Below are 115,343 nucleotides of genomic sequence, written 5' to 3'. Positions count from 1 at the left end.
GATTATATTAAGCCTGGAAGACATGACCTCTATGTATCTTTTCATTTGAAAGAAGATGTTTTATTGGAAGCATTGCAGACCATCAAGAAAGAAGGTAAGGTCGTGAAAACCTTTCAAACGCAGGTTTTTGATAAACATGGAACCTTATGTGCTGTGGCACATAACGAGATCTATATTCGAGACTTGGAGTTTGACTTTGAAACATATCGAAAAATTAACTCCTCAGAAGAGGAACATTCAATTAAATCTTAAACAAAAAATCATGAAAAAACTGATTATTCTTAGTATCGGATTGACAGCCATCCTTAGCGCATGCAACAACAATAAGGCAGCCAAGGAAACCGAAGATCAAAAGATCTCTGAGCAAGCGATTCAGATCCATGATGAAATCATGCCGCAAATTTCTGTTTTTGACCATACAACGGTTAAAATCGATTCCATATTAACTAACCTTGCCGGTATCAAAGCTGCTCATCCAGCTATTGACACCACCAATACCCGTACTGAGCTTACCGAGCTCAAAACGAAATTGGAAGACGCAACAGATAATATGATGACCTGGATGAAAGATTACGATGCTGTTAATGAAGATAAAGCTTATCAGCAAAAAATGTACGACCGCGTCGTAGAGATGAAGAAACAATTTGAAGATGCGCAAGCAGGGATCGGTAAATCCTTAGCTGTTTTTAACTAAATAATAATCATGAGAAAACACCTAGGCTTTGCTGGCCTAGCCTTAATAGGCAGCATTTACCTAAGCAGTTGTAGCCAAGCGGAACGCAAGCTACCTATTTTTAAAATTGCCGCTGAAGATGCCAATGGACAAGAAACCCAGGATTCTATTGAACGTAAAATCCCAGATTTCAATTTCCTGAATCAGGACAGCACGTACATCAGCCAAGATTTTTTTAAAAACAAAATCTATGTGGCGAACTTTTTCTTTACACATTGTCCTAGCATCTGCCCTACCATGCAGCGGAACTTGCTAAAGGCATATGAGAAATATAAAGGAAACCCTAAAGTAGCCTTTCTATCCCATAGCATTGACTTTAAATACGACCAACCTTACGTCCTAAAAGACTATGCGAATAAATTAGGCGTTGATAATGATCAATGGCAATTTGTTACGGGATCTAAAGCCGATATCTATGGCATGTCTGACAATTACTTGGTATACACCAAGGTCGATGCAAATGTCCCTGGTGGATATGATCACTCGGGATACTTAGTAGTAATTGACCCGGACAAACGCATTCGCGGAGCTTATGACGGAACAGATCCTGATCAAGTACAAAAGCTTTTAGCCGATTTAGATGTCTTATTAAATGAATACAAATAATGATCTATAGATTTAGTACGATCATTTTATCCATGGTTTTAGCGCTTAATTTATTGTTCTCCTGTAACAATAAATTGAGCGTGGAAGCCATGCAATATGCTACAATGGGGCAGAAAGTCTATACCCAGCATTGTCAAAACTGTCATGGGGCAAATGGTGAAGGCTTGGGTAAATTATACCCACCGCTTACCGATGCCAAATACCTCAACGAAAACAGGAAGAGTTTACCCTGCATCGTAAAATTTGGAATGAAAGGTGAAATTCAAGTGGACGGCAAAACCTATAATCAAGAAATGCCAGGAGTTCCAACACTTTCAACGCTTGATGTGGCCTATGTGCTCAGCTATGTGTCGACCTACTTCGCAAAAGAACACAAGCACTTCTCCAAAGAAGAGGTAGAAAATCTACTAAAAAACTGTCCATAACAATTCTTCTTAATAAGAATCAATCATTTGTTTACTAGTAAGTTACAAAGAGTTTGTCAGGTGTAATTTTCAGGTTTTCTATAAAAAGATAAAGGTTTTCAAGCGGGGAGAATGAAAACCTTTAATAACCAATTATAAACCTAAATTATGATACCACAAAGATAAGTGTAAAATGTACACTCGTCAAGTCTTTTTTGAATATTTAACAATTTGTTAACATTGGGAGATTAAAATGATAATTCTCTCTTTATCATTTTAACCTAAAGGGATGCTCCTCTCTATTATATATAGGGATTTGCTTTTATTTTCGAGATTCGAAAACCAGCATGCTTTAAGCAATTCAAAACTTCTGTATTAGGCACTTCCTTAAAGGCGATCATGCAAAGTGTTTGTCCTGGGATGATTCCTAATTTCATCAACAAATCTAAAAGCATTTTTTTCAACCGTATTCGAAGAAACTTTGGAGCCGAGAGTTTGGCTTCAATTTGATCACTACCCTCAAACCAAAAATTCGGATTAAAGGACTTCGTAGCAATCATGGGTAAATTTAAACCTGCAGCAAATTTCTCTAATTCACGTTCAGAAACTTTGTACACAAAATTTCCTACAGACTCATAGGATATTCGGTTTTTCCAGACCTTATCAATTAATCCGGGTTGCACGCGATTTAGCACATTGTACAATGCGAGTAATATCGGCATCCGAATCAAAGGATCCTGAGGCTCCATTAAGACAATCGCTTTTCGAGCTACTCGAACCATTTCATACAAGGCCGCATAAGGCCTTGGGAAATGATGATAGCTCTCCTTGCAGAGCACATAATCTAAACTGGACGATTCCAAGTTCATGCGTTCAGCATTTAATCGCTGAAATTGATGTATCAAACCCTCCTGCTTAGCTAATTGCAATAAATTATCATTGAGATCTGATGCCGTAACTGATTTAATATTCTGACTTAATAAATATTGCGCATCATGTCCATAGGCATCCCCTAATGTTAACCAGGATGCCTCCTTATCATGCAATAAGGGACCTAACTGCTGAAAAAATTGATCTTGCAACCAATGATGTATACTTCCTTGATAAGTCTTGAACGTACGGATAACACGCATCTTCTTTTCCATATCTGGAAATTGACGGTGGTACCAGCCAGCATGTCTTTCATAACTACCTTCTTCAAAAGAATTTCCGTACATCTTTACTAGATAATTGATTAGTTGGTTGTAAAAATATTTAAATCAAATGTTATTTATAGTGTTTTACAGGTTAAATATAGGTTAAATATTAGAAACAATCACATGCAATTGCTTTGCTGTACAAGTAGATTTACAAATGCACATAATATGAAGTGGAATTGATAAGAATCAAAGGTGCTAAAGACAATTTTGCTTCGTAATAAGCTTGAGTATAGTGGTGGATTCCCTCCATATTGGTTCGAGACTCTTAGGGAATTTCTTAGGATCTGATAGGGATCTTGTTCGGATCTCGTTCGCTTCTAACCGAACGAGATCCGAAGGAGTTCCGAACGAGTTCCGAAGGAGATCCGAAAGAGTCTCGAATCCAACCCCTAGCAAACCCTAAGCAAACCCTAATGAAACCCTAATGAAAGACGATGAGACTACAGACTAAAGACGAAAGACAACAGACGAAAGACGCCAGATTTTAGACCTATTGTCGGGATAGAATTTATTGAATTTTGGATAACGGTCGAAGCATGCTTCGACCCTACTTTTATGGTGTTCTGGAACAATAAAATCACGATTGTTTGTAGGGGCGATGCATGCATCGCCCGCCAATTAAATTTATAACCAGCATTTACAAACAGAACGAAGTGAAGAGTCTCTGCTTCCCCTACAAGATTCCGTCGCGAAGCTAGCTGAGTAAACTTCAAACTATGCAAATCAGATAGAGAAAATAAGGTGAAATAGAATTGTTGAAATAGGCGGTAAATAGGCAGTAAATAAGCGGTCGAAGCATGCTTCTACCCTACAATTATGGTGGTTTGGAACAATAAAATCACGATTGTTTGTAGGGTCGATGCATGCATCGCCCGCCAAAAAACAACACCCAAAAACCACAATCCAAATCTATGTTCTGTTGTCTGAATTCTGTTGTCTTTCAAAACAAAAAAACGGTCGATGCATTCTCTGCATCGACCGTTTCATTATCTGTTATCTGTTGTCTGACGTCTGTTGTCTTAAACTACCCACATCAATGCGCACTCAAGTTTTTCTTTTTCTCTTCATCGAAAGAGGCTTCTAGTTCAGCAAGTTTTTTCTTACCATAAGCCAATCTTGTGATGACAACAAAGAGTACTGGAACGATAAAGATCGCTAGGAAGGTTGCAGCGGTCATACCTCCGAATACAGTCCAGCCAATGGTTTGTCTGGAGACAGCTCCTGCGCCTGTTGATAGCATCAATGGAATAATACCCAAGATGAAGGCTAAGGATGTCATGATAATCGGACGTAGACGTAGTTTTACTGCATCCAATGTCGCATCGATCAAGTTCATTCCGATGTCTACCCTTTCTTTGGCAAACTCGACGATCAAAATCGCGTTCTTAGCTGCCAAACCAATGATGGTTACCAAACCAATTTGGGCAAAGATATTATTGTCCAGGTTCGGCAATAAGGTCAATGCCAAAATAGCACCAAATACGCCCAGTGGAACGGACAAAAGAATGGAGAATGGTACTGACCAACTTTCATACAACGAAGCTAATAGAAGGAATACAAAGAGTATACAGAGCGCAAAGATCTGTATGGTCTTACTTCCCGATTGCTTCTCTTGTAGGGTCACCCCCGAGAATTCATAGGAATAACCATCTGAAAGTGTTTTTGCAGCAACTTCCTCCAATGCGCGGATAGCATCACCTGAGGAATATCCTGGTGCAGCTTCTCCGGACAGTTGTATAGAACGGAAGATGTTAAAGTGGTTCACGATGGATGGATTGGTCGTTAATTCATAGCGAACTAAATTACTAACCGGTACTGGTTGTCCTTGAACATTCTTCACATACAGTTTATTGATATCTTCAATATGCATACGGTAACTGGTATCTGCTTGTGATACGACACGGAAGTTACGTCCGTATTTCGTGAAGTCATTGACATAGCTAGATCCTAAATAGGCGGATATGGTACTGTAGATATTTGAAATAGGCACACCCATTCGTTTAGCCATTTCTCGGTCTACATTCAATTTGTAGTTCGGAGATTTACTGTTGAATAAAGTATAGGCCATTCCAATTTCAGGGCGTTGATTAGCTTCGGCAAGGAATCCACCAACAACACGTTCAAACTCCTTGATATCGACAGTTTGTCTATCTTGGATCTCTAAAGTAAAACCACCTGAAGAACCCAATCCAGGGATTGGAGGAGGTGTGGCAGCAATAACCGTTGCTTTGGAATATCCACGATATTTCGCCATAATCGCACCTGTAATTTCCATCACTGTACGCTGACGATCTTCCCAAGGTTTCAATGAAACAAATAAGGATGCACCATTAGGTTTCGCGGAACGGTTCAATAAGTTCATACCGTTGATGGAAGTAATGTAAGCAATCTCTGGAAAATCTTCTTGTAAGCCTTTGGACAATTCGGTTAACACTTCTTCTGTACGAGCACTTGACGCTCCTTCAGGTAAGTTCACACCCATAAAGAAAATACCACCATCCTCATTTGGGATAAAGCCCGATTTCTTGTTCATGAACATAAAGCCTGTTCCAATGAAAATACAGATCAAAATAATCAATACCAATGGAGCTGCTTTTATCGCTTTCTTCACACCTTTGGAGTAACGATAAGTTACCTTATCAAACCAAACGTTGAATTTGTAGAAGAATTTATTTAATCCCTTAGCGTCTTTGGTTGTTGCTGATGGTTTCAATAAAAGCGAACATAAGGCTGGTGTTAAGGACAAGGCGATAAATGCGGAAAGCATAACTGATACGGCAATGGTGATGGCGAACTGTTGATACAACTGCCCAACCATTCCAGGGATAAATCCTACCGGTACAAACACCGCAGCCAAGATTAAGGCAATGGCAATAACCGGTGCCGTAATATCCTTCATAGCCCTTCGGGTGGCCTCCTTGGCATCCATCTGATAATGGTCAATATAATGCTGTACCGCCTCGACGACGACAATGGCATCATCCACCACAATACCAATCGCCAGGACAAAGGCTAACATCGTTAGGTTGTTAATCGAGAATCCGAACATCGTAAAGAATACAAATGTTCCTACGATGGATACTGGGATAGCTAATAATGGAATCAAGGTTGCTCTCCAACTCTGTAGGAAGAAGAACACGACTATAGTTACTAAGATTAATGCTTCAATCAAAGTGTGAATTACGGAACTAATGGATGCATTTACAACTGATACAGTTTCATAACCTACTACGTAATCAACTCCAGTAGGGAATGATTTTTTCAAGTCTTCTAAAGCCTTGTAAATACCATCTGCTGTTTCCACTGCATTACCTCCAGGAGTTTGGGAAATCATCATACCCGATGCAATATTTCCATTCACCTTCGTGGTAATACCGTAGTTAAACTGACCCAATTCCACACGTGCTACATCTTTCAAGAGCACAATGGAACCGTCTGTATTGGTCTTTACGACAATATTTTCAAACTCATCCACTTCTTCCAAATCGGAGTCCATGACAATAGGGTATTCAAATACTTGGGAGTTTTCTTGCGGACGCGCACCTACAGAACCACCCGGCATTCTGGAGTTCTGTTCAGCAATTGCCTGACTCACATCAGCTGGTGACATCCCTAAATTGGCTAGTTTATTGGCATCTAACCATACACGCATAGCGAATGGCTGACCAAATGCTTGTACATCCCCTACCCCTTTAACACGCAATAATGCGTCTTTAAGGTAAAGGTTGACATAGTTTGCCAAGAAATTATTGCTTCTAGAACCATCTGGAGATACCAATGAAATCATCATCAAGATATCGGTATTCATCTTTCTAGTGGTTACCCCTAAACGACGTACGGCTTCTGGTAATACCGGTTCGGCAATACTTACACGGTTTTGTACATCCAGAGTCGCGATATCGATATCAGTACCTACTTCAAATGTTACGGTAATACGGGAACTACCATCGGAGGTCGAGTTGGAACTCATGTAGATCATTCCTGGCGTACCGTTAATTTGACTCTCTATGGGCGTGGTTACTGTCTTTTCTACAGTTTGTGCATCGGCTCCTGTGTAAACCGCTGAAACGGATACGGTAGGAGGTGCAATATTTGGATATTGACTGACCGGCAGAGTAGTCACCGAGATGATACCAATAATGGTAATCAAAATCGAGATGACCATGGCTGTGACCGGTCGTTTTATAAATACTTCTGAAATCATGCTTTAAAAAATTATTGGATCTGCATTTACTATTGTTTCGGCTGAGGTGCTGCTTGTTGCGCTTTATCTACTACTTTAGCACCAGGTCTTAAGGATGAAACTCCATCGACAACAACCTTATCACCTGATTGAAGTCCTTGGGAAATAACAACTTTATCACCCAATTTATGACCTAAAGTAACTTGTTTTAAATCCACAGTGCTGCTGTCAGAAACAGTGTACACACTGAATGTTCCCAACTGCTCAAAAATAGCGCGATAAGGAATGACCAATTCTTCTTTTTTAGAACTGCTAATCACGTTTAAGTTCAAGTTCATTCCGGCACGTAAAGCATTGTTAGGATTAGGGAATGTAGCACGAACCTTTAAAGTTCCTGTTTGGGGATCAACGGCACGATCAATGGTTGATATGCGACCTGTAGCAGCATAAGTACTGGCATCAGGCATGGTTAAGTTAATCTCTGTGCTTGCCTTACCTGATTGCAGGTTACTGAATTCCATGATTTCTTTTTCATTAATCTGAAATTCTACCGCGATAGGATTTGTTGAGCTCACCGTATTTAACAAAGTAGTACCTGCTGATACCAATGCTCCTGTACGAACTTGCGAGATTCCTACAGAACCGGAGAACGGTGCTGTAATAACAGAACGGTTCAAGTTGGTACGAGCAGTTGTCAATGCTGCTTCAGCAGCTTGTACTTGAGCTTTTTGGTTGTTTACATCGGTATAAGCATAGTCCAAAGTTTGTTTTGCAATCGCATCTTTATCGGCTAATGTTTGATAACGTTGTAGATCTTTTTCAACGCGTGAAAGATTGGCACGAGCAATTTCTAAAGTTGCTTTGGCTTGATCAACCGCAGCAGCATAACGTACGCGATCAATCTCATATAATTTTTGGCCTTTGCTGACATAAGCCCCATCTGCCACATATATGTTGGTGATATAACCTGAAACTTCCGCACGGATTTCAGTTTCTTGTAAAGGCACTACATTCGCTGGATAAGTTTGTGTTCCAGCAACAATTTGATGGGAAACAGTTTCCATCGTTACTGGAATGGCTTGTGCTTGTCCTTGACCTGGACCTGCTTGCTTACCTTGGTCCTTTTGCCCACAGGATGCGAAGATCAATCCAGAGCTCAAGAGTATAACGGTTAAAATGCGATTCGTATTCATGCTTTTGTGTTTCTAGTATGTAATTGTTAAAGGTTGTTGCTATTGTTGTATATCTACCGTTCCTAAGGCCTTCTGAATATCCAGTTTACTAGCCAATAGGGCATATAAAGAATTCAAGTAATTCAATTGACTGGTTTTTAGATCCGTTTCTGCGGTCATTAATTCTAAATAAGTCTTTAAGCCGGCATCATATTGTAATTTGATGGTATTATAGACTTCTTCCGAAAGTTCCATATTGGCTTTAGCATTTTGCCATTCTACCGTATTAGCGCGATATGAAGCCATGGCAGCAGAATATTGTGCCCCTATTTGGTTTTCCAAATTTGCTAAGTCCATCTCAATACGGGATTCCTGCAATTCTGATTTCTTCACTTCCTGTACTCTTTTCATTCCGGTAAAAATTGGAATGGATAGGGAAAGACCAAAAGAAGATTGTGGATAGTTATTGCCATAAAGATCAGCAAAGGCATTATTGCGGTAATTCAAACCATAGTTTGCAAATGCGCTTAAGCGTGGCAGATAACTCCATTTCTGATATTGGGTATTCAGTTTCTGAATCTCCTGCAAGTTTTTCAATTGGCGGTATTCTACCCGGTTAGCGATCTGAACTAACTCGCTAGTATCCAATAAAACATTGGTTTCCATGTTCTGACCTGCAAAAGAAAGGCTTAGTCCGTCCGTAGGATTTAACCCCATTAAGGTCTTCAGAAAATCGTATTTATATTTACGGAACTCCAATGCAGACTTCAATTGCGCATTGGCATTGTTTAAAGAAATCAATGCACGTTTATAATCGGTATTATCTACTAATCCGGTTTCATATCGTGCACTCGCATCGGTATGTTGTCGCTTTAGTCGGGCGATATTTTCATTTATGATATTGATTTGTTCCTCACTTGTAAGGATGTCATAGTAAGCTTTGGAAACATCAACCACCGTATTGATTCGGGTGTTTTCCAATGCGAGATTATTTTTCTGACGGATAAACTGTGCAGCTTTAGAGGCTTGAAAAAGTCCTGGATTGATAATCGCTTGGTCCGCTTGGAATGTCAAGGCAGAGGTATTTCTTTGTCCCATAGCGATATTCTGACCATTGATATTGGCTGTCGGCAATTGAATGAAATGGGTTAGATTTCCATTCGCATTGATTTGAGGATACCAGCCAGATAAAGCTGATGCAATTTCCCGTTCACCGATTTCCTGATCAATTTGTGCTTGCTTAACCTCGATTTTGTTGTTTAGGGCAAAGTTGATGAGCTCGTCTAAGGTAGCATTGCTGGACAGTGGTCTATTGTCCTGAGCAGTTGCAGTACCCAATGATACCGCCGCTACAGATGTGTAAATAAGTAAGTGCTTAAAATTGAATTTCATATATATTATTTTTTAACCCCGTTCCATATAATTTCCACTAAGGTGTCCAACTGATCTTCCTCTAAGCGGATTTTCTCGTATAATGCACTTCTTACCAATGATATAGCAGGTCCCAAATAGGCAGCTAATATCAATCGAACATGCAAGTCTTTCAATTGTTTTTGTTCAATACCCGTCTCCAGAAAATGGAAAATCTTGTTTCGCTCAGACTTCTCTTTAAAGACACTAGAACGCACCTCTTCGTAGAAGGGTGAACCGTAAAATTGTTCCATAAAACTGAAAATGTAGACATGGTCCTGATAGAACCGCACAATGTTTTTCCAAATGATGCGAAATCGTTGATCGTAAGCCAAATTATTCTCTTCCGCTTTAAACACATAATTATTGATAATCTCTTTACAATACCAATACAATTCAATGATTAAATCATCTTTAGAAGGGAAATAATGGTAGATCGATCCTACCGCCACATCAGCATCCTTGGCAATCTTGCTCATGGGCGAACCGTGAAACCCGAAATGGTGAATCAAATCTAAGGTACTACGGAATATTTGTTCCTTTTTTTCTGTCAATTGAATGTTCATTCGGTCGCAAAGGTAAGGAAACTTTTCACGTTGTTGTGTCAAATAATCGTTATAAAGAGAGGTGAGACCGCTGCGCTGTTAGATTGGAGACCGCTGCGCTGTTAGATAGAAATTGTGATAGATTTATTTTAGGAGTTTTAACAGTAGAAGCTTGGCAATAACTGAATTAAAAAACAATACATTTCCAACACAGAGCGAAGCGAAGAGTCTTTCTTCAACAAAAAAGATCCCGTCATCCTTTATCGGAGATAAAGGAACTACAAGCTATACAGGTAGTACGCTAGGTAGGGGCGGTACTGAGTGAGTTTGAGGAAGGAGATTAATCTCCGATGAAAACGAACGGAATGTCCGCCCGTTTCTTCAATCATTTAATCCATAAGGTTCATTATAATTCCAATCTAGCGGGCGATGCATGCATCGCCCCTACAGACAACCATAAATTAATTTATGTTAATAACCGCAACTGTAGGGTCGAAGCATGCTTCGACCGTTAAAAATCTCCAATTTAAAGGAACTACAAACTATGCAAGTAGTACGATCGGAATGTCTGCTAGTTTTTAATATATACACCTTCTCCGAGAGTCGATGATAAACGATCTTCCCTATTTCAACATCAACCCCACGGTTAGGTGGAAACTTTGGTGTTGGAAATCTTTGCGGAATGCGTTCTTTGTTAGTTGCTGGTATCCATAAGCTAAGGATGCCGTGAATTTGGTTTTACTCATGCCGTCATGTAGATAAAAGAAACCGGCCTTGAATAAAGCTCCTTTATCATATGCAGGTCCTATGCCTGGAGCATAACCAGCATTTGCTAATAGACCGATTCTAGAAGCTTCATTGAAATAGCCAATAGGTAATCTGCCGTCTATAAATATCGGGAAAGTGTTGAATTCATATTTATACACCTTCTGATCATCTTGGTGGGGATCATTGGTTTGGTAATCTCCTTGGAACTTTTCATTTCCAATACCCAATCCTAAAAAAGCACTTTCATTAAAGTTCTTTCCAAAAATAAAATGCAAATGGTAACCATTGAATGCTCCCTTATAACCTTCATTGGAGAATCCCAAGTTAGCACCTCCCTGAAAAAGGGTATAAACAGATGATTGCGCATAAGTGAATTTTGCAGAAAGCACAATCAATAAGAAAAGTAGAAATTTACGCATGTTTAGTTTAAGATTTTATAGATTAATTCAGATAATAAATCGCCACTACTGGTTAAGTGACCAACATTCATTCCTTTGGATTTTAAATCGAATTCCTTGATCAGATGAATGATTTCAAAAGTCTTCCTGCGATTAAAATTACGCGCAGCAAGCTCATACTCTTTTACGAAAAAAGGATGCACACCTAAAGCCTTGGCGGCAACTGCTGAAGTTTTATCGGGCAGATAATGATACTTAAGGACTTTGGTAAAGTAAGTTCCCAATGTTCCAATTACAACGGGCATTGGATTTGACTTTGGATTTGCTGCAAAATACTCGACGATCTGAAACGCTTTAAAAGAATTTCGCTTAGCTAGAGCAGTATTTAATTCGAAGGAATTGAAGTCTTTACTAATTCCAATATTTTTTTCTATATCTGAGGGGCTAATCTCTCTGTCCGCAGGAACATTAAGCATCAGCTTTTCCAATTCATTGGCCACTTTAGAGAGGTCTGTACCCAAGTATTCAGCCATCATAGCTGCTGCTTGAGGATGAATCTTACGTTTGGCTGCTGTAAGTTGTTCGTTAATCCAGCCCCCTATCTTGTCCTCATAAAGTTTTGCAGACTCCACTACTACCCCAGCCTTTTCAAACAGCTTGTAGGCTTTCTTGCGCTTATCGAATTTTCCATATTTATAGGAAAATACCAATACGGTGGTAGGCGTTGGGTTTTCAAGGTATTTCTGTAAAAAGTCATCAGCAGTCCACTTCAAGTTCTGCGCCTCCTTTACAACAATTACCTGATAATCACTCATCATAGGATAGCGTTTTGCCATGCTAACGATGGTGTTTAAATCAGTATCCTTGCCATAAAGAACAGATTGATCAAATCCTTTTTGAGCTTCATCAAGCACTTGAGTCTCGATAGCATCGGCGATCAGGTCAATGAAATAGGGCTCTTCCCCATGTAAAAGATAAACTGGGCGAAGGTTCTTTTTCTTAATATCGGATAAAATGGATTGGGTATTCATTTGCTTACGAAAGTACGAATTTCAAGGCAATTATATTTGTTGGAATGGGACTGATATTTTCGTAGTTTTGTAAATGTTTACAGCAGTACCGTTAAACTTACCATCCTACCCCGCAAAGATTAGCAAAAAAGCAGACCAGTACTATATTTTCGATGCGTTAAGAAAGAAACATCTTTTATTGACGCCCGAGGAGTGGGTACGACAGCATTGGGTTAATCATTTGCATCAGCATTATCATTATCCTTTATCATTGATGCATATCGAGGGCGGATTGAAGTTGAACAGTCTACAGAAACGACATGACTTAGTGGTTTACAACCGATTGGGTCAAGGTATACTTTTGGCAGAGTTTAAGGCTCCGACTGTCAAAATTACCGAAAACACCTTCCACCAGATCGCAAATTACAATTCTCAGTACAAAATCCCCTTACTTTTAGTGAGTAATGGAATTGAGCACTATTATTGTAGGATAGACTTCGAGAAAGGTGACTTTACATTTCTAAGGGAATTGCCATCTTTTGAATAGTAAGGAATTAAAAATTAAAATTAGTATTATATTAGTAACATAATCAGAGGAAACACAATGGACATAAATAAGGACGAATTCAGAAAATATGCGATTAAGCACCACAGAATAGGTTCACAACACGTTGATGGCTATATTGCTAGGGCACAACAACAAATTCCTAGTAACTTAACTCCTTACATTATCGAGGAACGTCAGTTGAATGTGGCACAAATGGATGTGTTTTCTCGTTTGATGATGGACCGTATCATCTTTTTGGGTGATGGAATCAACGATCAAGTAGCAAACATTGTTCAAGCACAGTTATTGTTCTTACAATCTACCGATGCCCAACGTGATATTCAGATCTATATCAACTCTCCAGGTGGAAGTGTATATGCTGGATTAGGAATTTATGACACCATGCAATACATCAGTCCAGATGTAGCTACGATCTGTACAGGTATGGCTGCTTCAATGGGTGCTGTATTATTGGTTGCTGGTGCAAAAGGTAAGCGTGCTGCCTTGAGACACTCACGCGTAATGATTCACCAACCGTCAGGTGGTGCACAAGGGGTGGCTTCAGATATGGAGATCAACTTACGTGAAATGTTGAAATTAAAAGAAGAATTATATACGATCATTGCAGATCACTCTGGCCAATCATACGAGTGGGTAGAGAAATCTTCGGATCGTGACTACTGGATGCGTGCTGCGGAGGCCAAAGAATTTGGTATGATCGACGAAGTATTGCTTCCTAAAAAAGAAACAAAATAAAAACAATGAGTAAAACGAACAATAGAGATATCCATTGCTCATTTTGTGGCATCAGTAAGAATGAGGCCCAGATGCTTATTGCGGGTGATGGTGCGCATATCTGCGACAGATGTGTGCAACAGGCGGGCGAGATATTGGCGGAGGAGCTTAAGCAGCGCAAGAATAAATCTATTCAGACTGCCTTAAAACTTATCCGTCCAAAGGAAATTAAAGATCACTTAGATCAATATGTGATCGGACAGGATGATGCTAAGAAAGTCATTTCTGTAGCAGTTTACAACCATTACAAGCGTTTGAACCAACGTGTGGAAACGGATGAAACCGAGATCGAGAAATCGAACTTGATTATCGTCGGTGAAACAGGTACCGGTAAAACCTTATTGGCGAAAACTGTTGCTAAGATTCTAAATGTTCCTTTCTGTATTGTTGATGCGACCGTATTAACAGAAGCAGGTTATGTGGGTGAGGATGTGGAAAGTATCTTAACACGTCTTTTACAAGCTGCAGATTATGATGTGGCTGCCGCAGAACGTGGAATCATTTATATCGATGAGATTGATAAAATTGCTCGTAAGAGTGATAATCCTTCCATTACACGTGATGTATCAGGTGAAGGTGTTCAACAGGCTTTATTGAAGATTCTTGAAGGAACAAATGTCAATGTACCTCCTCAAGGTGGTCGTAAGCATCCGGACCAAAAGATGATTTCTGTAAACACCAGCAACATCTTATTTATTTGTGGTGGTGCATTTGATGGTATTCAGAAGAAAATTGCCAACAGATTACGCACGCAGACTGTAGGATACAAAATGAAGGATGAGGATCAAGAAATTGATTTAAATAACCTTTACAAGTATATCACACCGCAGGATTTGAAAAACTTCGGTTTAATTCCTGAGTTAATTGGTCGTTTACCGGTGTTGACACACTTGAATCCTTTGGACAAAGAAACGCTATTGAGCATTCTTACTAAGCCGAAGAATGCTTTGGTTAAGCAGTATGTAAAGCTTTTTGAATACGAAGGCATTAAATTAAGCTTTGATGAAGAAGTATTTGAATTCATCGTCGATAAAGCTTGGGAGTTCAAATTAGGTGCTCGTGGATTGCGGAGCATATGTGAGGCAATCATGCTAGATGCCATGTTTGAGATTCCATCAACAAAAGAAAAATTGGATGACAATAACTTACAGATAACGCTGGAATACGCAAAGAATAAATTTGCGAAGACAGATTTTAAGAAGTTACATGTTGCCTAAAAAAATAATCTAAACCCTCGCCTTCAAGCGAGGGTTTTTTGCAAACCTATTTTTAAAAAAAACGACTGAACATGAGCAAGAAAATTAAAGAAATAGATTCACCAGTAACCCCAGGATTGAAAAGCAAAGAAGACATCGTTAATAATTGGCTACCGCGTTATACAGGAAGACCGATTGAAGAATTTGGCGAATATATCTTGTTAACTAATTTCAGCAATTACATCAAGTTATTCTCCCAAATGCATAATGATGCTCCTATCCTTGGAGAAGATAAGCCAATGCAATCTTGTTCTGCAGAAGGTATTACCATCATCAATTTTGGAATGGGTAGCCCAGTTGCTGCAACGATCATGGATTTACTTTCAGCTATATCACCGCAAGCGGTATTATTCTTAGGTAAAACTGGAGGATTAAAGAAAAAGATAGGTGTTGGAGAATTGATCTTGCCTATTGCCGCTATACGTGGCGAGGGGACTTCCAATGATTATTTCCCACCTGAGGTACCATCACTACCAGCCTTCGCATTGCAGAAAGCTATCTCCACCACCATTCGTGACCATTCCAGAGATTATTGGACTGGAACCATCTACACTACTAACCGCAGGGTTTGGGAGCATGATAAACAATTCAAAAAGTATTTGAAGTCTATCCGTGCGATGGCTGTTGATATGGAAACTGCCACGATTTTCTCCGTTGGTTTTGCCAATAAAATCCCAACAGGAGCATTATTGTTAGTTTCAGATCAACCCATGATTCCAGAAGGTGTAAAAACGGACGCATCGGATGTGACTGTAACTAAATCCTATGTGGAGACACATTTGAAGATTGGGATTGATGCCTTAAAGCAATTGATCAACAATGGATTGACCGTAAAACACCTGAAGTTTTAAAATTTGTTACTTTTGTAGCAACAAACAACAGTAAAAAAACTCCTATGTGGTATAATAACATCCTTGAAACCATTGGCAATACGCCTCTGGTAAAACTCAATAATGTAACTAAACATCTTAAAGGTACTATTCTAGCCAAAATAGAGACTACCAATCCTGGAAATTCGATTAAGGATAGGATGGCTCTTAAAATGATTGAAGATGCTGAAGAAGCAGGTTTATTGAAACCAGGAGGCACCATCATTGAAGGAACCTCCGGTAACACAGGGATGGGATTAGCGATGGCAGCTGTCGTAAAAGGATATCGCTGTATCTTCACAACGACAGACAAGCAATCCAAAGAGAAGATTGATGCCCTAAGGGCATTTGGTGCTGAGGTCATTGTATGTCCAACAAATGTGGATCCAGAAGATCCTCGCTCCTATTACTCGGTATCCAGCAGATTAGAAAAAGAAGTTCCCAACGCTTGGAAAGCAAATCAATATGATAACCTTTCCAATACGAAAGCACATTACGAACAGACAGGGCCTGAAATCTGGGAACAGACAGAAGGTAAAATTACGCACCTTGTCGTAGGTGTAGGAACTGGTGGTACCATCTCAGGAACTGCTAAATACTTACGGGAGAAGAACCCAAACATCAAAGTATGGGGAATTGACACCTTTGGATCGGTATTTAAGAAATATAAAGAAACAGGAATCTTCGATAAAAACGAAATATACCCTTACATTACTGAGGGCATTGGTGAAGATTTTCTCCCACAGAATGTGGATTTCAGTCAGATTGATCTATTTGAAAAAGTAAGTGATAAAGACGCTGCTCTAATGACACGAGACCTTGCACGCAAAGAAGGAATATTTGCTGGTAACTCTGCAGGTGCTGCAGTAGCCGGCTTGTTGCAATTAGGGCAAGAGCTAAAAGAAGATGATGTGGTTGTGGTTATCTTTCATGACCATGGATCACGCTATATGGGTAAGATGTACAATGAAGATTGGTTGAGAGAACGTGGATTCCTGAAAGATGAAAAACTAACAGCCAAAACGATCTTAAAACGAAGAGGACACCAGGAAATTGTTACTGCAGATGTCAATCAATCGGTTTTGGAGACTTTCAATATCATGAAGTCTTTGAACATATCGCAAATCCCGTTAACACAACAAGGCATGGTGATCGGTAAAGTAACGGAGTCTGATATCCTTAGTGCTTTACTAGAAAACCCCACCTTAAAATCTGCAGCAGTAGAAGGGATATCCACAAAACCTTTCCCTTTTGTAGATTTGAATACCTCGATTGATAAAATCTCAAGTCTGATAAATAAGGATTCTCAAGCCGTATTGGTAGAGGATGATTTTGGAAAAATCAACATTATTACGCAATACGATATTATTAACGCTATTTCAGAAGTGTAGTTTTCTGTTTAAATTAATTATATTTATTCCATCTAAGAGAACCGGATGGAAAGAAACGACAGATTAAAAAGATTAGAATATTGGCTAAAGGCAAGGATTGGTAAAATCGCCTTTATTGATATAGAAGAAAAACGAAATAAACAATGGTATGGAAATGGTTACGGTGGATTCTATGTAGATCCTACTGTAATTCCCCAAAACGCCATTGTTTATTCTTTTGGTATTGGTGAGGATATCTCCTTTGATAAAGACATCATTGCCAAACATAATTGTCAAGTATATGGCTTTGACCCAACACCTAAATCCATCCTTTGGGTAAGTAATAATCCAGTTCCTGAGCAATTTCACTTCCATCCTTATGGAATAGGTGAAAAGACAGGAAAAGTCATCTTCAATCTACCCAAAAATAAAGAACATGTATCCGGTTCAGTTTATGGACATAACTTGGTCGATGAGACCAATCCAGTAGAGGTGCTTTTAAAGGAGTTTAAGGAGATTGTAAATGAAAAAGGGCATACACACATAGATGTGCTCAAAATGGATATAGAAGGCTCAGAATACGCTGTTATGGAAGGAATTCTAAACAGTGGGGTAACCATCAAACAAATCTTAGTTGAAACTCATGAGCGCTTCTTTAAAGATGGAAAGGATAAAGGGGTAAGATTCTTTAAATTATTAAAAGATAAGGGCTATAAGATATTTGCTATTTCGGATACCTATCAAGAGATTTCACTTATTAAGTCATAAAAAAAAGCTTGGAGATTATCCTAGCTTTTTTGTTATTCTTCTTTCTTCGGTGCCTCTACTTCGCTGATGATGTAGATGTCCTCCGATTGTTTTTTCATTTTATATTTTTCCCTAGCTATACGTTGTATCTCATTTGGATTGAATTGAACATCTTTAATAGATTGCTCGATCTTTTCAGTCTCTGATGTATAGTAGGCTTTTTCTTCTTCTAACTTAGACTTTTCTTGCTGAAAACTTACTTGTGTTGCCACATCGTAACGATCAAAGAAAAACATCCATACCACGAATGCTACTCCTGCAATTAGATATTTGTTCTTAATGGTATTAATGACACGTTCCATAAATCTTCCTTGGGCAATAAAAATTCAGATAAAGATAATTATTACAATGAATATTGCAAAAGTAAGATTTCATTCAGCGTCATGTATCCAAATTTTAGACATAAAAAAAGGGATCAATTGATCCCTTCTTCCTAATAAAAATTAGTAATTATTTTTTAGGAGCATATTTGAAATCTTTACCAATAAATTTGGCATTGCTTCCTAATTCTTCTTCAATTCTCAACAATTGGTTGTATTTAGCGATCCTGTCAGAACGTGAGATAGAACCTGTTTTGATTTGTCCACAGTTCAATGCAACAGCTAAATCAGCGATTGTTGTATCTTCTGTTTCACCAGAACGGTGAGACATTACAGAAGTATATCCGTTTGTTTGTGCCAAGTGAACCGCATTGATAGTCTCTGTTAAAGAACCAATTTGATTAACTTTTACAAGGATAGAATTACCTACATGTTTGTCAATACCATCTTGAAGACGTTTTGTATTTGTAACGAATAAATCGTCACCAACCAGCTGAACACGGTCACCGATTTTCTCAGTTAACAAACCCCAACCTTTCCAATCGTCTTCTGCCATACCATCCTCGATAGAGATAATTGGGTATTTCGCAGTTAATTCAGCAAGGTAATCCACTTGTTCTTCGATAGTACGCGTAGCACCACCCTCTCCTTCAAATTTCTTATAGTTATATTTTCCTTTTTCAAAGAATTCAGTAGAAGCACAGTCTAGCGCTAAGCAGATTTCTTTTCCTGCTTTGTATCCAGCTTTCTTGATAGCTTCTAAGATTGTTTCAATAGCATCTTCAGTACCTTCAAAAGTCGGAGCAAAACCACCTTCATCACCTACAGCTGTAGATAAGTTACGGTCATGAAGAATCTTTTTCAAGCTATGGAATACTTCAGCTCCCCAGCGTAAAGCTTCAGAGAAAGTCTCAGCACCGACAGGCATGATCATGAACTCTTGGAAAGCAATAGGCGCATCAGAGTGTGCTCCACCATTAACGATGTTCATCATAGGCAAAGGAAGCGTATTAGCATTCACACCACCGATGTAACGGTATAATGGCTGACGGCTCTCTTGAGCAGCAGCTTTCGCTACAGCTAAGGAAACACCTAAAATAGCGTTAGCACCTAATTTACCTTTGTTCTCAGAACCATCAAGATCAATCATTAATTTATCGATGGCATTTTGCTCAAAAACATCAACACCTTCTAATGCTTTAGCAATTTTGGTATTTACATTTTCTACTGCTTTAAGTACACCTTTACCTAAATATTTCTTTTTATCTCCATCGCGAAGTTCCACTGCTTCGTGTGCCCCAGTAGAAGCTCCTGAAGGAACTGCTGCACGGCCTACGAAACCATTCTGCGTAGTAACATCTACTTCTATTGTTGGATTTCCGCGCGAATCAAGAATCTGTCGCGCATGTACGTCAATTATCAAGCTCATTTGTATATGGTTTTTTGTATATCTTTTCTTACTTAGTGTATATATAACACTAAAATAGCAATTATTATGGGTTTAATCAAAAATATGAAAAATCTATATGTGAATCTTCCCTTTTATCAAATAATTCCTTCAATTATTATAAGACAATAATCAAAAAAGCCATACCTGTATAAACAAGTATGGCTTTCATTATCTTAATCGAATTTAATTACCCTTTAATCATGGCAATAAAATCGTCAAATAAATATCTTGAATCGTGAGGACCTGGTGAAGATTCTGGGTGGTATTGTACCGAGAATGCTTTTTTACCTTTCACACGGATACCTTCAATAGAATTATCATTTAAGTTCACGTGGGTGATTTCCACCTTATCAGATTTCTCAATATCTTCAGCTACCACACCAAATCCGTGGTTTTGCGATGTAATCTCACATTTATTGGCGATGATATTTTTCACTGGGTGATTGATACCGCGGTGACCATTGTGCATTTTGCTCGTTCTGATATCGTTTGCTAATGCTAAGATTTGGTGACCTAAGCAAATACCAAACATTGGTTTATCAGCAGCTAAGATTGCACGAACTGTATCAATGGCATAATCCATAGCAGCAGGATCACCAGGACCGTTTGAAATGAAATAACCATCAGGATTCCAAGCTTCCATTTCTTCGAAAGTAGTTTTCGCAGGGAATACTTTAGCATAAACCTGACGAGAGTCAAAGTTGCGAAGGATATTTTTCTTGATACCTAAGTCTAAAACAGCAATACGAGTAGGTGCTCCATCTTCTCCATAGAAGTAAGGCTCTTCGGTAGAAACTTTTGATGACAACTCAAGACCATCCATAGAAGGCACTTCCGCTAAAGCTGCTTTCAATGAATCAACATCTAAGTTTTCCGATGAAATGATGGCGTTCATGGCCCCTTTATTACGAATATGACGAACTAAAGAACGAGTATCAATATCAGAAATACCTACCAAGTTTCCTTCTTCAAAGTAATTTTGGATAGATTGATCAGCCATTTTACGGCTATAGTTGATGTTGTAGTTCTTACAAACCAAACCTGCAATTTGAATCTTATTTGATTCCTCATCATCGCCATCAATACCATAGTTACCAATATGTGCATTGGTAGTCACCATGATTTGAGCATAATAAGAAGGATCGGTAAAGATTTCCTGATAGCCTGTTGTACCGGTATTGAAACAAATCTCACCTGTAGTGGTTCCGATTTTTCCTGCTGCCTTTCCATGAAAAACAGTTCCATCCTCTAGGACTAAAATTGCTGGCAATTTGCTGTAGTTGGTCATTCTTATCTCAATTTAATTATATCCAAATTCTAAAATGTTAGTTCCTTCACTATGCTGCACAAAAAAAGCCCAAATGGGCTAACTTATCAACGATTATATTGAATTGAAGTAGTAACTACTTTTTGTGATGCTATAGGATAGAAGGTTTCTTTCATTTTTATCGGGAGACAAAGGTACAAATAATTTTAAATTGCAAATAAATATTTAGCATTTTTTCCAACCAAAATAAAAAGCCCTGGAATTCATATCCCAGGGCTTATCATATCTTTTTGTATAATGCTTAAATCCTTACTTCGTCAATTTGAAAATATCATTTCCAAACACAAAGATCATCAAGGCAATCAGAATGAAGAATCCAACGACTTGCGCCTTTTCTAGGAACTTTTCTGACAAAGGCTTACCTTGTATCATCTCGATCAAAAGGAAGACCACATGGCCCCCATCTAAGGCTGGAATAGGCAATAAGTTCATAAATGCTAATGCCATTGACAGCATACCTACTAAACTCCAGAAACGAAGCCAATCTACTTCAGTACCAAACATTGTTGCAATCCCAACAGGACCAGATAATGCTTTATCAGCACGAACCTCACCTTTGAACATCTTACCAAAGCCTTTGATGTTATCCGTGATAACCGAAAATGCTTTACTAGCTCCGATTGGCAAGGACTCCATAAATCCATACGAATGGATTACTGTAGGTAGATTTCCAAATCCAATGGTAGAAGAAGTATCAGCCTTAGCCAATAGATTCATGGCAGCACCTTGACGAATAACGCCTAAGTTGATATCCTTTCCTTTATTCGCTTTCACTTGATCACGGAAAGTATCCAAATGCTGTACAGCAACTCCATTGATGCTGACAATACTATCTCCAACTTGAAGCCCCATCTTCTCTGCTCTAGAATCTTTTGCAATTTCTTTCACAGGAAGCATCTTAAAGATTGGCTGCACAAACTCATTCTTTTTATAATCCGAGACATCGTTTAAGATATCTGGCGGAAGAGTAATCTTTACTTCTTGGCCTGCACGATCAACAGTTAACACCGCATCACCCATTAAAACCTCAGAAGTCATTAAGTCCTCAAAGAAAAGATTGGCCTTCTTACCATTTACCGCAAGAATCTTATCCCCTTCTTGTAATCCTACCTTTTGACCTATAATTCCTGGTTTAACACCATAAATCTGCGTATTATCAATATCTGCAGTACCATATTTGAAAGTCAGCATCCAGAAAACTAAGACACCCACGATGATATTTACAATTATACCACCTAGCATCACGATAAGACGTTGCCAAGCTGGTTTAGAACGGAATTCCCATGGTTGAGGCTCACCTTTTAATTGCTCGGTATCCATGGATTCATCGATCATCCCGGCAATCTTAACATATCCTCCCAAAGGCAACCATCCCATCCCGTATTCACATCCTTTGTAGTTGAACTTGAATAGTTTTACACCCCAAGCATCAAAAAACAAATAAAACTTCTCTACTTTAATTCCAAATGCACGAGCAGCCAAAAAGTGTCCAAGCTCGTGTAATATAATTAGTAACGACAGGCCTAATAATACCTGAGCCACCATAATGACAATTCCCATTTATCTATTTTTAATTATAAACAATACTATTTTTTACTTATTCGAGGTATTAAACTTCGTGCCACTCTCCTACTTTCAGCATCAAAATGCAAATAATCACCCAATTCAAGTTCTTCTTGCCAATTTACCTGACACAATGTCTCTTCAATTACATCACTCATTTCCAAAAAGGAGATCTCTTCTTGTAGGAAAGCTTCCACTACCACCTCATTAGCGGCATTTAAAACACATGGACTATTCCCTCCTTTTCTCAAGGTATCATACGCCAATTGAAGATTACGGAATGCTGTTAAATCTGGCTTCTCAAAAGTCAGATTAGGATAATCCATGAAATTAAATCGCTTGAAGTCATTTTCATAACGAGCAGGATAGGTTAAGGCATATTGAATTGGCAATTTCATATCGGGAAGCCCAAGTTGAGCTTTCATAGAACCATCTTGAAATTGAACCAAAGAATGGACGATGGATTGTGGATGCACGATGACATCTATTTGCTCAGGATTTAAATCAAATAGCCATTTCGCTTCGATCACTTCCAATCCTTTATTCATCATGGAGGCAGAATCAATAGTGATCTTAGCTCCCATGCTCCAGTTTGGATGTTTTAAAGCTTGAGCTTTCGTAACAAAGGCAAGTTCCTCTCGAGACATTCCACGAAATGGACCTCCAGATGCTGTTAAATAAATCTTCTCAATTGGATTCTGCTCCTCTCCAACCAAACATTGAAAAATGGCAGAGTGTTCAGAATCAACAGGTAGTAATTTTACGCCATGGGCTTTTACCAAATCATTGATTAAAGCACCTGCTACGACTAAAGTTTCTTTATTGGCTAAGGCAATATCCTTACCTTTCTTGATGGCTGCAACCGTAGGTTTTAATCCGGCAGACCCAACGATAGCTGTCAGTACGACATCGACATCATCACGTTGAACGACCTCTTCCATGGCTTCTGCCCCTAATAAAACCTCAATTCCTTGACCGGCTAAGGCATCTTTAGCTTTTTGGTAAGCTAACTCCTCACATACAACAACAACTTTGGGCTTGAATTTTAATGCTTGTTCTATCAATAGATCAGCATTTCTACCCATAGTTAATACCGTAATCGAAAAATGATCTGGAAAGGCTTCAACCACCTCTAACGCCTGCGTCCCTATGCTCCCGGTAGAACCTAATATCGCAATATTTCTTTTACTCAATGTAGAATATACTTGGTTAAATGATATTATCAATCAGAGAAGGATCTTCTCCTCCTTTGTAGGCCTTCATCATATCCACATAAACAATGGACATCACTACACTAACCAAAGGGATAATAACAAATGAATTAACTAAACTTAAAATCTTGGACACTAATTGATAGCCCAATACTTCTGAACCAATTTGCAGTAAATGTGTTGATGCAATAAGCAAGATGATCATCAACAACCGAAAAACATTACCCTTGGTCATCGCTAAACTGAATTTATACGACTTGAACGTGTTAAATCCATGCTCAATGATGAAGAAAGGAAAAAATGTAGTTCTTATCAAAATAAACAGCATCACTACCCCTGTCAAGAAAGGGTGGATTTCATAGCGTACTGTATCCATTCCGATCCCTAGAAATAAAAGCGGGAAACAAAGCACATACATTAAACTATAAATCACCAAGGCAATCAAGGAATAGAGAATCAAACCTAGGATATAGAATAGGAATTGAGAAAATGACGGTACATACCCCCAGAATCCAGGACTACGATCTCCTCTAGCCAAAACGATGGCATTTTTCAACAACACCAATTGAAGGCTAAAATATAAACCTACAAATAACAACAAAAGAAAGATTTTCAGAAAGATGGAATACGAATCTAAGTAAATGGCCAAGAAGGTCGATAGATTGGATGTCACAAACAATAAGAAACATAGACCAGCAATGGAAACATAGTTTCGCATCAAAATATCTATGGCTCGTAAAAAGACGTCATTCGCCTTAAATGTTATATCTTTAAGATAATCTAGCATGGTGTTATTAATAATGCAAAGATGACAATTTTTTTTGTGGAAGCAATGATATCATTTATTAAAAAAGGCTAAGAATCAATTTTCTTAGCCTTTTTTAATTCTTTTATTTCATTTGTTGTGGAACTGGTTTCTCCAACAAATATTGGTAATAGAATCGAACTCGTTCCTTGAAATCATAAGCTGATTTCGAACGTGCGAATCCATGTCGGCTTCCAGGATAAATCATCAATTCAAATGGAACATTACGATCTGTCAGGGCATCCACTAATTGCGTAGTGTTTTGCAAATGAACGTTATCATCCATATCACCATGTAATAAACGTAAAGTACCTTTATATTTATCCACATAAGTTAATATCGACCCATTCTTATAACCTTCAGGATTTGAATGTGGAGTATCCATCCAACGCTCGGTATAGTGGGTATCATACAATTCCCAACTGGTTACCGGAGCACCAGCAATACCGTAGTCGAAATAATCAGATCCTTTAGTCAAAGCTAAACTAGTCATATAACCACCATAGCTATGTCCTGTCATTAACAATTTATCTTTAGCAACCCATGGCTTCGCTTTCAACCATTTCGCAATAGTGATGTAATCTACCAACTCCCAATTACCTAAGTTACGGTGCATCCACGCCACTCCTTGTTTTCCAAAATGCCCAGAAGCACGGTGATCACACTCAATCTGAATAACCCCTTCTTGAGACCAGTATTCGCCATTCGTGCCTTTCCAAGTATTACGAACTGTTCCTGCATCAGGACCTCCATAGATACTCATGATAACCGGATACTGCTTGCTCTCATCAAAATCTGTTGGATAAGTAATGATTGCTGGCAATTGGAATTTACCATCCTCAGACGGGATTCTAATAAATTCTCTTCTTGCTACTTTATAGCTATCGAAATCCTTTGATTTACTATCTGCCAACTCTTTTATAACCTTGCCCTTATTATCTAATAAAGCTACTTTATTCGGTGTAAAGATGTTCGAATAGTTGGTAATGAAATATTTTCCGGTCGGTGATACTTGTACATTATGCGTATAATCTCCAAATGTCAATCTCTTTTGATTCTTTCCAGAGAAATCAACACGATATAGGTCTACTGTAGCCGAGTTTTCTTTTCTAGCGGTAAAATAAAGCACTTTGCCTTTTTCATCGATGTGCTGAATACTGGATACCTGCCAATCACCAGCAGTAATTGGATTGACTAAAGTACCATCCAATTTGTATAAGTAGTAATGCGCCCATCCTGTTTTATCCGATTTTAAGATGTAATGCTTATTATCTTCAAGATAAGTAATACGCTCATCGTGATCTAGATTAATCCAAGTCGGCTGCTCTTCATTATAGATTTCTTTTTTAGAGCCATTGTCCGGATTCACTTCGTAGAACTTCAAATTATTTTGTTCTCTGTTCATCCACTGAACCATGATGGTTTTGCTGTTGAAGCTCCAATATGGTTGACCAAAATATTGATCATCCTTTTCGTTGAAGTCTGCCCATACCACTGGTGATCCTTCTACCTTTACAAAGCCTACTTTCACTTCTGGGTTTGGATCTCCCGCTTTTGGATAACGCGTTTCTTCTAAATATCCATGTTGTCCTTTAGAACCATAGATCGGGAACATAGGAACTTTGGTATCATCAAAGCGCATAAAAGCAATCTCCTTGCTATCTGGAGACCACCAGAATGCCTTATAATTGGTCACACGACCTAAGATTTCCTCATAATAAACCCATGAAGACCAACCGTTGTAAATAACATCTGTACCATCCGTGGTATAACGCACTTCTTTACCGGTCGCAACATCCACACTGTATAAATCACTTTTACGGGTGAAGGCTACATATTTACCATCCGGAGAAAGCGTAGGGTTTTGCTCATCCACCTCCGGTGAATTGGTCAATTGTTTTACTGCTGTACCTGGAACTTGAATGAAAACATCCTTATCTTTAACAAAAACTCGTGTTGAGGTATTTGTTGGATAAGAATACGATTCTTTTTTCCCTGTTTTCACATTGACCTGAAACAATTGGTTACCGTTTCTTTCAATGTAGTTCTCAGCATCTGCCCATCCCTCAAAACGGCTTACCGCTTGAGTTAATGAAGGAGCTTGGCCCCAAGCTTGTTCAAAGCTTAACTTTTTAGTCTGACCGTTTGCTTGACCAACAGTAAGAAATAATACTGCTAATCCAGCAACAGAAAACAATTTATTCATATAATCGCTTATTAAATTTTCAATTGGAATCCCAAATTAAGAAAAACATATCCATCAAATCAACTGCATGCTGTAACATCTTTATCTATATTGGACGAAATCCTTAAAAAATTGATAAAATAGGATAGATGCAAGTAAAGATATCCCTCTTAAAATGCTAATTGGTCTCTTTAGAAGGAGAATTATAAAAAAAGCCACTTATAAAGTGGCTTTATATGTTTATTTCAAGTAAATCTCGTATAATTAGAAAGAGAAATCGTCTTTCTGAACAAGTTGACCGTTATTTTCATAACCTAAATCATCATGATTTGGCTCATAACGTTTTTCAACTACCTCTTGATTAGATTTGATATAGGCTACAACATCTTGTAATCCTTCTGCAAACTTCTCAAAATCCTCTTTATAAAGGAAAATCTTGTGTTTAATAAATTGGCCATCCTCAAAACGTTTTTTACTTTCCGTAATCGTTACGTAGTAATCGTTCGAGCGGGTTGCTTTTACATCAAAAAAATAAGTACGTTTTCCCGCTCTCACCTTTTTTGAAAATACCTCTTCACGCTCTTTGTTATCAAAATCTCCCATTAGATTTGTTAATATTTAAGTTTAATCCTCTATTTTCAGTCATAAATATATAATAATTAAACTCAATCATCCAAATTTTTATAAAAATTATTTGTTATAATAATTAAATTATTCACTTAACTTAAAGAACAGCCAATAAAGTGGTTAGCTTTTTCACCGAAGAAATATAGTCTTTCACCGAAAAAAAACCTCAAAAGACCTATTTGCTATCGGCTGATGCTTATATTCGCAATACTTTTGAGTAAACTAAATCAAAAGACAAATGACAATGAACAATCAAAACATGGATCCAAAGGATGGAAGACCTCCTAAAAATAACAACACTTCCACCATTGTTGGCTTTATTATCATCTTTTTAGGCTTTGCCTTATTGATGAAACAACTAAATATGGGAAACATCATCCCTAGCTGGTTATTTGGATGGGAAACTATCCTTATCATTATCGGTCTAGTAATCGGTGTTAACTCCAAGTTCGAAAAGAAATCTTCTATCGTATTAATTGCTATTGGTAGTATCTTTTTCCTGAAAAATGAATTGGACTTACACATCGGTAAATTCTTAATCCCTGCAGGTGCTATTATTTTAGGTATGTATTTGTTGAATCGTAACAAAACGAGACCACAATTACCTCCTACGCCTCCACGTGATGATGAATTCGACTGGGATAAACGTGTAGACAGCCCTTTCAATGCTGACCCTAATCAGCCAGCAGATACAGAACAAAAAAACAATCCTTATGCTCAAGCAAACCCTGCTGAGCATAAGAACTTGTATAAAAATTATATGCCAGATTTTGAGAACTACCTCAAAGTGGACAACTTCTTTAGTGATACCAAAAAGGTGATTCTTAGCAAAAATTTCCTAGGCGGTAATATCACCAGTATCTTTGGTAGTACAAACTTAAATTTCCTACAGGCAGATTTAAAACAACCGGTGGTAATCGATACTTTTCAATTATTTGGTAGTACAAAAATAATTGTGCCTATGAACTGGAGAGTTTCCTCTAATGTTTCTTCCATCTTTGGAGAAGTAGATGACCGCAGACCGTCATTCGAAATCACGACGGATGAAAATAAGAAAATCTACATCACAGGCACTTCAATCTTTGGCGGATTGACCATAAAGAACAGCTAAAACATGGCAAAATCAATTAGCGAACATTCCAAGCAATCGATCATCCATGCCACCTCATGGATCATTTTTGCTTTATACCTATTGATTATGTACGGCCTTCTCTGGTGGTCTAAAATAGCACGTGACATTGCTATCTATGACGCCATTATCAGCGCGATGTGCATGACCGGAATTTCCTATTTGATTTTTAGCTCCCTTCAATACTATATTCCAAACAATCGTAATTATTGGAAATTATTTGGCTTAGCAGCCATTTTTGCGGTTATTTCCGTTACTATTACTCGTTTTTTGATCGTTCAGTTTATAAATGATGACAATTTAATTTACTTGAATTTCAGTTTACCGTTTCGTTTTGTCATCAACTTCCTTATCATCACCTGTGTGATGACCATCAATGTCTTTTGGAATATTCAGGAAGAGTTATTCAGTAATAAAAAAAGAAAAGAAGAATCAGAAAAAATGGTGCGCGATGCTGAATTATATAATTTAAGACAGCAGTTACAACCACATTTCTTATTCAACAGTTTAAATTCCATCATAGCGCTCATAGGAAGCAAGCCTACAGAAGCTAGAAACATGACCTTTCAGCTTTCCGATTTCCTTAGAGGAACCATGCGCAAAGATGACACCCAATTCACTTCTGTAGAAGAGGAAGTTGCTCACCTCAGTTTATACCTTGATATTGAAAAGGTAAGATTTGGTCATCGACTATCTACCGAATTTGATTACGATGAAGATGTACTTGGAGCAAAAATCCCAGTTATGATTCTTCAACCCCTAGTAGAAAATGCCATCAAATTTGGACTCTACAATGTAACCGAAGAGGTAATTATCAAAATTTCCCTAAATTTAGAAAATCACTTGTTAACCATTCGCATCAGCAATCCTTTCGAGGCAGACCAATATGAACAGAAGAAAGGAACTGGCTTTGGTTTATCCAGCATACAACGTCGCTTATACTTATTGTATGGGCGCACCGATTTATTACAAACGGAAACGGATGGAAACATTTTCATTTCCACATTAAGAATACCACAACTATGATAAAGACGATCTTAATAGACGACGAACCATTAGCCCGTAGCATGGTGTTGGAATACCTGCAACAACATCCCGAATTTCAAGTACTAGCGGAGTGTAATGATGGCTTTGAAGGCGTAAAAGCAATTCAACAGCATCAACCCGACTTAGTATTTCTAGATATTCAAATGCCGAAGCTTACTGGATTCGAAATGTTGGAACTTCTCGATCAACAACCGCATATCATATTTACTACGGCATTTGATGAGTATGCCCTAAAGGCATTTGAAAAAAACGCTATTGATTATTTATTAAAACCGATTCGTCCAGACCGCTTTCAAAAAGCTATCGATAAATTTAAAGCTTCTTTCCAAGCACAAGTAACCCCCAAGATTGATACAGAAAAGCTGCAGGAATCCATGGAAGAAGAAACCAATGCTTTAGAACGTGTGGTTGTTAAAAATGGAACGCAAATAAAAATCATCCCTGTGCAACAGATCAATTACCTGGAAGCCTATGATGATTATGTGAAAATCCATACCAATGAAGGCATGTTCTTAAAGAATAAAACCATGAGCTCTTTTGAGAAACAATTGGATCCAAAGCAATATGTTCGAGTACACCGCTCTTTTATTGTCAAAGTCGATCAATTACAGAAAATTGAGCCAATGGAAAAAGACAGCTATATCGCAACCCTACTAAGTGGAGGTAAAGTCAATATCAGCAAATCGGGTTATGCAAGACTAAAACAAATTATCGGTTTATAATTAGTTTTGTATTTTTGAGCATGAATTTCAAAATACGAAACATACTCAGCATACTATTTTTATTCAGCTTGCAACAACTCTTTGCGCAATCAGTAGATGAACGCAATAATCGAGCTGTATTTAATCGAATTGAGTATTTTATTAATGCGGAACAACCCGATTCTATTTATGAATTAGCAGCTCCAGTTTTCAAACAACAAATCACCAAAGAGCAATTATCAGGCATTTTAATCCAACTATTTAGTTTAGGAAAAGTAAAAAATGCCACCCAATACGACTTTAACAAAGGAATCGCTAAATATAAAGCAGAATTCGAAAAGGAAACATTTTCCATTGTTTTAGGAATTGACTCCAATATGCATTATCATACCTTGGCGTTTCAACCTTATTCAGGACCAAAGGACGCTGCTGTGGATACCAGTAAAAAAGAAATCATTGCCAATGTAGCTCCTAAAAACCCATTGGACAATTTTGTGGATTCCGTAGCTCGTAATTATGCCAAACAAGGAAGTGCTCAAGCATTAGCAGTAGCCATTATCCATAAAAACAAAATCAACACCTTCTTTTATGGTGAAACGGATAAGGGGAACAATACTCTTCCTGATGCCAACACATTATTTGAAATAGGATCTATTAGCAAAACCTTTACCGCTTCCTTATTAGCTGAAATGGTAAATAAAGGGCAAGTGAAACTCGAAGAAAGTATTGCGAAATACTTACCTGACTCTGTTGCTCAGAACCCAGCAATTCAAAAGATAACCTTTAAATCTTTAGCTAACCACACCTCTGGTTTACCTAGGTTAGCGGATAACTGGAAAACAGCTCAAAAGTTCTCCGAAAGCGATCCTTATGCTGCTTATGACCGTAAATTGCTCTTTGGTTATTTGAAAAAATACCAAGCTAAAGAAGAGCCTGAAAGTAAATATGAATATAGTAATTTGGGGTTCGGACTATTAGGTGAATTGCTGTCCATTATAGCGAAAAAACCATATATGACATTGGTTAAGGAATCTATCTTGACACCGTTGGAGATGACCACTACGGTAGACAAGATTGACCCAAAGATTAAGAACTTCGCTCCCCCTCATGATGGCTCAGGAAATAAAGTACCTTTTTGGAGCTTTCAATCTATGGCAGGTGCTGGCGCTTTGAAATCTTCACTAAACGATATGCTGCGTTATACTATTGCCCAATTAACCTATCCTGAAACTGATATTCAGAAGGCCATGAATCTGACAAAGCAGTTCACTTTCTTTGTACCCCCCAATTCAGACATAGGTCTAGCTTGGCATATCAATATGTTGGAAGGTGTAAATTATTACTTCCATAACGGAGGTACGGGAGGTTCAAGTTCTTTTTTAGGATTTGTACCAGATGAAAAAGCAGTAGTGATTATTTTATCCAATTCAGCAAAAGATGTCACGGAGACTGGAACAATTTTATTGGAAAAGGTTTTAACTACACCTTAAATATAGAATATTGACATAAACATAAAAGGGGATCGCATTAAAACGATCCCCTTTCTCATTTAGTTCAGAAATCTAAATCTAATTTGATTCAAAAATCTGTCCTAAACGAGCACAACTGATTAGTAGATTAATACCTGTAGTTTTAGTAATGCTATGGTTATTATACCTCTATTCAGTATATATGGGTTTTAATTGTGTGCTAGGAATTTCTCAGACCTCTGCTATCACATCCACCTCCAATTTATAACCGAGATGCAACTCAGGTACGGCAATTACAGTTCTCACGGGTTTGTGTTTTCCGATAAAATCAGCAAATAACGCATTAAATTGATTCCAGTATTTCACATCCGAAAGATATGCTGTAACCTTGACAACCTTTTGAAGGGAGCTTGAAGAGGCTAACAAGATATTTTCTAAATTCTGAAATACCACGGTAAACTGCTGTTCAAAATCTGCTTGATCATAGTGTCTTCCATCTGCAGCTATGGGGAGTTGCCCGGAGATAAACAAGAGGCGATTGGAAACTATAGCTGTACTACAGTGTCCATTAGGTTTAGGCAATCGACTACCTTGAAGTATTTTCATGTTTTATAATTAATTTTCATCTGTCCTATACAAAATAAACCCATGCTTAAAATTTAAAATAGAACGATATTAGCGTTACGCCTTGGGCAACTGTTTAGGAAGGCATCCTACAGTCTGCCGGAAGAAGCGAGTAAAATGACTTTGATCAGCAAAGCCACATAGGAAAGCGACCTCTGTGAGCGAATATTTCTCTAATTTTATGAGTTCTATCGCTCGAATTATTCGGATTTTTCGTTGGTACATCCGGAATGTACTTCCCAAATATTTTGAGAAATATTTTGAAATTGTTACTTTGTGGACACCACAAACTTCTGCCAAATCATCCAAACTTACGTGCTTATTCCAATTTGCAAGTAAATGAATTTTTGCTTTTCCAACCCAAGCAGGGACTCTGTTGTGTGAAACCAATTTCTCATCACTATCGGTTATCGACAAAATTAACGCTTCAATCTCTGCGAAAGTACGCGCATCATGGTAAACCAATTCTTTGTATACATTAATCATCTTAAAGCATAAGCTAAAGCGAACTAGATTAATCGTCATTAATCCAATTCATCAATAAATAATCAATAGGCTTCTTCGAACAGTTCTGTTCTCAACTGTCCAGAGTGGGAATGTGTCTTTTCATAGGTGGGTAAGTTTTGTCTTAGGTAGACTATTTATGAAAAGAATAAACCGCTAAATATGATTTATTAGTATGGCTGTTGTATCATAAACCCTTACATCTGTAAAGCCATATACGCCTGACGAGGTCAATCATTTCGAGGCCTTTTATGCCTCTATCCATACCTTTTAGTCATTTTTAGACTTATCCTACTCGCCTTTTCGTATGATAAAGTTACTGATATTTTATTTACAAAAACAGAAATATTTAATAATAAGATAATTTAAACCCTATTAAGTAAAGATTTAGCTACACCGATTTACCCTTTTTCAGGTATGGCAACATTTTTATCAGCTTATCTGCACTCTCATCATGCATCAATAACTTGCCGTTTTTACGGTCGTAGACGTATGTTGATGGAAAATTTTTAGGATTGAACAACAAAATAAACTCTCCTTCAGGGTCTCGGAGAAAGTGAACTTGAGGATGACCCTTCAGCTTCGGAGCAAACATATTGATATAGCCATCAATTAATTGCGTGGATTCCATAGATATAAAATAGTAATCAACTTTTGGATCCAACTCCTTTAACTTATCTCCTAATGCAGAACCAAATGCTTGACATGGTCCACAGCCTGGATCAAATAGGACAAACACCTGTTTATTGTCCATATTTAAGGAATCTCGCGTAAAACGCAGTCCTTTATCATAAGTTAAAAACTTCTTAAATACAGGAATACTATCTGGAATTTGCGCTTGAACGGTGGTAATAGCTAATAAAATAAAAAGACAGAGCAGCTTAAGATTTTTCATTTAGTTATAATTAAAATTGGATTTTAAAGGTATTCTTAATGCAATAAGTTAATAAATATTCCCTATAGATGCATAATATAAATTAATACGAGGAAAATTATGACCTAAAAAGCTCAAAATATCCTACACTTATCCATCCTTTCCAAAAAAACCGTTATATTTGGTATTTATCAGGTTAAACATTACTATTATCAATTCACTGTGAAAAAGCGTATTGCAATTTTTGCTTCAGGATCCGGATCAAATGCTCAGAAAATAATGGAGCACTTTAAATATGCAGATAATGCCGAAGTGGCACTTGTCTTAAGCAACAACCCGGAGGCCTATGTGCTTCAACGTGCCGATAACTTTGAGATCCCTACGCATGTTTTTGACAAACACAGCTTCTACCAAACCGATGAAGTTGTAGACCTTCTAAAACGCTTGGAGATTGATATTGTCGTGCTTGCAGGATTCCTATGGTTAGTACCTGAAAACCTACTTAAAGCATTCCCTAACAAGATTATCAATATCCACCCTGCCCTATTACCAAAATTCGGCGGAAAAGGAATGTATGGTGACCGTGTCCACAAAGCTGTTTTGTCTGCTGGAGAAGAAGAACATGGAATAACCATTCACTTCGTCAATGAAAACTTTGATGAAGGAGAAATCATCTATCAGGCAAAATTCCGTATTGAACCAGGTGATACCCTTGAAATCCTTAAATTCAACGGTCAACAACTCGAACACCAACATTACCCAAAAGTCATCGAAAACTTATTGAAGAAGTATAATTAAGAATAGTCTATAGACCGCTGCGCTGTTAGATATGATGTGAGATAGAAAGGTGGTTATGTTACTTACCACTCAGAGCGAAGCTTATCTGTTGTCGCCTTCATAACGATGAGATTTTATTGTTCACTAAAAATTGGTATCAGACAATATTTTGTTTGATTTTACATTACCGATACTTGATATACGGACGGTTAAATAGATGATGAGAAAAAACAAATTTATTCCTCCGCAGGTATCTTCTATTGATTTTTGTTTCGCAAACTCTGGGATAAACTGTGAGGTTTGAAGTTGTTGGACTGCAAAATTACTAACGGATTTTGCAAAGGGTATAATTATAAATTGTCCGTTGATTGCTATCAAGACAGATAATACCAACAGAACGATATTCATTCGGTTTCTACCCTTTTTTAACGCTAAAAACAATCCAATATTTCCGAATAGAAACAGCCAGATCGACGGCATTGTTACATAGTTCATAATCGGATTGACAAAATGCCTTTGCCAATACAAAAACTCAATTGTCGGGCTATCCCCCGCAACGACATTCATTGCTATAAATGAAGCGATACTGCCAAAGCATAAAGAGTAACCTATTATTGTTAAGGTTTTTACCATTTTGAAGAATGATTTTGAATGTAAAATTTCCATTGTATCTTTTTTTGAACAAAGGAAACGGATATTAATATCAAAAAAGTTACCCTCGGGTAATAAATCACTTTCGGGCAATTCTTCGTCTTATTCTGCTTAATGATTGTGGGGTTACTCCGATAAAAGAAGCGATATAAAGCTGTGGTATCCGTTGCTGCAAATGTTTGAATGAATGTAGGAAATTCAAATACCGTTGTTCGGCAGTGTCTGCATGAACTGATATAATATGTCGAATGGCAGATGAAAATATCTTTTCCAACAAAAGTCTTCCGAAACGGTCTCCATTGTTTATCTCTGCATAAAATTGTTGAAGATTTTCAAATGAAATAATATTCAGTTCGGTGTCTTCTAATGCTTCGATTGTTTTCTCTGATGGAGATTGACTGATAAAGCTGTCAAAATCACAGGCGAACGTATTCTCTTCATTAAAATGAATTGTCAGTTCTTTTCCCTCATGATTAATATATTGCCTCAATAGCCCTTTTGAGACAAAGAATAACGATTTACAGATTTTTCCTTGTTCAAGGATGTTTTCTCCCTTTTTTAAGGATTTCTCGGTAAATAGTTTTTTTATCAATTCGGTTTCCTCTTCGGAAAGATGAATATAATTACGAATGTTATCGATAAGGTCTTCCATTCAGAAGGATGTTGTTTCTTTTGTTGCAAAAGAAAAATTACAAATTCAATTTACAAAAATATTGCTTAGTCTAATTGTGGTACTTGATAAAAAGAAAGTAAAAATAATAAGCATTCTTACAACCTTCTGCCTTTCTTCTTCATTCGTTAGGCAGACTGTTCTTCTTCGTAATCCACGTCCTGTGCATCAGATAATAGGCTGAACAACCCCCAATCGAAATTAGGTGGAGTATGCTCCAGTGGGATAAACTCAAAAAGGTCTTTCGTTGGTTGCTCATCCATTGTATTCGTTTTGGGAACAGGATTGTTTAATTCAGGTTTGTTTCCGTTTTTTTCAAAATCTATTTTACATTTTCTATCTAACAGCGAAGCGGTCTCCTAATAGGGAAGCGGTCTCCAATCTTACCTCAACAATCCCAAAAAAAATAATTACCTTTGCGGCTCCAAATAATACACAATGAATCATCCTGTAAAGATTAAAAATGCATTGGTATCTGTTTATTACAAAGACAACCTTGCACCACTAATTCAGTTACTTAACAAATACGGAGTAACATTTTACTCAACAGGCGGAACCGAAGCCTTTATTAGAGACTTGGATATCCCTGTCGAGCGTGTTGAAGACCTTACTGGTTACCCTTCCATTTTAGGTGGACGTGTAAAAACTTTGCACCCAAATGTTTTCGGCGGAATTCTTTCTCGTCGTCCGTTAGCTGATGATAAAGCTCAATTAGAAACATATAACATCCCAGAGATTGACCTAGTAATTGTTGATCTTTATCCGTTTGAAGAAACTGTTGCTTCAGGTGCTTCAGAACAAGATATTATTGAAAAAATTGACATCGGCGGAATTTCCCTAATTCGTGCTGCTGCAAAGAACTTCAATGATGTTGTTATTATCTCTTCTAAAAACGACTACACCGAGTTAGAAGAGATCTTAGCAGCACAGGATGGTGCTACTTCTTTAGAGCAACGTAAATCTTTTGCAAAGCGTGCATTTAATACGTCTTCGCACTACGACACCGCCATCTTTAATTACTTCAATCAAGAAGAACCGCTTAACGTATTCAAACAATCTGAACAAGATGCTCAAGTATTACGTTACGGTGAAAACCCACATCAAAATGGTGTATTCTTCGGAAACTTAGATGCCATGTTTGATAAATTGAACGGTAAAGAATTATCTTATAATAATTTAGTGGACGTTGATGCAGCAGTTGCCATCATTGATGAGTTCACTGAACCAACTTTTGCTATTCTTAAACACACCAATGCATGTGGTGTTGCTTCACGTCCTAATGTTAAAGACGCTTGGTTAGCGGCATTAGCTTGTGACCCAGTTTCTGCTTTTGGAGGTGTTTTAATTACCAACCGTGAGGTAGATCAAGAAACAGCAACAGAAATCAACAACCTATTCTTTGAGGTTCTAATTGCTCCTTCGTACAGCGCAGAAGCATTAGAGATTCTTACAGCAAAGAAAAACCGCATTATTTTACGTCGCAAAGAGGTGAAATTACCTTCACAACAGTTCAAAACATTATTGAACGGTGTGATTATGCAAGATAAGGACAGTACTGTTGAAGGTCCAGAACAAATGACTACAGTTACTGAAGTTAAACCTAACGAAGCTCAATTGCAGGATTTATATTTTGCTAATAAAATCGTTAAACATACCAAATCAAATACCATTGTTTTTGCTAAGGATAATACATTAATTGCTTCAGGTGTAGGACAAACCTCCCGCGTTGATGCACTTAAACAAGCTATTGAAAAAGCAAATGCTTTTGGATTTGATGTTAAAGGAAGCGCTATGGCATCTGATGCCTTCTTCCCTTTCCCAGACTGTGTTGAAATCGCTGGTGATGCTGGTGTAGCAGCTGTACTTCAGCCAGGTGGTTCAATCAAAGATCAATTATCCATCGATATGGCCAATGAAAAAGGTGTTGCCATGGTAACAACTGGTGTACGCCACTTCAAACACTAATCCATACGATTATCATAAAACAAAGCTTCCTGATCCAGGAAGCTTTGTTTGTTTTAATGGATATCCAGTACCTTCATCTATGCATAATTTCATTACCCTCATAGGGATATTCAACATCTTGTTTTTGCATTCTTCATCACTCAATTTCTGTTGTCTTTTGTCTGTTGTCTAACTGTCTCTTACAGAGGTTTTATTCGACACTCCTTCGGATCTCCTTCGGAACTTGTTCGGAACTCCTTCGGATCTCGTTCGGTTAGAAGCGAACGAGATCCGAACAAAATCCCTATGAGATCCTAGGAAATTCCTTTAGAGTCTCGAAGCAATATGGAAGGAATCCATAAGAAATACCCATGATAATACGAGGTAATTAGGATCTTTGATGAGGTAAATGCTATTCCTATGGAACCATTTTTGTTTCTAACTGTTGTATAAGAACATAAAAGAAAGTAAAAGATGAAAGTATATAGCTATTTGATTGTTGCATTTTCACTGCTTATTTTAGCTTGTCAATCTCCAACCAAAACCGACACTTCTGGGAATACGGATAGCACAAAACTCGTAGAAAACGACTCCAATACCATTGCCAAAGACAGTTTATCCTTAGTCAAAGCAAATTACGAACGAATTCATGCGATTCAGAACTGGGATAAGATTGACTCTGCTCAAATACATGAATCTACCGAGGGCGGACAGGTCAATTATTATTTTAAGAATAATGTCCTAGAAAAAATACGCGCTTCTCATTTTGGGGAATCAGGATACACTCATGTAGACTATTATTTGTTGAATAATGAATTATCCTTTGTTTTTGAGGATGTCTATCAATATAACGCACATATGTATTCTCCAGAATTTGATAATTCCAAAACGAAAAAAGGATGGGAAAATCGATTCTACTATTTTGACAATGTGTTTTTTAAATTTATTGGCACCAAGGAACAGGAGGCAGATCATGCGGGTACAGCAGACCGAGCAAAGGTGCATCAAGATATGTTTAATAAATTCTTGAAAATCAAGAATAATGGCTATAAAGACATAGATGCACTTCCTTAATTATGGCATTTAAAAATTCTTTTCCCGTCATCATCAACGAAGAAGCTGAAACCTTGATTTTAGGTTCTTTACCTGGCGATTTATCGATTGCTAAACAGGCTTATTATGCGCATCCACAAAATCGGTTTTGGAAACTGATGGCCAAGTTATTTAATCGGGAGCTATCAGATTCTTATTCAGAAAGAGTTCAGCTTCTTCAATATAACCGAATAGCCTTATGGGATGTGTGTAAAAGCGCCTACCGTGAAGGCAGCATGGACACCGCTATACAAGAGGTGGAAGCAAATGCAATTCATGAGTTAATTAGCAGCTATCCCAAGCTCAAGAGAATAGTCTTTAATGGTCAAAAAGCAATGAAGCTATATGACAAGCATTTGAATAGAATAGCTGGGATAAACTATTATTGCATGCCCAGCACAAGCCCTGCAAATGCCAGTTATAACCTGGACCGATTGATGGAATCTTGGCGTGAAATATTAACAAATGATTAAATTCAACTAGTTTTCTGATTAACATTTGTTGTTTTAAATAGGATTATTGTAAATTCACAGCACAAATCAAATTGAAAACTAATTATTATGAAATTCCAGGAATTGGAATCAGCGCTGGAAGAGCTGATTCAACAATTGTCTGTTGCAAATCTTTTGCATCCCGACAAACTACATAGCCCAGATTTTCTTGACCACATAAATCAATCCAAGTACTTGATTACCTTGCATGATGTGCAGTATTACCGACCTATCGGTATAAACGATGCGATGAAGCATTTTTATGGATTTGAGAAAAATTGGTTAACCGGCATGGATTATTTCTACTATCTTCAAACCATTCATACCAGCACATACCACACCTTATTAAATTCACTCACTTTTTTTCGCAAAGACAAACCAAATTACTTGAATTTAGAATACAAACTATTGCATCATAGCAAGCAATTTAAATTAGTTTTGGGATCAAGCAAGACCATCATCCGTTCTGAAAAGGGAAAACCATTATTCGCTATTACAATTGCCATAGAGGGCAAAGGGGCAGAAAGCGCAAGCAAAGCGGGAATGATCCTTCAATTGACAACAAGAGAAAAAGAAATCGCGAAACTGCTGATTGAAGGCCTAAATAAAAATGAAATCGCCGAGCGCCTGTTTATTTCTGCTGCCACTGTTCAAACACATTGCAAATCCATTTATAAAAAACTTGAAATCAACAAAATAAGCGAATTAATCAGCTTGGGAGACACCTATTCCTTTGCGGAGGCTGATGCCGATATGATGGATATCGATCTTTCACAACTAGACCCTAACGGTTTACGTTTGGGGATGGATTGAAAAACATTCGATTTAATCGGTTGGTTTGTTTATTTTTGCAAGCAAGATGTCAGATTTAAAATACAACCAACGTGGTGTATCCGCTGGAAAAGAGGATGTGCACAATGCAATTAAAAACATTGATAAAGGTTTATATCCACAAGCCTTTTGTAAGATTATCCCTGATATATTAGGTGCTGATGAGGCATGGTGCAATATTATGCATGCTGATGGTGCAGGAACAAAATCATCTTTAGCTTATGTATACTGGAAAGAGACTGGTGATGCCAGCGTTTGGAAAGGAATTGCTCAGGATGCTATTATCATGAACTTGGATGATTTATTGTGCGTTGGGGCTATTGACAACATCTTACTTTCTTCTACTATCGGTAGAAACAAGAACCTGATCCCTGGTGAAGTGATTGCTGAAATCATCAATGGAACGGAGGAAATCTTAGCGGAGTTACGCGAAATGGGTATCGGTATCTACTCCACTGGTGGAGAAACTGCCGATGTGGGTGATATCGTCCGTACGATCATTGTTGATAGTACTGTAACTTGCCGCATGAAACGTGAGGATGTAATCTCTAATCACCGCATACAGGCTGGTGATGTTATAGTTGGTCTTGCATCTTATGGACAAGCTAGCTATGAAACAGCATACAACGGAGGAATGGGATCCAATGGATTGACCTCTGCTCGTCATGACGTATTCAGCAAATACATTGCAGAAAAATACCCAGAGAGTTTTGACCCGGCAGTACCTTATGATTTGGTATTTGCAGGTGGAAAAGCCCTAACAGATAAAGTAAAAGTGGAAAATGGAGAAGAAGTAACTGCGGGTAAATTGGTGTTATCACCTACGCGTACTTATGCTCCGGTTATCAAGCAAATATTAGACAAATATCGTTCGCAAATCCATGGAATGGTTCATTGTTCTGGTGGTGCACAAACCAAGGTCTTACATTTTGTAGACCAAGTACATGTCATTAAGGATAACTTATTTCCAATTCCAGCCCTTTTTGAACTTATCCAAAAAGAATCCAATACGGATTGGAAGGAAATGTACAAGGTTTTCAATATGGGGCACCGTATGGAATTATATGTTCCCCAGGAAATAGCGGAAGATTTAATTGCTATTTCAAATTCATTTGGGATTCCAGCACAACTAATCGGTCGTGTGGAAGCTTCAGAAAAGAAACAAGTAACGATTCGCTCCCCTTACGGAGAATTCATTTACGAGTAAATTCTTAGTGCGTGAAGGGCAAGAAGATCATTGGAAGAACAGAAATCATTGACTTACCCGAGTTAGGTCTCTATAATATTGAGGCAAAAATAGACACGGGAGCAGAAACTTCTGTTTTACACTGTGAACAAATGGAAGTGGTCAAGCGCAAAGGTCACCTGTACATCATTGGGCATATCCGTCCGAACTTAGAGAGTGAACAGGTTTTGAAACTGACCTTCCCGGTACACCGGGAGCGGACAGTGAAGAGCTCCTTTGGGCAGTCTGAAATCCGTTACATCTTCTTGACCAAGGTTCGCATGTTTAACGAGCTATACGACATTAAATTGTCATTTCGCGACCGTTCAGCCATGTCCTACCCCATGTTATTAGGGCGTAATTTTATTACAGGAAAATTCTTAGTGGATGTATCCAAGAAAAACTTGGCATCCAATATGATATAATATATAGAAGTTTATCATCTGTAAACACAACAAGCAACGTGAAAATAGCCGTTCTATCGACAAATAAGTCGTTATATTCAACCCGTCGCCTGGTGGAAGCTGCGATCAGCAGAGGCCATGAGTGCGAAGTCATCGACCATAGTAAATGTTATGTTGGTATCCGTCAGGACCAACCTACCATGCACTATAAAGGTCAAGAAATTCCAGGCATTGATGCCATCATCCCTCGTATTGGTAACTCCGTAACCTTCTATGGTTCGGCAATTGTACGTCAATTTGAGGTAATGGGCGTTATCTCTGCTAATCAAAGTCAAGCGATCACCCGCTCGAGAGACAAACTGCGTTGTTTGCAGATTCTTTCAGGTGCAGGACTAGGTTTGCCGGTAACAGGCTTTGCCCGTACAGCATCCAATGTTGATGACTTGATCAGCATGGTTGGTGGTGCTCCATTGGTAATTAAACTACTGGAAGGAACGCAAGGTATTGGCGTGGTGCTTGCCGAAACGAAAAAGGCTGCATCATCGGTCATTGAGGCTTTCTACGGCCTTGGAAATAATATTTTGATTCAAGAGTACATCAAAGAAGCAAAAGGCTCTGATATCCGCGCATTTGTAGTGGACGGTAAAGTGGTTGGTGCCATGAAACGTACTGCCAAAGAAGGCGAGTTTCGTTCAAACCTTCATCGTGGTGGAACCGCAGAGGTAGTAACATTAACCCGTAAAGAACGTGAAACTGCCATCGCCGCTGTTAAAGCAATGGGATTGACAGTAGCAGGTGTGGATATGTTGCCTTCAACCCGTGGACCATTGATTCTAGAAGTTAACTCATCCCCTGGCCTTGAAGGAATCGAAAATGCAACAGGTAAGGATATAGCCGGTGAGATCATCAAATACCTCGAAAGGCAATATGAGGCTAAACAACTCGCAAAGCCAACAACCATAAAAAGAAAAATTAAAAAAGAAAGCAAGTTGTAATGACTTGCTTTTTTTTTATAGTATTTAGTATATAGTATATAGTATTTAGACCCGTGATGGGTGATAGATGGGAGGTAGATGGGAGACAACAGATGTTAGACGATAGACTTGTTTATCTGTGAAAAATTAAGGTTGTGCGGCCGATGCTTGCATCGCCCCTACAAACAATCGTGAAAATAATTTATATTAATAATCCTAATTGTAGGGTCGAAGAATACTTCGACCGTTCCCCCTTTATATCGAACATCTAACAGCACAACGGTCTCACAACTATTTTTAATTCGGGCAGACATTCCGCTGCGCTTAGTACTGCCCCTACCTTGGACTGCTATTAAACGGCTATTATCGAGCCATCTAAATAGCACATTAGGTAGGGGCGGTACTGAGTGAGTTTGAGGGAAGGGGATTTATTCCCGACGAAAACGAACGGAATGTCCGCCCGTTTTTTTAAGACATCAGATAAAAGGTTTTTAGATATTATTTATTAACGGGCGATGCATGCATCGCCCCTACAAACAATCGTGAAATAATTTATACTAATACTCCTAACCGTAGGGTCGAAGCATGCTTCGACCGTCTATAATCCCGCCAATAGGTCTATATACTAAAAACTCCCTACTAAATACTATAAAAATGCGATCTATCTACTCTGTTAACTTACGTTCATCAATAATTATATATTGTTCTTTTTTGTAAGGTACAGTAAAAGTTCCTTTCACACGATTGGAATATAGCATATAACTTATCCATATGGCTGATCCAATTAAATACACGACCAATGTTCCAATTTCTACAATAATATTTTCACTACGATAGCCTAAAATAAAACTGCCAGAAATTGACATTAATAATTGAACTGCCATTGCAATTCGAATAAAAATAAATGTTTGAGGAAATAAATCTCTTCTTTTTAACATCAAAATCGTAGTGTAAACACAAAAAACCAGGATAATTGCTGCTAATGATAAAGAAATAAAACGGAACAAGAAGCCGATGCCAAACTTTAAACCACTATGTATTGACATTTGATCCCAGAGAATTTTGCTAGCCAATCCTGTTGGGGAAAAACACAACACTAAATACAGAATAATATTGAAGAACATTCCGATTAGAACCAGAATAAGCCAACCTCCTAGGCCATTATAACTTTCTTCTTCCTGAATTTTAACTATACTTGTCGGTTTTCTTTTATTATAAACATTTACGATATACCAAATACAGGCAGCAATTAATAGAAATTGAAATAAAAGTGCAAAGCCATTATAAGAAAATAATGCAAAAATATTTACAATAGTCAAATATCCATCATTATTTACAGAGTAGCCATTCATAAATAGATCGACTGCAGCTTGACGGTCCTTAATAAACTTTTGAACTTCATTGACAGGAACATGATCCTGATAATACTCTAAAATATTATTCACCATCAAGGTATCACCATAACTGATCGCATTATGGGTCATGGAATAGGATTCACCTTGAAAAACATGGTTCTCCGTAAAACTTCCAATTGGCCGATTATCTTTATTCGTTATTTTTATGATATGATCTATCCGCAGCGGGTAGTTCAATTGAATTGGGGATAAGCGGTTATTATTAATTTCAGGAATCCTATTGATTATTTCGGAACTATAGGCAGGTATAAATTTCTGATTTAATTCATCAGTAAACATGAAATCCTTTAATGTATAGAATTCATAGACTTTGAAAATATTATCTTCACGATTATCTTCAAACCTGATATCATCTATTCGTTCTACAGATTTGTAAATTTTATTATAAAATTCCTCATAATTTTTTTGGAGTTGATTCTTGGCAGTTTGTTTAAAAGAGGCACGAATCACATCAGCCTCAGCACCGAAATAGGTAGTTATTACTTTCAACTGCGCTTTTTTATTATCCAAAACAGTAATAAAATCCTCGATAATAATTTCACTTACACTAGCTTCTTCAACAGCCACCAAAGAACCTTCCCCTTGGATTGGTAATACTTTCCCATATTTAGGAAAAAACCGCTTTTTTACTGTATTTCCTTGGTAACTTATGGTAGGTTCTAAAAACTTAAATTTTCCATCCATTTGCACCGCTATAACCATATGATTAAATGCCAATGGATTGGCTTGGAATTTTCCAAGAAAAGGATCTGTATAAGTGTTTGCCAAAACCAAGGAATTAGGAATTGCTTGGTGATTTAACATGGTTGACAAGAGATAGGATTTGTCTTTACAATCTCCAAATCGTTGAGTAAATATTTTTTCAGGATGATGCGGACGGTGAGAATTTTCTCCCATTTCGAAACCGGTATAACGAACTTCATCTTGAACGAAGTCTAAACAATAACCAATAAACAGCTCTTTATTGCCTTCAGCTTTGTCCCAAAGCTTATCTACAAATTTTGCTAAGTCAGATTCTGGCTTCAAATAAACAACTGGATTGATTCTTCTCGCCCATTTGTTCACTTCAAGCCATGTGGAGAATTCAGAAACTTGAATCCAATCTTCTGTAGAATACCAGGAAGGTAAATAATCCTCATACTCCGAATTGAATTCAGGCGTATAATCCCAGAATAGGTAAGTTAAACCATCCTTCTCCATTCGTTTTTCCACTGGAGTAGAACCGTGTCTTTTAATATTTAATATTCGACCACTAGGAACGATGTAGTTAAGCAAAACCTTCCCATAAGGTTCTCCTCCATTCAAATAATAATTGCCACTAAATTTTCCTTCAAAAACAGGATTAAAACCAATCAGGGAATAGGAAAACACCAATTTATCACCTTTACGAAGATCATCTACCACATAATGTGCTGAGTAGGTCCCATCATAAATGAAGTTACTCAAATTACGCTCTGTTGCTAAAAGTTTAAACTTATTCAAATCAAGACGATCTAGCTCTTGTCCATCACGAATAATTTTTAACTCATGAAATTGAAGTTTCTGTATACTAGGATCATAAACTACATAAATCTGACCAGCATTTTCAGTACCAGACCCTTCCGTAATGACCCGAATAGTTTTATAATATGCTGTTTGAAGACCTAGATGAGTTTGATTTTCATATAAATCAATGTAATACCCATCATTGATATCATCTAGATTAACTTTTTTTGGCTGTACGGTAGACTTATAAAGCCATGCTGGCGTCTCAGAAGTTGTAATCTTAGGTGCTGTTTGGGCAAAAACGATTGATAACCCTAAAAAAAGTAGGCTTATCGCTAAAAGAATCTTTAATCTCATAATTTAATAACAGGTTCTTAAAGTTATTAAATAAATTGGGATGAAAGAGGTAGAATAATAATTAAAAAAGAATGTTTTGATCAAATTTAAAGAAGTAAAAAATAATATTTTGATCATAATATAAACGTCTCAATTTCTAGCCGCAGCACTTAGTACCGCCTGCGCTAGGCGGATATTAAGCAGATAATAGCGAAAGTCGAGGTAGCACCTAAAGTAGGCGGTACTGAGTTGAGTTTGAGGGAAGAGGATTTATTCTCAATTAAGAGGAATGTCCACCTGTTTATTGGAGATAAAAGATAATAGACATCAGACATGACTTGATAGCGGGCGATGCATGCATCGCCCCTACATATAATCGTGAAATAATTAACACAAATAACCCTAATTGTAGGGTCGAAGCATGCTTCGACCGTCTTTAAATATCCATAAAATCTAATCCGCCTAGGTCTAAATACTCTGTACTAACTACTAAATACTATAAAAAAGCGATCTATATCTACTTCACCGCCTGGCTTACTTCAATTGGCAGATCAGATTCCAATACAGTAGCACCATCGGCAAATACCGCGCGATATTTTGCAGCACGTTCTTCCTTGCTTGCTAACTTATCGTACGTTGGAGCGGAGGAAATCATACACAATACGCCTTTCTCTTTAAAGAAATTATACATTGCCTGATTAGATTCTTTGATTTCAGGGCCGATGTATACAATCATCCGGTTGTATGGAAGTCCAGATGCTTTAAATGCTTCTAAATCCTTTTGGGTTTTGATGTGCATGGAAAGATATTGCTTTGGGTTTTTATCCAAGTAGAATTTTGCTTGCTCTACATTGTGTACAGTTACCCATACCCAAGCATAAGCATCATGCTTACGGATAATCTCTGCAGTCATTTCCATTGGGAGATCTTTCTTGTCTAGGTTTAAGATGGTCTTTCCCTTAGCCCATTTGATCATTTCTTCTAGGGTGTTGATCTTATATTTCGTCTCCTGACCTTGATGATCTTTTAACCTCAGTTTCCTCAACTCCTTGTAGGTGTAATCAATCACTTTACCTTTTCCAGTTGTGGTACGGTCTAGCGTAGCGTCATGAACCATAACGGGAATACTATCTTTACTCAATCGAGGATCGATTTCAAATATGGCAACCGTATGCTTTAGTACAGATACCATAGCAGGTATGGAATTCTCAGGCATTCCATTCTCTATTGTTCCACGATGTCCTGAAATCACCCTTTTTCCAGGAGCATATTGAAAATATTGATACATGGATTCAACCGTAGGAAAATTCAAGGTCTGTAATTTCTGCGCCTGACTTGCAAATGGCAACAGAAAAATACATAAGGCAGCAATACGGATTGATTTATTCATAAGTGTTTAAGTTGATGGTCGAAATTAAGCATTCAGTTTTAATAAATTAAAACCTTTATGTTTATCTAATGTTATCAAAGTCAGTGCAGAGTTCTCCTGGACAATCTTTCGGTAATTCTTTAATGGCATCCCCAATTGGCTTGACATAAACAGGCGGTTTACTCCATTATGTCCAACCACTAAGACTGTTTTTCCATCGTATTTATCCAATAACTCATCATAGAAACTGTTCAGTCGATCTAAGACCTGCTGTCCAGTTTCACCGGTATTCCCTGCATGGAATGCGCCTGGATCAGAAAGCCAGTTGAACCAAGAATTCGGATCATCTGCAATAAATTCATCGGAAGTCTTTCCTTCCCATTCTCCAAAATTCACTTCTATAAGCCGATCATCCACTATTACATCTTCCTTTCTTCCTGAGGCTATTTCTGCAGTTGTTTTTGCACGTTGTAGTGGGGAACTGAACACCGCATAAAATTGAAAATCTTTCAACAGTTCATGCATTCGATTTGCTTGCGCTATCCCCTTTTCTGTTAATGGGATATCCGTTCGTCCACAGTATTTATTTCCTTCTGCATTGTAGGCGGTTTCGCCATGTCTCAATAGACAGATTGTGATCATGAAATATAATTTAGTTCTTTTAGTTTTAGTTTGAATTGTTGGTATTGAATTTCATATTGAGCATGCAATTCCGGATCGGGTAATATTTTCTTTTCCACCTTAGCCATTGCAGCTGCAGCATCCGTAAGGGAAGAATAATAGGTATTGGCGGCCGCCATAATAGCTGCACCAAAGGCACCACTTGCTTCTTTACATTTGTAGGTTGGCACATTCATCACTGAAGCTCTGATTTTCAACCAAACAATTGAATTTGCACCACCACCTCCGGAATAAATTGCCGCAACTTTTTCTCCCGACAGTTCTTCAATAATTTCATAAGCCAATCGTTCGATAAAAGCAACTCCTTCTAAATTTGCTGCATACAACATTTCCTGAGTTAAATCAGCAGGAGCAAATCCTCTCGCTTGAGGAGCCATAATCGGATATCGTTCGCCTTCTTGCTTCAATGGCCAAGCTAACAGACCAGTTGGGATTAAGGTTTCTGCGGCAGTATTTAGTGCATCTAATTCTCCTGAAAAGTCTAAGGAAATCCAATCTGCTCCGGTATTACTTGCTCCTCCGGGCATCCAATACCCTTGAGGGTGTCTATGCGAATACAAGCGACCTAATGGATCAACTACATTGTTTTTGGTGACACCTTTAATGACTAAGGTTGTGCCAATAGTGGTGTTCCAATCGCCCGGATTAACTGCTCCTGATGCCATTTGCGTAGCACATCCATCAGTCATTCCTACAACTACATCAATTTTTGGAATCCCCCATTCGGTAGCTAATTCTTCGTTTAATTTACCTATTACCGAACCAGAAGGAACAACTTCCTGCATCCAGGATTCTTGTAATCCTAATTCTTCAAATAAGTATTTGGGCCATTGCAGATGTGTTAAATCATATCCAGACTTTAATACATTGGTATAATCCGTGCAATGGTAATTTCCGGAAAGTTGACCAACCAGGTAATCGGAAGCATGAATCCACTTGGCGATATGCTTGGCATTTTCAGGATAGGTCTCCACAAACCAGAGCATCTTTGAAATACCGCTAGATGCATTAAAACCAGTATACCCATCTTTGACATGTTTCAAAGCTACCTCACGACAACGCTTACCTTGTTCGGCAGAACGTCCGTCACTATACATAATAGCGGGATGTAGTGGCATATTTTTAGCATCAAGAGGAATAACCGTACCTGATGTGGAAGTAACTGAAATTGCCCTAATTTGATTTTTATCAAGATAGCTTGGTAGTTGTTGAAATAAATTCGAAAGCATTTCATAGCAATCCTTCCACCAGATGGCTGGTGATTGCTCCTCGCGGAAATGCTCATCCAACATAAACTTGCGGGCATCCGAGGCGATCATCTCACCATCTTGATCCACCAAGACTACGCGTGCACCTTGCGTCCCTACATCTAATCCAATAAAATATTGATCCATTTATTGACTAACCTGTTTAAATGTTTTACGGGCATTCTTCCATTCCTGGTATAGTTTCTCAAACTCCTCATGATCTTTTGGATGAACTTCATCTAATAGCTCGGGAGTTTTATTCGCAATTCCTAATGCATCATTACAGATGAAAACACCGCCTAATACCGAAGCTTGACGGAAGGTATCTCGAATACGGATACTCTTCCCAAATAGGTTGGCGATAAATTGACGAAGCTTGCGGCTCTCCACTCCTCCGCCACAAGCCCATATATAGGACTCCTGATGGGGAGATACGGCGCATAAGAACTTATAATTTTCATAGATACTGCAAGCAATATCCCAGAGAATAGCAAACACAAAACTTCCACGAGTTAATTGATGCGATACTGGTGCATTGAAAATAAAACCTCCTTTGGTTAATGGTTCTTCCTCATCTGCAATTAAAGACCCTAAAGATGCCACACATTGCGAATAAGTTGCATCCTCTAGTTCCTTTTCAATCACCTCATAACCCTCATTGGGATAAAAAATCTCTTTTAAACGTTGGTAGTTTAAGCCGGTTACTCCAGCATTGGCTTCTAAGATATAGTTATCAGCATCGATATGCCTGCTGGTCCAAGTGCGTTGTTCCTCATCCTTTTCATAGGTAGAAACTATCTTGATAATAGGAGTCGTCGTACCGGATACAATAACCACATCATTGGCAGAAGGCTCCATACTACGAATGGCCAATTGCGTATCCCCTCCTCCAACAACAACGACAGCATCTGTACTGATTCCAAATTCCTTAGCAACTTCAGACTTAACTTGACCTAATATACTGCCAGAATCATAAACTGGAGGAAGTATATCAGTGGATATCTGAAATAATTCAGCTAATTCAGGAGACCATTCTTTCTTCTCCACATCATAGAGCAAAGTCTCCGATGCTTGAGATGGTTCATAGCATGGCTTTCCGGAAAATTGGTATTGAATCCAATCGCTGATACTCATCACATAAGCAATTTGATTGTATGTTTCTGGATAGACTTCTCGAACTCCAACTAATTTAAAGGCCGAAAAAAGTGATGTTGGGTATCTTCCAGAAAGGTTATAGACGGTATCCTTATCAATCAGATCTTTCTCCCAAGCTCGCCCACGGTGGTCAATATTGGGCATTCCCAATAATGCTTTTCCTTCTTGATCGACTATGACAATGCCTTCACGCTGACTGGTAGCTGTAATTGCCTTGATGTCAATAGCACCCGTTTCTGCTAATGCAGCCTTGCTGAGTCTGAGGATTTGTTGCCATAATTCATCCGGATTAAAATAGATGGAATCTTCATACTGATGGTCTGTTTCATAATGAACATTTTCTCTCTTGATGCTCCACAGTGTTCCATCAGTACCTGCAGTTGCCACGCGTGCATTACCAGTCCCGATATCAACAATTAAATATCCTTCTTTCTGTGCCATATTAGCCTATAGTAATTTTATCCAATACTTGCTTATTGACCAATTGCTTAATGGTCGTATTTCCCTTCTTGAAGAATTCTCGAAGGTTGTTATTCATGATAAATGCATGATGATCTTCAACTTCATGGGTAGCACCAGCAATATGAGGCGTGGCTAAAACCCTTTTATTAAGAATCATCTTATAATCCAACTCGTCAGGTGGTTCATTGTAAAAAACATCAAGAACCGCACCACGGATTTTCTCCTCTTCAATGATTTCTAAAAGATCCATTTTATTGACAACTACAGCCCTAGCCGTGTTAACAAATATGGCATCTTCCTTCAGAAGCGAGAGGTATTTTTTGTCGATAAGATTTTCTGTTTCTGGCGTTACTGGCAGATGTATTCCCACAACATCACAGTCCTTGAACAGTTCATCCAAACTTACTTTTTTATAGTCTTTGTTTTCATCGGTATAGTAGGGATCAAAATAGTAGATTTCAGCAGGGAAATTTTGAAGCATCCGAGCAATATGTTGCCCTACAGCGCCAAATCCAACCATGCCTACCTTTTTACCAGCAAGTTCATTCCCCTTAAACTGCAGATAAGAAGTATGTGCTCCTTCTCCCCAATTTTTGCCTTCCAACCATTGTATTGCTGGCAAGGTATTGCGCATGATGGTGATCACATTGGCAATAAACATTTCAGCAACTGCTTGCGCATTTCTTGCGGGAGTGTTAAAAACTGGTATGCCCAATTCAGTGGCAACATCCAAATTAATGTTGGAGGGTGTACCACGGCAAATGCCTACAAACTTTAAATCAGGATGCTGACGTAAAACATCCTCCGTTATTTCATCGTGCTCAGAAATTAAAGCTTCTGCACCAGTCTCTTTCAACAAGGCACTTATTTCGGTGGGGTTGTATGCTCTGCCATGGGGTTTCCATGAACGATAGATAACCTCATCAAATAGCCCCTCCAATTCACGCAATGCTTTCTCGTTCTCATAAGGTGCTGTTAATAAAACCTTCATATGCTAATTTTACTTTTATGTGTTCAATATTTTTAATTCTCCAGTACAGGCAACTCCTCTACTTGTTTAGGGATACTGATAAACTTGGTTAGTATTGCTGAAATGATATATAAGCCTGCAAGTACCCAGATTACACCTTCTGAACCGATGCTACCGATTAATAAACCAACAATAGCCGGCCCGACAAATACAGGCAATCCTGCTCCAAGGTTTAAGATGGCCATTGCCGCTCCCTTATCCTCTTTTACTAGCGATGGCACCAATGCGGACAATGGAACATATCCTGCTAACAACGCACCCCATGCAATACCTGCCGCCATCACTGCCCAATAACTTCCGTCAAACCAGATAGGCGAATAATAAAACAATACGGTACTGATGGCACAGCCTACGCCTCCAAACCACATAATCGTATTTTGCCATCCTAAACGATCGCCTACAAAACCGAAAATGAGATTGAATGCTATGTTACTGGTGAAAATAGTGCCCCATATTTGTAACCATTCTTTGGTATCAAATCCGTGTTCTGCCATGTAAAGTGGAAGGAAAACAGGAAAGGCAAATTGAGCGGTTGTATTAATGACCCGTACAATGCCTCCAATTAATACTTTTGGTTCTTTGTTGACAATGGTTAGTCCATTTACTAATTCTTTCACCTTGGACTCCTTAGAGGCCTTGGTTTCGAATTTATCTCGGTTCAACACCAAAGCAAAAAATGCCCCAATCAAAACCCACAATATGGAACTCCATAAGGTATTCTCATAGCCGTAACGCTCCAAGGCCCAGCTGGAATAATAAGCGCCAAGAACATTTAAACCGCCGGTAAAGACAAACCAAAACCAACCTACTGCTCGTCCCAACATATTATTCGGCGTACGATAGTTAATCCAAACCATAAAGGAATAAGCAAATAGCGGGTATCCAAATCCTCGGATGGCATAGAATAGCAACATGGCATTGTAATCAAGCTTAGCCATTCCCATGGAAATAAAACCTATGGTTCCAATAATGTATAAAAACAAGCCCATGACCATGGATTTTCTGGGTCCATAGCTTTCCGCTAATACCCCCGAAAACCAAGATGAGATGGCAATTGTAATCCCATAAACGGTGAATAAACTGGCTGATTGTTCTACAGTCATTCCATGCTCAATGAGGTAAGGACTTAACCAGCCTTGCTCCACACCATCTCCCATCATGAAGATTAATATACCGAGGTATCCCCACGCCAGATTGCTTGGAATTCCAAGCTTGTTGGATAAATTGTCTTGTGCCATATGGATTTATTTTGTTTTAGATTGTATAAATTGGTTCTCTAAAATAAATAAAAATTAATAAAATATAACATTTTTAAAGTATTTGTACCTAAAAAAAGAACAGTACTGTTCACTGTCCTTATTTTTTAGACAATTTTTGCTATTTATTTATTAGCTGCTCAACATCGATTTATAGCTTGCTTAGGTATAATACAACAGGGCATCCACAAAATAATGATCGCTAGGCTGTATTTGCTTATAAGTATCCTTGATAATTTTTGCGGAACTTGCCTTTATTGGTCCCTTGGTAAAGATGAAATCAATCTTCTTTGCTTTAGCTTGCCGAGGATCATCCAATGGTTTAAATCCGTTTGTGGAACCTTCTGGTTTAACATCTCCATGGACTTGACTATAGGTATCAGTCCATCCTGCCTGTAGCAAATTTTGATAAACCTGGGTATCCATCCCTACATTGAAGTCTCCAGTCATGATCTGCACAAAATCAGTTTGGTATTGTGCTGCCTCATCGAGGATAACCTGGATTTGCTTTTCCCGAGCCTCATTAGAGATATGATCTAAATGCAAGTTTATTATTCGAATTTCCTTATCAGTTTTTTTATCAAGCAGTCTCACCCACGAGCAATTTCTTGCTCTAGCAGATCCCCAAGATATACTGGCAGCTTTTAGGGGTGTTTCAGAAAGCCAATATCCCCCAGCAGTTAATAATTCAAATCGCTTCTTGGAAAATAAAATCGGGTTCTTGGCAATTCCATGGTAGCCCTCCTTATACTGATCCATCTCGGGGCCATCAAAACCAAATGCTACGTAATCTTTTAGGGAAGACTTTAAATCTAAAAACTGATTTTTAAGCACTTCTTGTAATCCAATGATATCAGCTTTCTGCTGGCGAATAACATGAATACAGGATTCCTTGCGGTGCTTCCACCCTAGTCCCTTTTCAGCATCTTCTGGTAAATCGACACGGATATTGCAAGTAAGAACTTTCAAGGCTAATGAGGAGCTCACATCAGCGGCATAAATGTCCAACTTGGACACCAAGGGCAAAGCAGCTAAGAGTCCTGCTTTCTGTAAAAAAGCTCGTCGACTTGGGGTATTGGAAGATTTCATGTTTTAATTCTTTAGGACTAGTTCAAACCTTCACCTAAATATGCTCCAGCAGCAAGTAATTCAGCACGCAATGCTTCTACATCTACATCTGCCGGAGTTACTCCTCTACGCACTGCTTGCTTTGCTGCTCGGCCTGCTGCTTCGCCCATAGCCATACATGGTGCCATTACCCGGATTGCCGACATCGCCTCATGAGTAGTGGAAATGGATCTTCCAGCAACCAATAAATTCTTCACTTTCTTAGGCACTAAACTTCGATATGGAATATCATAACTATCTCCACACCAAGTCAATGTACAGCCTCCACCTTCTGGATGATGTATATCCAAGGGATAACTCGCCACTGCAACCGCATCTTCAAATCGACGACAGGACAAAATATCCTCTGCAGTCATCACATAATTCCCCACAATACGTCTCGTTTCGCGAATACCTAAGAAAGGGGCCATTTTGGTAAAATGTGCATCCTCAAAGCCAGGCACATATTCTTTTAAATATCGTTGTATTTCTTCTACTTGCTTACGGCCTTCAATTTCCCCGTAGGTTAAACTCTCCGGATTGGTTCCATCTACTCCATTGATACGTGACATATTCACCCACACTTCCCCTTCCCTCAAACCAGTAATCAAGATCGTTCGTTCTACAGGCAATTCATAACCTTCAGAACGTGCTTTCTCCATAACACTGCGTAAGCCAACCACTATAAACTGATTATTCTGCCCAAAATATTCGGCTGGGATAAAGTCCGTCAAATAAGTTCTAGGCTCCTCAGCTATGGACATGCGTAATTTCTCTGTATCTACTCCTGCCATACAAAACATTAGTGTTGGTGGCTGTGCTCCACCAACTTCATTTCCTTGTTCACATTCCACACCTGCTTTATAGGCTACATCAGCATCTCCAGTACAGTCAATTACCGTTTTTGCCAGAATAACTTCTCTTCCTGATTTACTTTCGATAATGACACCTTTCAACTCATCGCCTTCCATGACAACCCCAGCAGAGAAAACATACAGCAATACCTTGACCCCTGATTCCTCTAAAGCCTTTAATCCGATATTCTTCACTGCTTCTGGTTCTACCAAGGTTAAGCTCATGTGTAATGGACATGGACGATGCTCTGATGCTGCATCAACTTCTTTTAATTTATCAATAAATTGCTGAGGCAATCCCTTAATAATCTGATTTCCTTTTTGTCCTAGAAATCCCAAAATAGGTAGACCAATGGTCATATTTCCACCAACAAAACTTCGGTTATCAATCAGTGCGACCTTTAAGCCATCTGAGGCAGCCGCCTGAGCAGCAATAATACCTGCTGGTCCTCCTCCTACTACTAAAACATCTACTTCCATACGCACTGGAGTTTGACGTGCTGGCTCCATAATGGTTTTCAATTCTGCCATAACGAATCTTCTATTTTGATTTTTTAATACTTAATCTTAATTTTTTATTCTTAATTGCTCGATAAAAGAACGGCTTCTGTTTCCTTTGGTTTTTCCTTTTTCACCATGGTCCATAAAATCAGAACAGCTATTGGATGCATAAATGCCATCGCAATGAATATAGTTCCTGCCCCTAATGAACCCATCATCTGTCCCACAAAATAATTGAACAATACAGCCCCTAATGCTCCAAATCCACCTGCTATACCTAAAACTGAAGCCACATTCTTTACAGGGAAAGCCTCAGCAATAACCACTGAAATGGTAAACAACCAGGACAAACAGGCCACTGCCACTAAAGCAAAGATGAGAATGGTTAAATAGGGATTGTTGACATAGGCAGTCAAGCAACACAGAGGCGCAAGTACCGCAATACTACTCAACATGATTTTCCGAGCTAATAGGGGTTCCTTTCCGCTTCTCACCATTTTATCAGACCAAGCAGAGGTAGCTATCGCGCCTAAATCAGCTACTAAAAAAGGAATCCAACCAAACATACCAATTTGTGCCAAGGTAAGTCCACTTTCCTCTTGTAAGTAACCCGGCAACCAAAACAAGCAGAAATACCAAACGGGATCACTTACAAAACGAATCAACAGGATACCCCATAAGGTTTTAGTATTCCACAATTGCCCCCAGGTAAAACTAGGCTGTTCACCTGCCGCAGCATCTACTCCTACAGCTTCATTTCGAATCTCTGCAGGCGGTTCAGTATAAACCAAGAACCACAACAAGGCAATGATAAGCCCAACTATACCGGCGACAATAAATACCGTATGAAAATCATATTGCATAGCCAACCAAGCAACCAATGGAGGGGCAATGATAGCACCTATGCTACTTCCAGCCACACAAAGGCTATTAGCCGTCGCTCGAAGTTTCCCGGCGAACCAAACCGTTATTACTTTTAATTGAGCAAGGAAATTCGTTGGTTCAGCAGCTCCAAGCATTCCACGGAAAAACAAGAAAGACCCAAAGGTTCTTGACAAACCTCCACCCAAACAAGCTGTTGACCATCCAATAATTCCGAATAACATGACTTTCCGCTCACCAAAACGATCAACTAACCAACCCGACACTGGGTACATCAATGCATAAAATATCGTGAAGACATTCACTACCATAGCATAACCATCATCTCCCAAATCAAACTCAGCCTTCAGCATGGGCTTAAGGATAGAAACGATCTGCCGATCATAATAATTGAATACAATCGCCAAAAAGATAATAAAGATGATAAACCACCTTCTTCGTTTAGCTGGAATTGGAATTGTAAAACTCGACATAAAGTAGATATTGGTTATTGTATCTTGTTGACCTTAGAATCAAATGTATAAAAAAAGAATACAAATAAAAGATTTTTAAATAAAAAAAAACAATTCCTACCTTCGAAAAAGTAAACTATATTTGTTAATATATTAACTTAAAATTTAATTATGATGAATATTACTGATAGACACGAATTCATCCTAAAAAACCTAAAGGAGAAAGGAAAGATAAGTATCGATTGGTTATGTGAAACGATGAAAGTTTCTAGTGTTACTATCCGGAAGGATTTAAAAGTATTAGAAGACAAAAGTCTTTTGTTTCGTATAAAAGGCGGTGCTTCCATCACAAATCCGTATGCAATTGATCGTCCAATCTTGGTCAAGGAATCAATCAACAGCGATGAGAAACAACGCATTGCACAGGAAGCTTTAAAACTTATCAAAAACAATGACTCCATTATGATCGGTTCTGGCACAACGGTCTTTACATTGGCGAAAAACTTGGAATCTAATCACGGATTAACAGTAATTACTCCTGCCTTAAAAGTAGGCTTAGAACTCAGCAATAAGATCAATATCGAAGTTTTGCAATTAGGAGGTCTTATTCGTCCAAACTCATCATCTGTGGCTGGACAGTACGCCATGCGGATATTAGACGAAATCTCCTGTGGCATTTTATTCCTGGGAGCTGATGGAATTGATTTAGATTTCGGGATTTCCATTAGCAACCTTTCTGAAGCTACTTTAAACCAGAAAATGCTATTAAGTGCACAAAAGGTGGCCATCCTTGCAGACAGCTCTAAATTCGGAAAACGAGGCTTAGGAAAGATCTGCGAATTGGTCGATGTAGATTATATAATCACAGATAATAAAGTATCCCCAGCTACTGTGAAAGCTATTGAAGATTTAGGAATAAAAATTATCCTAGCATAGCGATTCTACTCACATAACTCCTATTTATAGAAAAAAGATTTTTAACACATTGATGTTTAAAAATCTTTTTTTTATTTTCGAATTAGCTAATCGTTAAACATCCAATAGCTGTTTTTGAATGAAATTAGCTCTATAATTATGGTTAACCCTGCTTTAACACTAAGAATACTTTAATTTCTTATTATATTAACATTACTTAATTAATTTTGAAATGTTTTTAAAGTCTTTTATACCATATTTTAAACAAGCATCCAAAAGGAATACCGTAGATAAAACATACATTTAAATGAGCTTTAAAGAATAAATATCAACACAAACTAAACAAAAAAGCTACCCATAGGTAGCTTTTTTTGATGCTATAATATTTCCAATACTCCGGCTAATCATCATCTCTATACTTTCCTCCCTTTCCCCAAACCTTATCTCTTTCGATCTTACTCTATACCCTTTCAGACCTAATATCTAACAGCGAAGCGATCTCACATCTCACATCTAATAGCGTAGCGGTCTATAAACCAAAAAGCCACCCCTTTACAGGAGTGGCTTTGAATACCTAACAAATTGACAGCGGTTTAAAAAATCTTTATTTTACTGCGTCTACAACTGCTTTGAAAGCATCTGGGTTATTTAAAGCTAAGTCAGCTAAAACCTTACGGTTCAAACCTACGTTTTTAGCGTTTAATTTACCGATCAACTGAGAATAAGAAATTCCGTGTTTACGAGCTCCAGCGTTAATACGTTGGATCCATAAAGCTCTAAACTCGCGTTTTTTGGTTTTACGGTCGCGGTAAGCGTACTGTAAACCTTTTTCTACTGTATTTTTAGCAATAGTATAAACTTTGCTACGGGATCCGTAATAGCCTTTGGCTAATTTAAGGATTCTTTTACGTCTTCTTCTAGAAGCAACTGCGTTAACCGAACGTGGCATAATTATTAAATTTTAGTTTGGTATAAGGTGTTACGTTTTTCAGCAAGCTTACTACCCGATACCCGGTTAAAAATATTGTTATTTAAAAAAAATTGTATAAAACTTATTTACCGATACCTAGCATACGTTTAACGTTGCCTGTATCACCATCAGAAACATAGCTTGTTTGTGTTAAGTTACGTTTTTGTTTGGTTGTTTTCTTAGTCAAGATGTGGCTTTTGAAAGCATTTTTTCTTGCAATTTTACCGGTTCCAGTCAATTTGAAACGTTTCTTCGCGCTGGAATTGGTTTTAATTTTTGGCATAATACTATAAATTTTATATCAATCTGTTAGATACTACTTATTTTTTAACGGTGGTCTTTGGTGCCAAGGTCAAGAACATACGCTTACCTTCTAATTTAGGTAGCAATTCTACTTTACCATATTCCTCCAATGCCTGTGCGAATCTTAACAACAAGATCTCTCCTTGTTCTTTAAACACGATTGCACGACCTTTGAAATGTACATATGCACGTACTTTCTCACCGCTTTCCAAGAAACGCATCGCATGCTTCAATTTGAATTCGAAGTCGTGTTCTGAGGTATTAGGTCCGAAACGGATCTCCTTGATCACGGTCTGCTTAGCGTTAGCCTTGATTTCCTTTTGTTTTTTCTTTTGCTCGTATACGAATTTACTGTAATCGATAATCTTACAAACAGGAGGCGTCGCATTAGGTGAAATTTCCACCAAATCTAATTCCAATTCATCAGCGAGTGCTAAAGCTTGTCTAGTCGGGAAAACTCCTTGTTCTACATTGTCTCCTACTAAACGCACTTCGGGAACTCGGATATGCTCGTTTATACGATGCTCAGGTTCCTTTTTTCTGATAGGGCCTCTATTGCCGAAATTGTTACTTTTTGCCAAATGTTTCCTTAATTAAATTAAACAGTTATTTCTTTTATTATTAAATCTTTAAATTCTGTAGCGGACATTGATCCTAAATCTTGACCACCATGTTTACGAACTGAGATCTCCCCACTTTCCATCTCCTTCTCGCCTACGATCAACATATAAGGGATTTTCTTAACCTCTGCATCACGTATTTTGCGACCTACCTTCTCATCACGCAAGTCAATCAGACCGCGAATATCGGAATTATTTAGGGATTCCAAAAGTTTTTGCGCATATTCTTCATATTTTTCTGACACTGGTAAGACGATAAACTGCTCAGGCGCAAGCCATAACGGGAATTGTCCTCCACAATGTTCGATCAATACTGCAACAAAACGTTCCAATGAACCAAATGGCGCACGGTGAATCATAACTGGACGGTGCTTCATGTTGTCACTACCAGTGTATTCCAGCTCAAAACGCTCTGGCAAATTGTAATCTACCTGAATAGTTCCCAATTGCCATTTACGTCCTAAAGCATCCTTCACCATGAAGTCTAACTTCGGCCCATAAAACGCTGCCTCGCCATATTCAACTACGGTTGGCAGGCCTTTTTCAGCAGCAGACTCGATAATAGCCGCTTCTGCTAATGCCCAATTCTCATCAGACCCGATATACTTTGTTTTGTTTTCCGGATCACGAAGTGAAACTTGTGCTGTAAAATCGTTGAAACCCAAAGCTCCAAACACATACAACACCAAGTCAATTACCTTCTTGAATTCCTCTTTTACCTGGTCTGGACGACAGAACAAATGCGCATCATCCTGAGTAAACCCACGTACACGAGTCAATCCATGTAGTTCACCAGATTGCTCATAACGGTAAACTGTTCCAAACTCCGCAAAACGAACTGGAAGTTCCTTATACGAGCGAGGTTTCGTTTTATAAATCTCACAGTGATGTGGACAGTTCATTGGTTTTAACAAGAACTCCTCACCATCAACCGGTGTTTTTATCGGTTGGAAAGAATCCGCACCATATTTCTCATAGTGACCTGAAGTGATGTACAATTGCTTATGACCAATATGCGGCGTAATTACAGGCTCATAGCCCGCTTTAATCTGCGCACGTTGCAAAAAGTCTTGTAACTTCTGTCTCAAGGCAGTTCCTTTAGGCAACCATAATGGTAAGCCCATTCCTACCTTCTCAGAGAATGCGAACAATTCCAATTCACGACCCAATTTACGGTGATCGCGTTTTTTAGCTTCTTCAATGAACTTTAAATATTCAGTCAATTCGGAAGCTTTAGGGAAAGTAACCCCATAAATACGAGTTAATTGCTTGCGAGTCTCATCACCGCGCCAGTAAGCACCAGCAACGTTAGTTAACTTCACAGCTTTAATTACACCTGTATTCGGGATATGCGGTCCACGACATAAGTCAGTGAAATTCCCTTGTGTATAGAAGGTAATTTTTCCATCTTCTAGATCTTTGATAAGATCCAGTTTGTACTCATCACCCTTTTCGGTAAAGTATGCTAAGGCATCAGCTTTAGAAACGGCTTTACGTTCGAAAACCTCCTTTTGCTTAGCCAATTCCACCATCTTATCTTCGATTTGTTTAAAATCATCAGAAGAGAATTCACGATCTCCGAAATCTACATCATAGTAGAAACCCGTTTCGATGGCAGGACCAATACCAAATTTAATCCCTGGATATAATGCTTCTAAAGCTTCTGCTAACAAGTGAGCTGAAGAGTGCCAAAAGGTGTTTTTTCCTTTATCGTCATTCCAGGTCAACAATTTTACAGAAGAGTCGTTTTCAATTGGACGTGAAGCATCCCATACTTCGCCATTTACCTCAGCCGCCAATACGTTACGCGCTAAACCTTCGGAAATGGACAAGGCTACTTGCATCGCAGAGGTACCTTTTTCGTACTGACGGACTGAACCGTCAGGTAGTGTAATGTTGATCATACTACAAATTATGATATCATCTTGTTAAAATTCACGATTCCTTTCAATGTCTACAAGTACCTTGAAAATTGGAATCACCTTAATTAATCGAGGTACAAAAATACGAAATTTTTATGGCAAAATGAAATCGAACACGCTCATAATTCAATTTCTCGAGAACTGGAAGACAAACCTCAAATCTTTTATTTCGATAGGCTGAAGGCCTTTTTTATTGGCTAAGAATAAAAGCCAACCATGCACAACCAACAGTCAAAAGTGGAGATGTTACTTAATTATCAAGACTTATCCCTAACTTTGCAGCAAATTATCAATACTATGGCAAATCAAGTTCCAGAAGACGGCAGTTTTCTTCCATTAATGGAGGAGTTTTACACGATACAGGGCGAGGGATATCATACTGGAAAAGCAGCATATTTCATCCGCTTAGGAGGTTGTGATGTTGGTTGCCATTGGTGCGATGTAAAAGAAAGCTGGGATGCCGAACTCCATCCATTGACTTCTGCGGAAGAAATTGTAGAGCATGCCAAACAGCATCCTGCAAAAACAGTGGTGATTACTGGAGGTGAACCTCTATTGTATAATTTAACCTACCTAACCCAAAAGCTTAAGGAAGCAGGAATCAAAATCTTCTTAGAAACCTCAGGTGCATATCCTCTGTCGGGTTACTGGGATTGGATCTGTCTTTCTCCTAAGAAGTTCAAAGGTCCTAGACAAGATGTCCTCAGTGCAGCAGGCGAATTGAAAGTCATCGTCTTCAATAAAAGCGATTTCGAATGGGCAGAAGAACATGCCAAATTCGTGAGTGCCAACTGCAAGCTATATCTGCAACCAGAATGGTCCAAAGCAGCAGAAATGACCCCACTAATCATTGATTATGTAAAAGATAACCCAAGATGGGAAATCTCCTTGCAGACGCATAAGTATTTGAATATACCGTAGGAGAGATATGAGACCGCTTTTTATAGTATTTAGTATTTAGTACAGAGTAGTTAGACCTATTGGCGGGCTAGTTTTTATAGATCTTTATAAACGGTCGAAGCATGCTTCGACCCTACAGTTAGGGAATTAATTGCCAATATTTTCACGAATGTTTGTAGGGGCGATGCATGCATCGCCCGCAATCCACCAATCTTCTTCTTTTTCCCTATCCAATAAATCCTTTAAACCATTTTTGTATCGGGCGGACATACCGTTCGTCTTCGTCGGGGATAAATCCCCTTCCCTCAAACTCACTCAGTACCGCCCCTACCTTAGGTGCTACCTGGAAAGAAGTAATAATTTATAGATCGATTAGTGACATGCGGTCGAAGCATGCTTCGACCCTACAAAACACCATTATCACACTTCCTATCTAACAGCGAAGCGATCTCATATCTCATATCTGGCAGCGAAGCGATCTCACTTCTCACATCTAATAGCGCAGCGGTCTCCTTCTACCAGTCAAATACCGCGCTTTCTGTTCTACCTTCAGACATGATTTTCTTGGCTTTTTTCACAAGCTCAGGATGTTGAGCAGCGATATCATTTTTCTCAGCGATGTCCGATGGTAAATGATATATAGCAATTGGGGCATCAGGATTTCCTTTTGCTTTTAGGCGAATTGCCTTGTAGTCACCCATACGGAGACCTTGCTTACCGCCTCCTTCGTGGAATTCCCAGTATAAGTATTCATGCTCTTTTTGTTTTCCTTTTTCTAGTAAGCTTGGCACAAAGCTGATACCATCCGTCTGTTTCATGCCTTTGGCACCTGCTAACTGCAATAAGGTAGGCGCAACATCCCAAAATGCAGCAATATGGTTACTACGGGTGTCCGCTTTCACTTTCGCTGGCCATTGTATAATCATTGGTGTGCGAACTCCACCTTCATAAACATCACGCTTATTACCACGGAAAGGACCTGAGCTATTGAAGAATTCCGGATCTGCTCCACCCTCACGGTGCGAACCATTGTCAGAAGTGAAAAGAATAATGGTATTATCCAAAATCCCTTCCTCCTTTAAAGCATCAACAATTTGTCCAACATGTTTGTCAAGGCGAGTAACCATAGCGGCATAAGTTGCATGTGGCTTAGCTTGAGAAGTATAACCAACCCCTGCATTGGGACCATAATCATTGCCTTTGAATGGTTTTTCCTCAAATTTACCGTCATACATTTTAAAGATATCGTCATTAGGAACGATCAATTCCGCATGTGGCAAAACCGATGGAACATACATAAAGAATGGACCATCTGGATTATTATGAATAAATTGTAATGTCTTTTCCTGAATCAAATCCGGAGCATAAATATTGGTATGCGCCAAATCATTTCCCTCAAGATCAATCCTTTTCTCATCATCCCACAGATGCGTTGGATAGTAACGGTGTGATTGTCTTTGGCAATTGTAACCATAGAAGACATCGAACCCTTTTTTTAGTGGATCACCAGTAGTACCGACCATTCCTAACCCCCACTTACCAAAGGCACCAGTTTTATAACCTGCGGCTTTTAGGTTCTGTACAAAGGTTTCAATATTCGCTGCCAAAGGTTCCTGTCCCTCAGGTACTATTTCTTTATTTCCACGGATATAGGTATGACCGGTATGTTGCCCTGTCATTAAGGACGACCTTGAAGGCGCACAAACCGGTGCACCAGCATAAAAGTCCGTGTAGAGCTTGCCGTTCTTAGCAAGTTCATCAATATTTGGCGTCAAGATTTTCTCTTGACCATAAGCACCAACATCGGCATAACCTAAGTCATCTGCCAGGATAAAAATAATATTAGGTTTTTTGTTTTGTCCATAAACTAGGCAGTTTACTCCTACAAAACAAATTAATAGAAAGCGTTTTAACATGATTATAATTTCATAATTTGACCGGTTTTCACCGATTCATCGCAAGCAATCGCTATCCGAAGACTATTTAAGGCATCTTGCATAGACTTCGATAAGTCTAAATCTTCCGCTATAGCCTTTAAAAAGAAGCGTTGCTCTCGGTTACATAATTCTTGATGGTCAGGTTCGTCGTTTAGGTCGATCCACTCATCTTTTTTAATAAACTCATTTTCTTGGTTAATGTCTGCAAAATGAACTTTCAACGATTCCGTTTTAGTATGCGATTCTACTGAATCCGAATTACCGGCTTTTCCGGCATCATTGGCTACGATGGATACACATCCTTTAGGTCCAATGACATCTTTGACAAAAAAGGCGGTCTCACTGATCATCGGTCCCCAACCCGCTTCATACCAGCCCACACTTCCATCATCAAAACGAATCTGCAATTGCCCGTAATTGTAATTGTCTGCCGGAATATCATCAGATAATCTAGCGCCAATAGCGGAAACACTGATCGGTTTGGCATCAGTCATCTGGCACATCACATCGATATAATGAACACCACAGTCAACAATCGGACTTAAACTCTGCATCAAATTGCGATGCACATCCCACATATATCCATGGCTCTGTTGATTAAGATTCATACGCATCACCAAAGGATAACCTAAGGTTCTGCTCACTTCAATAAACTTTATCCACGATGGGTGTTGACGAAGGATGTAGCCAACTACCAATTTTTTATTCGCCTTATTGGCTGCTTCAATTACCTTTTGAGCACCTAATACAGTATCTGCTAATGGCTTTTCTATGAAAACATGTGCTCCAGCCTCAAAGGCCATTATAGCATAGGTTTCATGGGTATCCGGATAGGTTGAGATACAAACCGCATCGGGGTTAGTAGTAGCTAAGCCCTCCGCATAATCGGAAAACAAGGCATAATCAGCACCCAATTGGTTATTTAACTTTTCCTTACTTGCACCACGGGAAACCAAACCCACAATTTCAAACGCATCCATATCGTGGTATGCTTTCGCATGAGAAGCTCCCATGTTACCACAACCAACCACTAAAATCTTAATTCGTTGACTCATTTTCTATTCTGACAATAACTTAGGTAGCTAATCCTGGTCTTGGAATTAATGCCTTATCAATTGGCATTTCCCAATTGTACTCGTCAATACTTGGACCATAAACTTTCGTGGAATTCTCAATCTCATCTAAACTGATGATTTTCCCAGCATAAGCAGCTTCCCTACCCCAGATAGCTAGTAAAGTAGAATCTGCCATAAAATCCCCATCATTGATCACTTGTTTATTGCGAATGGCAGCAAACAATTCATTATGTTGAGTTTGATACATATTATCTGTCTTTCCAGCAAACTTCCAAGGGTTCTGCCCAAAAATCTCATAACTACTTAAAATCCCAACTTTCATAGCACCTTTGCTGCCAACAGCTTCAACTGTATTTCTCGGCTGGGTACCGTTCTGTTGGCGACCAAAGTGGAATCCCTTCACGCCATCCCCGTAATCAAATTCAATAGCGAAATGATCGAAAACATTTCCAAACTTGTCCCAAGGTCTACTTTGACGACCTCCGGTGCCCGATACAAATTTTGGAAGCCCACGGTTCAACATCCAACTCATAAAGTCAATGCTATGTACCGTTTGTTCAACGATGATATCCCCAGAGTAACGTTGGTAATAATACCAATTGTGCAATTGGTAATCCAAATCTGACCAATTTGCCTGTCTAGGCTTTTCAGTTAATTCGCCTCCTAAGCGGAATGTACTAATGGAAAATATATCGCCAATTGCACCTCCGTGAATTTGTTTCGCCAATTCCCTATTCGGATTGGTATAACGAAAACAAAAACCAGAAACTAGATTCAGCTTCTTCTCCTTAGCAAGTTTTACAGCCTCGCGAACTTTATGTACGCCAGGTATATCTACCGCCATTGGTTTTTCACAAAAAACATGCTTCCCTTTTTGAATTGCAAAACTCAATTGGTCAGGTCTAAAGCATGGTGGTGTAGCCAACAATACCACATCCACATCGCTGGAAATTAATTTCTTATACGCATCGAAACCCACATACTGTCGTTTCTCTGTTACTTTTACACGATCCTTGTGGGCTTCTTTAAGACTAGCTAATGCGGTATCTAATTGTGTTTGGAATATATCCGCCAATGCCACGATTTCCACATCGGGGTCTGCGTTCAAAGCTTGAAATGCTGCTCCGGTCCCCCGACCGCCACAGCCCACCAAACCTACTTTGATGGTTTTCTTTGCACCCATTGGTTCGGGCACATCTAAAGTCGTAGCACCTAGAAGGATACCACTACTCTTAATAAAATCTCTACGGTCCATTACGTATTTATTATTGCGATTTAGATTGATCTATTCATTTCCTATTTTGGGTAAAAACGAAAAATAGTCAATGGAAATAGTTATTTTCACAGCAAATTAACAATTATTACATTTTTATGCAAATAACCGAAACCGAAACCCTCCCTTTGGTAAGTAACACTTCTGTTGTACTGGGACTGCTTATGGTCATTCTTGGTTTAGTCTTCTATACCTCGAACTTATCCAATAAATATGTAAAAGGATTTTACAATATTATCCCGCCACTATTGTTATGTTATTTTTTACCTGGTGTATTAAATTCATTACATATTATCGATGGTGCAAACTCTCCGCTTACTGGTGTTGGCAGTAATTACTTGCTTCCTGCCTGTTTGATTTTGTTTGTATTGAACCTGGATTTAAAAGAAATGTGGGCCCTACGAAAACGTGCCGGATTAATGTTTATCACCGGAACGATAGGTATTGTGATTGGTGGTCCATTAGCCGTTTATCTTACAGCATTGGTTGCACCAGAAGTTGTAGGTGGTGCTGCACCTGATGAGGTATGGAAAGGATTAGGTTCTCTTGCAGGTTCATGGATTGGCGGAAGTGCCAATCAGGTAGCCTTAAAAGAGATCTTGCAACCTTCGCCTAAGGTCTTTTCTTCAATTATTGCCGTAGATGTATTTGTGGCCTATATATGGATGGCCTTCCTATTATATGGAGCAAGCAAGTCCAAAAAATTCGACAAATTCTTTAATGCGGAGTCTTCTGATGTTGAAGCTTTGAAGGAAAAAATGGATGCAAAAGTAAAAGCTAACAGCCGCAATCCTGAAACGAAAGATTTAATGTACATTATTGCTTTAGCTTTTGGGGGTACTGCTTTAGCGGCTATGTTAGCTGGACCATTGGCAGCTTATATGGGAACGAACTTTCCAGAACTTGCCAAATTCTCGTTAACTAGTACTTTCTTCTGGGTGATTTTCTTTGCATCTGTCATCGGAATTATCCTTTCCTTTACTCCGGCAAAGAAATTAGAATACGTAGGCGCTTCCAAGGTCGCAACTGTATTCTTATACGTATTGATTACCACTATCGGAATGCAAATGGACATTACCGCCATTCTAGACAATCCAGGTTTATTGGTTGTTGGTTTAATATGGATGTCAGTACACGCAATTCTATTATTGATTGTAGGAAAATTATTCAAGGTGCCATTCTTTTACTTCGCTGTTGGAAGTATGGCTAATGTGGGAGGAGTTGCCTCAGCATCGGTTACCTCTGCAGCATTTCACCCATCCCTAATCTCTGTAGGTGTAATCCTTGCTGTATTTGGATACGCCATAGGAACCTATGCAGGATGGTTAACCGCTATTCTAATGCAGATGGTATCTCCAGGGGCAATGTAATTGAGACCGCTGCGCTGTTAGACATGAGATATGAGACCGCTTCGCTATTAGATAGGATGTGTAAAAAAGAAGGTTTGTAGGGCTTGTTTTCTAACGTTAATAATCTTTTATCTTCAAAAAAACGGGCGGACATTCCGTTCGTTTTGGTCGGGGTTAAACCCCTAAACTCACTCAGTACCGCCCCTACCAAACGCGCTATCTAGACAGTTTGCTATTAGCCGCCCAGCGTAGGGGCAGTACTAAGCGCAGCGGAATGTCTGCCCGAAATAAAAAGCGGTATTTAGTAATAAGTACATAGTATTTAGACCTATTGGCGGGATATTAGATTCTCCATTTACAACTCAGAGCGAAGCGAAGAGTCTCCATTCCCCAACAATCGCCCGTCATCTTTCACCGAAGGTGAAAGATCTTTAAACTTTGTCAATCCTATTTAATACAAGAATCGAAAACATTTTTTTAAACGGTCGAAGCATGCTTCGACCCTACAGTTATGGCGGATATGGCGGAAAAAATCATTCTGAAATTAACCGTTTTATGTAGGGTCGATGCATGCATCGACCGCTAAAAACCTTCATTACCAATCCACAAAAACGTCATCTTTCACCTTCGGTGAAAGATCTTCAAACTATACAAATCTTATTTAACACAAGATTTAATTTCATAATATAAAACGGTTGAAGCACCGATAAGCATTGTCTTAAATCTGATGTCTGTTGTCTGATGTCTGTCGTCTGTCGTCTAAACAAAAAAAAAAGCGGTGCAAAGCACCGCCTTTCAGTTATTAACGGTTAAAATACCCTAACCAAGTGAGTATTGCCTTTATTTCTTAGTAATACTATCCTGGAAGATTTGCCAATCATAGTAATGGAATACACGACCATTACTCATGGCAACTAACATACCTTTAGGAAATTTTGTTCCTATCGGCATTGAAATCGCATCAGCACCGTCACATTCGATCGCTGAAACAGGAACTTCTGCTACACGATCATGTTGATGAGGTTTGCCTTGCGCTCCTTCTCGTGGATAAATATTAAAAGAATTATTTTGTTGATTCGAGATTACGATATACCCTGTGCTGTCGCTACTCTTGTATAGTGCAATCCCTTCGTGATCTGATTTAAAATCCTTCTGACCAAAAAGTGCCAATTCTTCATTTCCTTTAGAAGGATCAGCGTAATACTTATGAATACCAAAACCTTCATCAGAATAATAGATATAACCAAGTTCATTATCTACGGCTATGGCTTCAATTTCCTTGCCTCCCTGGAATTTTCCAAAGGCACGTACTTTCTTCCCTTTTACCTGACCAGCATCTTCAAAAAGCTCATATTGGAACAGGTAATTGTCTGGACCTGCAGTTTTACGACCTACTACAGCAAAGATTTTATTGCCGGTAGAATCCTTTTGGGTGTACAAAGCAATCCCCATCGGCGAGCGCTCTGTTTCACCTTCAAATACTGGAATACCACCATTATCCAATGGCTTTAGGTCTGGCAAGCTAAATACGCGAATCATATTCGTTCCACGCTCGGTTAACACAGCGATATCTTGAATCTTTCCGCCGATGTTCATGCCATTGGCAATATCCACATTATTTGGACGATCCAAAGGTGTCACTTTGTTGATGATCTTGCCATCCATATCGAAGGCATAAAGTCCACCAGTCTTTTCGTGCTTGTCCGTACCGATCACCATCACTTGAGTGCTATCATTTGGGTTAACCCAGATGGCTGGGTCATCGGTGTCATTTGGCACCTGCTCAGTCACAATACTAGGTTTTACAGCATTGTCTGCAACTGGAGCCAATTTGCTCGTGCAGGCTCCGAATAACAGAGCCGCCGAGCATACGGTCATGAATTGTATCTTCATTCGTTGAATTTCGTTTGCTTACAGGTCAAATTTCAAACCTAAGGTATATCTTGACTTGTAATATTCTAATTGTTTCATACGGGCAACATCACCTTGGTAATAACGCAATGGTTGATCCGTTAAATTGTTCGCCTCAGCAAAAATGCGTAATTGAGGAGTAATCTTGTAACTCGCGTTGGCATCTAAAAAGAATTGCTTGTCATAATAAGCATCAGTAAAAGAATCCTCACCAACTTCATCTAAATAAGCTGCAGTATAGTTTGCCGATACACGAGCCGAGAATTTACTGTTTTCCCATGATAAGGAACCGTTCAACATGTGAGGTGCCGTTCTAGGTAAACCTAATCCTTCACGCATCACACCATCTGATCCAGCAATACCTTTAGCCTTTGATTTCGTATAAGTATAGTTCGCATATACACCAAATCCTTGTAAAAATTTTCCAGGAAGGAAATCTAACTGTCTTTGGAATGCAATCTCAGCACCATATAAATCTACTTTATCACCATTTCTATGTTGAACCATCTGCCAGTTAGCTCCTGCAGGGATTGGATTAACTTGTGTAGGGAATTCACGAGCAAAATCAGCAGTGGTATAATTTAAGTTCGCATAAGAATAGATGAAGTTCTTCAAATTCTTATAGAATAAACCTCCAGAAATCAAACCGATGTTACGGTAATACTTTTCTAACATAAAGTCGAAGTTATGCGAATAAGTAGCCTTTAAGTCTGGATTACCAGCTGAAATTTCACTTTTCTCAGAAATCACACTGATGAAAGGCGCTAAAGCATAATAATTTGGTCTAGCTAAACCTGTTGAATATGCTCCACGAAGAATAAAATCATCACTGAAGTTATGTTTGATGGAAAGGTTAGGAAGAATATTGGTATAATTAAACTTGTTGCTAATAGTACCTTTTAAATCTTTTTCGTCCAATACGCTATTACCCGTGTAATCAATACGCGTATGCTCTAAACGAGCCCCCAAGATTAAGGTCGTTTTTTCAGATAAGTTTTGATCCCAACGGAAATATCCAGCATAAATCTGTTCCTTAGCATTGTAATTATTCGCTAAATACTCTTTTCCAACAGTTTCTTCCTTGTATTTCGAAGCATCTTTTAAGTCAAGACCTCCTAAATATGCTTTATCAACATAGGTTCCAGGTGCATATTTCTCACCTTGCTCCCATCCCTTGCCATCCCAAGTAACATTTGGCAATGCCGTCATATCTGCAATAGCAGTAGCAGGTGTGTATTTGTAAAAGATATTCTCTCTTTCTTTGGTTTTCAAACGTAATCTACCACCGAAACGGAATCTTCCTTTTTGACCGTCAATAACACTTAATGGCAAACGGAAATTGAATTTACCACCAATTTCATCCTCGTGGGTATTATTATCGTTTTCAGTGATCTCATGGAATTTATATTTGCTAAGATCCGTATTGGTATTTGTCACAAAAGGCAAATAAGTGTCCGCTAAATCTTGACCAAGACTTGCATCTTTCATACGGTATGCAATGTAACGCTCATTAGGACGATCTTCTTCTGCACGTGAATAAGACGCTGACCAATCAAAATCCAATTTAGGCGCTAAAATATGCTCTCCTTGCATCGAGAAATTCATTACACTCTGGCGCTCTAAACGTGCATTCTTATTGGTACTATTGTCAATACCACCTTTGGTCTGACGACTGATTTCACCGATATAGGTTTTCTTAGCATCATCCCATTTCATGTCTTTATAACGTAGTCTATAACGGTTCTCTAAATCGTCACGCCAGTTATACATTGCATTCAATGAAATGCGGTTTCTAGAGTTAAATTCATAATCCCATGCAGCAGAAACACTACGACGAATACGGCTAACGTCGTATTTACGAACATCCATCTCTTTCATAAAAGCATTTCCGTCTTTTTGGTTCCAGACTGCTTCGATATTATTTGAACCAAAGTTCTGCGATTGTAATGTTCCTGAAAGTACGATACCCATTTTATTATCCATAAAGCGGTTACCGTAAATTAATGTTCCATTATAAACTCCTTTTTCACGAATAGGCGCATAACCACCACTTAATGTAGCAGAAATACGTTGTTTGTTAGGAGCTGCACGAGTCACCAAGTTTACCGATCCACCGATCGCATCTGCATCCATGTCCGGCATTAAGGTTTTGTTTACTTCCACAGATGAAATCATATCCGATGGAATTAAGTCCATTTGCACATTACGGTTATCCCCTTCCGCTGAAGGGATACGGTCACCGTTTAAGGTTACGGAGTTTAGTTCTGGAGATAAACCACGTACAATGATATTTCTAGCTTCACCTTGATCATTCTGCATAGTAATACCTGGTACACGTTTTAATGCATCACCAATATTCTGATCTGGGAAACGACCCACTTGATCGGAAGAAATAATATTCGTGATGTTGCTGTTATTCTTCTGTTGGTTTAATGCTTTGGCTTGTCCTTTAGCTAAATCACCAATTACTTGAACCTCATCTAAAGTACGGGTTGCTGGCTCTAAAAAAACCTCAACTGTAGGTTGATTTATACGAACCTCGATTTTCTGTTCATAATGTTTATAACCTAAGTAATCTACCGATAAGGTGTAGCTTCCTGCAGGCAAGTTTAAAAATTCAAAATTTCCATTACCATCAGAAACCGTATAACGATTACCCTCGGTAATACGTAAGGTCGCCCCAGGCATGGAAAATTTGTCGTTATTGTCCATAACTTTCCCCTTTAGAACAGTGTTCTGGGCAAAGCCTAAACAACAAATAAATTGTAATAAAATTAGTAAAGTAAATCTCATATAATACTGGTTTTAAATCCTGGTCAAATTTATATCCTTTAGTTAAAACCATAATTAACTCTATGTTATGAGATTGTTAAATAAGTAGGCTCTAAACTTAATATTATCAATCTGAAGTTATTTATAGCGTAAATTTTTACAATATAGCTCAAGTCAATGAATTATTATTAGCAAAGCCTTGCTTGAAATGAGATGTGAGATGGAGACCGCTGCGCTGTTAGATGTGAGATAGAAAAGGTTTTAGGGAATTTCCAACTCAGAGCGAAGATAAATGAACTTTAGAATTATTTAAGCGGTCGAAGCATGCTTCGACCCTACGGTAATTGCGGTTAGAATTAATAAAATCACGATTGTCTGTAGGGGCGATGCATGCATCGCCCGCATAACACTAATTCTTTCTCCTACCCTTTTTCCTTCCACTTTTTTTTTCCAAAATCTCAAATCTAATAGCCTAGCGGTCTCACATCTCACATCTAAGTCTTTTGCCTTAAATTAAACGGGCGGACATTCCGTTCGTTCTCGTCGGGGTTTCACCCCTTCCATCGAACTCTCTCAGTACCGCCCCTACCTTATCTGCTACCTAGAAAGTTCGTTAATATCACTTTAATAGCCACCCAGCGTAGGGGCAGCACTAAGCGCAGCGGAATGTCTGCCCGATTAAAAAAAGTATCAAGTATTTAGTACAGAGTAATTAGACCTATTGGCGGGTTTGATTTTATGAAGGTATTAACGGTCGAAGCATGCTTCGACCCTACGGTAATTGGGGTTAGAATTAATAAAATTACGATTGTCTGTAGGGGCGATGCATGCATCGCCCGCATAACATTAATTCTTTCCCCCCTCTTCCTATTCTCTTTCTCCTCCCCTTTTTCCTTTCCAATATCTCACATCTAATAGCGTAGCGGTCTCATATCTCCTATCTATTTCTGTTGTCTTTTGTCTGATATCTCATCGTCTCTCACAAGGGTTTACTAGGGGTTGGATTCGAGAACCCTTCGGATCTCCTTCGGATCTCGTTCGGTTCCGACCGAACAAGATCCCTATCAGATCCTTGGAAATTCCCTTAGAGTCTCGAAGCCAACTGTAGCTTGATACAAGCTTAATACAAGCTTAAACCGAAGGAAGTTAGGTCGGTAGCACATCATCAAAAAAATAGTTAGCATGGAAACTATTTTTACCTTATTTTGATTACAAGCTCTGGATTATTTCCTATTTTTAGGGATAACAACAAACGAACAGCAAATGGAGAACAATATTTTCTACGAAGGACAGGTTTTGTGGTCGCAAATTGATGCGAATGTACATTTACGACATTCTGCATATGCTGATTTTTGCGCACAGGCCAGAAGTAATATGCTTAACCAATTGGGGTTATCCTTATCTGAATTCAACAATAAAAAGATTGGTCCGATTCTATTTCGCGAAGAACTAAATTATCACAGGGAGATTGGGTTGGATGAGCGAATCAAAGTATCGGTTGAAATTAGCAAGTACAATCGCACGAACAATCGTTTTTCATTTCGACATGAGATTTTCAAGGAAAATGGGGTTCGAGCTGCTGTTGTTTTGGTGGACGGAGCATGGATGGATATTGCGGCAAGAAAACTGACCAATATTCCTGAGGAGTGGAAGGAAATTATTGAAAGAATTCCACGAACAGAAGATTATCAAGAGGTTTCCGAATAATAAACGAAAAGAACGGCATAGGAATAAAGAATTTCCCAGTATAACTTTAGGTTTAATACTTATCTTTGACCTATGCTGTATATCGTACCTACGCCCATCGGAAATTTAGAGGATATGACCTTTAGGGCCATACAAACATTGAAAGATGTGGATATAATCTTGGCTGAGGATACCAGAACCTCTGCTCCTATGCTCAAGCATTTTGGCATTGATAAGAAAGTTTTTGCCCACCATCAGCACAATGAACACAAGGCAGTCTCGGAAATCATCCGTTTGATGAAGGAAGGGAATAAGATTGCTTTAATTTCAGATGCCGGTACTCCTGCTATTTCGGATCCAGGTTTTCTTCTCGTTCGCGAAAGTATTAAAGAGGGCTTGGAGGTTCAATGTCTTCCAGGGGCTACAGCCTTTGTTCCTGCTTTGGTGAATTCTGGATTACCGAATGACCGTTTCTGCTTTGAGGGATTCCTACCTGTGAAAAAGGGCAGACAAACTCGTCTTAAAGCTTTAGCAGTTGAAAAAAGAACCATGATTTTTTATGAATCTCCGCACCGCATCTTAAAAACCATTGAAGAGCTAATGACTGTATTTGGTGAAGAAAGACAGGCTTCCATATCAAGAGAAATCAGTAAATTGTACGAGGAAACAGTGAGAGGCACTTTAGCCGAGCTCAAGGCACATTTTGAATCACACCCGATAAAAGGGGAATTTGTATTCTGTGTGGCCGGATTAGGATAAAGTAGAAATTTTAATTTATTTTAGATCAAGCAAATAACGATAACATGGAAAATTATCAAATCGATAAATACGTTCAAGACGGACAAGATCCAAAAGTAGTGGAAAAGATCCATGGAAAGATCCTGGATATGCTAACTCCTGGTGAGTCCATCAATTATATTGCCCTTCAGAAAAAACCTGCTGTAACCTTGTTGCCCGATAGCATTACGGTGAGTAACAAGCGTATATTCTTGTGCGAATTCACCAAATTGGGTTTGGCTACTAACTTTGAAATTTTCTCTTGGCAAGACATCAAAGACATTGCTTTTAAAGAAGAAATCTTTGGTTCAAAAGTGACTGTCATTCCATTTACTGGAGAAAACCTGACGGTGGATTACATTCCTAAAACACAAGCAAGAAAGCTTTATCAATTGATTAAAGCAGCCTTAGATAATCTACAGAATCAAAAAACAGAGTCGAAAGAAAACAAGATTGTTATAGAAAACAAACCTGTTTATACGCCACCTGCAGCTCCTGAACCTGTTCGGGAAGAGCCAAAAGTGGAAGCACCAAAACCTGTTGAACCGGAGGTACAGAAAGAAGAAGCTAAACCTTTTTCCTCATTTTCACAGTCTCCAGCATCGACAGCACCGTCATTTCCTTCAAACAATCCTGTTCAAGAGGATAAACCATCGGATGAGGAAGATGAAATGACCGCTAAATTGAAAAAATTAAAGAGCTTGTATGATAAACAGTTGATCACACAAGCAGAATATGAAACTAAAAAAGCAGAAATCTTAAGCAAACTGTAATTCATGCGCAATAATTATCTGCTAGCACTCTTGAGTGCATTTATACTCTGGTTGTCTTGGCCTCCCATACCCTACTCTTCGGTATTACTTTTCATTGGATTTGTCCCTTTATTGGTCGCAATTGAACAAGTTATCCGCGCAGATTATAAAAACAAAGGCCGTAAGGTTTTTGGCTTAGCATTCTTGACCTGTTTTGTTTGGAACACGGCAAGCATTTATTGGGTTTACAATGCCATGAATGCCTTCTTGGATGCTTTTCCTTCTTTAATGGTTGCTTTGGTTCCTTTTACCTTAGGTCCTGTATTGATGGCCTGCGCTTTCCGTTTATACTATCAGATGCGTAAGCGAAATAATATTCTATTGAGCTTTATGGGCTTAATTTCATTTTGGATAGCATACGAATACCTGCACCAGAGTTGGGAATTAGCTTTTCCTTGGATGAACTTGGGTAATGGATTTGCGAATTTCCATCAAATTATTCAATGGTATAGCTTTACAGGTGTTTATGGTGGGACCTTATGGATTTTGTTAGGCAATATCCTGGCCTTTCTTTGGTTCTGGCAGCGCAAGGAAAAAATGGAAATCTATTCCAATAAACTAATCCTAGGTTTGTTTGCTGGGCTATTGATATTACCTGCTGCAGGTTCTTGGATTGCTTACAGCAATTATGAGGAACATGTCAATCCATCAGAAATCGTTACTGTACAGCCGAATATCGACCCATTCGGAAAATGGGGACCTATTACCCCGGATGAACAATTAAAGGTGTTGACTGACTTATCGCAGAAGGTAGCCAAATTGAATACAGAGTTCTTTATTTGGCCTGAAACAGCTATATCCGATGAACGTTATATCAATGAAGAGGAATTTCGGGAATACAGACAGTACCAAACGGTATTGGACTTTTTGGAACCCTATCATAATGGGAATGTTTTATCAGGGATAGAAAGTTATGTGTTTTACAACGATGACCGCACAGCTACAGCGCAGCCTTATGGCAATCTATTCATTGATCATTTTAATGCCGGCGTATTAATAGATGGATCTTCAAAATTGCAGTTTTATCATAAATCCAAACTGGTACCAGGTGCTGAAAAGATGCCATTTGGAAAAGCATTAGCCTTCTTAAAACCATTATTTAAGCACTTTGGTGGAAGCACAGGCGGATATGGCAGTCAGGAAGAACCTTCTGTATTTTATTCAGCTAGTGGAATCGGTGCTGCACCAGTCATTTGTTATGAATCCATTTGGGGAGATTATGTGACTGAATACATTAAAAAGGGCGCACAGTTCATTGCTGTCATTACCAATGATGGTTGGTGGGGCGATACAGCGGGGAAAGATCAGCATTTGCTTTATGCCAAATTACGCGCAATAGAAAACCGCAGATGGGTAGTTCGCTCTGCGAATACGGGTATTTCTGCCTTTATCAATCAGCGTGGAGATATCGTTCAGCGTTCAAGCTGGTGGGTACCAACAGCCTTATCACAAGAAATTAACCTTAATGAAGAGTTGACGTTTTATACCAAAAACGGCGATTTAATCGTATATTTAGCCTTATTAACCGGCTTACTATCAATTGGTTTGATTATCGTCAGAAACAATAAAATTACTAAAAACTCTTCTATCAATTAATTATATTTGTCGCCATGCAAGTTTATTTTGATAATGCCGCGACTACCGCTTTAGACCAAGAAGTCATTGAAGCGATGGTAAAAACCCTAAACGAAAACTTTGGGAACCCTTCTTCCATTCACGCTCACGGCCGTGAAAGTAAGACAATAGTTGAAAAGGCAAGAAGGACAGTTGCAAAATTATTAAATGCCTCACCTTCGGAGATTTTCTTTACCTCCGGTGGTACTGAAGCCGATAATATGGCTATTGTTCGTGCCATTGAAGGCTACGGCATCAGTCATGCGATTAGCTCTCCTATTGAGCACCATGCGGTATTGCATACCCTAGAGGAATTAGCACATGCTGGAAAGATCCATCTGGACCTTTTACGTGTCGACTCTAAAGGAAATATCGACCTGAATCATTTGGAGGAACTCTTAGCTAAGAATCCGCGAACATTCGTTTCTATTATGCATGCGAATAATGAGTTGGGTAATTTAACTGACATTAAACGTGTGAGTCTACTTTGCGAACAGTATAATGCGATATTCCACTCGGATACCGTACAGACCATGGGACATTATCCACATGATCTTTCTGATTTGAAAATTGACTTCATCACTGGCGCTGCCCATAAATTCCATGGACCTAAAGGAGTTGGATTTTTATACATCAATGGTCGTAACAAGATCAAACCGTTGATTTATGGTGGCGCACAGGAGCGCAACATGCGCGGTGGTACAGAGAATGTATATGGAATAGTGGGATTGGCAAAAGCACTTGAATTAGCTTATGCGGAAATGGAAGAACACCGCAACTATATTCAGTCGCTTAAAGATTATATGAAAGCGAAGTTGGAAGAAAACATTCCTAATGTTCGATTCAATGGTGAAACTGATGCGGATAAATCCTTATATACGGTATTAAACGTATCCTTGCCTTGTACTAAAATGGGTGATATGCTGTTATTCAATTTAGATATTAAAGGTGTTTCAGCATCGGGAGGTTCAGCTTGTAGTTCTGGATCGGATATCGGCTCACATGTACTTCGTGGTATTGGAGCAGACGGCACTAGACCTTCCGTTCGCTTTTCATTCTGCAAGTTCAACACGAAAGCAGAGGTGGATTTTGTTGTGGATATCCTTAAAGAAATCTGTACAAGTGAAGAAAAAGTAGAGGCTTAATAGCTGATCATACAGAATTAAAATTTATATGAAAGAGAGGGATGGCAACATCCCTTTTTTTATGACCCGATATTTAAGTATCATGTATCGTTATAACTGTTAGATAACCAAGAAGTGTTAGCAAGTTAAAAAACTTGTTAGGTCTGAAAAAACAAACCCCGGTAGATTGAAGCATCTAACGGGGAAAAGTGTTATTTATAGCGTTAAATTGTAGGTATTATCCTCTTTTAAACTTGAAGTGGATATATGTTTTTCCATCATCATATTTTATATGCATTTCTTTTGAATTCAGTGTAACAATAGGTAGTTTCCTTGAATCCTCCAATTTAGTTTCTTCATTATAGAACATTAGGCTTTTCTTGTCATCGGTAAGTTTCCAGTTGTAAGATTCTACTTGATCTTGGGTATCAGAAAGATTCCTTGGACTACAGTCAATTCTAAACCCATAAAATTTTAAGTATCCTTTCGTTCTAATATTTGCGGTTCCATCAGCGTTTAGTTTAAATTGGAAAATTTCGATCTGCTGTTCATATTTACTAATATTATTTTTACATGGAGCTTCTCGGGTTTCATAATTGATCGTACCGATTTGGTTTATTTTTTTGAAATCTTTACCTGAGATTTCACCTGGAATATCCATATCGGTATAATATTCGTAGGCGTTCCAAGTACCAACAATGTTGGCTTCTTCAACTAAGTCATCGTTGTTATCCTTACAAGCTGATATCGTACACAAAAAAAAGATCGGCAATAAATAGATTAATAATTTTGATTTCATATTATGTTTATTTAGCTAAACAAAAGTATCATACTTTTTAATGCATCAAAGCATATAGCTAAATATATTTTACGAAATTTATATAAATCAATAAGAAATTTAATAGATTTAAAACTAAGTTTACATTGGATAAAGATTAATTTAACAATGGACAATTATTAGAGTCTATTTTAGTACAAAAAAAGACAGTTATTTTAGAATAACTGCCTTTGAAAAAACAACTTAATGACTTAATAAATAAATTTATGGAAAGCTAATGCAATATTATTTTTTTCTTAATTTGAGTAAAGTATAACTATCTCCATCATCATATTGCAGATGCATTTCATTTGAAGTTAATTTTACGATATCAAAAGTTCCTTCATCTTCATCTTCTTCATCATCAAAAATAGCTATTTGCGCATTTTTACCTATGATTTTCCATTTCATAGTTTCCGTATAATCGAGCGGTTCATTATAATTTTTCGCAAGACAATTCGTATCCCACCCTTCAAATTTATAGTACCCTTTCATAGTATGTTCCGCCTTTCCGCCAGACATTAGTTTAAGCTGAAAAAGAGATATGAGATGCTCATTTTTGGAGATTTTGGTAGTACAAGGATATTCTCTGGTTTCAAAATTAATTTTACCAATCTGGTTGATTTTTTTAAAATCCTTTCCAGTTATTTCTGCTTCCCCAATTTCATTGTTATAAAACTCATAGGCTTCCCAAGTTCCTACGACAGCTCTTTCTTCAATTTCTCCTTCGATAAGGTCTAATAAACCTTCCTGACAACTGACCACTGTGATCAATAATAATACAGGCATGCATAGAATTAATAGTTTGGCTTTCATTTTTTTTTATGTTTTTAATTAAACAAATTTACTGTAGCCAAAACTTTTCCGAAATACCCTAAACGCGGTATTTTTTAAAGAAAAGAATATGAATTACGATGAAATTTTAAACAACAGACGTTAAATATGTGTAAATAGAACTGTTTATTTAATTTTTACTAGAACGTATTTTTCGGCAAGGTCGCCTTTAATTTCCTTACCGGAGAGATCCAATTGTTGCAATTGGTCGTCGGAAATTTTAAAGTTATAGTCAATATGTTCCAGACTTAGGATATCATTATCCAATTCCCATTTGCCCTTATGTTCAAAGACTTCCTCACTCTTACCAACATATACATAGCGCATGTGGTAATTTTTGTTATTGTCTAAACTAAGTACGGTGGAAATGGTGGTACAATCAGCACAAGGGAGTTTGCCTTCATACGTACCTACAACGCCCATACCCTTTAAAACATTTCCTTCAGTACCAATCAATTGGTTAACCTTTGTCTTGTTGTTGATACAACTAAAGACAAAAACCAAGAGTACGGCACTGAACAGATATAGGGTAAGCTTGCGCATAAAATGATAAACTACGTTTGCTTAGAATAGACAAAAAAGATACCATTATTTGCGAATTAGGAAAATTTAACATTATTCATCTTCGTCCAGTAGACCTTCCGCCATTAAGAGCGCATTTTTTAATTCTCCTAAGGCATGAAAATTTCGTTTTGTTTGTGCCACCTGGATACCTTGCTCATAAATTCCTATGGCACGTTCTTTTTCCATTGCCTTCTCTAGAAACTTACCAAAGTGATAGTAAGTACCTACATAATCGGGATGTTCAGCTATTAGATTTTCAAAACCTATAAGCGCCTGGTCTTCTTCACCCAATTTAACGTACTCCATGGTAAGGGCATACTTTAAAAAGGGATCCTGTGGACTTTCTGCTAAAAATTCTTTGAGTTGTTCTAATCTGGATTGCATGCTACAAAGATAAGGAAAAAGGAATGGGAGTCATGGAATTGACTTTCAATAAAAAAATACTATGCTAGCATACAAAATGACAAAATGATGACCTTTGCGATTAAGCGGGGTTTTTAAACAGAAATTTAAAAAGACTAGTTGTTAAGAAAATAAAATTAACATATTCATAAAAAGAACGTTGTTGTATTAAAAATTTCACAATATATTATAAGAAACAAAATGCTTAAAAGTGCTTCAAAAAGGTTTTGAAATGCTTATAAATAAATGTAGGTTTGTGTAAAACGTAAGAATTATGAGAATATTAGTTTGTATCAGTAATGTCCCAGACACTACATCGAAAATAACCTTTACGAATGACAATACGGTATTCAACAGCAACGGCATTCAGTATATAATCAATCCATACGATGAGATTGCCTTAGCAAAGGCTGTAGAATTAGCAGAAGGTGGAAAAGGCACCGTTACGGTGATCAATGTTGGCGACAGCAGCACCGAGCCCACCATCCGTAAAGCATTAGCTATTGGAGCAGATGACGCCGTTCGTGTAAATGCAGCACCCCGTGATGCTTGGTTCGTAGCCAATCAAATCGCAAAATATGCTAAAGAACAAAATTTTGATTTAATACTTACCGGTAGAGAATCCATCGATTATAATGGAGCTCAAGTTGCCGCATTATTAGGTGAATTATTAAACCTACCTTCGGTTTCTATTGCTAAAAAACTGGATGTACAAGGAACCGAAGGTACTATTGATCGTGAGATAGAAGGTGGTAAAGAAGTTCTTTCTGTTTCCTTACCAGTTGTTGTAGGAACAGCTGAGGGTGTAGCCGAACCGAAGATTCCAAATATGCGTGGAATTATGGGAGCTCGCTCTAAGCCATTGCAGGTAATCGAGCCCATCGAAGTGGCAAGTCTTTCGAACATCAGTAAATACGAATCTCCAGCTCCTCGTGGTGCCGTGAAATTAGTAGATGAAGTAGATCAACTCGTTCAGTTATTACATAACGAGGCAAAAGTAATTTAACCTTATAAACGCAAGAATTATCATGGCAATATTAGTATATATCGAAAATACAGATGGTACTTTAAAGAAATCGGCATTTGAGGCTGCTTCTTATGCGAAAGCAATAGCAGATCAACTGGGTGATACCGTTACAGCACTATCAATCGGCAATGTAGAAACGGCTGAATTAGAGAAATTAGGCAATTATGGGGTTAGCAAAGTATTAAATGCGAATCAGGATAACCTGAAAAACTTCGTGAACAAAGCTTATGCCTCTATCGTTGCAGCAGCAGCAAAAGAAGAAAATGCCAAGGTGGTTGTTTTATCCAATTCCTTTTCTGGAAAAGGATTAGCACCACGTATCGCTGCTAAATTAGATGCTGGATTGGCTGATGGGGCCATTAGTTTACCAAATATTAATGGTGATCAAATGGAAATCAAGAAAACAGCATTTTCCAATAAAGCTTTTGCAACCGAGGTTATTAGCTCAGCAAACAAAGTAATTGCAGTAAATCCAAATGCATATGAAGTAAATGCAGTAGGTGGAACAGCACAAGTAGTAGACTTTACGCCGACTATCGATGCGGGTGACTTCAGTGTGATGGTGAAGGATATCGTACGTGCAACGGACAAAGTTACTTTGCCAGAGGCGGAGATTGTTGTATCGGCAGGCCGTGGTCTTAAAGGACCAGAGAACTGGGCAATGATTGAGGAATTAGCAGAGGTATTGGGCGCAGCAACAGCATGTTCTAAACCGGTATCAGATGCAGGTTGGAGACCACACTCTGAGCACGTAGGACAAACTGGAATCGTAGTTAGTCCAAATTTATATATCGCTATTGGAATTTCAGGAGCTATTCAGCATTTAGCTGGTGTAAGTTCTTCGAAAACCATCGTGGTAATCAATAAAGATCCAGAGGCACCTTTCTTTAAAGTTGCGGACTATGGGATCGTTGGAGACGCCTTTGAAATCGTCCCTAAGTTGACCCAAGCGATCAAAAACTTGAAAAACAACTAAAACAAACTAAACAATGAACTAGTGGCCTGGCTTAAAAAATCGCTGGGTCACTTTTTTTTTGGCTTTAATATTAGCATCTTTGTAATTCCGTTAACGCGTTATTAATGAAGAAAATCAAGTTAGACATAGTTGGACTTTCCTACAGTCAGACGCAATCTGGCGCTTATGCTTTAGTATTGGGGGAAGTTGGCGGAAATAGGCGGTTGCCAGTCATTATCGGTGGCTTTGAGGCACAATCTATAGCTGTAGAGATTGAGAAAATGACACCTAGCAGGCCATTGACACATGATTTGTTTAAGACCTTTGCGGAAACCTTTAAGATTAAATTGGAAGAGGTATTGATCTATAACCTGATCGATGGCATCTTCTTCGCCAAGTTAATCTGCACAGATGGCACCACCAAGACGGAGATCGATGCGCGAACATCGGATGCAGTTGCACTTGCCGTTCGTTTTGAATGTCCCATATTCACTTATGATTTCATCATGAATACTGCTGGAATCGTCATTGAAGGCAATGATTTCGCTTTTTTAGAGAACATCGAGAATGTAGGCAACTACAAACAAGAGGAACCTGTAAAAGCAGAGAAAGAAAGTGAACCGACACCTCCAGAGCCCATCAAGAACAAACCTTCACCTTATGCTTCCTTAACCTTGGAGCAATTAGAAAATACCCTAGAAAAAGCCATTGAAAATGAACAGTATGAAACTGCGGCTAAAATCAGGGATGAAATAGAAAAACGAAAATCATAATTTTCCTGTTTACCTAACATTATCTACCGATATGTCTATCAAACATAGGTTAATTATCATGAACTTCCTGCAATTCTTTGTTTGGGGCGCATGGTTAATTACAATTGCCAATTACTGGTTTGGCACAAAAAATTGGGACGGAACTGAATTTGGAGCCATCTTCTCTACCATGGGGATTGCCTCACTGTTCATGCCGACCATCATGGGGATTATTGCTGACCGCTGGGTCAATGCCGAAAAGCTCTACATAGGATTGCATTTTCTATATGCTATCTGTTTAATAGCTTTAGCACATGTACCTGATCCGAACAGCTTTTTCACAGTCATGCTCCTAGCCATGTGCTGCTACATGCCTACCTTGGCACTTTCCAATTCCATTGCTTATACGGCATTAAATCAAGCAAATTACGACCTGATTAAAGCCTTCCCTCCTATCAGGGTATGGGGTACTATTGGCTTTATTGCTGCCATGTGGCTAACTAACCTAACAGGCAGTAAAGCAACGGAAGGTCAATTTTATATTGCCGCTGGAGGTTCTATCCTCTTGGCCATATATTCTATTTTCAATTTACCAAAATGTCCTCCACAGCATAATATCAAAGAAAACTCTTCTTTATCGCAAATGCTGGGATTGGAAGCATTCAAGTTGTTTGGAAATTATAAAATGGCTTTATTCTTCATATTCTCCATGTTCTTGGGTGCGGCCTTGCAACTAACGAATGCTTATGGAGACGTATTCCTCGATGAATTCAAGTACTTTCCAAAATATGTAGATTCCTTCGTAATCGAATATTCGACCATTATCATGTCGATTTCGCAGATATCCGAAACGGTATTCATCTTGGCTATTCCATTCTTCTTGAAACGATTTGGAATCAAACAGGTGATGCTGATCGCGATGGTTGCCTGGGTATTACGCTTTGGATTATTTGCCTACGGCAATCCTACTTCAGGCTTATGGATGATCATTCTATCCTGTATTGTTTACGGGATGGCTTTTGACTTCTTTAATATATCGGGGTCCTTATTCGTGGAGACAAATACCAACAATAAGATTCGTTCTTCTGCACAAGGACTGTTCATGATGATGACGAATGGATTTGGAGCGATTCTAGGCTCTCGAGTATCGGGTTGGGCTATTGATAAGTATTACACTAAAACTTTTAACGACAGCGGCTCTTTGGCGTCTTTTCTGGAAACTACACCAGACAATCCTAATCTGTTGAAAGTAATTCAGGAAAAAGGAATACAAGTAACCGACGGTATATTTAATCAGGCCTTACAGTTTAAAGACTGGCATAACATCTGGATAGCTTTTGCTATCTACACGTTGATTATTGCTATCTTATTTGCTATTTTGTTTAGACATAAGCATGTAAAGGAGGGGGCATAGATTTGAGATTTGAGACCGCTACGCTGTTAGATAATAGACGACAGACATAAGACCGAGTATATTAGTATAATGAGATTTAAAAGGTTGCAAATAATATTTGCAGCCTTTTTTTGATTTTAATTGCTGAGTATTATTTGATTGATTTATGTTTTCTGAGCAAAGGGTTAGGGTTTAGATATATTGTTTAGGAAGGCGTCTGGATTATAAGATATCCTATTATTAAGGCTTCTATGCCTGTATTTACGATTTTAAATACAATCTAGTTCTCCTTTTCTTTGGAGTAGTACCCTTGGAAATCGATCTACCAATAAGGTTTTATTGGTAGAAGTTAAACCTTGAGAAGCATTCAAATACTACCTACCATTACAATCTAGTACAATCTATTATAATGCAGAAAGGAAGTCCTTATTTCTGAAAAGACAGACAAAAGGCAGAGGACTAAAAGGAATATATATTGTTGCAACAAAAAAACCGCCTCCATAAATGGAGGCGGCTAATATTATTATTTTTTACCCTAATCTTGATTATTGGAATTTGTAACCAGTCCAAGAGAAAGCAGTAGTTGTTGCTCCTGTATTGCTAGCACCCGGAGTTAACGGGATGTTAAGTGGATTAACAATTTTCACTTTATCTAAACCGTTTGCAGGATTGATTGTGTAAGCGATAGTTGTTTTAGTATTAGCACTTTCATTTACATTGATTACAGTTGTTGTATTTCCTGCTTCATCTTTTTTGAAAGCTCCTAAATCAATTAATGTATGAGCTGTAGCACCAGCACCTAATTTAACATAAGCATTAGTGATAGTTGCAGTCGCTAATCTTCTGATTTTGAAAACTTCAGTCATCATTTTTGCAGTAACAACACCTTTACCATCAACGATATCTAAAGCATTGTTAACAATAGTGATTCCATTGATTTTGAAGTTAGATTGGTTAATATGAGTTGGACCAGCACCATCATAGTTACCATCAGCTTCAATACCTCGAGGATCACTTGTTACATCAGAATATCCTTTTTCACGAACTCCATAAAGGTTAGTTAATGTTCCAGAATATCCTTCAGTCATATCGAACATATCATCAGAACAGTTCTCTACTAATAAGTTAGATGCATCAACAGTTCCACCGAAGAATTCAATAGCATCATCACCAGCATATCTAAAGTGGATTTGGTTTAATTTTGTGCCTTTACCTACTCCATTTAATGTTAAACCGTTATGCTCTTTTTTCTCATCAATACGAGCTCCAGTGTATTCAATCTTTACAAATTCAATGATACCTGAATTATCGTTGGCATCAGCACCACCATATTTTACATTGGTATCCATTTCTGCATTGTTTGTTGCAACAACTCCAGCAGGTCCTGAAATAGGCGCTTTACCATTTAAGATAATTCCACCCCAATCTCCTTCTTTAGGAGTAGCAGATGCAGATGTGAAGATGATAGGTTTCTCCGCTGTTCCTTGAGCAATTAATTTACCACCTGGAAGAACCGCAATAAAGATTCCTGTACCACCATTCTTTGCTTTGATCTTTGTACCAGCAGGGATCTCTAAAGTAACACCTTCTTTAACTGTTAATTTTCCTACTAAATTGTATTCAAAATTAGGATCTAACTTCGTGTTTGTAGTGATTTCACCTGATAAATCCTTATCACCCTTTGGAGGGGTTGGAGTTGGAGTATCATCAGTACATGATGCAAATGCTAAGGCGCTAGCTGCTAAAATTGAAAATAGTTTTGTTTTCATAATCTTCTTAATTTCTGACACAAAGTAACCGTAACCAGTTAACCTCTGTGTTACTATTGTATTAAATTATTATTAAAATTTATAAGAAATCCCTAATGTGTAATCGATTCCACGTTTGTATTGCTCCACCATGATCAATGAATTGTTTACTGGGATTTTACGTGATAATTGACGGTCTGGATTTAAGATGTTTTCGATCTTAAGGTTTACTCCTATTTTTTTGTTTACTAATGCTTGAGTAACAAAATCTAATCGAGGAACACCTTTTTCCATAATATTCTGGAAGTCATTTATTCCATAAGAATAAATCCTGTCTGAGAAATAATTAAACACCACAGATGGGGTTAATTCCACATTCTTGGTAAATAACTTATAGGTTACATCTGCATTCACTAATAATGGAGAAGCACCTTCTAATTGATCTTTCTCTTTCACAAATTTCTTTCCTTCAAGACTCAATTCTTGAGAAGAATGTAAGTAAGAAACATTAGCACCGGCAGATAATACATTCTCGCCATAAGATCCTTCAGATTTCCATAAATCCTTTTTCACTTCAACCTCTGCCCCATAGACCATAGCTGCTTTACCTATATTATAGTAAGACAATGTCGTTCCAGCACCACCTGCCTCAATACGAGCAATTGGATCTTGAATGTTTTTGTAGAACACTCCAACGGAGAATAATTCTCCTAAGGTGGGATACATCTCCCATTTCAAGTCAACATTGTAACTTTGAGATGGCTTAAGTAATGGGTTACCTTGAGTAAAGTTGTTATTACCTCTATAACGTACTGGAGCCAATTCGATAAATTGAGGAACCGTATAAGTTTTAGAACCCGCTAAACGCAGAAACATATTGTCAGACAAGGTATACTTTAAATTTAGACTTGGTAGGAAGAAGTTCTTAGAAATCTTATTATAGCTTGTAGAAGCAAAGTCAGTTAGATTTGTTTCATAGCTTACAGATTGAAAATAGTTGTCTAAGCGAAATCCAGCAACCGCAGTTAAGTCAGAAGTAAACTGATATGTTAAAGAGGCTAATCCACTATTCACACGACGCTTACCTGTATAGTAATATGGCAATAAAGCATCTGCGCCTGTTCCGCGACTAGTTTCTACTTGATAGTATTTACCCGTACCATTTGCACCTAAAATCGACTCAACATCATCTAAGCTAACGGTTGGCATGGTAACACTTAATAATTTATGGTTGACTTCCCACCATTTAAATGTACGTTCAGCTATATTTCCTGAATATCCAAAGCTGATGTTACGCTCTAAATCTCCACCATTCTTTAAATCGTAATTCAAGATAGCTTTACCTACAATACCGTTTTCGTTCATTTTACCGAAATAACGTTCGTTTTCACCAGAACTAGAACGAGGGTAAACTAAATCACCATTATCACGTTCAATAATTCTATTGATTCGACGATCAGGCTCATTCCCTAATACGTAATTAAATCCGGCAGCTAAATCAGCAGACCATTTAGAGTTGATCGCCAGTTTAGAACTTAATTGATTAACAAAAACGTGGTTGTCATTCACTTGTTGACGTCTGGTGTGAACCCTATCTCCTGAAAAATCTGAGATTCCCATATCCATTCCTTGGAATTCAAATAAATTCTGTTTTTGATCATGGATATATAGGGAATTGAAATTCACGTTATTATTTGCCCAAGTATATTTTAAATTCAACATTCCTGTTTGGGAAACTTGGTATCCGTTATCAATAAAATTCTGATCTCTCATCAAACCACCAGCTGTATTCGGCTCTTGGATTTTACCTTCCGAGAAACGGTACTTAGAATCCATACTTGCAGTAAAGAATATACTTAACGGGTTAGATCCAATCATGATTCTTCTGCTTCCTAATAATTTAAAATCTGTATTAAACAGATTTTTCTGTGCATTTGGATTCCAGCTATTGGTGAAATTATAATCGGTAAGACTTGTCATTTTTGGTTGAGCACCAAAAGGTAATGTACCAAGCCAATTTGTTCCATCTATGCGTTTGAAATTATCTTTACCGATTGTCTGTGAGTTAACACCTGATCCGATTCCAATTTGAAAACTGTTTCCTGTTGCTTCTTTTGAATAGATATCAACGTTTGCTCCAGTTACATCACCTGCAATTTGTGCATTGAAAGTTTTGTTTACATTGATGGATTGGATAATATCAGAACTAAAGAAATCCAAGGAAATATTTTTGAACAAAGGATCTTCAGAAGGTAAAGGAAGTCCATTTAATGAAGTCGAGTTATAACGGTCTCCTAATCCACGCACAAATACGTTCTTCGCACCATCTTGTTTAGAAACACCAGCCATTTTAGTTAAAGCTGCCTGAGCATCAGAAACACCTTTACGTGATAATTCCTGTGCACCGATGGTCTCCAACATTAAGTTCGATTTCTTACGTTCTTCCAGAATAGCTAGTTCAGAAGCTTTTTCACGGCGACGAGTCACTACTACCTCTTCAATTACCGCGTCAGCATTCTTTAAAGCAAAGGATACGAACTCTGTATCGTTCTTTGCCAATGAAACTGTCAATTCTTGTCCATCATAGCCCATCAAAGTGGCTCTTAATAGGTACTCTACAGACTTGTCATTGGGTAGAGCAAGGAAGAATTCTCCTTTTTCATTGGTTGTTGTTGCTAATTTCGAGTTAGCAATACTAATCGTAACACCTGCTAATGGGGCAAAGGACTGAACATCTACAACAGTACCTTTTACACCGTATGGTGCTTGTTGCGCATGCAGTACCATAACACTACATACAAGCAACATAAACGAGATCATTTTCTTAATACAATTCATACTATGTTAATATTATGTTGCAAAAGTATAATCTCGTTGTTACGTTAATATTAACAGTCAATTATGTTAATATTAGCTACTTATTAAGTAATTGTTAAGTCCCTTATAGACCAAAATGTTACGCTGGGTATTGGGATAAGCGCCTAAATAATGCTATTTTGCAACAAAGTTTAATTATGAGCGAAATCGTCCTACAAACAACGGATTTGTCCTTTTCCTACCCGAATTCAACTCGGTTAACTTTTGAGGACATGAAAATCCAGCAGCAACAGCATACTTTAATACTTGGTGAATCGGGTTCAGGAAAGTCGACACTTCTCCACTTAATCGGAGGATTTTCTCTACCGGCTACTGGGACTGTAACAATTCAAGGTCAAAATATCTATGACTTGAGAGAAAGTAAGCTGGATCAATTCCGTGCACAGCACCTTGGCTTTATTTTTCAAGAAGCACATTTGCTTAAAAACTTATCCGTTATAGATAACATTAAATTGGCGCAGTCATTAGCAGGCTTCTCAACCGATACACAAGCTATTCAACAGCTATTGGGAAAGCTTCAATTGTCCAACCTAGGCAATCGTAAACCAAATGAATTGAGTCGAGGTCAGGTTCAACGTGTGGCAATCGCTCGAGCACTCATCAATAAACCCGCCATTCTATTGGCAGATGAGCCTACGGCATCCTTAGATGATAAGAATACCTTTCTTGTAATTGAATTGCTTAAATGTCTAGCAAATGAGCAAGGAAGTACACTTTTAATCTCGACACACGACAAAAGATTGAAAGACGAATTCAGCAATAACTATTTATTAAGCGCGCAATAAGATGAATACACTACAATTAGTTTGGAAGAATATTACGCAACAATTGGGTTCTACCCTATTGAGCATCATCTTAACAGCTTTTGGCGTGGCCATTCTTGTTAGTATCTATATTACGAGTGACACATTTGAAAAGCAATTAGACAACAATAGTAAACAAGTAGATTTGGTGGTTGGTGCTAAGGGTTCGCCTTTGCAATTGATCTTATCTGCCCTGTACCATATTGATAATCCTACAGGAAACATTCTACTTTCGGAAGCTGAGAAGCTTCAAGACAACCCGATGATTGATATGGCTGTGCCTATTTCATTGGGGGATAACTTTAAAGGACATCGCATAATTGGTACAGATACCAGTTTTATGACGCTTTATGAGTTAGGCTTGGCATCTGGTAAGATGTGGACCAAAAGCTATGAGGTAGTTATAGGAAGTGAAACAGCAAGAAAGCGTCAGCTGAAATTGGGAGATCAAATACATTCAGCACATGGATTAGCGGAAAATGCACATGTTCATGATGAACATCCTTTTACAGTAGTGGGTATTTTAAAACCTTCGGGTACCGTAGTGGATAACCTATTGCTGTGTAATCTAGAATCGGTATGGGATGTACATGGTATTCATCACGATGATCATGACCACGATCACGAAGGTCACGACCATGACCATGACCACGCGCATACAAATGAAAGTAAGACTATTGAAACAGCTGCACATGATCATGAAGGACATGATCACGAGCATGAACATGCAACAACAGCTACTGCTAGTCCTGCTCAAGAAGATAGTTTAGTTGCTGAGCGACCAAGAGCTAATGTATTTGTAAAAAGCATAGCTGATGACATCATCAAAGATCATGGTTTAGAAATTACAGCCTTATTAGTAAAATATCGCACACCAGCAGCCATTGGTGTTATTCCAAAAATGATCAATCAATCGACTAGTATGCAAGCGGCATCTCCAGCACTGGAAACAGCAAGATTGTTTTCCTTATTAGGAGTTGGAATTGATTCCTTGGAAATCCTAGCATATGTGATTATGATTATTGCTGGTTTAAGTGTTTTTATCAGCTTATACAATGCATTGAAAGATCGCAAATACGACCTAGCCATCATGCGCACTATGGGGGCCAGCAAGATTAAACTATTCAGTATGCTGATTGTCGAAGGATTGGTAATAACCAGTATTGGAGGATTGATCGGATTGGCATTAGGGCATTTGGGTCTTTACTTTATCAGCACACAGACTGGTCAAAGTGCAGATATCATCCAAGCGTTTAAAATATATAGTAAAGAATGGTTAATTTTGTTGATAGCCTGTTTGATCGGCGTGGTTGCTTCAGTAATCCCAGCAATCAAGGCGTACAACACAACCATTTCAACAATTTTAGGAAATAAGTAATATGAAAAAGATAGTATTTGCGGTTTGTTTATTGTTTTTAGGTGTTTCCTTTGCAAAGGCACAGATCGGTAATTATAATGAAGCTCAAGTTCCGGATCATACACCAATGATGAACAAAACTTGGGAAGCAATCGATAAAATGATGTATAAGGTATCCACTCAAGGAAATAAGAAAGTATATACGCCAAGTTATCCGCCTGCATTGAAGAAATTAGAAAACACGGTTGTTGATCTGCCTGGTTATATGGTTCCCTTAGTGAGTGGTAGAAATCACAGTACCTTCATGTTGTCTGTATTACCTATTGCACAATGTCAATTTTGTGGTACCAATGGAATTCCTCCAATGGTAGAAATCTTCATGAAAAAAGGAACAGTTAAGTTTACGGATGAACCCATCAAGATAAAAGGCAAAATGGTATTCAACCCAGAGCCTCTAAAAGGGAATGCGGAAATTCAAATTGTTGATGCCGTAATTATTAACTAACGATTTAAGAGCGCAATCTCTGTACAAGCATACAAAGCAGCCGTTTCTGTTCGCAATCTAGCTTCTCCTAAGGAGACTGGAATAAAGCCAGCAGAAAAGGCTGTTTCTATTTCTCGACTAGAGAAATCACCTTCTGGGCCTATCAAGATTAGGTATTTAGAACCTTGTGGGAATTCCTTATTCAGATACTTCTTTGCTTGATCTTCTTCACAGTGTGCTATTGCTTTTAAAAGACCATCTTCATTGGCTACCTTTTGCATGAATACATCCAAGCTCACAGCTTCGTTTATTTGCGGCATATAAGCTTTCAGGGACTGTTTCATAGCGGAGATGACCACTTTGTTCAGTCGATCTATTTTAACCTCTTTACGCTCGGAATGCTCGCTTATTATGGGTGTTATTTCTTGAATACCTATTTCAGTTGCTTTTTCTAAGAACCATTCGATACGATCGATATTCTTAGTAGGTGCAACCGCAATATGTAAATGATAAGTCGGTTTTTGAAAATCAGCCGTATAGGAAAGGACAGCTAACTGCGTACGCTTAGGATGGGCATCATTAATTTCTGCCTCATACCAACCGCCTCTTCCATCTATTAATTGAACTTTATCCCCAACATTCATTCGTAATACACGAACAGCATGTTTGCTCTCCTCTTCAGAAAGTTGATACTGTTTTTGTTCTGCTTGAATGTCTGGAGTAAAAAATAAATGCACGATCGATTAGATTAATCCTCGTCTTCGTCATTTGCTGTCTCGACAAGGTCTAGTTTAACAAATTCTATATTTTGTTGAGTCTTTTTGATGATGGTAAAGCGATAACCCAATTCTTCGGTGCTATCTCCAACATCGGGGATCTTCTCAAATAAATGACTAACTAAGCCAGCTATGGTATCATAATCTGAGCTTTCAGGAAGTTCCAATGGTAAATAGCCATTCGCATCATGAACACTTGCGCCAGCATCAACCATAAACTCCGTTTCAGAAATTTGCTCTACTACTGGTGTTTCCTCATCATATTCATCCTGGATCTCTCCTACTAACTCTTCCACAATATCCTCCAAGGTCACCATACCAGCCGTTCCACCAAACTCATCCAATACAAATGCAATCTGAATGCGCTTCAACTGAAACTCGGTCATCAAGTCATTGATCTTTTTCGTTTCAGGAATAAAATAAGGCTTACGCATAATATCACGTAGAACTACATCTTTTCCTTTAACGATCAATGGCAAAATATCCTTTGTATGCACAACACCAATAATCTGGTCGATATTATCATCATAAATTGGAATACGGGAATAGCCTTCCTCTGTTACGGTATTGATAAAATCTTCAGCAGAATCATGTTGTTCTACAGCAACAATCTTGGTTCTAGGAACCATGATGTTCTTCACGATACGCTCATTAAAATCAAATACATTCTTTATAAGCTCATGCTCCGCATTATTCAAAGCACCACTTTCTTTTCCTTTTTCCAAAAGATATTGAAGCTCTTCGGAAGAGTGGCTAGCCTCATGCGCCGTTACATGAACACCTATTAAACGCAATAAGAAATTCGCAAATCCATTTAAACACCAGATAATAGGTCTAAAAACGAAATAAAAGAATTGCAAAGGGAGAGCAACCTTCATGGTTGTTGCCACTGGTTTTTGAATAGCTATAGACTTCGGTGCTAACTCACCGAATACAATATGTAAAAAGGTAATAATACTGAAGGCTAGGACATGTCCTAGGTTAGTAGCCAATTTACCAGTAAGTTCAACGTTAAAGAATCCGAAGATTTGATGAACAATTTGAGTCATTACAGCTTCACCCACCCAACCTAAGGCTAGGGAAGCTAGGGTAATCCCCAACTGCGTTGCAGCAAGGTATCCATCCAAATGTTCCGTAATATTTTTAGCCATCTGAGCTACTTTAGAGCCAGATTTAGCTTGTAATTCTATCTGAGAAGCACGGACTTTGACAATAGCAAATTCAGCAGCAACGAAGAATCCGTTAGCCAATACTAGAAATATTGTCCAAAATATATCAATTGCCATGATTTAGGTTTTTAGCACCAAACTCTTTCTTATACAGTTCCAAGCTCTCTAATATAATAGTTTGAGCGGTATCTCGCCCACTAATTTTTTCAATTTTAACTGATTTACCATCCAAACCTTTGTAGTTTTGAAAGAAATGAACAATCTCTTTCATAAAATGTTCGGGTAAATCTTTCAGATCTTGATAATGATTTACTTCACTATCGTTTTTGGCTACAGCGATGATCTTATCATCCTGTTCACCATTGTCAGTCATACGCATAACTCCGATTACTTGCGCATCTACCAGGCTTGCTGGTTGCAATTTCTCGGAACAGATTACTAAAATATCTAATGGGTCTTTATCACCACAATAGGATTGTGGAATGAAGCCATAATTGGTTGGGTATACCATACTGGTTTTCAAAACTCGATCCAGTTTTAATATGCCCGTTTCTTTATCAATCTCATATTTCGTCTTGCTGTCTTTTGCAATTTCAATCACAGCAGTCACGAAACGAGGAACATCCTTGCCAGGGGAAACCCTGTGCCAAGGATGTTGCTGTGCATATGAAATCCCCACGCTACTGGACCATATGAGGCATATTGCCCATAATAGGTTAAGATTCATCTAATGCTTATTTGTTTCTAATCTCGTTGTCGTAGAGCTCTACACTATCCATGATTACTTTTTGCGCATAAGAACGACCATAAAGATTCTCGATAGTCACATTCTTACCTTCTAACAATTTATAATCTTGGAAGAAACGAACAATTTCCTTCATCGTGTGTGGAGGAAGCTCAGAAAGATCGTTAATATGGTTAACAGACATATCGTTCTTAGCAACAGCAATGATTTTATCATCCTGCTCACCATTATCAATCATGTGCATTACACCAATAACTTTAGCTTCGATAATACTCATTGGATATACATCCACAGAGCATAGAACTAAAATATCCAACGGGTCTTTATCATCACAGTATGTTTGCGGGATAAATCCGTAGTTTGCCGGATACATGACAGAGGAGAAAAGGACACGGTCCAATTTAATCAAACCACTGTCTTTGTCGATTTCGTATTTCGCTTTTGAACCTTTTGGAATTTCAATAATGGCATTTACGGAATTTGGCAAGTCCTCACCGGGCGACACTTGATGCCAAGGATGTTGTGTACTCATTAAGATCTACTGTTTGTTTATTTCGTCTTTTGTTTTTCTATTCTTCAGCCATTTTTTCAATAGTGCAATTGCGATTGGCAAGAAAGCGATTGCGATCAACCCTACGATAATATATTCAACATAGTTGATAATATTAGGGAATTTAATGCCCAAGTAGTATCCTGTCAAGGTCAATAAGCTTACCCATAAAAGCGCCCCAAGGACGTTATAGATAACGAATTTCCTGAAATTCAGCTGTACTACTCCAGCAAATATCGGGGCAAATGTACGAATAATAGGTACAAAACGTCCAATAATTAACGCGGTTCCACCATATTTCTGAAAAAACTCCTCCGCCATAATCACATATTTGCGCTTAAAGAGGAAGCTATCCTTTCGTTTAAAGAGCATGGGTCCCGTTCGATGACCGAACCAATAGCCAGCGAAATTACCGAGGATCCCCGCCCCCAGGATCCCAAAATATAAGGTTACAATGTCAACGTCGATTTTATGTAAGGCACAAAATAGGCCCGCTAGGAATAGCAAATAATCACCAGGTAGGAAGAACCCAAAAAAAAGTCCCGTCTCTGCAAATACTATAAGACATACGATGTAGAATCCACCGTGACTTAATAAATACTCAGCATCTAGCAATTGTTGAAAAGACAACAAATATTCTTGCATACGTTCTAATATATTCTTTATTTAATGACAATCCCCCGAAAGGTCATCGATTAAACCGTTGGATTGGTTATCGATGAAATTGCCTCACGAATATTCTCTGCAATGTCTGCCATCAACTGGTCTTCCAGTTTTAATTTTGGCTTCTCAAAGTTCATATCATGCACATTGTTCAAAGGGATTAAATGGATATGCGCATGAGCAACTTCTAGCCCAACCACCGCAACACCAACCTTTTTACATGGAAATGCCTTCTTAATACCTTGGGCAACAATCTTCGCAAAAACCCACATTCCCATATAATCCTCATCATCGATATCGAAGATATAATCAGTCTCCTTTTTAGGGATAACCAATACATGTCCTTCAGTTAGTGGATTCACATCTAGAAACGCTAGATAATCATTGCTCTCTGCTACTTTATAAGCTGGAATTTCGCCTGATATAATTTTTGAAAATATTGTAGACATAAACTACTCGTTTTTCGTGAAAAACAAAGATAGTAAATCTTTGAATAGTATTTGTATTAAGTTTTGGGGAAGAAAGACAACAGATGGCAGACAACAGATGACAGACATTGCCAACATACTTTAAAATCAAGAATCAATTCAAGAACCTTATAACATTTCCAACACAGAGCGAAGCGAAGATTCTTAGCCCTTCGGGCAGTAGTCAGTATTTAGTACAGAGTTATTAGACCTATGACGAACTAGAATATATAGATTTATTTATAATGCTATAGGCGGGCGATGCATGCATCGCCCCTACAAACAATCGTGATTTTATTATTCCTAACCACCATAACCGTAAGCTCGAAGCATGCTTCGACCGTTAGCCTCTTTCTATCTCACATCTTATATCTCACATCTAAGCCTTTTGTCTGTTGTCTAATCGTCTCCAAAAAACGGGCGGACATACCGTTCGTCCTCGTCGGGGTTTCACCCCTTACATCGGACTCTCTCAGTACCGCCCCTACCTAACGTACTTCCTAGAAAGTTCGTTAATATCACTTTAATAGCCGTCCAGCGTAGGGGCAGCACTGAGCGCAGCGGAATGTCTGCCCGATTTAAAATATTAAATAGACCTATTAGCGGATTAGATTTTATGAACGTATTAACGGGCGATGCATGCATCGCCCCTACAAACAACCGTGATTTTATTATTCCTAACTACCATAACCGTAGGGTCGAAGCATGCTTCGACCGTTAATTCCTGTCACGTCTCACATCTCCTATCTCACAGCGCAGCGGTCTCAAATTTCACATCTAATAGCGAAGCGTTCTCAAAAACAAATCCCCACTCTTTTCAGAATGGGGATTCAATAACAGTTCCTATGCGGTTATGGCGAACCGCACATAACCTCAATATGTTATCTTGAAATCTCTAAAACTTCAAGTTCCATCTGCCCAGCAGGAACAGCAACTGTTGCTACATCTCCTACCTGCAGACCTAATAATCCTTGTGCAATTGGTGATTTCACAGAAATCTTACCTGCTTTAAGGTCAGCTTCCGTCTCTGAAACCAATTGATAGGACATCACTGCCCCAGTTTTCTTGTTCTTTATCTTTACATACGAAAGTGCCAGTACTTTCGAGGTATCCAAATTAGACTCATCAATAATACGTGCTGAAGCTAAAACTTCCTCCAATTTAGCAATCTTTGCTTCATGTAGGCCTTGTGCTTCTTTTGCTGCATCGTATTCCGCATTCTCCGACAAGTCACCCTTGTCACGAGCTTCCGCAATTGCTTTAGCGATATTTGATCTTCCTTCGGTTTTTAGGTATTGAAGTTCTTCCTTTAACTTGGTAAGACCCTCTTCGGTGTAATACGTTACTTCTGCCATAATATTAACCTTTTACGTTATCTTTTTATTTTTAAACTATTTTAATTAACAAAAAAAAAGACAAGACCACACTATCCAAAAAAGGACAACATGGTCTTGCTCTTCTGACGAAGATAAATAATTATTTTTATAAAAACAAATTATGAAGCCGGATTCTCAGCCTCGTCATTTATGAATTTATACCCCAAACCACGAACGGTTTGCAAGTAATATGGTTTATCTGGATTTGTCTCAATTTTCTTTCTCAAACGGACTACATGCATATCCAACGTCCTGGTATTCACGTTAGAACTATAGCCCCAAACGACTTCCATTAACTCCTCACGAGTAATGTCTCTTCCCTTGTTCTGTAGAAAATGAAGTAATATACGGTTCTCTAAAATTGTCAGCTCAATCTTCTTACCATCACGCATCAACGAGTGCACATTAGGATGGTGCTCAGTCTGTCCAAAATGGTAAACTTCGTTCTGTGTCTTTGGCACAAAAAATCTCACCTTATTCTCAATCATGGCAACTAATACATCCATATTGAAAGGCTTGGTAATATAATCTGTTACCCCAAAGCTGTAGGCATCGATCTTATCGATATCCTGGGATTTTGCCGTCATCATGATAATGATATTCTCAAAACCTGCCTTACGGACAGATTCACAAACATCAATACCTTCTTTTCCCGGAAGCATCCAATCCAACAAGACGATATCAGGAGTCTCCTCCAGGATGATCTTCTCCGCATCCACACCATTGCTGCACTGGATCACTTGAAAATTCTCTGTCTGAAGGCGATGACTTACTAGAAATCGTAAATTGTCATCATCCTCTACTACTGCAATTTTTATGTCTTTGTTCATAGTAATCTAAGTAATCTAGGAATTATTTCGGAAATACCAAAGTAAACGTTGTGCCCTCTCCTTGTACACTGCTCACTCGAATCTCTCCACCCATAAATTCCGTAATTTCTTTACAAAATGCCAAACCTAATCCTACACTACCACCTTGATTAAATTGGTTCTGCACCCTGTAAAACTTCTTAAATATGTTCTTTAATTCATTCTTGTCAATTCCAATACCTTTATCCGAAAATCGGATCACAAAGCTCTTCTTGATTTGTTCAACACTAATATCCATAAATTTTCTTGAAACTTCGGAATATTTATAGGCATTATCAATCAAATTTTGAAATACTGAATTTAATAACACCGGATCAGTATACATCTGATTCTCAACTTGAATTTCAGAAGTCAAATTCAAATCCGGATATTTTAATCTCGTTGCTTCAAATATCTCCTCGCAAAAACTGTTCAAATCCACGTATTCTCCCTTAAATTTAAGTGATTTATTTTCTATCTGTGTGAATGACAGTAATTTATTCATCAAATTATTTAGCTTGTCCGCTTCCTGATCCAATATTTTACCATACATATGTCGCTCTTGGTCAGAAATCTTCTCTGCACTTTTGATGTTATTTCCAGCAATCTTTATTACACTGACTGGAGTTTTAAATTCATGTGTTAAATTATTGATGAAATCATATTGCAATTGAAACAACCGGCTATTTATTGCAATATTCCTATAAATCAAATAGATAATCAACAATAAAATAAAATATACTAGCGAAACACCGAGTACAACCGGGAAAAATCGTCTATTTATTTCTCCACGTAAATGTTGTTCAGAGGAATCAAATTGTAGCTTATAATCCGATAGAGCACCTGGCAATGGCATATCTGTCGTCAAGAATGCGGGTTCTTCCGTCAAGTTAGGATTGGCGACTGGTAAAATCCGAACCTTCTCATATAATCTCTCCTGTGTATTCACGATGGTGATTTTCTGTGGATTGATTTTATAAACAAACATATCCTGATCATAGGCTACAGAAATACCCGTGGTGTCTTCCATTAATACACGATAGGCTTTCAAGGCATTGACACGCGGAATATTTAAAAAGGTTATTTTTCCAGGTACGGTATTATAGAATATTCGGTAAATGTCATTTTCTGTAAGAGAGGTAGAATCATCTAATACTTCCAGAAAGTTCACCATCTTGATCGCCATGTTGTTAAAATCATCCGATGACTGACGACCTGTATTTTGGGATACGCGATTTTTTAATAATCGGTTCTCCTCATCCAACTTAAAGGAAAAGATGGAACGCGGAAAGATAAGCAGGTTTTTAAACCTAACTCCTCGAATACCATCATTCTGGTTAGTAAACAAGACATCATAAAACATCACCTCATCCACAAAGGGATTTCGACGAAGAATTTTCTCCGCATAAGTTACGGCATGTACAGAATCCAAGTATCCTTGGTAACTGGATACTTCTGATATTTCGTTATTAAAAAAGTTATTGAAAGGCTTTAAGCTACTGTCGAAAACATCAGCTTTACGGTTATAAAACTCAGACTCCACAAAATTGGACATCATATTCCGTGCAAGAAACACAGAAATAATATACAAAATCGTCAGAAAAGAGAAAAAGGCAATTAATAGACCTATGTTCTTCCGATATTTACTGGACCGCTGTACCATGATGCTATTAACGCAAGTTCTCTGCCAAGAATCGTTCTATCTCTTGGTAATATTCCACTACATTCTCCTCATTACGGAAGCGTTTGCCCTCATCCTTCTTGAAAATATAGCGAACCGGAACATTATTACTCTTCAATTTGCCAACAAATTGGTTAGCATCAGTTACACTACTGTACTTATCCTTTCCACCTTGAAAAAACAGAATAGGAATTCTAACTTTATCGGCATGAAAGATGGGTGATATCGCTTGAAATAATTCAGATTCTTTCTCCGGATTACCGATGATACGATAATACAGCTGTACATAATGTTGCATATGCGGTGGAATCTCTCGGAAATAAGTAAACAAATTACTGTAACCTGAAGATGAGATAGCACATTTATAGAGCGAAGGATTAAATGCTGCAGCATATAAAGCGGAATATCCTCCAAAACCTGAGCCCATAATGGCTATTCTGCCCTTGTCAGCTATTCCCTGATGGATTAACCAAGTCACCCCATCTGAGATATCCGATTGAATCTTTCCACCCCATTCTTTAAATCCTGCAGTCCAGAAAGCCTTGCCATAGCCTAAGGAGCCACGGTAATTCACTTGAAATACCGCATAACCCCTATTGGTTAAAAACTGTACCTCTTGATCGAAACCCCAATCATTACGACGGTTTGGGCCATCATGAACCAAAACTACCACTGGCACATTTTTCTTTTTCCCCGCTGGATAAGTAATATAAGCGTGAATTTCTTTATTATCTCGAGATAGGAAGGTTAATTCTTCCATCTTATTGAATTCCTTATCCTTCAGTTTCGGACTGTCCTCATTTAATAATTTCAGCTCCTTACTCAGACGGTTATAGTAATAAACTTGTCCTGGATGAACATCACTATATACTCGCACTAGGAAACCTTCCAGCTTTGAATCCGTATCAATAAAACCAATTTCCGAGTCTGAAAACTTCTTTTTCAATTTGGTATAAACCTCCTTATAAAAAGGATTGAACATGTTTTTCTCGTAACGGTTCACAAATGATGAAACATAGGCCATTTCCTGAATGGCATTCGAATACCCATCAATGGCTAAATCACCCTTCTTTTCTTCGTATAGAACTGCCGTTTCTTTCCCTTGGCTTACATCGTATTCCACTAGGGACAACATATCCCTATTTTGATTAGATAGTGCATAAAGCGAATTAAGAGACCCTTTCTTAAAACCTAATGGAATAAAGATCGTCTCAAAATTATTCTTCATCACTTCTCGGAAAGCTTCTTGAGCATTATTTCTATACAATACAGATTCCTGAACACTATCACTTGTCATCGCCATGCGCACCTCCCCATCTGGAGAGCCTAGCCAACTAACAATATTTCCCGGATTCTTATGAATTAACTCCTCTTTTCGGCCGTCTAGAAAAATACGGTATAAATCGAATTTCGAGGAATCCCTTTTATTCATAGTAACCAGCATCGATCCATTATTTTCTTTGATAGGAAAAACCCAACGCAATTTTGCCTTTTGCGCTGGCAATAACGGTTGACGTTTTTCGGTCTTTACATCAATGAAAAACAAACGCAAGCTATCTGTTGGCGATTGAGAATTCGAGAATATAATTTGTTGGTCATTTAACCACAGGAAACTCGATACATTCAGATTTTCTTGATAGGTTAACTGCTTGGAAGAATCGGGATTAATGAGGTCTAAAATAAAGATGTTTTTGCAGTGGTCATGTACATCGAGGTAGCCGATTTTAGAACCATCAGGCGATAGTTTGAAAGAACCCTTGGTAGGTTTTTCAAAGAAATCCTCTACAGGAATTTTCGGCAGGTTCTTGTCCGCTTGTTTACACCCATTCAGGATGAAAAGCAACATCAAACCAAAAAACAAAATATTCCCTTTCATACTTCTATATTAGCCCTTTTCCAAATATTAAAAAAAAATATCGTAAAGTATCTTTTGCAACCTTAATTTTACAGCGAAAATCAAATCCCAAAAATATGTTTTTATACAACGTATCAATCATCATGGAAGACAGCGCACATGATTCACTTCTTATCTGGATAAAAGGTCATATTCAACGTCACGAAGCCCATGATATCAAGCTTTTGAAGATGTTGGACACCCCACATGAAGGACAAACGTATTGTCTCCAGGTATTGGTATCTAATCAAGACGAAATCGTGAAATTTCAACAGGAGGTTTTGCAAGAGATTCAAACTTTATTGGGTGCTGAATATGCTGAAAAAGCATTTATCTTTGATAGCACCATGCAATATATTGATCAAGTTTAATCGATTAATGTCAGTTTTCCAAAGGCTATTCTTTGGAAAACCGACTGTATCATGAAGGCTATTTCAGCCCTTCTGTCATTTTATATCCAGTCTTTTCTGCTGGAGTACGGTATTTCTTATACCAAAGAATGCCCATGCCTGCACCAAATAAAAAAGGCATTGCTAACAAGAATAATATCCCCGCATTCAGACCTTTCCCTTGGGTGTTACCATCCTGGGTACTATTTTCAGCATTCAATGAACACATCGCACATTGCGCTTTAGAAACATGAGGTTGGAATGATAGGGCTATCCCTAACATGAACGTAAAAAATCCAACTTTTAAGGCATGCAATTTCTTCATGGTTCAAAGTTAAGCATTAATCTTTATTTTATTTACAAATCACCTTTCAATAAGACGTTAAACTTTTCCCAAAATCCATCTTTTGGTAAAGGCGCCTTGATGATCATCTCTTCTTCTTTCACAGGATGTTGGAAAGCCAAGGATCTTGAATGAAGGCAGATGGTTCTATGCATACTCCCTCTTGGGTAACCATACTTATTGTCACCGACAATAGGACAACCCATATAAGCCAATTGACTTCGAATCTGATGTGTTCTTCCTGTAAGCGGATTAATTTTCAAAAGGTAAAACCCATCCAAAACACCTACAACCTCATAATCCAGCTCAGCATAACTTCCGTTTTTAACCTCTCTGTTATAAGCTTTGGTTACCATTTTCTTACGATCTCGCAACAACCAATTCTTCAAAGTACCTTTCATAGCTTCCGGTTTCTCACGCACTACCGCTAAATAGGTTTTCTGAACCTTACGATCATGAAATTGTCGATTCATTCGATCTAGCCCCTTACTGGTTTTCGCAAATAGAATCATCCCGGATACTGGTCTATCTAATCGATGAATAACACCTACAAAAGCATCATTTGGCTTGTTGTATTTTTTCGCTAGAAACACCTTTAGCATGTCTTCCATGGATTGATCACCCGTGGTATCCACTTGCACGATGTCCCCACCTCGCTTATTTATAGCAATTAGATGGTTGTCTTCGAATAATATATCGTTTTCCGTAATCATGTTTATGAAGCTATATTAGTAAAAAGAGCGACCCTAATGGACCACTCTTCTAAATTTTATTCTTTGCAAGAAAGCAATTGATAATCCAACTTATTTGACCGAGTCAGTAGCTGCAGCAGCTTCTTCCTTCGCCTTTTTCTTAAAGAATCCACGAAGCAAGAAATTACTTTGTAATGCCTCCATATTCTGATCCAACTTCTCTGTACTCATATTCAGATTTTTCAAAATCTGCTTGATTTCATTAGCCGCTTCCGGATCATTGGTCAATACACCAATAGCATTATCCTTTTGATTTAAACGTGCAGTAGTTGCATTTAAATTAGCCATCAAAGCAGATGCTGTCTGTGTTACACCTTGTAACTGAGCAGCAGACTGACGGAGGCTAGCAAACACGGCAGTATCTGTAGAAAGGTCATGAATTAAACCTTGATTACTGTTCAATTTATGAGTTAGAGTTACTAGGTTATTCACCGCTTGATTCGCACTGCTCATCGTACCGTTTAAGGTAGTTAATGATTGACGTAAGCTATTTGCAATAGCATCATCGGTCATTAATGCTCCAACTGTTCCTTTTCCATCTAAGATCTGCTTCGATAATTGCGCAAAATTCTTAGTGATTTCCAATATGTTCTCGTTATTGGTCTGTAGAGTCGCTAACATGGCATCCATTCCTCCGGATACGCCGGATTTAATGACGTCCTTATCTTCCACTTGCGGAAAAGTTTCTGAACCACCCACTAAACTAATAATGGCATTACCAATCAATCCATCCGAACTCAATGTTGCAATAACATCTTTACGGATAAATTTGCTCGATTTCTCCTCCACACTCATCACCACCTTTACATTCTCTACACTCTCGAAACTGATTTCTTTGATAATCCCTACTTTAACCCCAGAAAACCAAACATTATTACCCACTTTCAAGCCTTTTACATCCTTGAAATACGTGGTAAGTGCCAAGTTTTTGCTGAACTTATTCTGTTGAGTTCCCAAAACCAAAATCCCAGCTACTAAAATGATCAATCCAATAAAGGTAAACAAACCAACGATAATCGATCGTTTTCTATCTGTTGTTGCCATATATTCTGTTATACAATAAAATTATAATCATGGAAAGGTTTTACCCTTTCATCATCTGTGTCAAAAATCTCCTCAAAAGTACCTACGCGTTCAAAGCGTCCATCCAGTAGCATAGCTACACGATCTCCTACCATTTTTGCACAGGCCAAATCATGTGTAATGATAATCGAAGAGGTCTTATAACGCTCTTGAACCTCATTAATCAAGGAATTTATATCCAAACATGTGATTGGATCTAATCCTGCAGTGGGTTCATCATACATCATGATATCCGGACGTAAAATCAAGGTTCTTGCAATACCAATACGCTTACGCTGTCCTCCAGAAAGTTCCGAAGGCATCTGATTTATCGTACGAAGTAAGCCTACGCCATCCAAAACATCCTCCACCTCACGATCAATCTCTGCGCGTGTTAAGTTTCTTTTATTCCGAACCAAAGGGAATTCCAAATTCTCACGTACAGTCATACTATCGTACAACGCACTATTCTGAAATGAAAAACCTATACGAAGACGTAATTCTCGAAGATCACGCTCTTTTAATTCATTTACGACCTCACCCAGGACATTGATATTTCCTGAATCTGGTTTCAAAAGTCCAGAAATCAGCTTTATTAAAACTGATTTCCCGGTACCTGAACGCCCCAATACAACCAGGTTTTCACCGTTGTAGAGCTTCAAGTCCACATTCCTTAAGACATGAAGATCCCCAAAGGATTTACTTACCTGATCCACATGAATCACGATGTCATTATAATCGATATTTACTGGTTGTTTCCTTTCCATAGTTTATCCGATTAAAGCTAAAATTTGAACAATCAGCAATTCTTCAATGAAGACAATAAACATGGATGCTACTACCGCTGCATTCGCTGCTTTACCTACTCCTTCTGTTCCTTTCGTTGAATAATAACCAACATAGGTACTCACAAAGCCAATGGTAAATCCGAATGCAATGGCACGAAACACCATGGCAAAAATATCTTTAGGGGCAATAGCCTCAAAAACTTGCGAAATAAAACTCAGGATACTTAACTGGTCCTTGGAAATGATGCTTAGGTAACCTCCAGCCAGACCTATACCTGCTACATAAAAACACAGAATAGGAATCATAATCGTTGTAGCAATAATTCTACTTACAATCAAAAACTTGAAAGGATTTGTACCAGAAACTTCCATGGCATCGATCTGTTCTGTAACATTCATGGAGGATAACTCTGCCCCAATCTGCGAACCTACCTTACCGGAAGCAATCAATGCGGTCACCAAAGGTGCCAAAGCACGAACAATAGCAATAGATATCAAAGCAGGCAACCAAGACGTGGCTCCAAACTCCTCTAAGGACGGTCGAGATTGCTTCGTAAATACAAATCCAACAATAAAACCAGTCAAACTAATCAAAGGAAAAGACTTCCATCCTACCTCATAACATTGTCTGATAATTTCCTTAAACTCATATGGGGGACTTACCAATTCACGAAAGAATCGCATCAAAAAACGATGTAAACTCGCAAATTCCAGTAGTAAGGACTCTATTTTTTTTGCCATTAATTAACCGATATAGTCTTGACTTTATTCTTCCAGCTTTGTCAATAGTGCTCGCAAATGTACGAATTTATTTTTTTTCCACGTTTCAGCAGTACAATTATCCAATATACATCAATTGAATCAAAAAAGTTTGACAAAAAAATTATACAATTAAACCTTTACGTTTCATCTGCGGTCATAAAGACAAAATAAGCGTAAAACTTAATTTGGTTGGCATATGAAAAATTTAAAGACATCTACACTATTCGCAACATGTTTATTCATGATTTTTAGTGTTTTTACCGTGAAGAATGTCGCTGCCCAAGGATATTATGATGATGATTTGGAATTTGATGACTTTTACGAAGAGTTAAGCCCTTATGGCGATTGGGACCGAGACTATGAATATGGTGATGTATGGTATCCTAATGCTGGCCGTGACTTCCGTCCTTATGGTACCAATGGTTATTGGACCATGACTGAATATGGTAATACTTGGGTATCTAATTACGATTGGGGTTGGGCTCCATTCCATTATGGTCGTTGGATTCACCGTGGTCACCGTGGATGGGCTTGGGTACCTGGATATGAATGGGGACCTGCTTGGGTAGACTGGCGTAATGGTGGTGGTTACTATGGATGGGCTCCTATGTCACCTGGTATATCCGTAAATGTTAGCATTGGCCTTCCAATCAACTTATGGATCTTTATCCCTACTAGAAACATCTACGATAATTATATGCCTCGTTATTGGTCATACGGAAATCGTAACATCTATAACAGAACGACGATTATCAACAATACATACATCGTAAATAACAACCATTACTACGGTGGACCATCGCGTCGTGATATTGAACGCAACATTGGTCGGAATGTCAATGTACGCAATGTATCGTTCAGTCGTGACCGTGCAGGAAGTCGTGTAGATAGAAACAGTGTTTCCATTTACCGTCCAGACAGAAACTCTTCGCGTGCTAACCGCTCAGAAAGAATTGGTGTTGGACGTGGAAGTAACGACCGTGGTACGATCTCTCGCTCTGAATCAGGACGTGGATCATCTAGTCGCACAAACGACCGCGGAACGATATCACGTTCAGAATCTGCAAGAGGATCTGCAAGCAGCCGTTCAACAGGAGCAACTTCTCGTTCATCTAGTGGAAGATCAGAAGCAAGCTCACGTTCAGACAGAGGCTATAACATCACAAGAGATGCAAATGGACAACGTGTGATGCGCATCGGTAATTCAAATGACAATAACAGTCGTTCCAATGCAACTACACGTACTGAAAGAGCAGATAGATCATCATCTAGCCGTAGCTCTCGCAGTCAAGCAGGAAGCCCTGGAACGAGCTCTAGCAACCGTTCTTATGATTTCAGAGGATCGAGTTCACGTGGTAACGAAAGCGTTGGTAGTAGCAGATCTAGCAGTTCACGCAGTGGCCGTATGGAAACACCGCAACGTTCGTCACAGCCAAGCCGTACAGAATCTATGAGCAGAGGTCAACAAAGACAATCTAGCCCTAGACAATCTGCACCGGTACAATCGGCTCCAAGACAAGAACGTCAGCAACGTCAACCAGAAGCTAGACAGAGCCAACCTAGCCGAGTGTTCCAAACAAACAACAGCCCTAGCCGCTCACAAAGCAGCAGACCAGCAGTTGAACGTAGCGCAGGCTCTTCCCGTTCCTCAGGTGGAGAAAGCCGTGGAGCAGCATCTAGCAGCCGTGGCGAACGTGGTAACTCTGGCAGAGGCATAAGATAGTATTTAGTATTAAGTAGTTAGTATTTAGACCTTTGGCGTCATACCAACTATAGAAAAATAGAGTTGAAACAAAAGTAAATATCGGACAGGATTTAGATTGTTGAGTGTAATAGTGGGATAGAAAATCTAAATCCTGCCAAGTAAAAGGGATAAGCTAATGCTTGTCCCTTTTGTTGTTTGAGAGATGTCAGATAGCAGACATCAGATAACAGACTTTCAATCTTTTGTCTGTTGTCTATCATCTAGTAGCGAATCGGTCTTATTAGATAGGGGCGGTACTGAGTGTGTTTGAGGAAGGGGATTCATCCCCAACGAAAACGAACGGAATGTCCGCCCGTTTTCATCAAAACATCCAATATGTTCATTAAAACAAACAGATTTTCAAACCCACATTCTCAAGAAACAATTGCTTGTAGGATCAATGCATCCATCGACCGCTTATTTTAGAACACTTCCAACTCAGAGCGAAGCGAAGAGTCTCACCTTCTCCTACAAGATCGCGTCATTGCGAAGCTGGCTGAGCAAACTTCAAACTATTTCAATCAGAATTACCTAATGGTTTGATAAGGGTAGTCTAGCTTTTGCGCGGTCGAAGCATGCTTCGACCCTACAGTTATGGTGCTTATGAATATTAAAATCATGATTGTAGGTATTCCACGCAAGCATCAACTGCAAATCAAATTCATCCCTCGCCTCAAAACCACATTACTACAAAGCCTCCAGATCAACTTCGAAGTCGTATCGTCAATAATTATATTTTTCATCATTGAGAAATAAATATTCGACACGGAAAAATATTTAACATATCGCGCATATTTATACAAATCTTTGTGATATATTTACATAACACTAATTATTAATCTATGATATTCTACTCAAAAAATTGGAGTATTTCTACAATTTTTATTCTAGGAACGGCTTTTATCATAATAAATTCTTGTGGTATAAGAAAAAAACAAGATGCTCTTGTAGTTTCTGATGAAGATCAAATACGTGCTAAGGCTCTTTTTGACAGTGTAAGTAATTCACATCCTTCTCATATTTCTGTCATGGGATCAATTGCTATAAGGAAATTCAGAGATGGTTCAATAGATACTCTTAACCTCGAATTAGATCAAGATGGTAATTCAAAGGTTGATTTGGCTCAGCCAAAAACAAATAAAACTCAGAACAATAAAGAATTATCTGATGAGGAATATGAAAAATATGTAAAGTCAATTTTTGACAGTCTAGCAAATAATACACCCACATCAATTAAAATTTTAGATTCCGTATTAATAAGAGAATATAGAGATGGGGTAATTGATACTCAAATTCTAAAAAAGGAAGAAAGGGATATGTCAATTGAATACTACTTTGAATTAAAACGGAAATCACCACAAAAATGATTTTTTTACCCATATCATCTTATCACCCGCATAGCAAAACCACCCCTCTATAAAACCTCCAAAATCCCTGTCTCCTCCACCCTCAAATGACACATTCTCCTAACTTTTTCTTAATTTCATTGTTTTGCAATAGCACAACAAATTAGGATATGGCGAGATTAACATCCATACTAGACAACGATTTTTACAAGTTCACCATGCAATATGCTGTGGTTAAACTATTTCCGAAGGCCAAAGCACGGTACCAGTTTATTAACCGTGGAAAGCATCAATTCCCTGAAGGCTTTGCGGCTCGTTTTCGAGAGGCAGTTGACCACATGGCAACCCTGCAGTTAACTAAAGCCGAAAAACATTTTTTCGCAAAAACTTGCCCTTATATTGATCCTACATACTTCGACTTCCTTCAAGGGTATCATTATGATCCAGAGGAAGTGGAAATCATCCAAGAAGGAGGCGATCTAACCGTCAAAATTGAAGGCTATTGGTATAGAACCATTCTTTGGGAGGTTCCACTAATGTCCCTTATATGCGAGCTTTATTACGAAATGACCGGACAGAAACGTGTCGATGATGAAGAAGTGATGAAGATTGTACATGACAAGATGTACAAATACGATAAATTGAATATCACCATCGCCGACTTTGGAACTAGACGTCGACATTCCTTAGCGGTACATGATCTTGTTATCAAAGCCTTGAAAGAACACCCTTCAAATACCTTTATCGGGACCAGCAATGTGCACTTTGCCATGAAATATCATACTAAGCCTATTGGCACCCATGCACATGAATGGTTCATGTTCCATGCTGCCAAATACGGTTATAAGATGGCAAATCTTGTTGGATTGGAGAATTGGTCCAACGTATACCGTGGTGACTTGGGGATAGCACTATCCGATACCTATACAACAGAAGTCTTCTTCAAACAATTCGATAAAAAACTCAGCAAATTATTCGATGGTGTTCGTCACGACAGCGGTGATCCTATTGAATTCGCGCAAATGACCATCGATCATTATTTAAGTAAAGGCATTAATCCCCTCACTAAAACCATCATCTTTTCCGATGGATTAGATTATGAAAAAGTGGTTAAAATTGTTGAATTTGCTAAAGACAAAATCGGATTCTCCTTTGGTATAGGTACAGACTTCACCAATGATGTTGGATTAGACCGCATGAATATTGTACTCAAAATGACTGAGGCATTCCCTGATGAAGGTGAATGGACTCCTGTCATTAAGCTTTCCGATGAACCTAAAAAACATACCGGGAACCCTGAAGAAATCCAAATGGCTATCCGCTTCTTAAACATTCATCAGCATGGCTAGAGACGTATATGGCGAAGCCTTGTTCGATTACAAGGAAAAAGGCGAATTAACACATCCTTTACTACTTCATAGTAGCTATGGAGACATTGAAGAAATGCCCGTTGAAGTATTTTACAGAGAGGAAGACGATATTCCTGAATTGGAATACATCGCATTATCCCTATGCGACAGGAAGGTATTGGATGTAGGTGCCGGAACAGGCGTACATGCCCTTTATTTACAAGAAAAAGGATTTGATGTAACCGCATTGGAAATATCAGAGATTGCATGCAATATCATGCGAGAACGCGGTGTTCAGCATGTCGTAAACCAAGATTTCTTTCAATTAAAAGACCAAACCTTCGATACCCTCCTATTTCTTATGAATGGCATCGGGATCGCAGGAACCTTGGAAGGCTTTAAAAACCTACTTCATCACGCAAAGACACTACTTACTGACCGTGGCCAATTGCTATTTGACAGTTCCGACATCTCCTATCTTTACGAAGAATACAAGATAAAACGACCAGAATATTATTTTGGTGAGATTAACTTCCAATACGAATACAAAGATCAAAAAGGAGAACCCTTCAAATGGCTCTACATCGACCAGCAAACCCTCATCAAAATTGCCCATGAACTAAATTGGGTGGTTCAAGTTCTTTTTGAGGACGATAATGACCAATATTTGGTAAGAATGGAGCCAAGGAGTTGAGTAGTATTTAGTAGTAAGTATTTAGTATTTAGACCTATTAGCGATTTAAATCTTTAATTTTTAAGCATTATATGTAGGGGCGATGCATGCATCGCCCGCTCTAAAAACTACAGCACTTACAACTCAGAGCGAAGCGAAGAGTCTGAGCCCTTCGGGCAGTAGTTAGTAGTAAGTGTTTAGTATTTAGACCTATAGCGGGATAGCAATTTTGATAATTACAACTCAGAGCGAAGCGAAGAGTCTCTTCTCCACCCCCACAAGACCGCGTCATCTTGAGGCTTGCCGAAAGAACTTCAAACTATATAAATCAGCAATGGTTAATTTACAGGGTTTTGTATAAGCGGTCGAAGCATGCTTCGACCCTACAGTTTTGGTGAACAGGATTAATAATTTCACGATTGTTTGTAGGGGCGATGCATGCATCGCCCGCCAAATGCAAGACATTTATAATTATTAATTTCATTAAAACGGGCGGACATTCCGTTCGTTTTCGTCGGGGTTCCCCCCCCACCTCAAACTCACTCAGTACCGCCCCTACCTAATGTGCTATCTAGACAGTTTGAAGTTTCTTTATCTTCGATAAAGAATGACGAGGTCTTGTGGAAGGACAAAAGACTCTTCGCTTCGCTCTGAGTTGTGAATAGCAATCTTATTTCCACGCCATAGATGTTGAAAATCATCTAATTTCTGTTGTCTTTTGTCTGTTGTCTCATCGTCTTTCTCACCTGTTTCCTTCGACACTTATTCGGATCTCCTTCGGAACTTGTTCGGAACTCCTTCGGATCTCGTTCGGTTAGAAGCGAACGAGATCCGAATAAGATCCGTACTATATCCCTAGAAAATCCTTATGAGTATCGAAGCATTCCTAATCAAAATTCATCCTCAACTTTTCCTAATTACAGACCATCTACAACGATAACTGATCCCAACCATACTTCATTAAAAATTTAAACTAACACCTCTTATTTTGGTTAATAATATATATATTCACGGTACTAACTATCAATAAAAGTATAAGATTTGAAAGCAAGCGTAAAAACAAGCTTAATCAGGAGATGTATTCTTCTGATAGCATTATTCGTTATGGGTTTTGTAAGCTACAGTAATGCCCAACAAGTGGAAGCTGTTAATAGAGAGCGTTATGCCAAGCCACAAACAGACAGTATTTTAACGGCAAACAAATGGTACATTGACCTTTCGGTATTGAGCGATGACCGTATTTTCTTTTATAAAGAAGACAAACTTCCGAGCTACATCAGTTTTACCAAAGATGGAAAATTCCAGCTCGTCTTAAACGAAAAGGATTGTAAGGGAAAATGGACCGGTAAGCATGACATTGTTAATCTGAATATTAAAAAGAAACCAGATCCGGATGCTAAAACTCAGGTAGTTGAGGTGGAACTAGTTTCTCTCGGTAATCAGCAGATTGTTTTTGATGCTACAAAAAACAAATTGAAATGCTTTAACGCCATCCAGCAATTATTAGAATCAGGATTTTTATCCTTCAAGTTGGATCATCAGCATAAAATCCTAATAGCTGAGAAACAGGAAATAATGGCTCCAAGTGGCCCTATGTAAGATCAGAAAATAAAATTAAATCAATGATGTCATCCACTATCGCTAAGCGTTGGACTATCGGGTTGATCTTTTTAATTCTACCCATTATTTTAATCACCAGTTGGTTTCAATACGATGATGATATTAGTTATGGTTATGGGTTTTTCTATTTCTGGCTCACAACCTTAGGGTATCTTTTGTTGTTTGAATTAGCTTGGTTCGTAAAAAGCCTAATTCGGAAGAATAATAACTTAGACACTAAGGTAGAGTATAGACTGCTCTTTATTGGTTTTGTTTTATTCTTGATTGGCGCATTTTATTTTATCTCAAATTTTGATTGAGCCGTTCAACGAAAAGAAATAACGTTTTTAAACAACAACAGCGAATAAACTTGATAAGCAAGTATATTCGCTGTTGTATTTTATAAGATGCCAAAAAGGCTTTCTTTAATCGATATATTCGAAACCTACGTAAGGAACTAATACCTCAGGAATTTTAATTCCTTTATCCGTTTGATTATTTTCCAATAAAGTAGCTACGATACGTGGCAATGCCAAGGCAGAACCATTTAATGTATGCGCCAAGGTGGTTTTACCATCATCATTTTTGAAACGTACTTTTAGGCGATTTGCTTGATAAGTTTCAAAATTAGAAACAGAAGATACTTCTAACCAGCGCTGTTGTGCTGCAGAATAAGTTTCCATATCGTAAGTCATAGCAGAAGTAAAACTCATATCGCCACCACAAAGACGTAATACACGGTACGGTAATCCTAATTTTTGCAATAAAGATTGTACATAGGCACTCATTTCCTCCAATGTATCATAAGAATGGTCAGGATGAACGATTTGTACTAATTCAACTTTATCAAACTGGTGTAAACGGTTTAATCCACGAACATGTGCTCCATAAGATCCAGCTTCACGGCGGAAACAAGGCGTATATCCACAATGTTTGATTGGGAAATCTTCGCTTTTCACAATGACATCACGGTAGATATTCGTAATAGGCACCTCAGCAGTAGGAATTAAATAAAGATCGTCGTTCGTAACATGGTACATCTGCCCTTCCTTATCAGGTAATTGACCTGTAGCATAAGCAGAAGCTTCATTTACGACGATAGGCACTTGTACCTCACGGTATCCCATTTTTGCAGCTTCGTCCAAAAAGAAGTTAATCAGACCACGTTGCAAACGAGCTCCCTTTCCTTTGTAA

108 protein-coding genes (2 of these 108 only partly in view) are annotated in these 115,343 nt (G+C 38.4%); 44 read left to right on the top strand and 64 right to left on the bottom strand.

The annotated features are described in order from the left end of the window. The 4 genes in view from ACP6L2_RS11935 to ACP6L2_RS11920 are tightly spaced (at most 10 nt apart) and all read left to right on the top strand, a layout consistent with a single transcriptional unit that may run on beyond the window. Positions 1 to 252, top strand: partial view of a DUF4442 domain-containing protein gene (locus tag ACP6L2_RS11935; RefSeq protein ID WP_440509530.1) — the end only. It extends 270 nt beyond the left edge of the window; 252 of the gene's 522 nt are visible here — the last part of the coding sequence; its start codon lies beyond the left edge, outside the window; its stop codon occupies positions 250 to 252. 10 nt (positions 253 to 262) lie between these two features. After that, entirely contained in the window at positions 263 to 694 is a 432-nt protein-coding gene (locus tag ACP6L2_RS11930) for a transposase (RefSeq protein ID WP_440509528.1), read from the top strand. A gap of 9 nt (positions 695 to 703) precedes the next feature. After that, the gene (locus ACP6L2_RS11925) at positions 704 to 1,339 is read left to right on the top strand and encodes an SCO family protein (protein WP_440509526.1); all 636 of its coding nucleotides are present in this window, start codon (positions 704 to 706) and stop codon (positions 1,337 to 1,339) included. Continuing rightward, positions 1,339 to 1,764 carry a c-type cytochrome gene (locus ACP6L2_RS11920; protein WP_440509524.1) on the top strand — a complete coding sequence of 142 codons (426 nt, stop codon included), beginning with the start codon at positions 1,339 to 1,341 and terminating at the stop codon, positions 1,762 to 1,764. The genes ACP6L2_RS11925 and ACP6L2_RS11920 overlap by 1 nt, the downstream gene beginning before the upstream one ends. A 281-nt stretch (positions 1,765 to 2,045) precedes the next feature. Here ACP6L2_RS11920 and ACP6L2_RS11915 read toward each other — a convergent pair whose 3' ends face one another. The 7 genes from ACP6L2_RS11915 to holA all read right to left on the bottom strand — a co-directional run bounded on the left by ACP6L2_RS11915 (position 2,046) and on the right by holA (position 12,449). Then, positions 2,046 to 2,960 (bottom strand): class I SAM-dependent methyltransferase, encoded by a 915-nt coding sequence (locus ACP6L2_RS11915; RefSeq protein WP_440509522.1) that lies wholly within the window; start codon positions 2,958 to 2,960, stop codon positions 2,046 to 2,048. Between the two features lie 1,015 nt (positions 2,961 to 3,975). Further along, the gene (locus ACP6L2_RS11910) at positions 3,976 to 7,146 is read right to left on the bottom strand and encodes an efflux RND transporter permease subunit (RefSeq protein ID WP_440509520.1); all 3,171 of its coding nucleotides are present in this window, start codon (positions 7,144 to 7,146) and stop codon (positions 3,976 to 3,978) included. Between the two features lie 29 nt (positions 7,147 to 7,175). Further along, entirely contained in the window at positions 7,176 to 8,318 is a 1,143-nt protein-coding gene (locus tag ACP6L2_RS11905; protein ID WP_440509518.1) for an efflux RND transporter periplasmic adaptor subunit, read from the bottom strand. A 39-nt stretch (positions 8,319 to 8,357) separates the two neighbouring features. Next, the gene (locus tag ACP6L2_RS11900; protein ID WP_440509516.1) at positions 8,358 to 9,689 is read right to left on the bottom strand and encodes a TolC family protein; all 1,332 of its coding nucleotides are present in this window, start codon (positions 9,687 to 9,689) and stop codon (positions 8,358 to 8,360) included. A 5-nt stretch (positions 9,690 to 9,694) separates the two neighbouring features. Beyond that, a complete protein-coding gene (locus ACP6L2_RS11895) occupies positions 9,695 to 10,273 on the bottom strand; it encodes a TetR/AcrR family transcriptional regulator (RefSeq protein ID WP_440509514.1) in 579 nt (192 codons plus the stop codon). A 602-nt stretch (positions 10,274 to 10,875) separates the two neighbouring features. Continuing rightward, positions 10,876 to 11,439 (bottom strand): hypothetical protein, encoded by a 564-nt coding sequence (locus ACP6L2_RS11890; RefSeq protein ID WP_440509513.1) that lies wholly within the window; start codon positions 11,437 to 11,439, stop codon positions 10,876 to 10,878. Positions 11,440 to 11,441: 2 nt separating this feature from the next. Then, on the bottom strand, positions 11,442 to 12,449 hold the full coding sequence (gene holA, locus ACP6L2_RS11885; protein ID WP_440509511.1) for a DNA polymerase III subunit delta: 1,008 nt from the start codon (positions 12,447 to 12,449) through the stop codon (positions 11,442 to 11,444). A 73-nt stretch (positions 12,450 to 12,522) separates the two neighbouring features. On the opposite strand from holA, the gene ACP6L2_RS11880 reads away from it, so the two are divergent. From ACP6L2_RS11880 to ACP6L2_RS11855, 6 genes are all read left to right on the top strand, one after another. Next, positions 12,523 to 12,975, top strand: a complete 453-nt coding sequence (locus ACP6L2_RS11880; RefSeq protein ID WP_440509509.1) for a type I restriction enzyme HsdR N-terminal domain-containing protein — start codon at positions 12,523 to 12,525, stop codon at positions 12,973 to 12,975. A 57-nt stretch (positions 12,976 to 13,032) separates the two neighbouring features. Beyond that, the gene (clpP, locus tag ACP6L2_RS11875; protein WP_440509507.1) at positions 13,033 to 13,731 is read left to right on the top strand and encodes an ATP-dependent Clp endopeptidase proteolytic subunit ClpP; all 699 of its coding nucleotides are present in this window, start codon (positions 13,033 to 13,035) and stop codon (positions 13,729 to 13,731) included. A gap of 5 nt (positions 13,732 to 13,736) precedes the next feature. Continuing rightward, positions 13,737 to 14,987: an ATP-dependent Clp protease ATP-binding subunit ClpX gene (gene clpX / locus ACP6L2_RS11870; protein ID WP_440509505.1), complete on the top strand. Its 1,251-nt coding sequence runs from the start codon at positions 13,737 to 13,739 to the stop codon at positions 14,985 to 14,987. Between the two features lie 71 nt (positions 14,988 to 15,058). Continuing rightward, a complete protein-coding gene (locus tag ACP6L2_RS11865) occupies positions 15,059 to 15,877 on the top strand; it encodes an AMP nucleosidase (protein ID WP_344675926.1) in 819 nt (272 codons plus the stop codon). A 44-nt stretch (positions 15,878 to 15,921) separates the two neighbouring features. Further along, on the top strand, positions 15,922 to 17,286 hold the full coding sequence (locus ACP6L2_RS11860) for a pyridoxal-phosphate dependent enzyme (protein WP_440509503.1): 1,365 nt from the start codon (positions 15,922 to 15,924) through the stop codon (positions 17,284 to 17,286). A 45-nt stretch (positions 17,287 to 17,331) separates the two neighbouring features. After that, positions 17,332 to 18,033, top strand: coding sequence for an FkbM family methyltransferase (locus tag ACP6L2_RS11855; RefSeq protein WP_440509501.1), 702 nt, complete (start codon positions 17,332 to 17,334; stop codon positions 18,031 to 18,033). Positions 18,034 to 18,065: 32 nt separating this feature from the next. Here the strand turns inward: ACP6L2_RS11855 and ACP6L2_RS11850 are convergent, their stop codons facing one another. The 8 genes from ACP6L2_RS11850 to ACP6L2_RS11815 form a co-directional block, all read right to left on the bottom strand. Beyond that, positions 18,066 to 18,374 carry an FtsB family cell division protein gene (locus tag ACP6L2_RS11850; protein WP_440509499.1) on the bottom strand — a complete coding sequence of 103 codons (309 nt, stop codon included), beginning with the start codon at positions 18,372 to 18,374 and terminating at the stop codon, positions 18,066 to 18,068. A 148-nt stretch (positions 18,375 to 18,522) separates the two neighbouring features. Beyond that, on the bottom strand, positions 18,523 to 19,821 hold the full coding sequence (gene eno / locus ACP6L2_RS11845) for a phosphopyruvate hydratase (protein ID WP_344675930.1): 1,299 nt from the start codon (positions 19,819 to 19,821) through the stop codon (positions 18,523 to 18,525). A 208-nt stretch (positions 19,822 to 20,029) separates the two neighbouring features. Continuing rightward, the gene (gene carA, locus ACP6L2_RS11840) at positions 20,030 to 21,130 is read right to left on the bottom strand and encodes a glutamine-hydrolyzing carbamoyl-phosphate synthase small subunit (RefSeq protein WP_440509496.1); all 1,101 of its coding nucleotides are present in this window, start codon (positions 21,128 to 21,130) and stop codon (positions 20,030 to 20,032) included. A 288-nt stretch (positions 21,131 to 21,418) separates the two neighbouring features. Beyond that, positions 21,419 to 22,729, bottom strand: a complete 1,311-nt coding sequence (gene rseP / locus ACP6L2_RS11835; protein ID WP_440509494.1) for an RIP metalloprotease RseP — start codon at positions 22,727 to 22,729, stop codon at positions 21,419 to 21,421. Between the two features lie 26 nt (positions 22,730 to 22,755). After that, positions 22,756 to 23,925, bottom strand: a complete 1,170-nt coding sequence (locus tag ACP6L2_RS11830) for a 1-deoxy-D-xylulose-5-phosphate reductoisomerase (RefSeq protein ID WP_440509493.1) — start codon at positions 23,923 to 23,925, stop codon at positions 22,756 to 22,758. A gap of 16 nt (positions 23,926 to 23,941) precedes the next feature. Then, positions 23,942 to 24,730: a hypothetical protein gene (locus ACP6L2_RS11825; protein ID WP_440509491.1), complete on the bottom strand. Its 789-nt coding sequence runs from the start codon at positions 24,728 to 24,730 to the stop codon at positions 23,942 to 23,944. A 103-nt stretch (positions 24,731 to 24,833) separates the two neighbouring features. Next, positions 24,834 to 26,954 (bottom strand): DPP IV N-terminal domain-containing protein, encoded by a 2,121-nt coding sequence (locus tag ACP6L2_RS11820; RefSeq protein ID WP_440509489.1) that lies wholly within the window; start codon positions 26,952 to 26,954, stop codon positions 24,834 to 24,836. A gap of 243 nt (positions 26,955 to 27,197) precedes the next feature. Continuing rightward, entirely contained in the window at positions 27,198 to 27,536 is a 339-nt protein-coding gene (locus ACP6L2_RS11815; protein WP_440509487.1) for a DUF3276 family protein, read from the bottom strand. Between the two features lie 268 nt (positions 27,537 to 27,804). Here ACP6L2_RS11815 and ACP6L2_RS11810 point away from each other — a divergent pair, with 268 nt between their 5' ends. From ACP6L2_RS11810 to ACP6L2_RS11795, 4 genes are read left to right on the top strand one after another with little or no spacing between them, the layout of a single operon-like run. After that, positions 27,805 to 28,671: a LiaF transmembrane domain-containing protein gene (locus ACP6L2_RS11810; protein ID WP_440509485.1), complete on the top strand. Its 867-nt coding sequence runs from the start codon at positions 27,805 to 27,807 to the stop codon at positions 28,669 to 28,671. A 3-nt stretch (positions 28,672 to 28,674) separates the two neighbouring features. Continuing rightward, on the top strand, positions 28,675 to 29,715 hold the full coding sequence (locus ACP6L2_RS11805; RefSeq protein WP_440509483.1) for a sensor histidine kinase: 1,041 nt from the start codon (positions 28,675 to 28,677) through the stop codon (positions 29,713 to 29,715). Then, on the top strand, positions 29,712 to 30,458 hold the full coding sequence (locus ACP6L2_RS11800; protein WP_440509481.1) for a LytR/AlgR family response regulator transcription factor: 747 nt from the start codon (positions 29,712 to 29,714) through the stop codon (positions 30,456 to 30,458). The genes ACP6L2_RS11805 and ACP6L2_RS11800 overlap by 4 nt, the downstream gene beginning before the upstream one ends. Before the next feature lie 20 nt (positions 30,459 to 30,478). Further along, entirely contained in the window at positions 30,479 to 31,927 is a 1,449-nt protein-coding gene (locus ACP6L2_RS11795) for a serine hydrolase (RefSeq protein ID WP_440509479.1), read from the top strand. 210 nt (positions 31,928 to 32,137) lie between these two features. Here ACP6L2_RS11795 and ACP6L2_RS11790 read toward each other — a convergent pair whose 3' ends face one another. The 3 genes from ACP6L2_RS11790 to ACP6L2_RS11780 form a co-directional block, all read right to left on the bottom strand. Beyond that, the gene (locus tag ACP6L2_RS11790) at positions 32,138 to 32,512 is read right to left on the bottom strand and encodes a RidA family protein (RefSeq protein ID WP_440509477.1); all 375 of its coding nucleotides are present in this window, start codon (positions 32,510 to 32,512) and stop codon (positions 32,138 to 32,140) included. Positions 32,513 to 32,587: 75 nt separating this feature from the next. Next, positions 32,588 to 33,016: a helix-turn-helix transcriptional regulator gene (locus ACP6L2_RS11785; RefSeq protein ID WP_440509475.1), complete on the bottom strand. Its 429-nt coding sequence runs from the start codon at positions 33,014 to 33,016 to the stop codon at positions 32,588 to 32,590. A 409-nt stretch (positions 33,017 to 33,425) separates the two neighbouring features. Further along, positions 33,426 to 33,929 carry a TlpA family protein disulfide reductase gene (locus tag ACP6L2_RS11780; RefSeq protein ID WP_440509473.1) on the bottom strand — a complete coding sequence of 168 codons (504 nt, stop codon included), beginning with the start codon at positions 33,927 to 33,929 and terminating at the stop codon, positions 33,426 to 33,428. A gap of 201 nt (positions 33,930 to 34,130) precedes the next feature. Between ACP6L2_RS11780 and purN the strand changes: the two genes are divergently transcribed. Then, positions 34,131 to 34,706: a phosphoribosylglycinamide formyltransferase gene (purN, locus tag ACP6L2_RS11775; protein WP_440509471.1), complete on the top strand. Its 576-nt coding sequence runs from the start codon at positions 34,131 to 34,133 to the stop codon at positions 34,704 to 34,706. Positions 34,707 to 34,829: 123 nt separating this feature from the next. Here the strand turns inward: purN and ACP6L2_RS11770 are convergent, their stop codons facing one another. The 3 genes from ACP6L2_RS11770 to ACP6L2_RS11760 form a co-directional block, all read right to left on the bottom strand. Continuing rightward, the gene (locus tag ACP6L2_RS11770; protein WP_440509470.1) at positions 34,830 to 35,351 is read right to left on the bottom strand and encodes a hypothetical protein; all 522 of its coding nucleotides are present in this window, start codon (positions 35,349 to 35,351) and stop codon (positions 34,830 to 34,832) included. A gap of 64 nt (positions 35,352 to 35,415) precedes the next feature. After that, the gene (locus ACP6L2_RS11765) at positions 35,416 to 35,988 is read right to left on the bottom strand and encodes a Crp/Fnr family transcriptional regulator (protein WP_440509468.1); all 573 of its coding nucleotides are present in this window, start codon (positions 35,986 to 35,988) and stop codon (positions 35,416 to 35,418) included. 146 nt (positions 35,989 to 36,134) lie between these two features. Beyond that, positions 36,135 to 36,269 carry a hypothetical protein gene (locus ACP6L2_RS11760; RefSeq protein WP_440509466.1) on the bottom strand — a complete coding sequence of 45 codons (135 nt, stop codon included), beginning with the start codon at positions 36,267 to 36,269 and terminating at the stop codon, positions 36,135 to 36,137. A 175-nt stretch (positions 36,270 to 36,444) separates the two neighbouring features. On the opposite strand from ACP6L2_RS11760, the gene purH reads away from it, so the two are divergent. The 7 genes from purH to rimK all read left to right on the top strand — a co-directional run bounded on the left by purH (position 36,445) and on the right by rimK (position 42,988). Next, entirely contained in the window at positions 36,445 to 37,971 is a 1,527-nt protein-coding gene (purH, locus tag ACP6L2_RS11755; protein ID WP_440509464.1) for a bifunctional phosphoribosylaminoimidazolecarboxamide formyltransferase/IMP cyclohydrolase, read from the top strand. 453 nt (positions 37,972 to 38,424) lie between these two features. Continuing rightward, entirely contained in the window at positions 38,425 to 39,024 is a 600-nt protein-coding gene (locus ACP6L2_RS11750) for a hypothetical protein (RefSeq protein WP_440509462.1), read from the top strand. Between the two features lie 2 nt (positions 39,025 to 39,026). Next, entirely contained in the window at positions 39,027 to 39,515 is a 489-nt protein-coding gene (locus ACP6L2_RS11745; RefSeq protein ID WP_440509460.1) for a DNA-deoxyinosine glycosylase, read from the top strand. An 87-nt stretch (positions 39,516 to 39,602) separates the two neighbouring features. After that, positions 39,603 to 40,346: a helix-turn-helix transcriptional regulator gene (locus ACP6L2_RS11740; protein WP_440509458.1), complete on the top strand. Its 744-nt coding sequence runs from the start codon at positions 39,603 to 39,605 to the stop codon at positions 40,344 to 40,346. A gap of 46 nt (positions 40,347 to 40,392) precedes the next feature. Further along, complete coding sequence (locus ACP6L2_RS11735; RefSeq protein WP_440509456.1) at positions 40,393 to 41,571, top strand: AIR synthase related protein; 1,179 nt, start codon at positions 40,393 to 40,395, stop codon at positions 41,569 to 41,571. Between the two features lie 11 nt (positions 41,572 to 41,582). Beyond that, the gene (locus tag ACP6L2_RS11730; RefSeq protein ID WP_440509454.1) at positions 41,583 to 42,014 is read left to right on the top strand and encodes an ATP-dependent zinc protease family protein; all 432 of its coding nucleotides are present in this window, start codon (positions 41,583 to 41,585) and stop codon (positions 42,012 to 42,014) included. 38 nt (positions 42,015 to 42,052) lie between these two features. Further along, a complete protein-coding gene (gene rimK, locus ACP6L2_RS11725) occupies positions 42,053 to 42,988 on the top strand; it encodes a 30S ribosomal protein S6--L-glutamate ligase (protein WP_344675951.1) in 936 nt (311 codons plus the stop codon). A 644-nt stretch (positions 42,989 to 43,632) separates the two neighbouring features. Here the strand turns inward: rimK and ACP6L2_RS11720 are convergent. The 10 genes from ACP6L2_RS11720 to ACP6L2_RS11675 all read right to left on the bottom strand — a co-directional run bounded on the left by ACP6L2_RS11720 (position 43,633) and on the right by ACP6L2_RS11675 (position 57,220). Beyond that, positions 43,633 to 46,224, bottom strand: a complete 2,592-nt coding sequence (locus tag ACP6L2_RS11720) for a DUF3857 domain-containing protein (protein WP_440509452.1) — start codon at positions 46,222 to 46,224, stop codon at positions 43,633 to 43,635. A gap of 496 nt (positions 46,225 to 46,720) precedes the next feature. Next, the gene (locus ACP6L2_RS11715; protein ID WP_440509450.1) at positions 46,721 to 47,593 is read right to left on the bottom strand and encodes a glycerophosphodiester phosphodiesterase family protein; all 873 of its coding nucleotides are present in this window, start codon (positions 47,591 to 47,593) and stop codon (positions 46,721 to 46,723) included. A gap of 24 nt (positions 47,594 to 47,617) precedes the next feature. Continuing rightward, entirely contained in the window at positions 47,618 to 48,214 is a 597-nt protein-coding gene (locus ACP6L2_RS11710; protein ID WP_440509448.1) for a histidine phosphatase family protein, read from the bottom strand. Continuing rightward, entirely contained in the window at positions 48,211 to 49,647 is a 1,437-nt protein-coding gene (locus tag ACP6L2_RS11705; protein WP_440509446.1) for an FGGY-family carbohydrate kinase, read from the bottom strand. The genes ACP6L2_RS11710 and ACP6L2_RS11705 overlap by 4 nt, the downstream gene beginning before the upstream one ends. Then, positions 49,648 to 51,096, bottom strand: a complete 1,449-nt coding sequence (locus ACP6L2_RS11700) for an FGGY-family carbohydrate kinase (RefSeq protein ID WP_440509444.1) — start codon at positions 51,094 to 51,096, stop codon at positions 49,648 to 49,650. It lies immediately after the preceding gene. 1 nt (position 51,097) lies between these two features. After that, the gene (locus ACP6L2_RS11695) at positions 51,098 to 52,108 is read right to left on the bottom strand and encodes an NAD(P)-dependent oxidoreductase (protein ID WP_440509442.1); all 1,011 of its coding nucleotides are present in this window, start codon (positions 52,106 to 52,108) and stop codon (positions 51,098 to 51,100) included. Between the two features lie 32 nt (positions 52,109 to 52,140). Beyond that, positions 52,141 to 53,385 carry an MFS transporter gene (locus ACP6L2_RS11690; RefSeq protein WP_440509440.1) on the bottom strand — a complete coding sequence of 415 codons (1,245 nt, stop codon included), beginning with the start codon at positions 53,383 to 53,385 and terminating at the stop codon, positions 52,141 to 52,143. 180 nt (positions 53,386 to 53,565) lie between these two features. Next, a complete protein-coding gene (locus ACP6L2_RS11685; protein WP_440509438.1) occupies positions 53,566 to 54,492 on the bottom strand; it encodes an endonuclease/exonuclease/phosphatase family protein in 927 nt (308 codons plus the stop codon). 17 nt (positions 54,493 to 54,509) lie between these two features. Further along, on the bottom strand, positions 54,510 to 55,895 hold the full coding sequence (locus tag ACP6L2_RS11680) for an FAD-dependent oxidoreductase (RefSeq protein WP_440509436.1): 1,386 nt from the start codon (positions 55,893 to 55,895) through the stop codon (positions 54,510 to 54,512). A gap of 50 nt (positions 55,896 to 55,945) precedes the next feature. Next, positions 55,946 to 57,220, bottom strand: coding sequence for an MFS transporter (locus tag ACP6L2_RS11675; RefSeq protein WP_440509434.1), 1,275 nt, complete (start codon positions 57,218 to 57,220; stop codon positions 55,946 to 55,948). A 150-nt stretch (positions 57,221 to 57,370) separates the two neighbouring features. Here ACP6L2_RS11675 and ACP6L2_RS11670 point away from each other — a divergent pair, with 150 nt between their 5' ends. Next, positions 57,371 to 58,135: a DeoR/GlpR family DNA-binding transcription regulator gene (locus ACP6L2_RS11670; RefSeq protein WP_440509433.1), complete on the top strand. Its 765-nt coding sequence runs from the start codon at positions 57,371 to 57,373 to the stop codon at positions 58,133 to 58,135. Between the two features lie 583 nt (positions 58,136 to 58,718). Here ACP6L2_RS11670 and rplT read toward each other — a convergent pair. From rplT to thrS, 4 genes are all read right to left on the bottom strand, one after another. Continuing rightward, positions 58,719 to 59,063 carry a 50S ribosomal protein L20 gene (rplT, locus tag ACP6L2_RS11665; RefSeq protein WP_440509431.1) on the bottom strand — a complete coding sequence of 115 codons (345 nt, stop codon included), beginning with the start codon at positions 59,061 to 59,063 and terminating at the stop codon, positions 58,719 to 58,721. Between the two features lie 103 nt (positions 59,064 to 59,166). Continuing rightward, positions 59,167 to 59,367: a 50S ribosomal protein L35 gene (gene rpmI, locus ACP6L2_RS11660; protein ID WP_344675965.1), complete on the bottom strand. Its 201-nt coding sequence runs from the start codon at positions 59,365 to 59,367 to the stop codon at positions 59,167 to 59,169. 37 nt (positions 59,368 to 59,404) lie between these two features. After that, a complete protein-coding gene (infC, locus tag ACP6L2_RS11655) occupies positions 59,405 to 59,968 on the bottom strand; it encodes a translation initiation factor IF-3 (RefSeq protein ID WP_344675966.1) in 564 nt (187 codons plus the stop codon). A 17-nt stretch (positions 59,969 to 59,985) separates the two neighbouring features. After that, the gene (gene thrS, locus ACP6L2_RS11650) at positions 59,986 to 61,911 is read right to left on the bottom strand and encodes a threonine--tRNA ligase (RefSeq protein ID WP_440509428.1); all 1,926 of its coding nucleotides are present in this window, start codon (positions 61,909 to 61,911) and stop codon (positions 59,986 to 59,988) included. 315 nt (positions 61,912 to 62,226) lie between these two features. Between thrS and ACP6L2_RS11645 the strand changes: the two genes are divergently transcribed. Beyond that, entirely contained in the window at positions 62,227 to 62,850 is a 624-nt protein-coding gene (locus tag ACP6L2_RS11645; RefSeq protein ID WP_440509589.1) for a 7-carboxy-7-deazaguanine synthase QueE, read from the top strand. A gap of 126 nt (positions 62,851 to 62,976) precedes the next feature. Here the strand turns inward: ACP6L2_RS11645 and ACP6L2_RS11640 are convergent, their stop codons facing one another. The 4 genes from ACP6L2_RS11640 to ACP6L2_RS11625 all read right to left on the bottom strand — a co-directional run bounded on the left by ACP6L2_RS11640 (position 62,977) and on the right by ACP6L2_RS11625 (position 67,097). Further along, positions 62,977 to 63,099: a hypothetical protein gene (locus ACP6L2_RS11640; RefSeq protein WP_440509426.1), complete on the bottom strand. Its 123-nt coding sequence runs from the start codon at positions 63,097 to 63,099 to the stop codon at positions 62,977 to 62,979. Between the two features lie 245 nt (positions 63,100 to 63,344). Beyond that, positions 63,345 to 64,745 carry an arylsulfatase gene (locus tag ACP6L2_RS11635; RefSeq protein WP_440509424.1) on the bottom strand — a complete coding sequence of 467 codons (1,401 nt, stop codon included), beginning with the start codon at positions 64,743 to 64,745 and terminating at the stop codon, positions 63,345 to 63,347. Between the two features lie 2 nt (positions 64,746 to 64,747). After that, a complete protein-coding gene (locus ACP6L2_RS11630) occupies positions 64,748 to 65,821 on the bottom strand; it encodes a Gfo/Idh/MocA family protein (RefSeq protein ID WP_440509422.1) in 1,074 nt (357 codons plus the stop codon). Positions 65,822 to 65,840: 19 nt separating this feature from the next. After that, on the bottom strand, positions 65,841 to 67,097 hold the full coding sequence (locus ACP6L2_RS11625; RefSeq protein WP_440509420.1) for a Gfo/Idh/MocA family protein: 1,257 nt from the start codon (positions 67,095 to 67,097) through the stop codon (positions 65,841 to 65,843). A gap of 116 nt (positions 67,098 to 67,213) precedes the next feature. Between ACP6L2_RS11625 and ACP6L2_RS11620 the strand changes: the two genes are divergently transcribed. After that, positions 67,214 to 68,485 (top strand): DUF819 family protein, encoded by a 1,272-nt coding sequence (locus tag ACP6L2_RS11620; RefSeq protein ID WP_440509418.1) that lies wholly within the window; start codon positions 67,214 to 67,216, stop codon positions 68,483 to 68,485. An 819-nt stretch (positions 68,486 to 69,304) separates the two neighbouring features. Here the strand turns inward: ACP6L2_RS11620 and ACP6L2_RS11615 are convergent. Both ACP6L2_RS11615 and ACP6L2_RS11610 read right to left on the bottom strand, forming a co-directional pair. Further along, positions 69,305 to 70,357 carry a phytase gene (locus ACP6L2_RS11615; RefSeq protein WP_440509416.1) on the bottom strand — a complete coding sequence of 351 codons (1,053 nt, stop codon included), beginning with the start codon at positions 70,355 to 70,357 and terminating at the stop codon, positions 69,305 to 69,307. 18 nt (positions 70,358 to 70,375) lie between these two features. After that, a complete protein-coding gene (locus ACP6L2_RS11610) occupies positions 70,376 to 73,168 on the bottom strand; it encodes a TonB-dependent receptor (protein WP_440509414.1) in 2,793 nt (930 codons plus the stop codon). Positions 73,169 to 74,410: 1,242 nt separating this feature from the next. Between ACP6L2_RS11610 and ACP6L2_RS11605 the strand changes: the two genes are divergently transcribed. From ACP6L2_RS11605 to ACP6L2_RS11585, 5 genes are all read left to right on the top strand, one after another. After that, positions 74,411 to 74,854, top strand: a complete 444-nt coding sequence (locus ACP6L2_RS11605) for an acyl-CoA thioesterase (RefSeq protein ID WP_440509412.1) — start codon at positions 74,411 to 74,413, stop codon at positions 74,852 to 74,854. Positions 74,855 to 74,926: 72 nt separating this feature from the next. Continuing rightward, entirely contained in the window at positions 74,927 to 75,592 is a 666-nt protein-coding gene (rsmI, locus tag ACP6L2_RS11600; RefSeq protein WP_440509410.1) for a 16S rRNA (cytidine(1402)-2'-O)-methyltransferase, read from the top strand. Between the two features lie 44 nt (positions 75,593 to 75,636). Then, a complete protein-coding gene (locus ACP6L2_RS11595; protein ID WP_440509408.1) occupies positions 75,637 to 76,383 on the top strand; it encodes a PH domain-containing protein in 747 nt (248 codons plus the stop codon). A 3-nt stretch (positions 76,384 to 76,386) separates the two neighbouring features. Next, on the top strand, positions 76,387 to 78,018 hold the full coding sequence (gene lnt / locus ACP6L2_RS11590; protein WP_440509406.1) for an apolipoprotein N-acyltransferase: 1,632 nt from the start codon (positions 76,387 to 76,389) through the stop codon (positions 78,016 to 78,018). Between the two features lie 14 nt (positions 78,019 to 78,032). Beyond that, positions 78,033 to 79,181 (top strand): cysteine desulfurase family protein, encoded by a 1,149-nt coding sequence (locus tag ACP6L2_RS11585; RefSeq protein ID WP_440509404.1) that lies wholly within the window; start codon positions 78,033 to 78,035, stop codon positions 79,179 to 79,181. Positions 79,182 to 79,398: 217 nt separating this feature from the next. Here the strand turns inward: ACP6L2_RS11585 and ACP6L2_RS11580 are convergent, their stop codons facing one another. The 4 genes from ACP6L2_RS11580 to ACP6L2_RS11565 form a co-directional block, all read right to left on the bottom strand. Beyond that, complete coding sequence (locus tag ACP6L2_RS11580) at positions 79,399 to 79,959, bottom strand: hypothetical protein (RefSeq protein WP_440509402.1); 561 nt, start codon at positions 79,957 to 79,959, stop codon at positions 79,399 to 79,401. 264 nt (positions 79,960 to 80,223) lie between these two features. After that, a complete protein-coding gene (locus ACP6L2_RS11575; RefSeq protein WP_440509401.1) occupies positions 80,224 to 80,793 on the bottom strand; it encodes a hypothetical protein in 570 nt (189 codons plus the stop codon). A gap of 144 nt (positions 80,794 to 80,937) precedes the next feature. Further along, positions 80,938 to 81,354, bottom strand: a complete 417-nt coding sequence (locus ACP6L2_RS11570) for a copper resistance protein NlpE (protein WP_440509399.1) — start codon at positions 81,352 to 81,354, stop codon at positions 80,938 to 80,940. A gap of 72 nt (positions 81,355 to 81,426) precedes the next feature. Next, a complete protein-coding gene (locus ACP6L2_RS11565; protein ID WP_440509398.1) occupies positions 81,427 to 81,759 on the bottom strand; it encodes a tetratricopeptide repeat protein in 333 nt (110 codons plus the stop codon). Between the two features lie 292 nt (positions 81,760 to 82,051). Between ACP6L2_RS11565 and ACP6L2_RS11560 the strand changes: the two genes are divergently transcribed. From ACP6L2_RS11560 to ACP6L2_RS11545, 4 genes are all read left to right on the top strand, one after another. After that, the gene (locus ACP6L2_RS11560; RefSeq protein ID WP_440509396.1) at positions 82,052 to 82,783 is read left to right on the top strand and encodes an electron transfer flavoprotein subunit beta/FixA family protein; all 732 of its coding nucleotides are present in this window, start codon (positions 82,052 to 82,054) and stop codon (positions 82,781 to 82,783) included. A gap of 22 nt (positions 82,784 to 82,805) precedes the next feature. Beyond that, positions 82,806 to 83,780 carry an electron transfer flavoprotein subunit alpha/FixB family protein gene (locus ACP6L2_RS11555; RefSeq protein ID WP_440509394.1) on the top strand — a complete coding sequence of 325 codons (975 nt, stop codon included), beginning with the start codon at positions 82,806 to 82,808 and terminating at the stop codon, positions 83,778 to 83,780. 104 nt (positions 83,781 to 83,884) lie between these two features. Then, on the top strand, positions 83,885 to 84,532 hold the full coding sequence (locus ACP6L2_RS11550) for a bifunctional nuclease family protein (protein ID WP_344675985.1): 648 nt from the start codon (positions 83,885 to 83,887) through the stop codon (positions 84,530 to 84,532). 31 nt (positions 84,533 to 84,563) lie between these two features. Beyond that, the gene (locus tag ACP6L2_RS11545; RefSeq protein ID WP_440509392.1) at positions 84,564 to 85,925 is read left to right on the top strand and encodes a nucleoside permease; all 1,362 of its coding nucleotides are present in this window, start codon (positions 84,564 to 84,566) and stop codon (positions 85,923 to 85,925) included. Positions 85,926 to 86,449: 524 nt separating this feature from the next. Here ACP6L2_RS11545 and ACP6L2_RS11540 read toward each other — a convergent pair. After that, complete coding sequence (locus ACP6L2_RS11540) at positions 86,450 to 87,673, bottom strand: hypothetical protein (RefSeq protein ID WP_440509390.1); 1,224 nt, start codon at positions 87,671 to 87,673, stop codon at positions 86,450 to 86,452. Positions 87,674 to 87,745: 72 nt separating this feature from the next. Then, a complete protein-coding gene (locus ACP6L2_RS11535) occupies positions 87,746 to 90,460 on the bottom strand; it encodes a TonB-dependent receptor domain-containing protein (RefSeq protein ID WP_440509388.1) in 2,715 nt (904 codons plus the stop codon). 206 nt (positions 90,461 to 90,666) lie between these two features. Here ACP6L2_RS11535 and ACP6L2_RS11530 point away from each other — a divergent pair, with 206 nt between their 5' ends. Genes ACP6L2_RS11530 through ACP6L2_RS11520 form a run of 3 tightly spaced genes read left to right on the top strand, consistent with a single transcriptional unit; the run spans position 90,667 to position 93,194 of the window. Beyond that, on the top strand, positions 90,667 to 91,314 hold the full coding sequence (locus ACP6L2_RS11530; protein WP_440509387.1) for an ABC transporter ATP-binding protein: 648 nt from the start codon (positions 90,667 to 90,669) through the stop codon (positions 91,312 to 91,314). Position 91,315: 1 nt separating this feature from the next. Continuing rightward, positions 91,316 to 92,710: an ABC transporter permease gene (locus ACP6L2_RS11525; protein ID WP_440509386.1), complete on the top strand. Its 1,395-nt coding sequence runs from the start codon at positions 91,316 to 91,318 to the stop codon at positions 92,708 to 92,710. Between the two features lies 1 nt (position 92,711). Beyond that, on the top strand, positions 92,712 to 93,194 hold the full coding sequence (locus ACP6L2_RS11520) for a hypothetical protein (protein WP_440509384.1): 483 nt from the start codon (positions 92,712 to 92,714) through the stop codon (positions 93,192 to 93,194). Here the strand turns inward: ACP6L2_RS11520 and ACP6L2_RS11515 are convergent. The 10 genes from ACP6L2_RS11515 to ACP6L2_RS11470 all read right to left on the bottom strand — a co-directional run bounded on the left by ACP6L2_RS11515 (position 93,191) and on the right by ACP6L2_RS11470 (position 103,324). Continuing rightward, the gene (locus tag ACP6L2_RS11515; protein WP_440509382.1) at positions 93,191 to 93,910 is read right to left on the bottom strand and encodes a 16S rRNA (uracil(1498)-N(3))-methyltransferase; all 720 of its coding nucleotides are present in this window, start codon (positions 93,908 to 93,910) and stop codon (positions 93,191 to 93,193) included. The two genes, ACP6L2_RS11520 and ACP6L2_RS11515, sit on opposite strands and share 4 nt — an antisense overlap. An 11-nt stretch (positions 93,911 to 93,921) precedes the next feature. Further along, positions 93,922 to 95,235, bottom strand: a complete 1,314-nt coding sequence (locus ACP6L2_RS11510) for a hemolysin family protein (RefSeq protein WP_440509380.1) — start codon at positions 95,233 to 95,235, stop codon at positions 93,922 to 93,924. After that, a complete protein-coding gene (locus tag ACP6L2_RS11505; protein ID WP_440509378.1) occupies positions 95,225 to 95,845 on the bottom strand; it encodes an inorganic diphosphatase in 621 nt (206 codons plus the stop codon). The genes ACP6L2_RS11510 and ACP6L2_RS11505 overlap by 11 nt, the downstream gene beginning before the upstream one ends. Positions 95,846 to 95,852: 7 nt before the next feature. Further along, complete coding sequence (locus ACP6L2_RS11500; protein WP_344675994.1) at positions 95,853 to 96,395, bottom strand: inorganic diphosphatase; 543 nt, start codon at positions 96,393 to 96,395, stop codon at positions 95,853 to 95,855. 6 nt (positions 96,396 to 96,401) lie between these two features. Continuing rightward, positions 96,402 to 97,058, bottom strand: coding sequence for a DedA family protein (locus tag ACP6L2_RS11495; RefSeq protein ID WP_440509376.1), 657 nt, complete (start codon positions 97,056 to 97,058; stop codon positions 96,402 to 96,404). A 50-nt stretch (positions 97,059 to 97,108) separates the two neighbouring features. Further along, positions 97,109 to 97,525 (bottom strand): HIT family protein, encoded by a 417-nt coding sequence (locus ACP6L2_RS11490; protein ID WP_344675996.1) that lies wholly within the window; start codon positions 97,523 to 97,525, stop codon positions 97,109 to 97,111. Positions 97,526 to 98,424: 899 nt separating this feature from the next. After that, positions 98,425 to 98,898 (bottom strand): transcription elongation factor GreA, encoded by a 474-nt coding sequence (greA, locus tag ACP6L2_RS11485; RefSeq protein ID WP_344675997.1) that lies wholly within the window; start codon positions 98,896 to 98,898, stop codon positions 98,425 to 98,427. Positions 98,899 to 99,038: 140 nt separating this feature from the next. After that, positions 99,039 to 99,749 carry a response regulator transcription factor gene (locus ACP6L2_RS11480; RefSeq protein WP_440509373.1) on the bottom strand — a complete coding sequence of 237 codons (711 nt, stop codon included), beginning with the start codon at positions 99,747 to 99,749 and terminating at the stop codon, positions 99,039 to 99,041. A gap of 22 nt (positions 99,750 to 99,771) precedes the next feature. Further along, the gene (locus ACP6L2_RS11475; protein WP_344675999.1) at positions 99,772 to 101,430 is read right to left on the bottom strand and encodes a sensor histidine kinase; all 1,659 of its coding nucleotides are present in this window, start codon (positions 101,428 to 101,430) and stop codon (positions 99,772 to 99,774) included. A 7-nt stretch (positions 101,431 to 101,437) separates the two neighbouring features. Further along, positions 101,438 to 103,324 carry a prolyl oligopeptidase family serine peptidase gene (locus ACP6L2_RS11470; RefSeq protein ID WP_440509371.1) on the bottom strand — a complete coding sequence of 629 codons (1,887 nt, stop codon included), beginning with the start codon at positions 103,322 to 103,324 and terminating at the stop codon, positions 101,438 to 101,440. 95 nt (positions 103,325 to 103,419) lie between these two features. On the opposite strand from ACP6L2_RS11470, the gene ACP6L2_RS11465 reads away from it, so the two are divergent. Further along, the gene (locus ACP6L2_RS11465) at positions 103,420 to 103,713 is read left to right on the top strand and encodes a DUF4286 family protein (protein WP_440509369.1); all 294 of its coding nucleotides are present in this window, start codon (positions 103,420 to 103,422) and stop codon (positions 103,711 to 103,713) included. 58 nt (positions 103,714 to 103,771) lie between these two features. On the opposite strand, the gene ACP6L2_RS11460 is transcribed toward ACP6L2_RS11465, so the two are convergent. The 5 genes from ACP6L2_RS11460 to ACP6L2_RS11440 all read right to left on the bottom strand — a co-directional run bounded on the left by ACP6L2_RS11460 (position 103,772) and on the right by ACP6L2_RS11440 (position 107,417). Continuing rightward, a complete protein-coding gene (locus ACP6L2_RS11460; protein ID WP_440509367.1) occupies positions 103,772 to 104,056 on the bottom strand; it encodes a hypothetical protein in 285 nt (94 codons plus the stop codon). A 32-nt stretch (positions 104,057 to 104,088) separates the two neighbouring features. Next, complete coding sequence (locus tag ACP6L2_RS11455) at positions 104,089 to 104,787, bottom strand: RluA family pseudouridine synthase (RefSeq protein WP_440509365.1); 699 nt, start codon at positions 104,785 to 104,787, stop codon at positions 104,089 to 104,091. Positions 104,788 to 104,877: 90 nt separating this feature from the next. Beyond that, positions 104,878 to 105,870, bottom strand: a complete 993-nt coding sequence (locus ACP6L2_RS11450) for an MlaD family protein (protein WP_440509363.1) — start codon at positions 105,868 to 105,870, stop codon at positions 104,878 to 104,880. A gap of 8 nt (positions 105,871 to 105,878) precedes the next feature. After that, positions 105,879 to 106,655, bottom strand: a complete 777-nt coding sequence (locus ACP6L2_RS11445) for an ABC transporter ATP-binding protein (protein ID WP_440509361.1) — start codon at positions 106,653 to 106,655, stop codon at positions 105,879 to 105,881. A 3-nt stretch (positions 106,656 to 106,658) separates the two neighbouring features. Continuing rightward, positions 106,659 to 107,417 (bottom strand): MlaE family ABC transporter permease, encoded by a 759-nt coding sequence (locus ACP6L2_RS11440; RefSeq protein ID WP_344676006.1) that lies wholly within the window; start codon positions 107,415 to 107,417, stop codon positions 106,659 to 106,661. A 217-nt stretch (positions 107,418 to 107,634) separates the two neighbouring features. Between ACP6L2_RS11440 and ACP6L2_RS11435 the strand changes: the two genes are divergently transcribed. The 4 genes from ACP6L2_RS11435 to ACP6L2_RS11420 all read left to right on the top strand — a co-directional run bounded on the left by ACP6L2_RS11435 (position 107,635) and on the right by ACP6L2_RS11420 (position 112,571). Then, the gene (locus ACP6L2_RS11435) at positions 107,635 to 109,161 is read left to right on the top strand and encodes a DUF6600 domain-containing protein (RefSeq protein WP_440509359.1); all 1,527 of its coding nucleotides are present in this window, start codon (positions 107,635 to 107,637) and stop codon (positions 109,159 to 109,161) included. An 863-nt stretch (positions 109,162 to 110,024) separates the two neighbouring features. After that, a complete protein-coding gene (locus tag ACP6L2_RS11430) occupies positions 110,025 to 110,549 on the top strand; it encodes a hypothetical protein (protein ID WP_440509358.1) in 525 nt (174 codons plus the stop codon). Positions 110,550 to 110,698: 149 nt separating this feature from the next. Next, complete coding sequence (pncB, locus tag ACP6L2_RS11425; RefSeq protein ID WP_440509356.1) at positions 110,699 to 111,877, top strand: nicotinate phosphoribosyltransferase; 1,179 nt, start codon at positions 110,699 to 110,701, stop codon at positions 111,875 to 111,877. After that, entirely contained in the window at positions 111,870 to 112,571 is a 702-nt protein-coding gene (locus tag ACP6L2_RS11420; RefSeq protein ID WP_440509354.1) for a class I SAM-dependent methyltransferase, read from the top strand. Before pncB ends, ACP6L2_RS11420 begins: the two co-directional genes overlap by 8 nt. 570 nt (positions 112,572 to 113,141) lie before the next feature. Here the strand turns inward: ACP6L2_RS11420 and ACP6L2_RS11415 are convergent. Continuing rightward, on the bottom strand, positions 113,142 to 113,312 hold the full coding sequence (locus ACP6L2_RS11415) for a hypothetical protein (protein WP_440509352.1): 171 nt from the start codon (positions 113,310 to 113,312) through the stop codon (positions 113,142 to 113,144). A 342-nt stretch (positions 113,313 to 113,654) separates the two neighbouring features. Between ACP6L2_RS11415 and ACP6L2_RS11410 the strand changes: the two genes are divergently transcribed. Then, positions 113,655 to 114,149, top strand: coding sequence for a hypothetical protein (locus ACP6L2_RS11410; RefSeq protein WP_440509350.1), 495 nt, complete (start codon positions 113,655 to 113,657; stop codon positions 114,147 to 114,149). A gap of 23 nt (positions 114,150 to 114,172) precedes the next feature. Beyond that, positions 114,173 to 114,469, top strand: a complete 297-nt coding sequence (locus ACP6L2_RS11405; protein WP_440509349.1) for a hypothetical protein — start codon at positions 114,173 to 114,175, stop codon at positions 114,467 to 114,469. A gap of 105 nt (positions 114,470 to 114,574) precedes the next feature. Here the strand turns inward: ACP6L2_RS11405 and serS are convergent, their stop codons facing one another. Further along, positions 114,575 to 115,343, bottom strand: the 3' portion of a protein-coding gene (serS, locus tag ACP6L2_RS11400; protein WP_440509347.1) for a serine--tRNA ligase. 503 nt of this gene lie beyond the right edge of the window; only the last 769 of its 1,272 coding nucleotides appear in the window; its start codon lies off the right edge, out of view; the stop codon is at positions 114,575 to 114,577.

Origin of the sequence: Sphingobacterium lactis (assembly GCF_051951495.1) — a bacterium.
GTDB lineage: Bacteria > Bacteroidota > Bacteroidia > Sphingobacteriales > Sphingobacteriaceae > Sphingobacterium > Sphingobacterium lactis_A.
The sequence above is the reverse complement of the archived record's forward strand: the minus strand, read 5'-3'. Positions and strand labels throughout refer to the sequence as shown.

Excerpts from the sequence above, each read along its gene's own strand:
- ACP6L2_RS11930 (WP_440509528.1), top strand. The coding sequence starts at position 263 with ATGAAAAAACTGATTATTCTTAGTATCGGATTGACAGCCATCCTTAGC.
- ACP6L2_RS11925 (WP_440509526.1), top strand. The coding sequence starts at position 704 with ATGAGAAAACACCTAGGCTTTGCTGGCCTAGCCTTAATAGGCAGCATT.
- ACP6L2_RS11920 (WP_440509524.1), top strand. The coding sequence starts at position 1,339 with ATGATCTATAGATTTAGTACGATCATTTTATCCATGGTTTTAGCGCTT.
- ACP6L2_RS11915 (WP_440509522.1), bottom strand. The coding sequence starts at position 2,960 with ATGTACGGAAATTCTTTTGAAGAAGGTAGTTATGAAAGACATGCTGGC.
- ACP6L2_RS11910 (WP_440509520.1), bottom strand. The coding sequence starts at position 7,146 with ATGATTTCAGAAGTATTTATAAAACGACCGGTCACAGCCATGGTCATC.
- ACP6L2_RS11905 (WP_440509518.1), bottom strand. The coding sequence starts at position 8,318 with ATGAATACGAATCGCATTTTAACCGTTATACTCTTGAGCTCTGGATTG.
- ACP6L2_RS11900 (WP_440509516.1), bottom strand. The coding sequence starts at position 9,689 with ATGAAATTCAATTTTAAGCACTTACTTATTTACACATCTGTAGCGGCG.
- ACP6L2_RS11895 (WP_440509514.1), bottom strand. The coding sequence starts at position 10,273 with ATGAACATTCAATTGACAGAAAAAAAGGAACAAATATTCCGTAGTACC.
- ACP6L2_RS11890 (WP_440509513.1), bottom strand. The coding sequence starts at position 11,439 with ATGCGTAAATTTCTACTTTTCTTATTGATTGTGCTTTCTGCAAAATTC.
- holA (WP_440509511.1), bottom strand. The coding sequence starts at position 12,449 with ATGAATACCCAATCCATTTTATCCGATATTAAGAAAAAGAACCTTCGC.
- ACP6L2_RS11880 (WP_440509509.1), top strand. The coding sequence starts at position 12,523 with ATGTTTACAGCAGTACCGTTAAACTTACCATCCTACCCCGCAAAGATT.
- clpP (WP_440509507.1), top strand. The coding sequence starts at position 13,033 with ATGGACATAAATAAGGACGAATTCAGAAAATATGCGATTAAGCACCAC.
- clpX (WP_440509505.1), top strand. The coding sequence starts at position 13,737 with ATGAGTAAAACGAACAATAGAGATATCCATTGCTCATTTTGTGGCATC.
- ACP6L2_RS11865 (WP_344675926.1), top strand. The coding sequence starts at position 15,059 with ATGAGCAAGAAAATTAAAGAAATAGATTCACCAGTAACCCCAGGATTG.
- ACP6L2_RS11860 (WP_440509503.1), top strand. The coding sequence starts at position 15,922 with ATGTGGTATAATAACATCCTTGAAACCATTGGCAATACGCCTCTGGTA.
- ACP6L2_RS11855 (WP_440509501.1), top strand. The coding sequence starts at position 17,332 with ATGGAAAGAAACGACAGATTAAAAAGATTAGAATATTGGCTAAAGGCA.
- ACP6L2_RS11850 (WP_440509499.1), bottom strand. The coding sequence starts at position 18,374 with ATGGAACGTGTCATTAATACCATTAAGAACAAATATCTAATTGCAGGA.
- eno (WP_344675930.1), bottom strand. The coding sequence starts at position 19,821 with ATGAGCTTGATAATTGACGTACATGCGCGACAGATTCTTGATTCGCGC.
- carA (WP_440509496.1), bottom strand. The coding sequence starts at position 21,130 with ATGACCAACTACAGCAAATTGCCAGCAATTTTAGTCCTAGAGGATGGA.
- rseP (WP_440509494.1), bottom strand. The coding sequence starts at position 22,729 with ATGGGAATTGTCATTATGGTGGCTCAGGTATTATTAGGCCTGTCGTTA.
- ACP6L2_RS11825 (WP_440509491.1), bottom strand. The coding sequence starts at position 24,730 with ATGCTAGATTATCTTAAAGATATAACATTTAAGGCGAATGACGTCTTT.
- ACP6L2_RS11820 (WP_440509489.1), bottom strand. The coding sequence starts at position 26,954 with ATGAATAAATTGTTTTCTGTTGCTGGATTAGCAGTATTATTTCTTACT.
- ACP6L2_RS11815 (WP_440509487.1), bottom strand. The coding sequence starts at position 27,536 with ATGGGAGATTTTGATAACAAAGAGCGTGAAGAGGTATTTTCAAAAAAG.
- ACP6L2_RS11810 (WP_440509485.1), top strand. The coding sequence starts at position 27,805 with ATGAACAATCAAAACATGGATCCAAAGGATGGAAGACCTCCTAAAAAT.
- ACP6L2_RS11805 (WP_440509483.1), top strand. The coding sequence starts at position 28,675 with ATGGCAAAATCAATTAGCGAACATTCCAAGCAATCGATCATCCATGCC.
- ACP6L2_RS11800 (WP_440509481.1), top strand. The coding sequence starts at position 29,712 with ATGATAAAGACGATCTTAATAGACGACGAACCATTAGCCCGTAGCATG.
- ACP6L2_RS11795 (WP_440509479.1), top strand. The coding sequence starts at position 30,479 with ATGAATTTCAAAATACGAAACATACTCAGCATACTATTTTTATTCAGC.
- ACP6L2_RS11790 (WP_440509477.1), bottom strand. The coding sequence starts at position 32,512 with ATGAAAATACTTCAAGGTAGTCGATTGCCTAAACCTAATGGACACTGT.
- ACP6L2_RS11785 (WP_440509475.1), bottom strand. The coding sequence starts at position 33,016 with ATGATTAATGTATACAAAGAATTGGTTTACCATGATGCGCGTACTTTC.
- ACP6L2_RS11780 (WP_440509473.1), bottom strand. The coding sequence starts at position 33,929 with ATGAAAAATCTTAAGCTGCTCTGTCTTTTTATTTTATTAGCTATTACC.
- ACP6L2_RS11770 (WP_440509470.1), bottom strand. The coding sequence starts at position 35,351 with ATGGAAATTTTACATTCAAAATCATTCTTCAAAATGGTAAAAACCTTA.
- ACP6L2_RS11765 (WP_440509468.1), bottom strand. The coding sequence starts at position 35,988 with ATGGAAGACCTTATCGATAACATTCGTAATTATATTCATCTTTCCGAA.
- ACP6L2_RS11760 (WP_440509466.1), bottom strand. The coding sequence starts at position 36,269 with ATGGATGAGCAACCAACGAAAGACCTTTTTGAGTTTATCCCACTGGAG.
- purH (WP_440509464.1), top strand. The coding sequence starts at position 36,445 with ATGAATCATCCTGTAAAGATTAAAAATGCATTGGTATCTGTTTATTAC.
- ACP6L2_RS11750 (WP_440509462.1), top strand. The coding sequence starts at position 38,425 with ATGAAAGTATATAGCTATTTGATTGTTGCATTTTCACTGCTTATTTTA.
- ACP6L2_RS11745 (WP_440509460.1), top strand. The coding sequence starts at position 39,027 with ATGGCATTTAAAAATTCTTTTCCCGTCATCATCAACGAAGAAGCTGAA.
- ACP6L2_RS11740 (WP_440509458.1), top strand. The coding sequence starts at position 39,603 with ATGAAATTCCAGGAATTGGAATCAGCGCTGGAAGAGCTGATTCAACAA.
- ACP6L2_RS11735 (WP_440509456.1), top strand. The coding sequence starts at position 40,393 with ATGTCAGATTTAAAATACAACCAACGTGGTGTATCCGCTGGAAAAGAG.
- ACP6L2_RS11720 (WP_440509452.1), bottom strand. The coding sequence starts at position 46,224 with ATGAGATTAAAGATTCTTTTAGCGATAAGCCTACTTTTTTTAGGGTTA.
- ACP6L2_RS11715 (WP_440509450.1), bottom strand. The coding sequence starts at position 47,593 with ATGAATAAATCAATCCGTATTGCTGCCTTATGTATTTTTCTGTTGCCA.
- ACP6L2_RS11710 (WP_440509448.1), bottom strand. The coding sequence starts at position 48,214 with ATGATCACAATCTGTCTATTGAGACATGGCGAAACCGCCTACAATGCA.
- ACP6L2_RS11705 (WP_440509446.1), bottom strand. The coding sequence starts at position 49,647 with ATGGATCAATATTTTATTGGATTAGATGTAGGGACGCAAGGTGCACGC.
- ACP6L2_RS11700 (WP_440509444.1), bottom strand. The coding sequence starts at position 51,096 with ATGGCACAGAAAGAAGGATATTTAATTGTTGATATCGGGACTGGTAAT.
- ACP6L2_RS11695 (WP_440509442.1), bottom strand. The coding sequence starts at position 52,108 with ATGAAGGTTTTATTAACAGCACCTTATGAGAACGAGAAAGCATTGCGT.
- ACP6L2_RS11690 (WP_440509440.1), bottom strand. The coding sequence starts at position 53,385 with ATGGCACAAGACAATTTATCCAACAAGCTTGGAATTCCAAGCAATCTG.
- ACP6L2_RS11685 (WP_440509438.1), bottom strand. The coding sequence starts at position 54,492 with ATGAAATCTTCCAATACCCCAAGTCGACGAGCTTTTTTACAGAAAGCA.
- ACP6L2_RS11680 (WP_440509436.1), bottom strand. The coding sequence starts at position 55,895 with ATGGCAGAATTGAAAACCATTATGGAGCCAGCACGTCAAACTCCAGTG.
- ACP6L2_RS11675 (WP_440509434.1), bottom strand. The coding sequence starts at position 57,220 with ATGTCGAGTTTTACAATTCCAATTCCAGCTAAACGAAGAAGGTGGTTT.
- ACP6L2_RS11670 (WP_440509433.1), top strand. The coding sequence starts at position 57,371 with ATGATGAATATTACTGATAGACACGAATTCATCCTAAAAAACCTAAAG.
- rplT (WP_440509431.1), bottom strand. The coding sequence starts at position 59,063 with ATGCCACGTTCGGTTAACGCAGTTGCTTCTAGAAGAAGACGTAAAAGA.
- rpmI (WP_344675965.1), bottom strand. The coding sequence starts at position 59,367 with ATGCCAAAAATTAAAACCAATTCCAGCGCGAAGAAACGTTTCAAATTG.
- thrS (WP_440509428.1), bottom strand. The coding sequence starts at position 61,911 with ATGATCAACATTACACTACCTGACGGTTCAGTCCGTCAGTACGAAAAA.
- ACP6L2_RS11645 (WP_440509589.1), top strand. The coding sequence starts at position 62,227 with ATGGCAAATCAAGTTCCAGAAGACGGCAGTTTTCTTCCATTAATGGAG.
- ACP6L2_RS11640 (WP_440509426.1), bottom strand. The coding sequence starts at position 63,099 with ATGTCCGCCCGATACAAAAATGGTTTAAAGGATTTATTGGATAGGGAA.
- ACP6L2_RS11635 (WP_440509424.1), bottom strand. The coding sequence starts at position 64,745 with ATGTTAAAACGCTTTCTATTAATTTGTTTTGTAGGAGTAAACTGCCTA.
- ACP6L2_RS11630 (WP_440509422.1), bottom strand. The coding sequence starts at position 65,821 with ATGAGTCAACGAATTAAGATTTTAGTGGTTGGTTGTGGTAACATGGGA.
- ACP6L2_RS11625 (WP_440509420.1), bottom strand. The coding sequence starts at position 67,097 with ATGGACCGTAGAGATTTTATTAAGAGTAGTGGTATCCTTCTAGGTGCT.
- ACP6L2_RS11620 (WP_440509418.1), top strand. The coding sequence starts at position 67,214 with ATGCAAATAACCGAAACCGAAACCCTCCCTTTGGTAAGTAACACTTCT.
- ACP6L2_RS11615 (WP_440509416.1), bottom strand. The coding sequence starts at position 70,357 with ATGAAGATACAATTCATGACCGTATGCTCGGCGGCTCTGTTATTCGGA.
- ACP6L2_RS11610 (WP_440509414.1), bottom strand. The coding sequence starts at position 73,168 with ATGAGATTTACTTTACTAATTTTATTACAATTTATTTGTTGTTTAGGC.
- ACP6L2_RS11605 (WP_440509412.1), top strand. The coding sequence starts at position 74,411 with ATGGAGAACAATATTTTCTACGAAGGACAGGTTTTGTGGTCGCAAATT.
- rsmI (WP_440509410.1), top strand. The coding sequence starts at position 74,927 with ATGCTGTATATCGTACCTACGCCCATCGGAAATTTAGAGGATATGACC.
- ACP6L2_RS11595 (WP_440509408.1), top strand. The coding sequence starts at position 75,637 with ATGGAAAATTATCAAATCGATAAATACGTTCAAGACGGACAAGATCCA.
- lnt (WP_440509406.1), top strand. The coding sequence starts at position 76,387 with ATGCGCAATAATTATCTGCTAGCACTCTTGAGTGCATTTATACTCTGG.
- ACP6L2_RS11585 (WP_440509404.1), top strand. The coding sequence starts at position 78,033 with ATGCAAGTTTATTTTGATAATGCCGCGACTACCGCTTTAGACCAAGAA.
- ACP6L2_RS11580 (WP_440509402.1), bottom strand. The coding sequence starts at position 79,959 with ATGAAATCAAAATTATTAATCTATTTATTGCCGATCTTTTTTTTGTGT.
- ACP6L2_RS11575 (WP_440509401.1), bottom strand. The coding sequence starts at position 80,793 with ATGAAAGCCAAACTATTAATTCTATGCATGCCTGTATTATTATTGATC.
- ACP6L2_RS11570 (WP_440509399.1), bottom strand. The coding sequence starts at position 81,354 with ATGCGCAAGCTTACCCTATATCTGTTCAGTGCCGTACTCTTGGTTTTT.
- ACP6L2_RS11565 (WP_440509398.1), bottom strand. The coding sequence starts at position 81,759 with ATGCAATCCAGATTAGAACAACTCAAAGAATTTTTAGCAGAAAGTCCA.
- ACP6L2_RS11560 (WP_440509396.1), top strand. The coding sequence starts at position 82,052 with ATGAGAATATTAGTTTGTATCAGTAATGTCCCAGACACTACATCGAAA.
- ACP6L2_RS11555 (WP_440509394.1), top strand. The coding sequence starts at position 82,806 with ATGGCAATATTAGTATATATCGAAAATACAGATGGTACTTTAAAGAAA.
- ACP6L2_RS11550 (WP_344675985.1), top strand. The coding sequence starts at position 83,885 with ATGAAGAAAATCAAGTTAGACATAGTTGGACTTTCCTACAGTCAGACG.
- ACP6L2_RS11545 (WP_440509392.1), top strand. The coding sequence starts at position 84,564 with ATGTCTATCAAACATAGGTTAATTATCATGAACTTCCTGCAATTCTTT.
- ACP6L2_RS11540 (WP_440509390.1), bottom strand. The coding sequence starts at position 87,673 with ATGAAAACAAAACTATTTTCAATTTTAGCAGCTAGCGCCTTAGCATTT.
- ACP6L2_RS11535 (WP_440509388.1), bottom strand. The coding sequence starts at position 90,460 with ATGTTGCTTGTATGTAGTGTTATGGTACTGCATGCGCAACAAGCACCA.
- ACP6L2_RS11530 (WP_440509387.1), top strand. The coding sequence starts at position 90,667 with ATGAGCGAAATCGTCCTACAAACAACGGATTTGTCCTTTTCCTACCCG.
- ACP6L2_RS11525 (WP_440509386.1), top strand. The coding sequence starts at position 91,316 with ATGAATACACTACAATTAGTTTGGAAGAATATTACGCAACAATTGGGT.
- ACP6L2_RS11520 (WP_440509384.1), top strand. The coding sequence starts at position 92,712 with ATGAAAAAGATAGTATTTGCGGTTTGTTTATTGTTTTTAGGTGTTTCC.
- ACP6L2_RS11510 (WP_440509380.1), bottom strand. The coding sequence starts at position 95,235 with ATGGCAATTGATATATTTTGGACAATATTTCTAGTATTGGCTAACGGA.
- ACP6L2_RS11505 (WP_440509378.1), bottom strand. The coding sequence starts at position 95,845 with ATGAATCTTAACCTATTATGGGCAATATGCCTCATATGGTCCAGTAGC.
- ACP6L2_RS11500 (WP_344675994.1), bottom strand. The coding sequence starts at position 96,395 with ATGAGTACACAACATCCTTGGCATCAAGTGTCGCCCGGTGAGGACTTG.
- ACP6L2_RS11495 (WP_440509376.1), bottom strand. The coding sequence starts at position 97,058 with ATGCAAGAATATTTGTTGTCTTTTCAACAATTGCTAGATGCTGAGTAT.
- ACP6L2_RS11490 (WP_344675996.1), bottom strand. The coding sequence starts at position 97,525 with ATGTCTACAATATTTTCAAAAATTATATCAGGCGAAATTCCAGCTTAT.
- greA (WP_344675997.1), bottom strand. The coding sequence starts at position 98,898 with ATGGCAGAAGTAACGTATTACACCGAAGAGGGTCTTACCAAGTTAAAG.
- ACP6L2_RS11480 (WP_440509373.1), bottom strand. The coding sequence starts at position 99,749 with ATGAACAAAGACATAAAAATTGCAGTAGTAGAGGATGATGACAATTTA.
- ACP6L2_RS11475 (WP_344675999.1), bottom strand. The coding sequence starts at position 101,430 with ATGGTACAGCGGTCCAGTAAATATCGGAAGAACATAGGTCTATTAATT.
- ACP6L2_RS11470 (WP_440509371.1), bottom strand. The coding sequence starts at position 103,324 with ATGAAAGGGAATATTTTGTTTTTTGGTTTGATGTTGCTTTTCATCCTG.
- ACP6L2_RS11465 (WP_440509369.1), top strand. The coding sequence starts at position 103,420 with ATGTTTTTATACAACGTATCAATCATCATGGAAGACAGCGCACATGAT.
- ACP6L2_RS11460 (WP_440509367.1), bottom strand. The coding sequence starts at position 104,056 with ATGAAGAAATTGCATGCCTTAAAAGTTGGATTTTTTACGTTCATGTTA.
- ACP6L2_RS11455 (WP_440509365.1), bottom strand. The coding sequence starts at position 104,787 with ATGATTACGGAAAACGATATATTATTCGAAGACAACCATCTAATTGCT.
- ACP6L2_RS11450 (WP_440509363.1), bottom strand. The coding sequence starts at position 105,870 with ATGGCAACAACAGATAGAAAACGATCGATTATCGTTGGTTTGTTTACC.
- ACP6L2_RS11445 (WP_440509361.1), bottom strand. The coding sequence starts at position 106,655 with ATGGAAAGGAAACAACCAGTAAATATCGATTATAATGACATCGTGATT.
- ACP6L2_RS11440 (WP_344676006.1), bottom strand. The coding sequence starts at position 107,417 with ATGGCAAAAAAAATAGAGTCCTTACTACTGGAATTTGCGAGTTTACAT.
- ACP6L2_RS11435 (WP_440509359.1), top strand. The coding sequence starts at position 107,635 with ATGAAAAATTTAAAGACATCTACACTATTCGCAACATGTTTATTCATG.
- ACP6L2_RS11430 (WP_440509358.1), top strand. The coding sequence starts at position 110,025 with ATGATATTCTACTCAAAAAATTGGAGTATTTCTACAATTTTTATTCTA.
- pncB (WP_440509356.1), top strand. The coding sequence starts at position 110,699 with ATGGCGAGATTAACATCCATACTAGACAACGATTTTTACAAGTTCACC.
- ACP6L2_RS11420 (WP_440509354.1), top strand. The coding sequence starts at position 111,870 with ATGGCTAGAGACGTATATGGCGAAGCCTTGTTCGATTACAAGGAAAAA.
- ACP6L2_RS11410 (WP_440509350.1), top strand. The coding sequence starts at position 113,655 with ATGGGTTTTGTAAGCTACAGTAATGCCCAACAAGTGGAAGCTGTTAAT.
- ACP6L2_RS11405 (WP_440509349.1), top strand. The coding sequence starts at position 114,173 with ATGATGTCATCCACTATCGCTAAGCGTTGGACTATCGGGTTGATCTTT.